The following is a 110,508-nucleotide window of genomic DNA, read 5'->3' as shown; positions in this document are numbered from 1 at the left end:
GCTGCTGGTGCTCGGCTCGCGCGGCCGCGGCGGCTTCGCCAGCCTGCTGCTCGGCTCCAACGGGCTGACCGCGGCCCGGGACGCCGAGTGCCCGGTCGTCGTGGTGCCCCGGCCCGGCCGCCAGGTCGACGACGCGGTCCCCCAGGAGCCCGGGCCGCGCGTGGTCGTCGGCCTGAAGGTCGACGCCCCCGACGACGGCACCCTCGACCTCGCGTTCACCGAGGCCGCCCTGCGCGGTGCCCGGGTCCAGGCGGTCGCCGCCTACCCCTGGCCCGTCCAGACCTGGTCGGCGCCCGGCGAACTCGTCCCGGCCGGCGTGGACCAGGACGTGATCGAGAACGAGACCCGCACCCTGGCCGAGGGCTTCCTCGCCCCCCACCGCCAACGCCACCCCGGCGTCCGCGCCGACGCCCACCCGGCACCCGGCGACGCCGCGGGACACCTGGTCGCCGCCTCCCAGGACGCCGACCTGGTGGTCGTCGGCCGCCATCGCCGCCGCCTGCTCGCGCCCACCCGCATGCTGGGCTCCGTCACCCACGCCGTCCTGCTGCACACGGCGAGCCCCGTCGTCGTGGTGCCCCCGACACCCGTGGAGGAATGAGCCGCGCCGCACCCCCGGCGGCCCGCCCCGCGCGCACCCCGGCACCGGCGCCACGGACGCGCGGCCCGCACGGCGTCGAGGGGCCCCGGACCCGTACCATGGCGGCATGTCGTTCCTCCGCCGCCGCAGCGCCACGCCCGCCGGGCCCGACTTCGACGTACTGGCCATGGACCCGGGCGACTGGCCCGGCAACCTCGGCGCCGGCCTGCTGCCCGCCCCCGACGGCAGCTGCCAGGGGGTCTACCTGCGCTACGACCTCTTCGGCGGCCGCGGCCCCGCGATGATCATCGGCAACCTGCCCGAGGGCTCCCCGGCCCGCGAGGTCGCCGAGGGCGAGGTGCCGTTCGAGGTGGCCCAGCTGCTCGTCGCGCTGGGCAACGACGAGGAGGTGACCGTCGTCGGCGTCGAGGACGTCCCGGTCATGCAGGGCGACAACCTGCTGATCGTGCGCCGCCTCAAGCTCTCCGAGGGCCGCATCTCCTGCGTCCAGTTCGACCGCAGCGACAACGTCCTGGTCACCATCGCGGCCTGGGACCGCCCCATCACGGACGACCTGTACGCCCTGCTGAAGCCGCTCCCGGCGGAGCTGTTCCAGCAGGGCTGAGGCCGGTCCCGCGGCGCTAGGCCGCCGGGACGACGTCCACGTCCGCCGCCCGGACGAACGCCACCCGGTGGCCGTACTGGATCTCGTAGTACAGGTCCTTGCCGACGACCACCCGGTGCGAGTCGGTCGTGAAGGTGACCGCGTAGTAGTACTCACCCGGCACCCGGTCGCCCACCACGTACCGCTGGCCCTTGGGCACCGTGTACCGCAGCGGCGACACCGCCTGCGCCGGCACGCCCTCGGCGTAGGCGGACGCCTCCGGGTACGCCCGGCCGTACACGGGAATGCTGTCCCGTCCCTCCTTCGGCGTGATCACCAGGCCCGCCGCGGGCACCGCCGTCGGCTGCTCGGCCGGGTTGCGGAACCACGCCTTCTGCCCGAGGTACCAGATCGCCGTCCAGTCGCCCCAGCGGTCGGCCACCGCGTACTGCTGGCCCGTCGAGACCCGCGAGGACAGGTCGTTGACGCCGGTCGTCGGGGTCGTGCCCAGGCCGATGTCCTTGATCAGCGGCGCGTTCTCGTCGTGGTCGGAGTACAGCCGCACCTCGCTCGACCCGTGCGTCGCGCACGGCTGGCCCGCGGTCGTGCAGCCCGTGTACACCGGCTGGTTGGCCGCGTAGTCGGGCCGGATCGTCACCACGGAACGGCTCTTGGTGGGCATCGGCCGCAACGGGTGGCCCAGCAGCTGGAAGTAGTGCGCCCAGTCCCAGTACGGGCCCGGGTCGGTGTGCATGCCCGGCACGGTCGACGTGGTCGGCCCGGGCACGGTGTCGTGGCCCAGGATGTGCTGCCGGTCCAGCGGGATGCCGTACTGGACGGAGAGGTACTTCACCAGCCGGGCCGAGGCGCGGTACATCGCCTCCGTGTACCAGGCGTCCGGCGCGGCGAGGAAGCCCTCGTGCTCCAGGCCGATCGAGGCCGCGTTCACGTACCAGTTGCCGGCGTGCCAGGCCACGTCCTTCGCCTTCACGTGCTGGGCGATGTGGCCGTCGGTGGAGCGCAGCGTGTAGTTCCAGGACACGTAGGTCGGGTCCTGCACCAGGTTGAGCACGCCCTCCCAGGCGCCCTCGGTGTCGTGGACGACGATGTACCGGATGCGCTGCGAGGCCGGGCGGTCGCCCAGGTCGTGGTTGCCGTAGTCGTTGTCGCCGAACTGCTCGTAGGGCGCCGGGATCCACTCGCACGACACCGACGCGGGGCACTCGGTGCCCTCCGCCGAGCCCGCGCGCAGCCCGGTGCGCCGCAGCTGGCGGGTGTCGGGCTCCAGGCCCGGCCGCGCCGCCAGGGCGACCGGTTCGCCGGAGTCCGTGGTGCGGCGGGCGCCGGAGCGGATCACGTCGTACACGTCGTCGGCGTAGGCGGCCGCGGTCGCCGTGTCGTCGGCGCCGGAGAAGCGGGCCACCGCGCCGTACCAGTCGGCCGGGTCGGCGCTGAGGGGTTCGCCGAGCGCGCGCTGGTCGGCTGCCAGCAGGGCGGCGCCGCCCTCGATGTTCGCCCCCGGGTCGGTGCGCAGGTCCGCGGCGCTCCGCCCGGTCAGCCCGGCGGCCTCGGGCAGGGTCTTCAGACGGGCGGGCAGCTCGTCGGCCTCCGGCAGCGTCGCCTCGGGGCGCAGGGCCGGGCGGGCGCTGTCGCCGCGCGCGTCCTCCGTACCCGTGGCGTGGTGCTCGGCCGTGGCGAGCGCGGTGCGCGCGTCGGTGAGGTGCATGGGGCCGTAGCCGCCGGTCACGCTGGGGGCTCCGGCGTGCGCGTCCCAGCGGGACTGGAGGTAGGAGACGCCCAGCAGCACGCTCTGCGGCACGTGGTACTCGGCGGCGGCGTCGGCGAACGCCTGCTGGAGGGTGCCGGAGGCGGCCGGCTCCGACGGCGACGCGCCCGAAGGGGCCGCGCCGAGCAGCGGCAGCAGGAGGGCTGCGGCCGCCGCCGTGCCGGCGGTTCTCCGGGTGGGGGTGAGGGATCCTCGCAAAGCGGCCTCCTGGAACGGGGGGTGCGTGGGGGTGCGGGCGGGGCCGAGCGTGTCAGTGGTATCGGCTGGCCGACGATCCGTCAATCATGCCCACACACCGGTGATTTCCCTCGTCACCAGGGGGTTCGGCGAGTTTCGTGGCGGCGGCCCGCGGGCCTGCGACGCGTCAGTGGCTTACACCAATGGGGGTGCCGCGGGCGGGCGCGAAGGAGTCCGGACGGACGGACGTCCGTGGTGCGCCCTCGTTCGTGGCGCAGCACGGACCGTCCGTCCCCTCAGCGGGTGCCGACTGCGGCGCGCACCGCCCGCCGGGCGAGCTGGCAGTCGTCGTGCAACCGCCGCAGCAGCAGCCGCTGTTCCTCACCGGACGGCGCGGCGCCCGGCTGGGCCGCCGCCGGTGCCGCCGGGGCCGCCTCGTGCAGGGAACGCTGCACGGCCGTCTCGTAGGTGCGGATCTCCCGGGTCAGCACCAGCATCAGGTTCACCAGGAAGGCGTCGCGGGCGGCGGGACCCGCCGACTGGGCGATCTGGCTGATCTGACGGCGTGCCACCGGCGCGTCGCCGAGGACCGACCAGAGCGTGGCGAGGTCGTAGCCCGGCAGGTACCAGCCCGCGTGCTCCCAGTCCACCAGCACCGGGCCGGCCGGGGACAGCAGGACGTTCGACAGCAGCGCGTCGCCGTGGCAGAACTGGCCCATGCCGTGGCGGCCCGCGCTCGCCGCGATGCCGTGCAGCAGCTTCTGCAGGTCGCCCAGGTCCCGGTCGGTGAGCAGGCCGAGCTCGTGGTAGCGGGAGACGCAGGCCGCGTAGTCCAGCGGCGCGTCGAAGGTGCCCGCCGGGGGCCGCCAGGCGTTGAGCCGGCAGATCGCGCCGAGCGTCGCCCTGATGTCCGCGCGGGGCGGGGCCTGGAGGGGGTGCCGGGTCAGCGCGGCCGCCCGTCCGGGCATCCGCTCGATGACCAGCGTGCAGTTGTCCGGGTCCGCCGCGATCAGCCTCGGCGCCCGCACCGGGGGGCGGTGCCGGACGAACGTGCGGTACGCGGCTATTTCGTGCCGGATGTGCTGCGACCAGGCGGGGGAGGGGTCCAGTAAGCACTTGGCGACGGCCGTGCTGCGGCCGGTCGTGCCGACCAGGAGCACCGAGCGCCCGCTGCGGCGCAGCACCTGCACGGGCGCGAACTCCGGACAGATCCGGTGCACCGACGCGAGCGCGGTGCGCAGCTGGGCGCCCTGCGGACCGGACAGGTCGAGTCTCCCGCTGAGCGGTTGGGCCCCGAGCCCCGGCGGGCGGCGCTGGCGGCCCACCAGCGCGGGCGGCGCCGACCGCACGGAGGGGTCGAGGTAGGGGCCACCGCCCTGGCGGGGGCGGAGCGGCCGGAGCGGTGCGGACACGGAGGACGATGCTGTGTACATGGGCGAACCAGATCCCTTCGTGCGCCTCGACATCGAATGCGCTGCCCCGGCCGGCCGCCCGGTTGCACCCTGGGGAAGTGCGTCCGTCATGTGACAAGCGGCCGGGTCGGGGTGGCGCATGTCTACCTGACACCCGGTGTCCCGTGGCACACCATCTGGCGCACCCTGGCGAACCCTGGCGAATAGTCGCCCGGCAACTGTGCCGGGGCTACTGTCAACTCAGCCGAGAACCTGGGGGCTTTGACGTGAGCGGACAACCCAACACCCGCCTCGCGGACCTGTTCGGCCTGGCCGGCTGGTCCAAGGGGGAACTCGCGAGGCTGGTCAACCGGCAGGCGGCGGCCATGGGCCACCCCCAGCTGGCGACCGACACCTCGCGGGTACGGCGGTGGATCGACACGGGCGAGATCCCGCGCGATCCGGTGCCGCGGGTGCTGGCGGCCCTGTTCACCGAGCGTCTCGGCCGTGTCGTGACCATCGAGGACCTCGGTCTGGTCCGGCACGGGCGCACGGGGAAACGGCAGGGCGACGGGAATGCGGAACATCCCGACGGTGTGCCGTGGGCGCCCGAGCGGACCGCCGCGGTCCTCACCGAATTCACGGGAATGGACCTCATGCTCAACCGACGCGGCTTGGTGGGCGCGGGTGTCGCGCTCACCGCGGGCTCCGCACTCAGCAGCGCCATGTACGACTGGCTGCACACCGATCCGACCCTGTCCGCCGACGCTCCCGTCATCGACCGTCCCCTCCACGCCGACCCCGCCGGGTTCGACCGCTACGAGGCCGCCCCCGTCGGGCACGAGGAAGTCGAGGAACTGGAGCGCTCCGTCGAGGTGTTCCGCGCCTGGGACGCCGCTCGCGGCGGCGGCCTCCAGCGCAAGGCGGTGGTCGGCCAGCTCAACGAGGTGGGCGGCATGCTCGCCTACCACCACCCGTCGCACCTCCAGCGGCGCCTGTGGGGCGTCGCCGCCAACCTCGCCGTCCTCGCGGGCTGGATGTCGCACGACGTCGGCCTGGAGCCCACGGCGCAGAAGTACTTCGTCATCGCCGCGCACGCGGCCCGCGAGGGCGGCGACCGGCCCCGGGCCGGCGAGGCCCTGTCCCGCGCCGCCCGCCAGATGGTGCACCTGGGCCGGCCCGACGAGGCCATGGACCTCATGAAGCTCGCCCAGTCCGGCTCCGGCGACCGGGTCCTGCCCCGCACCCGGGCCATGTTCCACACCATCGAGGCGTGGGCGCAGGCGTCGATGGGCAAGGGCCAGGCCATGCGCCGCACGCTCGGCCGGGCCGAGGACCTGTTCGTCGCCGACCGGGGCGACGTGGAACCGCCGCCCTGGATGCAGACGTTCAAGGCCGAGGACCTGTACGGCATGCAGGCGCTGGCCTACCGCACGCTGGCCGAGTTCGAGCCGGGGGCCGCCGTGCACGCCCAGCACTACGCCGAGAAGGCACTGGCGCTGCGGGTCGACGGGCGGGAGCGGTCGAAGATCTTCGACCACCTGTCCATGGCCTCGGCCTGTTTCATCGCCGACGACCCGGAACAGGCGGCGCGCTACGCCCGGTTGGCCCTGATGTCGATGGGGGCCAACTCCTCGCGCCGCACCTGGGACCGGCTGCGCGAGATGTACCGGCTCACCGCGCAGTACTCCACCTGCCCGAAGATCAGCGAACTCCGCGAGGAGATCATGCTGGCGCTGCCCAGGACGAAGGGGAGCAGGGGCGGTTCGGCACCCGCGTGAAGGCGCCTGACGTGAAGGCGTCAGGCATGGAGGTGCCGGACGTGAAGGCGCCGGGCACGGAGGTGCCGGACGTGCAGGTGCCCGTCGTGCAGGTGTCAGGCGGGGGGTGCGGAGGGGAATGGCTCAGGAGGTCACCCGGGCCGCCAGCACACACGCGTCGTCCGTCCGCGCGGCCCCGCCGAACTCGGCCACGAGCAGCCGTACGCAGTCCTGTGCGGTGCGCGCCCCGGTCAGGTGCGGGGCGAGGTCGAGGAGGCGCTGTGCGGCCGGTGGGCCGCCGTGCCCGGGCGCCAGCCCGTCGGTGTGCAGCAGGAGCAGGTCGCCCTCCCGCAGCCGCTCCTCGGCCTGTCCGTAGACGGCGCCCGCGGTGGCGCCGAGGAGCACGCCGTCCGGCGGGGTGAGCCGGCGCCCCGTCCCGTCGCGGAACAGCAGCGGGGCGGGGTGTCCGGCCTGCGCCCAGGTCAGGGTGCGGTCCTCGGGGCGGTACCGGCAGCACACGGCGCTGCCCAGGGCGGGCTGGACACCGCCGTCGAGCAACTGGTTCAGCAGGGCCATCAGCCGGTCGGGCCCGGTGCCGGCCAGCGCCATACCGCGCAGGGCGCCCAGCAGCATCGCCGTGCCGGAGGTGACGGCGGGGCCGTGCCCGGTCAGGTCGCCGACGCTCAACAGCGTCTGGCCGTCGGACAGTTCGAGTGCGTCGCACCAGTCGCCACCGGTCGGTGAACCCGTCGCGGCGGGCAGGTGGTGGGCGGCGACGTCGAGCGAGCGGGGTCCTCGGTGCGGGAGCCGCAGGAAGCCGTGCCACGGGGGAAGGACGGCTTCCTGCAGCTCGACCGCGACCCGGTGGCCGGTCCGCACCCGGTCCCGCCGGTGCAGCGCGTCACAGGTCTCGCCCACCGCCTGGCGGCTGCGGCGCAGCGCGCTGACGTCCCGCAGCACCGCCCACATCGCGGCGGCGCTGCCGTCGGCGGCGAGCACGGGTTCGCCCATCATGTGCACGACGCGGACCTCGCCGCCGGTGCGCACGCGGAACTCCCCGTCGATGGGCCGGGCGTCGACGAGGCAGTCCGTCACCATCGCCGTGAGCCGTGGCCGGTCCTCCTCCAGGACCAGGGACGGCAGTTCGTCCAGGGTGAGCGCGGGGGCGGCCGGGTCGCGCCCGAGGATCTCGTACAACTCGTCGGACCACACGGCCTCGTCCGTCAGCAGGTTCCACTCGGCGCTGCCGACCCGGCTCAGCAGGGCGCCGCCCGTGAGCGCGGGGCCGGGGGCGCCGTCACTGTCGGTGTCCGGGGCGGGCGGCGCCGGGGGCCCTTCGCGCAGCTGTGCCAAGTGCTGGTCGAGGTCGTCGAGTTGGTGCAGGGCGAGGTCGTACAGGGCGCGCCGCCACCGCCCCTGCGGATCGGCCCCGTCGCCCTGTGCGTCGCGTCGTACGGCGTCCACCTCGCCCTTGAGGCGTCGCGTCTGCGAGATCAGTGCCTCCACCGAGCCGCGTCCGGGCGGCTGGGCGGCGGGGCGATCCGCAGAGAGGTGGGACGGCATGACGCGCTCCGATGCGGGGACGGCGGGGCCGGGGTGGGCGATAGGGCCGTTACGACTGTTGCACAGCCCGCGACGCCGTGTAAGGGATTCGGCGACACACGATACGGTGGTGCTTCCGGCATATGCCAGGGTCTTCCGGGACCGTTCCGGGTGCGCTGGTGGCGTACCTCCCGGCCCGGCCAAGTCGTAGGGCATGTACGCGACTTGAGGGACGTGAGGGGCTCGCCGGTCCACCGGTCAGGTGTTCGTCGCTCATGCGTTTGAGGCGGGGTGCCCCGCCGCGCCGGCGGAGCCGGAGCGGCGGGGCCGCGAGAGGCGCCTCGGGAGGGGCCCGACCGTTGAACTGTGATGCAGGTCACATCAATTGGGGGCCGCTGCGGTGTACGGAGCCGACCCCCTGCGTGCTCGTAGAGACATGGACATCACCCTTGAACAATCCGCCCAGGCCCGGCTGATCACCGCCGAGGAGCGGGAGCTGCCCGTCGCGGCCACCCTGCGCTACGCCTCGGGCGACCCGCTGGCGGTCCACGTCGACTTCCCGCCGGAGGTCAGCCTGGACGGCGAGTGCTGCACCTGGACCTTCGGCCGCGCGCTGCTGGAGGACGGACTGGGCGGCTCGGCCGGCACGGGGGACGTGCGGATCTGGCCCTGCGGTCCGGAACGCACGGTGCTGGAGCTGCACTCGCCGCACGGCCTGGCGCTGGTCCAGTTCGACACGGCCGCGCTGCGCCGCTTCCTGCTGCGCAGCTACGCCGTGGTGGCGGCCGGCCAGGAGGACGTCGGCGCCGTCGTCGACCGCGGGCTCAGCGCCCTCTTCGACGGCGTCTGACCCGCGCCGGGCCCGCGGCCCCGCGGCCGGGACGCTCAGCGACCGGTGTCCGTGTACAGCGCCGGACGCGGGGCGAGGTCGACAGGGGTGCGCAAACCGCTCTCCAGCGCGCGAACGCCGGCCTCGGCCACGGCGGAGGCCGCGTAACCGTCCCAGGCGGTGGGGCCGGTGGCCCGCCCCTGCCGGGTGGCGTCCACCCATGCCTGCACCTCGCGGTCGTAGGCGTCGGCGAACCGCACCAGGTAGTCCTGCGGCACCTCGGCGCCCGCCGTGCCCGCGGTGGTCAGCAGCAGGCCGTGGTCTTCGCCGGCGCGGGCGCTGCCGTGCTCGCAGACCGCCTCGCAGCGCACCTGGTAGCCGAAGCCGCAGTTCACGAAGATCTCGACGTCGACGAGGGCGCCGCCGTCCGTCTCGAAGAGCACGAACTGCGGGTCCAGCAGGCCCTGCGGAGCGCCGCCCGAGGGACGCGGGCGCAGCACGGTCACCGCGGTGAGCTCCTGGCCGAGCAGCCAGCGGGCCGCGTCGATCTCGTGCGAGACCGAGCTGTCGATCAGCATGGCGCTGGTGAAGCCGGGCGGCGAGGAGACGTTGCGGTGCACGCAGTGCAGCATCAGTGGCCGGCCCAGGCGCCCGTCGTCCAGCACCCGCTTCAGCCGCCGGTACTCGGCGTCGTAGCGCCGCATGAAGCCGACCTGTGCGAGCCGGCGCCCGCCGCGCGCCTCCGCCTCGACCACGCGCAGCGCGCCCTCGGAGTCCGGCACCATCGGCTTCTCGCACAGCACCGGCAGTCCGCGCGCGAAGGCCGCCAGCAGGGCCTCCTCGTGCGCGGGTCCCGGGGAGGCGATCAGCACCGCCTCGACGCCGGGCGCGTCCAGCGCGGCCTCGGCCTCGGCGTGCACCGTGACCCCGTCGATCCCGGCGGCCGCCTCCTTCGCGCGCGCGGTGTCGGGATCGGCCACGGCGGCCACCCTGGCGCCGCTCACCCCCCGGTCCAGGCGCCGCACGTGGTCGGCCCCCATGTGGCCCGCACCCAGGACGGCCACCCCCAGCAGCTCCGACACGATCCCGGCTCCTTCCCCAGTCCGCACCCACCCGGCCCGCGCGACGACCCGCACGCGCGGTCCTCAGGGTGTCATGCACGCAGGCGAGGGACGGCCGGTGGCCCCGGGGGACCGGTCTGGGCGGGTCGGCGCTGGGTCGGCGGCGGCTCAGTAGCGCAGGACGCCCGCGATGCCCTGGGCGTCCCCGAGCGTGCCGTCCGGGACGAAGCGCACCTCGGCGCCGGTCTCCAGGCACTGCTCGACGATCTCGTCCACGATGTCCTCGCGGGCGTCCAGGTCGTCGCCGTCGGCCGGGACCAGGTGGTCGCCGGCGTCGCGCACGGTGACCCGGTAGTCCTCCTCCACGGCGAGCAGCCGCACCCGGCCCTCCCGGGCGCTCTGCCAGAGCTCGTCGACGCCGGCCGCGAACGTGCGGTGCCCGCGCGCGGCTTGGAGCTCACGGGCCACCGCCTCGTCCTGCCGCCGCGCCTCCTCCTCGAGCAGCGGGTGCACCGCCTGCCACACCGCCTCCGGCGTCCCGTGGGCGAGGCCGCCGTGCGCCAGGTGCACGGCGTCGCGGGCCGCGCCGCCGAACTCGTCCAGCAGGGACAGCGCGGCCGGCTCGCCGGTGACGTACACCGGCCGCGGGTTCTCGCGCAGCAGGCCGGTGAGCGCGGTGTCGGCGTCGCGCAGGAAGTGCCGGGTGTCCTCGTCGCGGAAGGTGCTCGGCAGGTTGCCGACCCGCTCCAGCCGCTCGGCGTCGAAGTTCTCCTGGCTCCGGGTCAGCGGGAAGCCGCCGGAGCGCTCCTCGGTGACGTGCCCGGCGCCGCCGTTCCAGAGGGTGACCCGGTCGGCGGAGACCGACAGCACCCAGAACGGCCGGTCGGCGGCCTGCGCCGAGACCAGGTTGCGGGTGAGGAAGGTGTCCGACAGGACCACCCGCTCGGGCACGGACCGGGCCAGCGTCCACACCTGGTGCTCGCCCGGGGCGGCGAAGATGACCAGTCCGTCCTCGGTCTCGCGCAGGTCCACCTCGGACAGGGCCCGGTCGAGCTGCTCCACGACGTCCAGGCGCCGCTCGCGGGTGACCGCCGGGTCGGACTCCAGCTGCTTCTTCGCCGCGGCCACGACGTTGCGCAGCCGCACCGGGTCCTGGGCGGTGTCGGGTCCGCGGCGGTGCGTCGGCGTCAGCACGGACACCGCGGGGTAGGGCCGCGGGCGGCGCAACTCGGACAGGGCGGCGGGGCTGAGTGCGTGCTCCATGCACAGCACGATAGGGCGAACGGGGACAAACCGCCTCGGGATCATGGTCTCCCTGGTCCGGGACGCGCTGACGCCGGACCCGCCCGCCGGTTACCGTACGCGTCAGTAACCGGAGTGGCCGGCCACCGGGCCGGGTTCAGGACCGCACCCGCAGGAGGCACCCATGCCGCAGCTCGAAGTCGACGGCGCCCGGCTGACGTACGACGACGAGGGCCCGCGCGACGGCAGCGGGGTGCCGCTGGTGTTCGTCCACGGCTGGACCGCGAACCGCCACCGCTGGGACCACCAGGTGGCCCACTTCGCCGAGCGCCGCCGGGTGGTCCGGCTCGACCTGCGCGGGCACGGCGACAGTGGCGGGGCGGGCGTGCGGACCATCGGCGAGCTGGCGCGGGACGTCGTCGCCCTGCTGGACCACCTGGGGATCGAGCGCTGCGTCCTGGTCGGCCACTCGATGGGCGGGATGATCGCGCAGACCGTCGCGCTCGAGCACCCCGGGCGCGTCGAGCGGATGGTGCTGGTCAACTCCATCGGCCGCATGGCGTACAACCGGGCGCGGGGCCTGCTGATGGCGGTGTCCACCCTGGTGCCGTTCAAGCTGTTCGTGGCCACGAACATCCGGCGCGCCTTCGCGCCCGGCTACCCGCGCGAGGAGGTCCGGCGGTACATCAGGGACTCCGCGGACACCCCGCGCGAGGTGGTGATGACCCTGTACGGCGCCATGCGCGGCTTCGACGTGCTGGACCGGGCCGGCGGGATCCGCACGCCCACCCTGATGGTGCACGGCTACCACGACGTCCAGCTGCCGGTCGGGCAGATGCTCCGGCTGGCCGCGGCGTACCCGGACGCCACCGTCCGCGTCCTCGACGCCGGTCACGAGCTGCCGGTGGAGAAGCCGGCCGAACTCACCGCCGTCCTGGACGCGTTCGTCAGCGGGCGGAACTGACGGGCACTCAGTCCTCGCGCTCGGACAGGCACGAGCTGCCGCTGGGCGGGAGCGAGCCGTACATCAGGAAGTCGTCCACCTTGCGGTGCACGCACTTGGACGAGCCGTACCCCGTGTGCCCCTCGCCCTTGTTGTCCAGCACCACGGCCGACGGACCGAGCCGCCGCGCGGTCTCCTCCGTCCAGCGGTAGGGCGTCGCCGGGTCGCCGCGGGTGCCGACCAGCAGCATCTTCGGGGTGTCGACGCGCTTCACCTCGTCGCGTATGTAGTCGGTGCCGGCGGGGCGGCCGTAGCACATCAGGACCTGGGTGAGCCGGTAGCGGCCGAACACCGGCGAGACCTGCTCGTACTCGGTCCGCAGCCGGCGCAGGTCGGCGGCGATCCGCCCGGCCGCGGGGCGGTCGGGGTCGTCCGCGCAGTTGATCGCCATCAGCGCCGCCGGGAGGTTGTCGAGCGGCACGTCCTCCTCGTCGACGAGGGCGCCCGGGGTCGGCCGCGGGGAGCGCACGGGCAGCGTCATGCCGCCGGTGGCGAAGGTCGCCACCCCGCTCGTGTCGCCGTTCTCCACCAGCTGCGACAGCGCCCGCTCCAGCGACGGCCACCACTCCTCGCTGTACAGCGCCTGGCTGAGCGCCGCGACCAGGTCCTGACCGGTGAACGGCGGCCCGTAGTCCGACGGCACCGGGTCCTCGTCGAGTGAACTCACCAGCCGTACGACCTCGTCGCGGGCGGAGCGCGCGTCGGTGCCGAACGGGCACGCGATGTCCTTCACGCACCAGGCGACGAAGTCCTCCAGCGCGACCTGCTGGCCCGCGGCCCCGGCCAGCCCCTGCTCGGCCAGCGGCTCGGTCAGCGTGTCGACGCCGTCCAGCGCGATGCGGCCCACCCGGTGCGGGAACTCGGCCGCGTACACCGCGCCGAGCCGGGTCCCGTAGGAGAAGCCGAGGTAGTTGAGCTTCTTGTCGCCGAGCGCCGCGCGCAGCACGTCCAGGTCCCGCGCGGCGTGCACGGTGCCGATGTACGGCAGGACCGGCCCGGAGTGCGCGGCGCACTGGTCGGCCGCCTCCTTCAGCTGGTCGAGCACGGTCCGCGGGTCACCGAGGTCCGGCCGGCCGCCGAGGCCCGCCGCGAAGGCGTCCTCCTGGCCGGCTCCGCAGCTGACCGGGGAGGAGCGGCCGACGCCGCGCGGGTCGAAGGTGACCACGTCGTAGTGGTCGGTGAGGTCCATGAACTCCTTGCCGCCGTAGGCGAGCTGGGGGACCCCCGCGCCGCCGGGGCCGCCGAAGTTCAGCACCACCGAACCCTGTTTGTCGCCGGTCGCGCGGTAGCGCGCGAGCGCCAGGTCGAGCGTTCCCTTCGCGGGGTGCGCGTAGTCGAGCGGGACGGTGGCCTTGCCGCACTGGAGGTCGTGGGGCATGTCGTCGCCCTCGCACGCCGACCATGTGATCGTCTGGTCGTAGAACCGGGACAGGCCGGGTCCGTCGCCGCTCCCGGCGACGGCCGTGGGCAGCCCCGCGGCGAGCAGGGTCAGCGCGGCGGCTCCGGCGAGCGCGCAGCGGCGCACCGTGGGACGCGTCGACAGCTTGACCAGCATCAGTGCCTCCCGGACGCCCCGTCGTCGGTCGGGAACCGGCGCCCTCGCTCACGATAGGCGGCCTCGCCGGGGCCCGCCTCCGGACGGGTGACGCAGCGCGACGGACCGTGGTCGGGGGGCCGCGGTGCACCGGTTCCGCATATTTCCCGACAGTTGGAGGGGATCGCCGCCCGATGGGGTGAAAGGGCGATCAGCCATTACTGGACCGGTTCGCCCGCGTTCTACCTGATGCGGGCGAGGGCCCGTGACGATGTCTGGAAGGCAGGGACCTATGAGACGGGTTGCCCGAAACGGGGTGATCGCCTTCGCCGCCGCCTCCGGCGCGATGGCCGTGGTGATGCCGGCGCACGCCGACTCCTCGGCGGACGCGGCAGCGGTCGGCTCGCCCGGCGCGGCCAGTGGCAACGCCATCCAACTGCCGGTGGACGTGCCGGTGAACGTGTGCGGGAACACCGTGAACGTGGTGGGACTGCTGAACCCGGCGGCGGGCAACGCCTGCGCCAACACCGGTGCCCGCGACGAGCACGCCTCCTCGGGTGCGGCCGCGGACGCCGAGGCGGCCCAGTCGCCGGGCCTGGTCTCCGGCAACGGCGTCCAGCTCCCCGTCGATCTGCCGGTGAACGTCAGCGGCAACACCGTGGACGTCGTCGGCATCGCCAACCCGGTCATGGGCAACACGTCCGTGAACGGCCCCGGCGACACGCACGGCGAGGAGCCCTCCGCCCCGGAGGAGCCCACGGCACAGCCGCCCCGGCACGTGCCCCCGGCGCCCGAGCACGAGCACGAGCCCGGCGGCCGGGCCGCGTCCGGCGAGCGGACCGAGGCCCAGTCGGGCACGGTGACGGCCCTGGCCAGCACGGGTGCCGACGCCACGTTCCCCGCGCTGGTCGGCAGCACGGCCATGATCCTGGGCGGAGCCGCCCTGTACCGGCGCTTCCGCACCACGGGCCGCGCCTGAGCCCACGCCGCGCACGAGGGCCCCGCCGGACGCACTGTCCGGCGGGGCCCTCGGCCGTCCGGGTGCGGATGGGGGCACCAGGTGGCGCCTGCGCCGGGGCGGGGTGAGTCACTTGGTCGCGGCCCCGGACCGGTGGCGAGTCACCGGGGGAGCCCGGGCCGGGGCCGGGTGACCTGATCGTGCTCACGCCGCCCCGGGAACGCGGTGTGCCGGGCGCCCGCGACCACCGCCAGCGCGGCGACCAGCAGCGGCAGCGCCGTCCACGGCAGGGCGCCCGCGCCCGCCCCCTCCAGGACCAGACCCCCGGTCAGTGAGCCGCCCGCGATGCCCGCGTTGTACACGGTCGCCTGGAGCGACGTGGCCACGTCCGCCGCGGCCGGTCCCGACGCGTCGACCAGGGCCGTCTGGATCAGGGTCGGCGCTCCGCCGAACGCCACGCCCCACAGGGCGACCGCCCCGAGCAGCACGACGGGCTCCCCGGCCCAGCGGCCGAGGACGACCATCACCCCCGCGCACAGCGCGAGCGCGGTCAGCAGGGCGAGCCGGGGGCGGTGGTCCACGACCAGGCCCGTCACCCAGATCCCGGCGACGGTCGCGGCCCCGAACACCAGCAGCACCAGCCCGGTGGGCCCGCATCCCGCCCACGCGCTGAAGGGGGCGACGTACGTGTACATCACCTGGTGGCCCAGCAGCAGGAACAGCGTCACCGCCAGCACGGCCGGCAGGCCCGGGAGCACGGCGACCCGGGCGACCGGCACGCGTCCGCCCCGCGCCTCACCGGGGAATCCGGGCACCCGCCACCACACCCAGCCGAGCACGCCCAGCCCCGCGAGGGAGAGCAGCCCGAACGCCGGGCGCCAGCCGACCGCCTCCGCCAGTGCCGTCCCGGCGGGCACCCCGGCGGCCAGCGCCAGGGTGATCCCGGCCAGGACGACCGCGATGGCCCGGCCGCGCCGCTCGGCGGGCACCATCCGCGCCCCGTACCCGGCGAGCATCGCCCACAGCGTCCCGCCCATCACCCCGGCGAGGACCCGGGCCGCGAAGGTGAGGGTGTAGGACGACGACAGCGCCACCACCGCGTTGCTCGCCGCGAAGCCCAGCAGGGCGCCCATCAGGACCGGCCGCCGGGGCAGCCCGCGCACCAGCGCGGTGACCGGGATCGCCGCCGCGAACGAGGCCACCGCGTACGCCGTGACCAGAAACCCGATCCGCGCCTCGGGCACGCCGAGCGCCGGGGCCATGCGCGGCAGCAGCCCGGCGGGCAGCAGTTCGGTCAGGACGGCGGTGAAGGCGGCCGTGGACAGGGCGAGCAGCCCCGACCAGGGCAGGGGCGCGGGCAGGGAGGTGGCCTTGACCAGGGGAGAGAGGGACATGCCACCATGGTCGGAGGTTCACATCAGTGTGAAGGCAAGCGCGGAATGCGAGGCCCATGAGGATCGGCGACCTCTCCCGGCGCACCGGCGTCCCGACCCGCCTGCTGCGCTACTACGAGGAACAGGACCTGCTCCACCCCGACCGCGGTGACAACGGGTACCGCGACTACGGCGAGTCGGCCGTGCGGGACGTGCAGCAGATCCGCGGGCTGCTGGACTCGGGGCTCACCACGGAGATGATCCGCGCGATCCTGCCGTACCTGTCCGGGCCGGACGAACTGGTCCTGCCCGCCGAGCACCTGACCCCGCAGACCGCGGCCCTGCTCCAGGGACACGTGGACCGCATCCAGGCCCGGATCGACTGCCTGGCCCGCAACCGCGACCGGCTGCTCGCCTACCTCGCGGCGGTCCGGCCGGACGGCGGGGCGTCGTCGTCCGGGTGAACGCTGCCGCTGAACCGGCCGGTCACGGGTACAGGAAGCGGGTGCAGCAGGCCGGTCCGCCCGGGCGGGCGGACCGGAACGTGAAGGCCGACGCGGCCGAACCGAGGAGAGTGCCCGACGATGACTCAGCACAGCGACAAGTCCCCCGGCCCCGAGGAACTGCGGCAGCAGGTCGAGCGGACCAGGGCCGAACTCGGCCGGACGGTCGAGGCGTTGGCGGCCAAGGCCGACGTCAAGGCACGCGCGCGGGAGAAGGCGGCCGAGGTCGGGGAACACGCCGCGCGCACGGCGGGGGAGTTGAAGGCCGCCGCGGCCCGGTTCCTGCACCGGACGCACGACGGGACCCCCGGCCCGGTGCGGCAGCGGACGGCCCAGGGCGCACAACTGGCGCGGGACGAACGCACGGTGGTCCTGGTGGCCGCCGGCGTGGTCCTGGTGGCGTGGCTGGTGCTCCGCCGCAAGGACTGAACCACCCCGGACGCCGTCGTGGTGGCCGCCGGGCGCGGTCCGTCTCCTGCACCCGGGCCGCCCGGGCCGACCGCGCGCACATCCAGTCGCCGACGGCGCTCAGGTCGGGGCCGGTCACGGGAGGGGCAGGCCGGTTCGGGCCGCGGCTTCGGTGGTGGTGTCGGGGTCGGGGCCTAGCCATTCGCACACCAGCACCGTGGCGTCGTCGTTGAGGCGGCCGCCGTGGTACTCCAGGACGGCGTGCACGAGGCGGCGCAGGGTCTCCGGCACGGGGAGACCGTCGGCGTGGTGGCGGAGCAGGAAGTCCACGAACCGCTCCAGTCCGAACTCCGTGTCCCCCGCGCCCCGGGCCTCGGTGATGCCGTCGGTGTAGCACACGATCCGGTCGCCGGGCTCGAGCTGTTCACGGCACAGGCGTGCCTCCAGGCCGAGGCGGGTGCCCATGGGGTGGGCCGGCCTGCAGCGCAGCTCGCTGATCCACCGCCCCCCGCGGATCACCACCGGCGGGTGGTGCCCGCGGTTCACCCAGGTCAGCGTGCCGGTGGTGGTGTCGAGGTCGGCCACGATCCCGGTCACGTAGCGGGTCTGCCCGTACTGGTCGATCAGCGCCTGTTCGATGCGCTCGGTGATCTCCACCAGCCCGGCGTCCTGGCGGCGGGCGTTGCGGCAGGCGGCCATGGCGAGGTTGGCGCTGAGCCCGGCGGCGGTGTCGTGCCCCATGGCGTCGAAGATCGACAGGTGGACGATGGGTCCGGCCGTGGCGTAGTCGAACGCGTCGCCGCTGATGCGGTAGGCGGGCTCCATCGCCGCGGCGATCACCATCCGCCCGTCGGCGTAGCTACGCGGCGGCATCAGGTGCCACTGCATCTCCGCGGCGATGTTCATCGGCTCCGCGCGGGTCAGCCGCGCGTAGGCGTCACTGTGCCCGCGCTTGCTCACCAGGATCAGCGCGATGAGGGAGGCCAGTGCCACCATGTCCTGTTGTGTCCGACCGGTGTCGTCGGCCGTGGTGATCCGCAGGACGCCGAGGCGCTCGGTGCCGTCCAGCAGCGGCACCCACCACCGGTGCCCCCGCGCCTCGGGGGACCGGTCGGCCAGCACCTCGACGTACTGGTACGACCGCCCCGGCAGCGTCCCCTCGACCTTCAGCTCGGCCTCCTGCCCGGGTCCGGCCTCGCCCGTGCCCTTGTCCCCGGTCAGCAGCCTCAGGATGTTGCCCTGCACGTCGGCGATGTAGATCGACACCTCGGTCAGCCCTGCCGCCGCCGCGTGCTCGGTGACCCGGGCGGGCAGTGCCTCGAGGGGCATCAGGTGGCTGGCGGCCAGCAGGCCCTCCAGCATGCGCCGCGCGTCGGCCCTCGTGTCCTCCACCGCCGGCATCCTCTTTCCTCGGTGCGTCGACGCCTCCCGGGGACGGGTACGTCCCTGCCAGTGTCCCCCCGGAGGCCGACTTGATGCTCCCGGCGGAGGAGGGCGCGGCTGCGCGGCCGGTGGTCCGCGTCAGCCGGAAAGGGCCTGGTCGAGGCTGGGGAAGCAGGCGATGACGGTGTCGACGGTGACCAGGCGCAGGACCTCCCGGACCGCTTCCTGCGGGGCGGCGATGCGCAGCCAGCCGCCCGCGTCGACGATCTGCTGGTGGGCGGCGATGAACACGGTGATGCCGCTGGAGTCCAGGAAGGTGACCCCGCCGAGGTCCGCCACGATGCGCGCCGGACGGGCGTCGTACGGGTCGAGGGCGTCGCGGAGCAGGTCCTTGACGTTGTGGTCGATCTCGCCGTGCAGGGACACGACACGGATGCCGGCTGCGGTGCGCTGCTCGGCGCGGAGCCGCCGGGCCGGCCGGTCGGCGTCGTCGATGGGGGTCACCGTTTCCTCGATGGGGTGAGGTTCTTTCCCGGGCGGGATGTCACGGCTCTGTTCCCGTCCGACGCCCCGATCGGATGCACCCGTGGGAAGTCATCGGGTCAGCGTGCGCAGTTCGCTCGCGTACAGCTCTGCCGGGTCGAGCCCCATGCCGGTGAAGTGGCCCGCGAGCTCCAGCGACAGGATGCCGTGCAGGCGGGTCCAGAACATGAGGGCCCGGTGCAGGGCGGCCGCGTCGGCCGGGTGGTCGGCGGCCCACTCCCGGTGCCCGGCGAGGTGCGCGCGTACCGGGTCGTCATCCGGTTCGTCCTGCGGGGCGTCACCGCCGGGCGACCGGGCCGCGTCGAGGAGGCACTCCATGACCTGGGACGCGGTCTCCGTGATGTCGTCGGGGGCGTGGTAGCCCGGGATCGGCGTTCCGTAGATCAGGAAGTAGCGCTGGGGGTCCTCCAGGGCCCAGGCCCGCAGCGTCCGTCCCAGTTCCGCCAGGTCGGCGCCCTCGGCCGCCGCGGCGCGGACGGTGTCGGCGAGGCCGCGGTAGGCGTCGCGGATCAGCTCGGTGATCAGTTCGTCCCGGCTGGAGAAGTACCGGTAGAGCGCCGGACCGCTCATGCCCATGCGCTTGGCAATGGCGTTCAGGGACAGCCCCGGCGCGCCGGCGGTGGCGATCTGCTCCCAGGCGTGCTCCTTGATCTCCGCCCGGAGCTGGCTGCGGTAGCGCTCGCGTGGTGTCTCCCGCGCAGCGGTCACGTGCGTCGTTCCTTCCCTCGGCCCGGTCGCCGGGACCCGTGGTGGACGGGACTGTCCGGCGTCTTCAGTTCTTCGGTTAGACCATATAACTGTCGCGCTTGACTGTCACTCCATCGTTGGTTATAACTTCTAACAGAAGCGCCAGCCACTAACTGGCGGGGTCTTGGAGGGAGGACGTCATGAACGACGCAACGATGGTGGAGGTCGTACTGCCGGGCACGGTCGAGCCGGAGGGGCTCCGGCTCCGGCACGCCGCCGTGCCCACGGCCGGACCGGGCCAGGTCGTCGTCCGCATGGAGGCGACCGGCGTGTCCTTCGCCGAACAGCAGATGCGCCGGGGCCGCTACTACGACCAGCCGCCCTTCCCGTTCGTCCCCGGCTACGACGTGGTCGGCACCGTCATCGCGACGGGGCGGGGCGTCCCCGCCGCTCTGGCCGGCACCAGGGTGGCCGCGCTGCTCAAGGTCGGGGGCTGGGCCAGCCACGTGGTCGTCGACGCCGCCGACGCGGTCCCGGTCCCGGACGGCATCGGCGCCGCGCAGGCCGAGACCCTGGTGATCAACGGGATCACCGCCTGGCAGATGCTCCACCGCACGGCGCGCGTCCGGGCCGGGCAGACCGTCCTGGTGCACGGCGCCAACGGAGGGGTCGGCTCGGTCCTGGTCCAGCTCGCGCGGGCCGCCGGCGCGCAGGTGATCGGCACCGCGTCCGAACGCCACCACGCCGCCCTGCGCGAACGGGGCGTGACCCCGATCGACTACCGCACCGAGAACGTCCCGGCCCGCGTCCGTGCACTCGCCCCCGGCGGCGTGGACGCCGTCTTCGACCACGTCGGCGGCCGCAGCGCCGTCGACTCCTGGCACCTGCTCGCCCCCGGCGGCACGCTCGTCGCCTACGGCTCCGCCTCCACCCGCGACGACCAGGGCTCCAAGCAGTGGCCCGTGCTGAAGCTGCTGGGCCGCGTCTGGGTGTGGAACGCCCTGCCCAACGGGCGGCGCGCCTCCTTCTTCAACGTCTGGGCCGGCAAGGCACTCAGCCGCAGCCGCTTCCGGGCCCGGCTGCGCGCCGACCTCACCGAGGTCTTCGAAGCCCTGCGACGCGGTGAGATCACCGCCGACATCGCGGCCGAACTGCCCCTCACCCGGGTCGCCGAGGCCATGCGGCTGGCCGAGTCCGGCACGGTCGTCGGGAAGGTCGTCCTGCGCGCCGACGCGTCGTAGGGGGTGTCTCGGCTTGATCGGCGAGCGAGACACCCCTGGGCCGTCGGACCGCGGCGGCGCCCCGTCCGGGCCGGTCGCCGAGGAGGCCCGAATGTCAGTGGCGGGAGCAGTGCCGGCTGCCCGAGGATGTCGACCGACGACGAGGCCCGGCCCGCGTGCCGGGGCGGGCCGGTGATGGGGGAGCGGTGGCTGTCGCAAGGACCACGGTCCGGGCCGTGAACGGATTGACCGCGCGGTGGGCGGGTGCCGCGCAGGGCGGCACGGTGTTCTCGGCGGCGGGGGTGTGGCCGCTGCTGGCCCACCTGGCCGACGGAGCCGGTGGCCCGGCGCGGGCGGAGCTGGCCGAGGCGCTCGGACTGCCCGCCGGGCAGGCGGCGGGCGCCGCCCGTGACCTGCTCGCCGCGATGGACGGCATGCGGGGGCTCGACACCGCGCTGGGAATGTGGACGAAGCGCACGCTGGAACTGAGGGAGCAGTGGGCGGCGGGCCTGCCGGCCGACGCCCACGGGGTGCTCACCGGCGACCGCCCCGCCGACCGCCGGGCGCTGGACGCCTGGGCGGCGCGGCGGACCGGCGGGCTGATCGACCACATGCCGGTCACCCTGGCCAAGGACACCGAGATGGTCCTGGCCAGCGCGCTGGCGCTGCGCACGCAGTGGCTGAGCCCCTTCGAGGAGGGGCCGTTGGACACCGGGTACGAGCCCTGGGCCACCGAGCCGCGGCTCGGGCTGCGCCGCTCCAATGTCCTGCTGGACCGGATCGGGGTGGCGCGGACGCCCGGCGGGCACGTCACGGAGCTGAAGGTGCTGGGGAACAATGCCCTCGACGTGCACCTGCTGCTCGGTGAGGAGGGCATGGGGCCGGGACCGGTACTGGAGGCCGGGGTCGGCATCCTCGCCGGCCGGCATCCGGTCGTGCCGGGGCCGCGGCTGCCCCTCGGGCACGCCGGCCCCGGCGTGCAGGTGGACAGGGTGCGCTGTACGCGGCCCGAGCCGCCGTCGCTGCACGTGACGACCGCGGCCTACGCGATGGACGCCGACCACGATCTGCTGGAGCTGCACCGGTTGTTCGGGCTCACGGCGGCACGGGACACCACGCGCGGACACTTCCCCGGCATCAGCGCGTTCCCGCTCGCCGTCGGGTCGGCCCGGCAGACGTGCGTGGCGAGGTTCGGCGCGCGGGGCTTCGAGGCCGCCGCGGTGACCGCGATGGACATCGCGGGCGGAGGCATGCCCGACCTCCGCTACGTCACCACCCTGATCAGCGCCGCCTTCGACCGGCCCTTCGGCTTCCTCGCCCTGCACCGCCACACCCGGCTCGTGCTGGCGGCGGGCTGGGTGACGGATCCCCTGCCGTGGCAGGAGTGACCCGGGAGGACCCCGGACCCCGGTCAGCCCAGTCGCTTCAGCAGTTCGTCGGCCAGGGGAGCCGAGGAGGCCGGGTTCTGGCCGGTGACCAGCGTGCGGTCCACCACCACGTGCGGCGCCCACGGCTCGCCCTCCACCACCTCCACGCCCGCCTCGGTCAGCCGGTCCTGGAGCAGCCACTTCAGCCGGGGCGCGAGGCCGCCCTGGGTCTCCTCGGCGTTGGTGAACCCGGCGACCCGGTACCCGGCGAAGGCGTTCGCGCCGTCCTGCGTGACCGCGGCCAGCAGCGCGGCGGGGCCGTGGCAGACCACGCCCAGCGGCGTGCCCGCGGCCAGCGCGTCGACGAGCAGCCGGCCGGAGGCGGCGTCCACGGCCAGGTCCTCCATCGGGCCGTGCCCGCCGGGGTAGAACACCGCCGCGTACGCGTCGAGCCGCACGTCCTCCAGGTGCAGCGGGTGGGTGAGCTCGGTCATCGCCTCCAGCTCGGCGGCGACCCGGTCGGCGCCGTCCTGGCCGCCGTTGAACTCGGGGGCCAGGCTCGCCCGGTCCACGGTCGGCGCGACCCCGCCGGGCGTGGCGACGACCACCTCGTGACCGGCGGCCCGGAAAGCGCGGTACGGGGCGACGGCCTCCTCCGCCCAGAAGCCGGTGGGGTGTCCGGTGCCGTCGGCGAGCGTCAGGGAGTCGGCGCCGGTCATCACGAAGAGGATCTTGGCCATGAGGGTGTCCTTCACGATCGGTGGAGCTGCGGTTCCGCGGACGTCGGTCCGTGTGCCCCCGACCGTAACGACGGACCATCATGGAAAACCAATGGACGCACGAATGTCAGCCATTGGATCTCTTATGGCTCGCGCGGAATACTGGACCGGGTGGACGGTCACGCGAACCTCGATCTGAACCTCCTGCGCACCTTCCTGGCGGTGTACCGCTCGGGCTCGTTCACCGGCGCCGCCCAGGTACTGGGACTGTCGCAGCCCACGGTGACCACGCAGATGCGGACCCTGGAGCGGCAGACCGGGCGCGAGCTGTTCCAGCGGCTGCCGCGGGGCGTGGCGCCCACGGCCGTCGCCGACGCCCTCGCCGCACGGGTGGCCCCGGCGCTCGACGACCTGGCGGCCGTGGCGGGCCCCGCCGCCGCGCCCGGCACACGGCCCCCCGCCCCCGTCCACCTGGCCGGTCCCGCCGAGCTGCTGTGCACCCGGGTCCTGCCCGCGCTCGCCCCGCTCGTCGCCGAGGGCGTACGGCTGCGGGTGGCGACCGGACTGACCGATCCGCTGCTCGACGAGCTGCGGGCCGGCCGGTACGACCTGGTCGTCGCCACCAGCCGCCCCCGGGGCCGCACCCTCGCCTGGGAGGCGCTGACCGACGAGGAGTTCGTGCTCGTCGCCGCGCCCCGGTGGGCCGGACAACTGACCGCAGGCCTCGCCGAGGACGGGCCCGCCGCCCTGCACGGGGTGCCGCTGATCACGTACGCGGAGGACCTGCCGATCGCCCGCCGCTACTGGCGGCACGTCTTCGGCCGCCGGCTGTCGTGCGCCGCCGCGGTGACCGTGCCCGATCTGCGCGGGGTGCTGGCCGCCGTGGTCGCGGGGGCGGGCTACAGCGTGCTGCCGCGCTACCTCTGCCGCGACGCGCTCGCCTCCGGAGCCGTCGTCGCGCTGCACGAACCGGACGACCCGCCGATCAACACCGGCTTCCTTGTCCAGCGGCCCGGCGTACCCGAGAACCCGGACGTGGCCCGCGTACGGGAGGTGCTGCTGCGCAGCGCCCGCGACTGGTGACCTGCCGGGCGGCGGTGCGGCCGCCGGCACGAGGAAAACTGTCTGGCTATTCAAAAAAGTGAGTAGGGTGCCTGTACGGCCGTCTCGCCCGGAGCAGGCCGACGACGTCTCGACGGGGGCCCGCCCATGACCGGCACCGCACTCGGCCGCACCACGCGCTACGTGGCCCTCGGTGACAGCCAGACCGAAGGCCTGGGCGACGGTGACGACAGCACCGGGCTGCGCGGCTGGGCCGACCGGCTCGCCGATCTGCTGGCCGTCCACCACCCCGGCCTGCACTACGCCAACCTGGCCGTGCGCGGCCGGCTCGCCGGACAGGTGCGTGCCGAACAGCTCGGCCCCGCACTGGCGTTGCGGCCCGACTTCGCCACGGTCGTCGCCGGGGTCAACGACCTGCTGCGGCCCCGCTTCGACGCCGACGAGGTCGCCGGGGAGCTCGACGCCGTCTTCGCCGCGCTCACCGCCCAGGGTGCCCGAATCGCCACGCTCACGTTCCCGGACGTCGCCCGCGTCACCCCGCTCGCCCGACCGCTCGGCCCCCGCGTCCACGCCCTCAACTCCCGTATCAGGGAAGCGGCCCGGCGGCACGGTGTCGTCGTCGCCGAGACCGCCGACCACCCCGTCGTCACCGATCCGCGCCTGTGGAGCGCCGACCGGCTGCACGCCTCCCCGCTGGGCCACGCCCGCATCGCCGCCGCCGTGGCGCACGCCCTCGCGCTGCCCGGCAGCGACGCTTCCTGGGCCGACCCGCTGCCCGGACCGCCCGTCCGGCCCACCGCGCTCGGTGAGCTGCGCTGGGCCGCCGGCTTCCTCGGCCCCTGGATGGGCCGCCGGCTGCGGGGCCGCTCGTCGGGGGACGGCCGTACGGCCAAACGGCCCACCCTGCTGCCCGTCCTGCCGGCGGGTCCCGTGCCGTCCCCCGGCGCGGCGGAGGGGGTCGTCGGCGACGACAACCGGCCGGTTGCGCCGAGGTGAACATGTACGCGGCGATCCGGGGCAAGCGAATGCTACGAGAATGGACCGTTTCGGTCGCCGGACGGACAAAGTGGAGGTGTCGATCGCTATGAGCGCGAAGGTGTTGGAGCGTTTCCCGGCTGGGGCTCCGCGGGGTGCGTGGCCGGCTGAGGAGTTCGCGGCGGCGCGGCGTGCCGAAGGGGAGCCGGCGACCGTGGTGATGGACCTGCAGTCGGACGCCTTCCTCGTGGTGGTCCCGGCGAACGAGGAAGACTGAAGCACGATCTCGACATTTCGGGCCAGGGCAGGCCGAGGACGTGGCCCGGCGAGCCCGGCAGTACCGACCCCCCGTGGGCTCCGCGCTCACCGTCCCGGTGAGTCCGGTGCGGTGAGCGTGCCGCCCAGGGCGCGGGCCGTGCGCACGAAGACCTCGTGCAGTTCGCGTGCCGCCTGCGGCACCGACTCCGCGCGGCGCCGCTGCAGCATCAGCAGCACCTGAGGAGTGTCCCCGGCGAGCGGCCGGTGGGTGAGCGCACCGCACCGCTCCAGCGGATCCCCGACCACACTGAAGTCCGGCAGGACCGTCGCCCCGAGCCCCTCGGCGACCATCAGCTTGCCCATCTCCGCCCCGTCCGTGGAGTACGCGAAGGACGGGTCCCGCCCGTCGAGCAGCCGGTGCACGTACCGGTGCATCACATAGCCGGACCGCATGCCGATGAGCGGCACACCGAGCAGGTCCGCCACGGTCACCGCCGGCCGGGCGGCCAGCGGGCTGTCCGGCCGCAGGCACACCACCGGCCGGCCGCGCAGCAGTTCCGCCGACTCGAACTCGGCGGGCACGTCGTCGCCCTCCAGGTGATTGACCAGCCCCAGGTCGAACCCGCCCTCCAGCAGGGCCCGGTGGATGTCGGTCTGCTGCGCGCCCACCACCTCGACCTGGGTGTGCGGGCGCGCCGTCCGGAACTCCCGCAGCACCGGCAGCAGCAGCGGCACGGTCGCCGCGTTCACCGTGCCGACGCGCACCATCCGCCGGATGCGGTGCTGCTCGCCCGCCGCCGCGCGCAGCCGGTCCACCGCGTCCAGGACGTCCACGATGTGCGGCAACAGCTCCCGGCCGGGCGCGCTCATCGTCGCACCGGAGCGCTTGCGCTCCAGCAGCTCGACCCCCAGCTCGCGCTCCAGGTTGCGGACCGTCTCGCTCAACGCGGGCTGGGACAGGCGCAGTTCCTCGGCGGCCCGGCGCAGCGACCCGAGCCGGGTGACGGCCGCTATGTATTCCAGCTGTTCCGTTCGCACGACAGGAGAATGCGGTCCCGCGTCGGGCCGTTCAAGGGTTTCCCTGTCACACCCTCGTGAAATTCAATGGTCCGCGATGCGAGAACGGTCGGGTTTTCCTTGACGGTCCTCACCGGCGGCTGCCACGATCGACGACATGACTTCGGGACTGGACCTCACGCGGCGACGCCACGTCGACCTCGCGCGCGTCTCCAGCGCCTCCTGTCGCGCCGCCGCCTGACCGGCCCGCGCCCTTCTCCCCACGCCACCCGCCCGCTCCTCGCCCGAGCGGTGCCGTGCCGTGTCCCGCCGTGTACCACCCTTCTCCTTCCGGCTCCCTCCGCCAGAATTCCCGCGCCCGCGCGCCCGCCGCCGGTGAATTCGGCGTCGCCGGAAAGCAATTCCACGCCTGGAGTTCCGCATGCCCGCCGCACCTCTGAAATTCACGTACTGGGTCCATGAACTGGAGGCCCGGCCGCCGGACACCGACACCGACACCGACGCCGCGCCCGCCTCCGTCCCCGCCCACGCCTGACCGCGCCCCGGGGCCCGCTCCCGGACCCGCACCGTCGAAACACCTTCGAAAGAGGACCCATGGCCACCGTCCTGTCCGTCTCCGGCAGCCCCTCCGCCTCCTCCCGCACCGGCCGCCTGCTGCGCCACCTCGACCAGCGCATCGCCGCGCAGGGACACCAGGTGATCCCGCTCGACGTCCGCACCATCCCCGCCGAGGCCCTGCTCGGCGCGGACTTCCGGCACCCGGCGATCGTCGAGGCCACCGAGCTGTTCGCGCGCGCCGACGGCGTGGTCGTGGGCACCCCCGTCTACAAGGCGTCGTACTCCGGCGTGCTCAAGGCGCTTTTGGACCTGCTGCCGCAGTACGCGCTCACCGGCAAGACCGTGCTGCCGCTGGCCACCGGCGGCTCCACCGCCCACGTCCTGGCCATCGACTACGCGCTGCGGCCGGTCCTGAACTCCATGGGTGCCGCGCACATCGTGCAGGGCTGGTTCACCCTCGACAAGGACATCACCGCCCATGAGGACGGCACCGTCACGGTCGCCCCGGCCACCGCCGAGGCGCTCGGCCAGGTCGTCGACCAGTTCTCGGCCGCCCTGGGCCGCACCCCGTTCCTGGCCGCGGCGAGCTGACCGTGGCCGCGCACGTCATCGCTGACGACGCCGAGGCCCTCGCCGTCGCCGCCGAGCTCGCCGACGCGTTCCGCGCGGGTGCCGCGCGGCGCGACGCCGAGCGCGCCCTGCCCCGCGCCGAGCTGGACCGGTTGTCCGCCTCGGGCCTGCTCGCCGTCACCGTGCCCGCCGAGCACGGCGGTGCCGACGTCGGCGCGGCCACGCTCGCGGAGGTCTTCCGCCTGCTGGGCGCGGCCGACGCGAGCCTGGCGCAGATCCCGCAGAGCCACTTCGTCTACGTCAACGTGATCCGCCGTCAAGGGAGCCTGGAGCAGCGCACATTCTTCTTCGCCGAGGTGCTGGCCGGGCGGCGCCTCGGCAACGCGCAGTCCGAGGCGGGCACCCAGCACGTCCAGGACATCCGCACCCGCCTGACCCCGCGCCCGGACGGCTCGTACCGGCTGGACGGCGTCAAGCACTACTCCACCGGCGCCCTCTTCGCCGACTGGATCCCGGTCCTCGCCCGCGCCGACGACGACGAACTGCACGTCGCCTACGTCCCGCGCGACGCCCCGGGCCTGACCGTGGTCGACGACTGGGACGGCATGGGCCAGCGCACGACGGCCAGCGGCACCGTCCGCCTGGAGGGCGTCGAAGTGCCGGCCGACCGGGTGCTGCCCCACCACCTGACCTTCCGCGGACCCCAACTGCACGGCGCGGTAGCCCAGTTGCTGCACGCCGCGATCGACGCGGGCATCGCCTCGGGCGCGCTGGCGGAGGCCGCCGCGTTCGTGCGGACCCGGAGCAGGCCCTGGTTCGAGAGCGGGGCGGACACGGCCGTCGAGGACCCGCTGCTGATCCAGCGATTCGGTGAACTCGCCCTGCGCGTGCGGGCGTCGGAGGCCCTGCTGAAGGAGGCGGCCCGCGCGGTCGACGCGGCCCGGGCCGGCCTCACCGACGACAGCGCGGCCGAGGCGTCCCTCGCGGTCGCCGCCGCCAAGGTGCAGGCCGCCGGGACGGCCGTGGACGTGGCGAGCGCCCTGTTCGAGGTGTCCGGCACCCGCTCCGCGCTCGACTCGCTGAACCTGCACCGGTACTGGCGCGACGCGCGCACCCACACCCTGCACGACCCGCCCCGCTGGAAGCTCCAGCACCTCGGCCGCCACGTCCTCACCGGAGCCCGGCCGCCCCGCCACGGCCTGCTGTAGCGCGGCTTCCCCGCCGGTACGCCACCCGCCCGCCCGTCCCCGCCCGCCGGGGCGCCCCCCCAGGAACGGAGACCCCGTGTCCCTCACCTTCCACTGGTTCCTGCCCACCAACGGCGACAGCCGCCACGTGGTCGGCGGCGGCCACGGCACGCCGGCCACCGCCTCCGGCCGGGACCGGCCGCCGACGGTCGCCTACCTCAGCCAGATCGCCCGCGCCGCCGAGGACCTCGGCTTCGTCGGCGCGCTCACGCCGACCGGCGCCTGGTGCGAGGACGCCTGGCTGACCACCGCCATGGTCAGCCAGAACTCCGAGCGGCTGAAGTTCCTCGTCGCCTTCCGCCCCGGATTCGTCTCCCCGACGCTCGCCGCCCAGATGGCCTCGACCTTCCAGCGCCAGACCGGCGGACGGCTGCTGCTGAACGTCGTCACCGGCGGCGAGAGCCACGAGCAGCGGGCCTACGGCGACTTCCTGGACAAGGACGACCGCTACCGTCGTACCGGTGAGTTCCTCCAGGTCGTACGGGAGTTGTGGGACGGCAAGAGCGTCGACCTGGTGGGCGAGCACCTGCGGGTGGAGGACGCGCGGCTGGCGCGGGTGCCCGACCCGGTGCCGGAGGTGTACTTCGGGGGGTCCTCGCCGATCGCCGGGGAGATCGCGGCCTGGCACGTCGACGTCTACCTCACCTGGGGCGAGCCGCCCGCCCAGGTCGCCGAGAAGATCGAGTGGATCAGGGGACTGGCGGCCCGGCACGGGCGCACGCTGCGGTTCGGCATTCGGCTGCACGTGATCACCCGGGACACCTCCGCGCAGGCCTGGGCGGAGGCGGAGCGGCTGCTCGCCGGGTTCGACCCGCAGACCGTGGCGTCCGTGCAGGCCGGGCTCGCGCGCAGCGAGTCGGAGGGACAGCGGCGGATGCTCGCGCTGCACGGCGGCAGCCGGGACGGGCTGGAGATCCACCCCAACCTGTGGGCGGGCATCGGCCTGGTGCGCGGCGGCGCCGGGACCGCGCTGGTCGGCAGCCACGAGGAGGTCGCCGAGCGGATCCGGGAGTACGCGGCCCTGGGCATCGAGGAGTTCGTGCTCTCCGGCTACCCGCACCTGGAGGAGGCCTACTGGTTCGGCGAGGGCGTGCTGCCCCGGCTGGCCGCCGAGGGACTGTGGCGGCACCCGTTCCTGCCGGGAGCGGCGCCCTCCGCGCAGGTGCCGTTCGCGAGCTGAACGGCCGCGGAGCGGCAAGACGGGGCGGAGGTCGCCGACGGACGACCTCCCCGCGCCCGGCCGGCTCAGCGCCTCAGGGCGGCGAGCTGCGCCGCGCGCGTCTCCCGCGTCTGCCCCTGCACCAGCAGGAACAGCGCCTCCCGCGCCAGGCGTTGGGCCCGGTGCGTCAGCAGCATCGTGCGGCCCCCGCCCGCGACCACCGCGGCGGTGGTGGCCGCCTGCAGCAGCGCGAACGCCTCCGTCCTGAGGTCCAGCCGCTCCTGGACCCGCAGGCCGGGGGCCGTGTCGGCGAGGGCGTAGGCCGCGGCGCGCACCCGCGTGAGCCGGGCGCGGAACGCGGCGGCCGTGTCCTCGTCCAGGAGGGTGAGCGCCGCCCGCGTCAGCCCGAACACCGCCGGGTTGGTGTCGAGCGTCCTGAGCCGGTCGTCCGCGGCCCAGCGGTCGTACGGCGTGCGCAGCACCACCGCCTCCTCGGGCAGCCACAGGCCGTCCAGCTCCAGCGACACGGTACGGGCGCCGCCGAGGGCCGCCAGGCGCAGCGGCTCCGACGCGCGAAGGCCCGGCTGGTCCCGGGCCTCGGCGAACGCGAACAGGGCCTCGTCGGCGTCAGTCGTCCCGGCCAGCAGCAGTAGGTCGTTCAGGCCCCACCCGGTGTACCAGGGCACCGTCCCGGCGAAGCGCCAGCCGCCCCGGTCGCGGACGGCGCGGACCGGGGTGCGGGGGTGGGCGCGCAGATGGGCGTACGCCACACCGGACAGCAGCTCGCCCCGGGACAGCGGGCCGAGCAGCCGTTCCCGGACCGGGCCGTCGCTGCGGGCCAGCATCCGCACCGGCGTGTGGTGCTGGGTCTGCACGAACCACGTGGCCCCGCACGCCCCGGACAGGACCTCCGCCGTCTCCCGCGCCACCGCCGCGGGCGCCTCGGCGCCGCCGTACGCGCGCGGGGCGCTCACCCCGAGCAGCCCCGACCGCTTGATCTCCTGGATGTGGCCGGCCGGGACGCCCTCCGCGTCGACGCGCTCGGCCGAGGGCGCCAGCAGGTCGTCGGCGAGGCGGCGGGCCCGGGCGACGAGCGGGTGGGACGCAGGTTGTCCGGACGGGTCGGAGGGGCCGGCGGGTGCCGTGGGTTCCGGGGGCGCCGGGGGCGGCGGTGGGGTCATGGACGAGATTTTTCCCGGTTCCGGGGCGTGGGTGTCGATCCGGGGGAGTGCCGTTCGTGTAGGAGGTGGAACCACCCCCACGAGGCCGAGGAGGCCGTCATGACGTACTACCTGCTCAGTGTGGTCCAGCCGACCGGAGGGCAGCCGCCCGCCCCCGAGGCGCTCGCCGGGATCGTCGCCGACGTCGAGGCGTTCAACCAGGAGCTGCGCGACGCCGGGGCCTGGGTGTTCGCCGGCGGACTGGCCGGACCCGAGACGGCCACGACACTGCGCCCCGAGGACGGCGACGTGCTGATGACCGACGGGCCCTACGCGGAGGGCAAGGAGTACCTGGGCGGGCTCTGCCTGATCGAGGCGCCCGACCTGGACGCGGCCCTGGAGTGGGGCCGCAGGGCCGCGCTGGCCACCACCCTGCCCATCGAGGTGCGCCCCTTCACCGCCGACCACTGATGGCCGGCCCCGCCCGCGACCCCGTCGACGTGGCGGCCGTCTTCCGCGCGGAGTACGGCCGCGCGGTCGCTGTCCTCGTCCGCTTCCTCGGCGACATCGACCTCGCCGAGGAAGCGGTCCAGGACGCCTTCACCACCGCCCTGCACCGCTGGCCGCGGACGGGCGTGCCGCCCAGCCCGGCCGGGTGGATCATCACCACCGCCCGCAACCGGGCGATCGACCGGCTGCGCCGCGAGGCCGGCCGGGACGCCCGGCACGCCGAGGCGGCGCGGCTGCACGCCACCGGCCCGCCCGGGGAGGAGGGACCCTGCGCGACGACCGGCTCCGCCTGATCTTCACCTGCTGCCACCCGGCGCTCGCCCCGCAGGCGCGCGTGGCGCTCACCCTGCGGCTGCTCGGCGGACTGAGCACCGAGCAGATCGCGCGTGCCTTCCTGGTGTCCGAGACGACGATGGCGCAGCGACTGGTTCGCGCCAAAGCGAAGATCCGTGACGCGCGCATCCCGTACCGCGTGCCCCGCGACGCCGACCTGCCCGACCGGCTCGGCGGCGTCCTCGCCGTCGTCTACTTCATCTTCAACGAGGGCTACACCGGCGACCCCGAGCTGTGCACGGAAGCCGTGCGCCTCGGGCGGCTGCTGGTCGAGCTGATGCCGGACGAGCCCGAGGCGGCCGGGCTGCTGGCGCTGATGCTGCTGGTCGAGGCCCGCCGGCCCGCCCGCCGGGACGCCGACGGCACCCTGGTGCCGCTGCCCGAGCAGGACCGCGCCCGCTGGGACCGCGCCCTGATCGCCGAGGGACACGCCCGAGGGGGTGTCTCGTCGGTCAGGCCGGGCTCGCGGCGTCTGGTGCCGCACCTCGCTGCGTTGTCGTCACTCGCCGATGCTCCGCATCGACTCCCTCCTCCGCCTTGCGATGCACGGCACCAGACGCCGCTCCCTGATCCGGCCTGACCGACGAGACACCCCCTGATCCGCCGCTGCCTGCGCCGGGGCCGCCCGGGGCCGTACCAGATCCAGGCCGCGGAACGCCGTCCACGACGACGCCCCGACGGCCGCCGCCACCGACTGGCGGCAGATCCTGCGCCTCTACGACCAGCTGCTCGCCGTCGCGCCCACCCCGGTCGCCGCGCTGAACCGGGCGGTCGCGGTCGCCGAGGTGCACGGGCCCCGCGCGGCCCTGGAGCTGGTGGACGCGCTCGGCCTCGACGGCTACCACGTCCTGCACGCGGTCCGCGCCGACCTGCTGCGCCGGCTCGGACGGCACGCCGAGGCGCTCGCCGCGTACGACGCCGCCCTCGCCCTCACCGACAGCGCGGCCGAACGCGCCCACCTGCGCCGACGCCGGGCGGCTACGGCCCTGCGGGCGGGCGGCCCGACGCCTCCGGGACCACCGAGGGGCCGCTACGGCCGCCCCCGCACGCGAACGGTCACGAGTAGTCCCCCGAGTGACGGGAAAGCCACGGCACTTGGTCCGGGAGGGTGCGGCCCGTAGTCAGAATCGGCCAAATCAGTCTGACTTTCGAACCGGGTCTGCACGAATCGCCGCCGCCGGACGCCGTGGGGGCAGAGGGTGCAACCGTCGCCTTCCGGGGCTCCTGGGCCCCGACCAGCCAGTGAGAGGACCGAAGGGTCCGTGACCGACCAGTTCGAACAGTTCGCCCGCGACATGGCGCTGTCCTTGATCGCCCTGCGGGTCTTCGGACCCGGCGTCGCCGCCCTCGCGCGCCGGGTCGTGACCGCCCTCGTGCGGGTGGGCTTCCGCGAGATGCAGCACCGTCTCCCGGGGGGCGAGCGGTGAGGCGCGAGGAGTCGGCTCCAGGCCCGGCCGGCCATCCCCGGGCGCCGGAGAAACTTCCCTTGGACTTCGCCGCCTTCCACCAGATGCACCGGCCGCGCTACGTCCGCGAGGCCGAACGCTTCCTGCGCAGCCGCGCGGACGCCGAGGACGCCGTCGACGACGCGTTCGTCCAGCTCGCCGAGGAGTGGCCGCAGATACTCCGCGTCGAGAACCCCGCCGCCTACGCCTGGCGGGTCGTCAAGCACCGGGTCATCGACCACGCCCGGGCCCGCGGCCGCCGGGCCACGCTGATGGACACCGCGGTCTTCGAGACCGTCACCCTGACCGGGGCCGAGGACGCCTTCGAGGTGATCGAGCAGAACCTGCGGCTGTTCCACGCCATCGACGCCCTGCCCGAGCGCCAGCGGGACATCGTCCGGCTGCGCTACTGCGAGGGCTACACCATCGCCGAGGTGGCGCTCCACCTCGGCATCAGCCAAGCCGGCGTGCGCTCCCACGAACGCTACGCCCGACGGCGACTGCGGGAGATCTACACGACGAGCGCCGAGGAGGAGCGGTCATGACCTTCGACACCGCGAGCGACCTGGATGCCGAGCTGGCCCGCGCCCGGCTGGTGCCCACCGCGCCCTACACCCGCGCGGACGTCGAGGCCGCCGAGGCCCGCGTGGCCGCCCGGGTCGCGGCCCGCCGGGCCGGGGACCCCGCGGGCCGCACCCGGCCGCGCCCCGCCCCGCTGCGGCTCCCGCGCGAGAGCCACCCCGCCGCCCGGGACCTGCGGGCCCTGTGCGAGGCGCTGCTGAGCCGGCCCGGCGCCCTGCAAGGGCTCGGTGCCTTCCTCGGCAGCCAGCTCCCCGAGCCGTCCGGGGCCCGCATCCTCGGCGCCATCCTCCACCTCGCGGGCTGCGAGGACAGCGCCCGCTTCTGGTGGCAGTACGCCGCCGGCGCCGCGGACCCCGTCTCGTCGTACTGCCTCTACCTCCACCACCGCTCCCTGGGCGAGGACCAGGAGGCCGACTGGTGGCTGCGGCACACCGAGATCACCCCGGCCACCCTGAGCCGGGAGGCCACCGAACTGGAGGTCGCCACCGCCCTGCACGTGCTCACCGCCCTGCGGCGCGGCCGGCACGGGCTCCCCGAGGCGCTGCGGGCGCTGGTCGAGTACGTCCCGGCCGTGGTCGGCTTCGTCGACGACGACCTGGAGCTGCCCCTGCCGGACGGGGACCTGGCCGAGATCGTCGAGGAGGCCGCCGCGCACGGCGCGCCACCCGCCCGCAAGCGGCGCCGCGCCCTCAGTGGCAACCTGCCCGCCCGCCGCGAACCGGCCGTCCACACCTTCTCCTCCGCCTCCCCCCGCCCCGCCCGGCACTGGAGCCGCGACGTCCAGGAGGCACTGCGGGAGTGCGAGGAGACGGTGGCCTGCTGAACCGCGCGGACGGGGCCCGCCCCCGGCCCTCCGGGGGCGGGCGGCGGGCCCCGGGGGCGACGCCCCGGGAAGAGATTGGCATCCCGTAGGTTTTACGTATAACCTCTCCGACCAATCCGTCCCCCCGAAAGGCTCCGATGAGACGCGTCGCCCTGGTCACCCTCGTCGTCGACGACTACGACGAGGCGATCCGCTTCTACACCGAGGCCCTCGGCTTCCGGGTCGCCGAGGACGAACCGCGCCCCGACGGCTCCCGCTGGGTCGTCGTCGAGCCGGGCGCCCCCGGCTCCCCGGGCACCGGACTGCTGCTGGCCCGCGCCAAGGGCGACGCCCAGCGCGCCCGCGTCGGCGACCAGACCGGCGGCCGGGTCGGCTTCTTCCTGCACACCGACGACTTCGCCCGCGACCACGCCCGGATGCTCGCCGCGGGCGTGACCTTCCTGGAGGAGCCCCGCCACGAGCCCTACGGCTCGGTGGCCGTCTTCCAGGACCTGTACGGCAACCGCTGGGACCTCCTCCAGCCCGCCGCCTGAGACCCACCCGCCACCCGATCCACCCCTGCGCCGAGGAACCACACCATGACCGCCCCCCGCGTCGACACCGACACCCTCCGCCGGCTCCCCAAGGCCGTCCTGCACGACCACCTCGACGGCGGCCTGCGCCCCGCCACGGTCGTCGAGCTGGCCGCCGAGGCCGGGCACACCCTGCCCACCACCGACCCCGACGAGCTGGCCGCCTGGTACGTCGAGGCCGCCGACTCCGGGGACCTGGTCCGCTACATCGCCACCTTCGAGCACACCCTCGCCGTGATGCAGACCCGCGAGGGCCTGCTGCGCACCGCCGAGGAGTACGTCCTCGACTTGGCCGCCGACGGCGTCGTCTACGGCGAGGTCCGCTACGCCCCCGAGCTGATGCTGAACGGCGGCCTGACCCTCGGCGAGGTCGTCGGGACCGTCCAGGAGGGCCTCGCGGCGGGCATGGCCAAGGCGGCCGCCGCCGGTACGCCCGTCCGGGTCGGCACCCTGCTGTGCGGCATGCGGATGTTCGACCGGGTCCGGGAGGCCGCCGACCTGGCCGTCGCCTTCCGCGACGCCGGTGTCGTCGGCTTCGACATCGCGGGCGCCGAGGACGGCTTCCCGCCCGCCGACCACCTCGAGGCGTTCGAGCACCTGCGCCGCGAGAGTGTGCCCTTCACCATCCACGCCGGCGAGGCGCACGGCCTGCCCAGCATCCACCAGGCGATCCAGGTGTGCGGCGCCCAGCGCATAGGCCACGGCGTGCGCCTGACCGAGGACATCGTGGACGGCAAGCTCGGCCGCCTGGCCGGCTGGGTCCGCGACCGCCGGATCGCGCTGGAGATGTGCCCCACCTCCAACCTGCAGACCGGCGCGGCCGACTCCATCGCCACCCACCCGATCACCGCGCTGAAGGACCTCGGCTTCCGGGTCACCCTCAACACCGACAACCGGCTGGTCTCCGGCACGACGATGACCCGGGAGATGTCCCTGCTGGTCGAGGAGGCCGGCTGGACGGTGGAGGACCTGCGCACGGTCACGGTGAACGCCGTCAAGAGCGCGTTCCTGCCGTTCGACGAGCGCAGGGCCCTGATCGAGGACGTCGTGCTGCCGGGTTACTCCGCCGCGCTCTGAAGCAGTCCGCGTACGTAGGCCGCCTGTCCGACGTGCTGGAGGTCGTCGGACAGGACGCTCACCAGCCGCACTCCGAGGGTGACCGGCGGGTCCCAGCGCCGGTCCACGACCCGGTCGAGGTCCGCCGCGCCGACCCCGCGCAGCGCCTGGAGCGACTGTGCGTGGACGGCGTCGTGGTAGCCGGTGAGCAGGTCGGCCGAGTCGACCCGGACCTTGGCGACCTGGGCCGGGCTGTGGCCGTAGCCGATGTCCCCGGGCGGCAGGTCGAGACCGAACCGCTCGTGCCAGCCCTGGTCCAGCCACACCTGGTCGAGCCCGAAGGCGTCGGCGAGGTGGTCGTCCTGGACGCGGGTGAGGTGCCAGACCAGCCAGGCGACGGAGTTGGTCCCGGGCGTCGGGCGGGCGTTGAGGTCCTCGGGGTCGAGGCCGTCGAGCGCCGCATGGACTTCTTCCCGGATGCGGCCGTAGCCGTCGATGAGGATGTCCTTCGCATGCATGCGTCCACCATGACGCAGCCGTCGCTCCCGCGCCGCCCGTTCCGGACGGCCAGGGGGACAGGGCTCAGGGCTCAGGGCGTCGGGGCGGTAACCGGACACCGCGAGCCCGGCGTGATCGGCGAGACACCCCCTGGGCCCCGGGTCATTCGCCGCCCGTCTCCAGCAGGGTCATCAGGGCCCGGGCCGCCGGGCTGGTGGCCCGGTGCGGCGGCAGCAGGGCCACCGTCTCGTAGGCCGCCTCGGCGGTGCCCTTCAGGGGCAGCGCGGTCAGCGCCTCCCGCTTGTGCCGGAAGTGGCGTGGGACGACGGCGATGCCGAGGTTCTCGTCCACCAGGTCGAGCAGGCTGTGCACGTCGTTGACCTCCAGGGCGACCGTGCGCCGTACGCCCGTCTCGGCGAAGGCCGCGTCGGTCGCGCGGCGCGGCCCGAAGTCCGGGTGGAAGTCCACGAACACCTCCCCGGCGATGTCCTGCGGGGCGAGCGCCGCCGCCCCCGCCAGGTGGTGCTCGGGGTGGCACAGCACGTACATCGGCTCGGTCGTCAGCGACGCCGAGCGCAGCTGGTCGGTGTCGGCCTGGGTCCGGTAGGCGAAGGCCAGGTCGAGGCGCCCGGCCGCGACCTCCTCGGCGAGCGTGCCCGAGCCGTACTGGCGCAGCCGGATCTCCACGTCCGGGTGGCGCCGGCGGAACGCCGCGAGCAGGCCCGCCACGTGCACGCCCGCGATGCACTGCTCGGTGCCGAGGGCGAGCGTGCCGCGCAGCACGCCCTGCACGGCGGCCACCGCCTCGTGCGCCGCGCGCACCTGCGCCAGGATGCGCTCGGCCTCGCCGAGCAGGGCCCGGCCCGCCTCCGTCAGCGTCACCCGGCGGGTGGTGCGCACGAACAGCGGCGCCCGCAGCTCCCGCTCGAGGGCGCGGATCGACGCCGACAGGCCCGACTGGGAGACCATCAGGCGTTCGGCGGCCCGGGTGAAGTGCTGGTCCTCGGCGACGGCGACGAAGTGCTGGAGGTGGCGCAGTTCCATGATTGAGAAGCCTATCCGCTGAATTCCATCGGATTCTTCTGTTGGACCACTGCCCGCAGGTCGCGCGAGAGTGGGTAGGCAGTCCCACCCCTCCCCGAAGAGCCATGGAGTCGCGTTGTACACCGCACACCCCGACCGTTACGCGGACATGCCCTACCGGCGCACCGGACACAGCGGCCTGAAGCTCCCCGCGCTGTCGCTCGGCCTGTGGCACAACTTCGGCCCGGACCGCCCCGCCGAGACCCAGCGGGCCATCCTGCGCCGCGCCTTCGACCTCGGCATCACCCACTTCGACCTGGCGAACAACTACGGCCCGCCGCCCGGCGCCGCCGAGTCCGCGCTGGGCGGGTTCCTGAAGAGCGACTTCGCGCGCTACCGCGACGAGCTGGTGATCTCCACCAAGGCCGGCTACCTGATGTGGCCCGGCCCGTACGGCGAGTGGGGCTCGCGCAAGTACGTGCTGTCCTCGCTGGACCAGAGCCTGCGGCGGATGGGCCTGGAGTACGTCGACGTCTTCTACTCGCACCGCCCCGACCCGGAGACGCCCCTGGAGGAGACCATGGGCGCGCTGCACTCGGCGGTGCAGCAGGGCAAGGCGCTCTACGTCGGCGTCTCCAACTACTCGGCCGAGCAGACCCGGGACGCCGCCCGCATCCTCGGTGAGCTGGGCACCCCGCTGCTCATCCACCAGCCGCGCTACTCGATGCTCGACCGCCGCCCGGAGACCGAGGGCCTGCTCGACGCCCTCGACGAGCTCCGGGTCGGCTCCATCGCCTACTCCCCGCTGGAGCAGGGCGTGCTCACCGCCCGCTACCTCGACGGCATCCCCGAGGACTCGCGCGCGGCGAGCGACAGCCCGTTCCTCAGCTCGGACGCCCTGACCGAGGACCTGGTGGCCAAGCTGCGCGCCCTCGACGAACTCGCCAAGGCCCGCGGCCAGTCGCTGGCCCAGCTGGCCCTGGCCTGGGTCCTGCGCGGCGGCCGGGTCACCTCCGCGCTGGTCGGCGCGAGCAGCGCCCGCCAGCTCGAGGACAGCGTCGGCGCGCTGGCCAACCTGGACTTCGAGCCGGAGGAGCTCGCCCGGATCGACACGGTGATCAACGGCTGACCCGCGCGGCGCGGGCACCGTCCGGTCGCCCGCGCCCCCATCCTCCGCTCGCGGGGGCCCGCACGGAGCGGGCCCCCGCGAGCGGTGTGCGCCGTGGACGGTCACCCGGGCGGTCAGTCCGCCGTCGGCACCCGGTCGAGGAAGCCCAGGACGGACGTGATGCGGTCCTCGCCGTCCAGGGTGATCACGTCGAACCCGGCGACGGGTGCGCTGCCGTCGACCTCGCTGACCAGTTCCCACGAGAACCGCGCGGTGTCGTGGTGCCCGTCGACCGCCCCGGTGAGCCGGAAGACGAACCCCGGGAAGGCGGCGTGGGCCGCCGAGACGGCCGCGCCGAGCTGCTCGTGCCCCCGCACGTCGGCCAGCGGGTCGGTGTAGGTCCCGTCCACGGCCCAGGCGGCCGCCACGGCCTTGGCGAGGGCCTCCGGCTCGCGGGCGTTCCACGCCTCGAAGTAGCGGGCGACGGCGTCCCCGTAGCGGTCGGCGTGCTCGCGGCGGTCGGTGTCGTGACGGTCGGTCGCGGACATGGGAATCAGCCCCCTGTGAGGTCGTCGTTGCAGGTCGGGAACCGGTTCGGAGTCGTTCCCGGCCCGGTGCGACCACTGTGCCCGCCGGGCGTCGGCGGGGTCGATTACCCCGGAGGTCATGCCCGTCGCGCGGGGGTGGCGGCTTTCGGCCAGCGGCGCACCGGAATATGCCAACAGACTGGCCGGAAAGACGTGGTGACAGTGTTTCAGTCGTGAACATACTCGGCTGCAGGGGCAGTTCAGCCTCGGGAGCCGCACGGAAAGCGAGGCCCAGCCGGCAGACGACGGACCGGGGGAGTGAGACGTGCACGACGAATTCCTGTGCCATGTCACCGCGTACGGCTGGTGCGACGGCCGCCGTATCGGGGTACCGCTCGGCACCTACCGGGCGCCGACGCTCGCGCTCGCCCTGTGGTGGCTGCGCGACCGGGCCTCCTGGATCGCCGAACGGCTCGACCCCAGCCCGGACAGCGAGCACATCCCCCCGTACGCCCTGGTGCCGGTCGCGGACACGGTGCCCGACGTGCCGGGCGTCCTGCGGGCCTGGTGCGCGGACGTGGCCGGGCAGGAGCTGGTGGCCGACGAACTCGCCGGCGGGCGCCTGGTGCGGATCGCCGCCAGCGACGACACCACCGAGTACGAGCTGCTCGCCGAGTCGGTCGACGCGCTGCGCATGCAGCGGACACTCCCGGCGCTGGTCGTACCGGTCGCCTGACCCCCGTCGCCCGGCCGTCGGCACGGTGTGCGCCGAAAGGCGCACGGACGTACGAATCGATAGAATTCCGGCATGGCGGAGCGGCCGGTCGCCTCGACGGCGCCCGAACTGGTCCTGGAGACCGAGTCGGGCTCCACGGTGATGACCCCGGGCCACGCCTACCACGTGGGCCGTGACCCGCTCAGCGACGTCGTCCTCGACGACGCCCGCGTCTCCTGGCACCACGCCGTGCTGCGCCCCGACGGCGACCACTGGACGCTGCAGGACGAGCACAGCACCAACGGCACCTACGCCGACGGCCGGCGCGTGCGCGAGTGGGACGTCGGACCCGGCTGCGAGATCCGCTTCGGCAGCCCGGGCGACGGCCCCCGCGCCACCCTCCTCGGCCGGACCCCGCCGCCCGCCGAACGCCCCTCGGCCGTCTCGATGCCCGAGCTCACCGGCACCTTCCGGCAGCCGACCACCGTCCGGCCGCTGCCCGCCCGCACCGTGCGCATCGGCCGCGCCGCCGACAACGACCTCGTCATCGACGACCTCGTGGTCTCGCGCCGGCACGCCGAACTGCGCGCCGGGCCCGACGGCACCTACGAGATCGTCGACCTGGTCAGCCACAACGGCACCTACCTCAACGGCAGCCCGGTCGAGCGCGCCCCGGTCCGCGCCGGCGACGTCGTCGGCATCGGCCACTCCGCGTTCAGCCTGGTCGGCGACACCCTCCAGGAGTACGTCGACACCGGCGAGGTCTCCCTGGACGTGCAGGACCTCACCGTCGCCGTCGACCGCGGCCGCAAGACCCTCCTCGACCACGTGTCCTTCCCGGTGGGCGAGAAGTGCCTGCTCGCCGTGGTCGGGCCGAGCGGCGCCGGCAAGTCGACCCTGCTGGGCGCCCTCACCGGACAGCGCCCCGCCGACCACGGCACCGTCGTCTACGACGGCCGCGACCTCTACCGCGACTACGCCGAGCTGCGCCAGCGCATCGGACTGGTCCCGCAGGACGACATCCTGCACGCCCAGCTCACCGTGCGCGCCGCCCTCGGCTACGCCGCCGAGCTGCGCTTCCCGCAGGACACCGCCAAGGCCGAACGCCGGGCGCGGGTCGAGGAGGTCATCCGCGAACTGGGCCTGGAGCAGCGCGCCGACCAGCCCGTGCACAGCCTCTCCGGCGGCCAGCGCAAGCGCGTCAGCGTCGCCCTGGAACTGCTCACCAAGCCCTCGCTGCTCTTCCTCGACGAGCCGACCTCCGGCCTGGACCCGGGGATGGACCGCTCGGTGATGCACATGCTGCGGGGCCTCGCCGACGACGGCCGCACCGTCATCGTGGTCACCCACAGCGTCCTCAGCCTCGACGTGTGCGACCGCCTGCTCGTCCTCGCGCCCGGCGGCCGCACCGCCTACTACGGCCCGCCCGAGGACGCCCTGCGCTTCTTCGGGTTCGCCGAGTGGCCCGAGGCGTTCGAGGCGTTCGAGCGCGACCAGGACCGCGACTGGGCGGGGGAGTACCGCGCCTCGCCGCTGCGCCGGCAGTACGTCGTCGACGCCAGCGCCCAGCCGCCGCTGCCCCGCGAGGGCCCGGTGATCATGCTGCCGCCGCCGCGCCCGCGCAGCCGGGGCGCCCAGCTCGGCACGCTCGTGCGCCGCTACGCCTCCGCCCTGAGCGCCGACCGCACCTTCCTCGTCATCATGATCGCCCTGCCGTTCGTGATGGGCGCGATGGCCCGCGCGCTGGCCGGCAGCGCGCTCACCCGCGAGAGCGTGATGAACGCGCTGCTGATCCTGTGCGTCGGCGGCGTCCTGACCGGGGCCGCCAACGCCGTGCGCGAGCTGGTGAAGGAACGCGTCATCTACCGGCGGGAGCGGGCCGTGGGCCTGTCCCGGTCGGCGTACCTGCTGTCCAAGGTGGTGGTGCTCGGCACGGTCACGGTGGTGCAGGCCGTTGTCCTCACCCTGGTCGCCCTGCTGGGCGTGGACCTCGACGCACCGGGCGGCAAGGGCGTGTTGATGCCCCCGCTCGTCGAGATCACCGTGGCCGTCGCCCTGCTGGCGTTCACGGCGATGATGCTCGGCCTGGTGGTGTCCGCGCTGGTGACCAAGGAGGAGGTCACCATGCCGCTCCTTGTGCTGCTGGCCATCGTCCAAGTGGTTTTCTGCGGCGCCCTGTTGCAGCTGCACGGCGTGCCCGGCCTGGAGCAGCTGTCCTGGCTGGTGCCCGCGCGGTGGGCACTCGGCGCCATGGCCGGCACCCTCGGCCTGGCCCGGATCGTGCCCGGCAAGCTGACCGACGACCCGCTGTTCGAGCACCGGGCGGCGATCTGGCTGCTCGACGTCGGGATGCTCGTAGTGCTCTCCCTCGTGTTCGGCTTCGTCGTCTCGCGGCTGCTGCGCCGCCACGAGCCCGCGATCATGCGGAAGTAGGCCGCCCCCATGACGCTGCCGACCCCCGGATTCCGGCCGACGCACGTCGTGCCCGGGCGGGGCACGCCCGCCTGGGAGGCCCCCGACCCCGCCCGGCCCACGGTGCCCCTCGACCCGCTGCTGCCGGTCCAGCTCCTCCAGCGGCGCGGCGACTGGGCCCAGGTGCTGTGCTCCAACGGCTGGTCCGCCTGGGTCGACGGCCGCCACCTGATCGCCGTACCGCAGGACCCGCCCGCCCCCGGCGGCCCGCTCACCGCCACCGAGGACCCGCGCCCGCTGCTGGCCCGCGCCGAGCAGGCCCTCGCCCGCTACCGGGCCGCCGTCGAGGAGGTGGCCCGCGGGACCCTCGACGGGGAGGACTTCCGCCGCCGCACCCAGGGCGTGCGGATCGGCGTGGTCGTCGACGGCGAGTCCGTCTGGCTCTACGACGCCGTCCAGGGCCGCTGGGCGTACGGCGACGGCACCGCGCTGAGCACCTACGCCACCGACGAGGAGCCCGGCGAGCGCCCTGCCGCCCCGGGTTACGCCCCGACCCGCGTCGTCACCCCGGACGGGGAGTCGTGACCGCGCGCCGCGGGGACGCTGTGGCGGCCGGGCCACGCCGACGGCCCGCCGGAGCGGGAACGGCCGCTCGTGCGGAGGCACCCTGATGGCCCACGACTCGGACCTGTTCTCCGGGCGGCCCTCCGAGCTGGTCGGCCGGCAGGTCGCGGGCTACCGCATCGAGGGCGAACTGGGGCGCGGCGGCATGGCCGTCGTCTACCGGGCCCGCGACCTGCGCCTGGACCGCACCGTCGCGCTGAAGCTGCTCGCGCCCGAACTCGCCCGCAACGACACCTTCCGCCGGCGCTTCACCCACGAGTCCCGGGTGGCCGCCGCGATCGACCACCCGCACATCGTGCCGATCTTCGAGGCGGGCGAGACCGACGGCGTGCTGTACATCGCCATGCGCTACGTCGAGGGCAGCGACCTGCGCCACCTCCTGGACCGGAAGGGCCCGCTGCCGCTGCCGACGGCGGTGCGCATCGCCGCCCAGGTCGCCTCCGCGCTGGACGCGGCCCACGAGCACGGCCTGGTGCACCGGGACGTCAAGCCCGGCAACATCCTCGTCGCGCGCGGCACCGACAGCGACCACCCCGAGCACGTCTACCTCACCGACTTCGGCCTGACCAAGAAGTCCCTGTCGCTGACCGGCTTCACCACGGTCGGCCAGTTCGTCGGCACCCTGGACTACGTCGCCCCCGAGCAGATCTCCGGCAAGCCGGTCGACGCCCGGTGCGACGTCTACGGCTTCGCCTGCGTGGTCTACGAGTGCCTCGCCGGCCACCCGCCGTTCCGCCGCGACGACGACATGGCCCTGCTGTGGGCCCACCAGTACGACGACCCGCCCCCGCCGACCGCTTCCCGGCCCGGGCTGCCCGCCGGGGTCGACGCGGTGTTCGGCCGGGCCCTGGCCAAGACCCCCGAGGCCCGCCACGACACCTGCCTGGCCTTCGTCGCCGAGCTGCGGGCCGCCGGACGCGGCGACCGGGGCCGGCGCCACCCCCTCACCGAACCGGCCGGCCGGGCCGTGCCCCGGGACGGTCCGCGGCCCCCGCCGCCCTGGGCGCAGCCGGTGGTCGGCCGGTATCCCTGACCTTCGTGCGTCCGGTCGTTATCGCCGCCGGACCCCGCGCGCCAGCAGGCCGCCCAGACAGCCCGTCACCAGCCCCCACAGGGCGGCCAGGCCCAGGGCCGTCCACAGGTGCGGGCGCAGGAAGAGCCGTCCGGACAGGCCACCGCCCAGGTCGCCGATGCCGAGCACCGCCAGGCCGAAGTGCGCGGACAGCCGGCCGAGCAGGCAGATGGCGAGGACCGTCAGCACCAGGGCCACCGCCATGTGCAGCGCGTGCTGCCACAGGCGGGTCCGGACGGGCGAACGGGACGCCATCAGGAACGCGGCGGTCAGCACCAGGACCGCCGCCACCACCAGGAGCCACCACGCCCGGCCGTCGTGCTCGGCGAGCGTGCGCAGGTTCAGGGTGGCGGTGTCCGGGCCGCGCAGCACCTCGTCCAGCACGTGCGGCATCGGCAGCCCGAACGGGCCGTCCACGCGCCCCTCCCAGGTGGCGCCCAGCCCCAGGGTGAGCGCCGGCCACACCAGGTTCGGCAGGCCCAGCAGGATCACCGCCAGCGTCTGCGCGGGATGCCCGCGGGTGAGGAGCACGACGACGCCCACGACGATGCCCAGCGCGACGTACGCCAGCAACAGCGCCACCATCGCGTACGCGGCCGGACGCACCGACTGCTGGAACCGCAGCAGCCGCCGCGGCAGCGGGGCCCCGGGCGCCACCAGCAGCGCCAGCAGCAGCACCCCGGCGCACCACACCAGCCCGACGAACAGGCTGAGCGGCACGTCCGTGGTGAAGCCGACCCTCGGGGTGACGCCGAACAGCTCGCCGAGGTCGTCCAGTGCGCTGCGGCCCAGGGACACCGGGAACGTCTGCCGTGCCGCCAGGGCGAGGGCCAGCAGGCCGAGCAGCCACAGCGCGGCGACGCGCAGCGCCCACCCGGCCAGTTCCAGGGCGCCGGCGACCGCCCGGTGGCGCAGCGGGCGCAGGAATCCGGCGGCCAGCACCAGCGCTCCCGTGAGCGTCACGGACAGGGGGACGACGGTCAGCTCGCCCTTGCTGCCCGCCAGCTCGCCCGCGCTCCCGGACAGCTCGACGCTCCCGCCGACGGACGTGACCACGGTCGCCGCGACCACGCGCGGGAAGGCGCCGTCCGGCAGGTCCGCCGCCCCGGCCGCCCACAGCCCGAGCGCGGCCACCACGAGCATGGCAAGCAGACAGGCCAGGGCGGTGACGAGGGCGTGGACCCAGCCGTGGCGGGCGGCCGCCGGTGCGACGGCCGGTGCGGGGGAGCGGGGGTGACTCACGGCAGCCACGCTAGGCAGCACCCGGCCGGCCCGCCCGCCGGGAGAGGCGTCCGGGCGCCCCGTCCGCTTGCGGGCACCGCTCCACCGGAGCACACAATGGAATGAAGTGGAACCAAGGCGGGTGAATCCCCCGGAACGTCCTCGGGACTTTCCCGCAGGAGACCACGCCGGGAGAAGCTCGTGAGCGCCGAACCGCCGTTCTCCGGCCGCCCCACCGGACCACCCTCGGGACCCCTGTCCGGTCCCTCCCAGCCGCCGTCGGGCCCGCCCTCGCAGCCACCCGGCGGTGCCCCGGGCGGCGACACCGGCGGCACCCCGCCGCACCGGCCGTGGTGGAGGTCCGCACCCCGCATCGCCGTGCTGACCGCCGTCGTGGTGGCCGCGGTCGCCGTGGCCCTGGTCCTCGGCCGCTCCGGCGGCGGCTCGGGCAGCGCCGGCGGCGAGGTCTTCCTCCAGGCCGCGGGCAAGACCGGACCGGACCCCTTCACCGAGTCCACCGCCAAGGACAACTCCGCCCCGCCCGTCTCCGTCCCGCCGACCGCCGCGACCGCCCCCACCAACGAGGTCCGGGGCGTCGACGGCGGCTCCGCCGGTCTCTACGGCGGCACCCGCCACCTCTCCGCCTGCGACGTCGAGAAGCAGATCCGCTCGCTCGGCGCCGACGCGACCAAGAACGAGGCGTTCGCCTCGGTGGCCGGTGTCACGCCCTCCGGCGTCCCCGCCTACCTGCGCGGCCTGACCCCGGTGCAGCTGCGCATGGACACCCGCGTCACCAACCACGGCTACCGCGACGGCGCCGCCACCAGCTACCAGGCCGTCCTCCAGGCCGGCACCGCCGTCCTGGTCGACGCCCGCGGCCTGCCCCGCGTGCGCTGCGCCTGCGGCAACCCGCTGACCCAGCCCGTGCCGCAGCGCACCACCCCCAAGCCCACCGGCGACTCCTGGCCGACGTACAGCCCCGCCAACGTCGTCGTGGTGACCCCCGCGCCGAAGGCCGTCGACGTCTTCGTGCTCTACGACCCCGAGCACCGCGGCTGGATCGCCCGCCCGCGCGGGGACACCGGACGCCACGACCGTCCGGCGCCGCCCCCCACCCACCCGTCGCCCCCCGTGACCATCTCCCCGTCCGGCAAGTCGAGCGGGCCGTCCTCGTCGAGCAGCAGTCCTTCCGACCGCGGGTCGACGTCGCCCGGCGCGTCCTCGTCCTCCCCGAGCAGCAAGCCCGCGGAGCCACCCTCGCCGCCCAAGCCCCCGCCGCCCCCGGACTCGTCGTCGAACGAGCCGGAGAAGCCCGGCGACTCCAGCGTCTCCCCGCCCCCGAAACCGCCGTCGGGCGGCGGCAGCGCACCCCAGTCGCCCCCCGAGGCCCCGGTCTCCCCGGCCGCCCCGGGCTCCTCCGCCGAACCCCCACCGGCGTCCTGACCGGGCCGGACGACAACGTGCGCCGGGTGTCCCCGGTCTCCCGCACGGCGTGACGGAGCGCACGTCAAGTGCACAGGAGTGCACTGCGCGGCACGGGGTACCAGCACAGGTGCAACACATCCGGCCAGGTGAGGCCTCCCAGAGAGAACAGCATGACCGAGCAACTGGACGGGGCAGTGATACCGACTGGTTTCGACGTGCCCGTGGAACCCCTGCGGCGCGCCGCGCACTACACCGGTGAGCCCGGCTGCATCGCCGAAGCCCGCGCCTTCGCGGCGCGCTTCGTCGAGCAGCTGCGGCAGGAGTGGTGCGCCGGCATCGACGAGCGCGCCGACGGCGAGGTCATGCTCGTCGTGAGTGAACTGGTCACCAACGCCGACCGGCACAGCAACGGTCCATACATCCTGGAGCTGGAGGGCACCGACAGCACCCTCACGGTGTCCGTGTACGACAGCAGCGACGCCCTGCCCATGCGCTACCCCAAGGACCCCCGGCGGATCGGCCGGCACGGTCTGGAGATCGTGCACGCCCTGGCCGCCGAGGTGAGCGCCGAGCGGGTCCCGGTCGGCAAGCGGGTGCGCGCGCTGCTCCGCCTCGGCGACCGCGCCGCCCTCGACGGCGGCACCGCCAAGCAGACGGCCGCCGCGGTGGCAGACCCCCACCCGGCGGGCGATACGTCCGGTTCCACCGAGGGCGGAATGTCAGGGGCTTCCCCTCACGGTGACCGCTCCTAGGCTGGAGCAATGACCGAGCGAGCGACCGACGAAGCCCGAGTGATCCCGCTGCGCCCGCCCGCCGGGCGCCCGGGAACCAGCGCGCCCCCGCCCAAGGAGCCCTTGTGGCGCGACCTGGTGGGAGACGCGCTGCGCCGTGAACGCCAGGCCCAGGAGCGCACCCTGAAGGACGTCGCCGACGCGGCCCGGATCTCCATGCCGTACCTCTCGGAGGTCGAGCGCGGCCGCAAGGAGGCCTCCTCGGAGGTCCTCGCCGCCGCCGCGCACGCCCTCGGCCTCAGCCTCTCCGACCTGCTCACCCGGGTGCAGGGCGACCTCGCCCGCCGCCCGGCCCGCAGCCGGACCGCGACCCGGACGCCGCACGGCGGGCTCTGCCTGGCCGCCTGACCCGGGGACGGCCGCCCGGCAGCGGATGCGGGCGGCCGGTACCGTGTCCCGGGGGGCCGGTGGGTCAGACCATCATCAGACGCCGGCTCAGCACCTCGTCGGCCAGCCCGTAGGCCACCGCCTCCTGCGCGGTGAACACCTTGTCGCGGTCCATGTCGGCCCGCAGCGTCGCCACGTCGTGGTGGGTGTGCCGGGACAGCACCTCCTCCACCTGCGCGCGGATCCGCACCATCTCCTTGGCCTGCAGGGAGAGGTCCGCGACCGTGCCCCGGCTGCCGCCGCTCGCGGGCTGGCCGAGCAGCACGCGCGCGTGCTCCAGCACGAACCGCCGCCCGGGGTCCCCGCCGGCCAGCAGCACCGCCGCCGTCGACGCCGCCTGCCCGACACAGAACGTGGAGATCGGCGCCTGCACGAAGGTCATCGTGTCGTAGATCGCCATCAGCGAAGTGAACGAGCCGCCGGGCGAGTTGATGTAGATCGCGATCTCGTGCTCGGGCGCCGCCGACTCCAGGTGCAGCAGCTGCGCGATCACCACGTTGGCGACGCCGTCGTCGATGTCGGTGCCGAGGAAGATGATGCGCTCGTTCAGCAGCCGGCTGAACACGTCGAAGGACCGCTCGCCCTGCGGGGTGCGCTCGATGACGTTCGGGATCGTGTAGCTCCCCATGTCACAGCCCCGTCCGTCGCCGGGTGGCCGCCGGGCGCACGTCCGCGAGCGACGTGACCACGTGGTCCACCATGCCGTACTCCTTGGCCTCCTCGGCCGTGAACCAGCGGTCGCGGTCGCCGTCGCGGGCGATCGTCTCCGGGCTCTGCCCGGTGTGCTCCGCGGTGATCCGCTCGATGGTCCGCTTGGTGAACTCCAGGTTCTCCGCCTGGATCTCGATGTCCGCGGTGGTGCCGCCGATCCCCGCCGACGGCTGGTGCATCATGATCCGCGCGTGGGGGAGCGCGTAGCGCTTGCCGGGCGCGCCGACGCTCAGCAGGAACTGGCCCATGCTCGCGGCGAAGCCCATGGCGAGGGTCGAGACGTCGTTCGGGATCAGCCGCATGGTGTCGTAGATGGCCAGGCCCGCGTGGACCGAGCCGCCGGGGCTGTTGACGTACAGGCTGATGTCGGTGCGCGGGTCCTCCGCGGAGAGGATCAGCAGCTGGGCGCAGACCCGGTTGGCGGAGACCTCGTCGACCTGGGTGCCCAGCAGCACGATGCGCTGGCCCAGGAGCTGCGCGGCGAGCTGGTCGTCGAACCGGGTGGGCGCGGTGTCGCCCTCCTCGGCGCGGGGCGGCGCGGCCGGCGGCCGGGCGGCGGAGAGTGGGGACATGGAAGCTCCTCGGGTCGCGGGTCGGACACGGCGGGTGGTCGCCGTGCGCCCCACTCTCGGGCCGGACCCGGCCGCCGCGGGGATTTCCCTGCCCTCGGCAGATTCGCCGAGGGCAGAGCGTCCGGCCCGGCCGGGCGGCGCCGGAGGAGACCGGCGTGCGACCGATGAGTTCCGCCGCCCGGACCGGTCGACACAGATGACCGCGTTCCGCGTCCCGCACCCAGGAGGCAGCCCATGACCGCCGACGGCTTCACCACGTGTCTCTGGTTCGACACCCAGGCCGAGGAGGCCGCGCAGTTCTACGTCTCGGTGTTCAAGAACTCCAGCACCGGCACCACCACGTACTACACCGAGGGCGCCCCCCGGCCCGCCGGCACCGTCCTGACGGTCGACTTCACGGCCAACGGCCAGCGGTTCGTGGCGCTCAACGGCGGCCCCGAGTTCACGTTCAACGAGGCCGTCTCCTTCCAGATCGACTGCGACGACCAGGAGGAGATCGACTACTACTGGGGCAAGCTCACCGAGGGCGGCGGCCAGCCCGGCCCCTGCGGCTGGCTCAAGGACCGCTTCGGCGTGTCCTGGCAGGTCACGCCGAAGGTCCTCAGCGAGATGATCGCCGGCCCCGACCGGGAGAAGACCACCCGCGCCATGAACGCCATGATGAAGATGGGCAAGCTGGACATCGCCGCCCTCCAGCGGGCCTACGACGGCGCGTGACCGCCCCGACGGCGCTCCCCCTCAACGGGGCTCGGCCAGGATCTCGCTGATCACGTGCCGGGAGTTCTCCGCGAGCGGCGGATTGGTCTCCCAGTAGTACGGCAGCTGGATCAGCGAGATCGACAGGGCCCAGCCCCGGCCCCGGGCCCACTCGGCGTCGTCCGCCCCGACCGCCGCCCGGAAGGCGCCCCGCGCCTCCGCGGGCAGCAGGTTCCAGGCCACGATCAGGTCGACGGCGGGGTCCCCGACGCCCACGCAGCCGAAGTCCAGGACCGCCGCGAGCCGGCCCCCGGCGACCAGCACGTTGCCGGGGGAGAGGTCGGCGTGCGCCCACACCGGAGCGCCGGTGTGCCCGGGCGCCCGCAGCGCCTCCTCCCACCGGGCGGTCACCGCGGCGGTGTCGATCCGGCCCGCCAGCTGCGCGAGCGCCGCCCGGGTGTCGCCGTCGCGCCGGGCGAGCGGCACGCCCCGGTTGCTCGCCGGGCCCCCGTCCGGGTCGAGCCGCCGCAGCCCGGCCACGAACGCGCCGAGGTCGGCGGCCAGCTCCCCGGGGCGCTCCAGCGCGCCCGCGACCGGATTGCGGCCGTCCAGCCAGCCGTAGACGCACCACGGCCACGGGAACCCCTCGCCCGGCTCCCCGAGGGCCAGCGGCGTCGGCGTGGGCACGGGCAGCCGGGGCCCCAGCCGGGCCAGCCAGTGCCGTTCGTGCGCCACGCCGTCGACCGCGCCGGGGTGGCGGGGCAGCCGGACGACCTTGTCGTCGCCGAGGCGGAACATCGCGTTCTCGGTGCCCGACGACGTCACCCGCGTCACCGGCAGGGACGCCCAGTGCGGGAACTGCGCGGCGACCAGCCGGCGCACCAGCGCGGCGTCCAGGTCGATCTCGTCGGGACGCATCCTCAAGGCACACATCCGGCCCATTCCAGCCCGGAACTCCCGTGCTGTCGAACGGATTTCGCCGTGCGTCGCGCTCGTCCGGCGGCCCCTGGCCCGGCAGCGGGCGCCCGGGGACGGCACCCCCGCGTCCGCGACGGCCCGCGGTGCTCGGCGCGCGGCCCCGCGCGGGCCTGGCTAGCGTGAGGAAGCGGACCACCCGTCTCAGTGGAAGGGCCGCCGCCATGGCCGTGCAACCAGAGGGAACCCCGTGCTGGGCCGACGCGATGTTCACCGACCTCGACGGCGCCAAGCGCTTCTACGGTGAGGTGCTCGGCTGGACCTTCGGGGAGTCGACGTCGGAGTACGGGAACTACACCCAGGCCTACGCCGACGGCAAGGCCGTCGCCGCCGTCGTCCCGCCGATGCCGGGGCAGGAGGGGCAGTCGCAGTGGTGCCTGTACCTCGCCTCGCCGGACGCCGCCGCCACCGCGGCGAAGGTCCGCGAGCACGGCGGCGAGGTGCTGATGGAGCCGATGCGCGTCGGTGACTTCGGCACCATGTGTCTGGCCCGCGACCCCGGCGGCGTGGCCTTCGGGATCTGGCAGGGCGGCCGCCACGAGGGTTTCGAGGCGACGGCGGTGCCCGGCGCCTACTGCTGGGCCGAGGTCTTCACCCGGGAGCCCGAGAAGGCCGACGCGTTCTTCCCGGCCGTCTTCCCGTACCGGACCAAGCGCATCGAGGACGAGGCCATGGACTTCCGGATCTACGACCTGGGCGAGAACAGCGTGCTCGGCCGGATGGCGATGACCGAGGAGTTCCCGCCCGAGGTGCCGCCGTACGTCAACGTGTACTTCACCGTCCCGGACGTCGACGACGCCGTCGCCCGCGCCACCGAGCTCGGCGGTGTGCTGCGGTTCGGGCCGGTCGACAGCCCCTTCGGACGGTTCGCGGCCCTGAGCGACCCGCAGGGCGCGAGCTTCTCGGTGATCGACGTCACGGCCGCCGCGGGCGAGAGGCCGCAGATGACCGAGGTCTCCTAGCTCCTGCCGGCTGCTGCCGCACGGCTGCCGCGTGTTGGGGCGCGGACGCCCCAGGCCCGGCCGGCCCCGCTCGTGGTTCGGGGCCGGCCGGGCCCGCTCCGCACGGCCGGGCACCCGCCCGGCCATGGCATGATCGTGCGCATGGTTGAACGTGTTGTGGCCGCCTGCGACGGGGCGTCGAAGGGCAATCCCGGACCGGCCGGCTGGGCCTGGGTGGTCGCCGACGGCGCCGAGACCCCGGACCGCTGGGAGGCGGGGCCGCTGGGCCGGACCACCAACAACGTGGCCGAACTGACCGCGCTGGAACGCCTGTTGACGGCCACCGACCCGGCGGTGCCGCTGGAGGTCCGGATGGACTCCCAGTACGCCATGAAGGCCGTCACCACCTGGTTGCCCGGCTGGAAGCGCAACGGCTGGCGGACCTCCGGCGGCAAGCCGGTCGCCAACCAGGAGCTGGTGGTGCGCATCGACGAGCTGCTCCAGGGCCGCTCCGTCGACTTCCGCTACGTCCCGGCCCACCAGGTCGACGGCGACCGGCTCAACGACTTCGCCGACCGGGCCGCCAGCCAGGCCGCCGTGGTGCAGGAGCCGGCGGGCAGCGACCTCGGCTCCCCGGAACCGCCGCCCTCACCGGACACCCCGGCCGCGAAGCGGCGGCCCGCCAAGGCGGGGCCGGCCCGGCAGCGCGGCGGCGGGGCGTCGGCGCGGACCATCAAGGCCAAGTTCCCCGGCCGTTGCGTGTGCGGCCGCGCGTACGCGGCCGGCGAGCCGATCGCCAAGAACGACCAGGGCTGGGGCCACCCGGAGTGCCGCACCGCGGCCGCCGGGTGACCCGCGGCGCCGGTCAGATCACGGCGCCGCGCCAGCCGCCGGTCTCGCTGCCGCGGGACTCGATGAACTTCTTGAAGCGCTCCAGGTCACCCTTGGTCTGCCGCTTCACGAAACCCAGCTTGTCGCCGACGGACTCGGTGACGCCCTCCGGCTCGAACTGCATCTGCAGCATCACCTTGGTGTGGGCGTCGTCGAGCCGGTGGAACGTCACGACGCCGGCCTGACGGGCGTCGCCGGAGACCGTGGTCCAGGCGACCCGCTCGTCCGGGATCTGCTCGGTGATCTCGGCGTCGAACTCGCGGTGCACCCCGTTCACACTGGTCACCCAGTGCGTCAGGGTGTCGGTGCGCTGCTCGATGCGCTCCACGCCGCCCATGAACTCGGGGAACGTCTCGAACTGCGTCCACTGGTTGTACGCGGTGTGCACCGGCACGTCGACCTCGATGGATTCCTCGACCTGTGACATGGGTCGTCCCCTCCTTCGTCTCGTGTGTGGTCCCGGGCGGGTACCCGACGTGCCGCGGCCCAACCCCCCGTCACCGCCCGTCAGTCGGTGTCGAAGGTGTAGTGCGGGGTGTGGTCGAGCAGGTCGGCGGGGGTCGTGTCGTTCCACGGCTTCATCGTCTCGTGCAGGTCGACGACCTGCGGCGTCCCGGCGGTCGGGGCGTACCCGACGCCGGGGTGCCGGCGCTGCCACCGGGCCCAGAGCTTGTCGACGTAGGCGTGGTGGAGCCAGAACACCGGGTCGTTGGGGGAGACCCCGGTGGCCATCTGGCCGCCCACCCAGACGTGCACCCGGTTGTGCAGGTTGACGCCCCGCCAGCCCTCCAGGTGGTTGCGGAAGCCGTCCGAGGCGCTGTTCCACGGCGCGCTGTCGTACGTCGCCATCGCCAGCACCGACTCCACCTCGGACCCGGTCGGCAGCTCCCGCACCCCGGCGCCGAGCGCCCGGCGCAGGTAGGTGCGGCCGTCCACGCGCACGGACACGGGCCAGTTGCCGGCGGCGGCGGCGAACGGGCCGTCCATCACCCGTCCGTCGAGACTGCGTCCGGTGCCGCCGAGGAAGTCCGGCGCCCACAGCGAGGACCGCGTGGAGCGGTCGGCGGTCCAGTCCCAGTAGGGCAGCGCCACGGAGGCGTCGACGGACTGCAGCGCCCGCTCGAACTCCAGCAGGAATCTGCGGTGCCAGGGCAGGAACGACGGCGAACGGTGGCCCGTGCGCTCGCCGTTGTCGGTGTCGCCCATGATGAAGGCGTTGTGCGTCGTGACGAAGGCGTCGTAACGGCCGCTGCGCTTGAGCTCCAGGACGGCCGCGACGAAGCGGCGCTTCTCGTCGGCGGTCAGGGTCGCCTGGTTCTTGCGGACGGTCATGTGCGGTGCTCCCGAGGTGCGGAGGGGGCGAACGGGGTGAACGGGTCGTGCGGCTGGTGCGGGGCCGGTGCGGCGCGGGGCCCGTACGGCGCGTGCGGGGCCACTTCGGCGGGTACGGCGGTCAGTTGGCGGGGAACGGCAGCAGCCGGGCGCCCTGGAGCTCGTCGACCGCGGCCCGGGCGGCGGCGCGCGGCGTGGGCACCGGGTCGTAGTGGCTGACCACGCTGATCCAGCTCCCGTCGGCATTGCGCATCACGTGCAGCTCGGCGCCGTCGACGAACACGGCGTACCCGGCGCCGTGGTGAGCGCCGTGGTGCTCGCCCGCAGCGACCGGCCGGCCCTGTATGCGGCGCCCCCGGTAGACCTCGTCGAACGGTGCGGGCGCGCCGTGGTCGTGGCCGGCCGCCGGACCGGTGGGCGCCTCGTGGCCGTGGTCGTGGCCCTGCCCGTCGGCCGAGGCCGTGGTGGTGACGGCGGCGGTGACGGCCGCGGCCGAGGTGAGCGCGGCCGCGGCGCCGAGCGCGCGGCGGCGGGTGAGTCCGGACATGCGGGACCTCCTGGGGTGCGGTGGGAACAGCGACCCCGTCTGCCTACCGGCCGGGCGTAGGGCGGGAGAAATCTCCCGGAACCGGTTGGCTGTGATCAGGACAATCACCCACAACCAGTGCAACCTTGAACCAAGATGATCTTGGCGTGCGCGGGGTCGCCGGGGGGCGGAGCGGGCAATTCCTTCCGGCGCAAGCGCTGTCCCGGATGATCTTTCGTCCGCCCCCGGACCGCCGGTGGCGTGGGTCACGCGGGGAAAGTGACGCGATCTGCCTGCTACCCTGCGTCGTCAATCGACCACGTCAAGTGACGCAAGGGGTGCGTGTGAAGGTCGCCTGTGTCGGCGGCGGGCCCGCCGGCCTGTATCTCTCGATCCTGCTCAAGCTGCAGGACCCGGCCCACGAGATCACCGTCCACGAACGCGACCCGGAGGGCTCGACGTACGGCTGGGGCGTCACCTACTGGCGCGAGCTGCTCGACAAGCTCCACGCCCACGACCCCGAGTCCGCGCGCGCCGTCGCCGAGAGCTCCGTGCGCTGGAACGAGGGCGTCGCCCACGTGCGCGACCTGGCCACCCGGCAGCCCGGCGACACCGGGCACGGCATCGGCCGCCACCGCCTGCTGGAGATCCTCGCCGCCCGCGCCCGCTCCCTCGGCGTGCACCTGCGGTACGAGGACGGGATCACCCCCGACGCGGTCCCCGACGCCGACCTGGTCGTCGCCGCGGACGGCGTCCACAGCGCCCTGCGCACCGCGCACGCCGACCACTTCGGCGCCCGCCTCACCCCGGGCCGCAACCGCTACCTCTGGCTCGGCACCTCCCATGTGTTCGACTCCTTCACCTTCGCCTTCGTGGAGACCGGGCACGGCTGGATCTGGTGCTACGGCTACGGCTTCAGCCCCGAGCGGAGCACCTGCGTGATCGAGTGCGCCCCCGAGACCTGGACCGGCCTCGGCCTCGACCGGGCCGACGAGGCGGAGGGGCTCGCCACCCTGGAGAAACTGTTCGCGCACGTCCTCGACGGCCGGCCCCTCGTCGGCCGCTCCTCGGGCGGGGGCGCCGCCCAGTGGCTGACCTTCCGCACCCTGACCAACCGCACCTGGCACCACGGCAACCTGGTCCTGCTCGGCGACGCCGCCCACACCACCCACTACTCCATCGGCGCCGGCACCACGCTCGCCCTGGAGGACGCCATGGCGTTGGCCGACGCGGTGCGCACCCACCCCGAACTGCCCCAGGCGCTCGCCGCCTACGAACGCGTCCGCAAGGCCGCCCTGCTGCCCGCCCAGAGCGCGGCCCGCCACAGCGCCCAGTGGTACGAGAACCTGGCCCGCTACATCGACCTCCCGCCGGAGCGGATGTTCGCCCTGCTCGGCCAGCGCCACTCGCCGCTGCTGCCCCACGTCCCGCCCCAGCTGTACTACCGCCTCGACCGGGCCGCCGGGCAACTGGAGTCGCTGCGCCGCCTGAAGCGCTGGCTGGGTCCCCGGCTGGCCCGCACCCCACTTGGGTGAATGGCGATTCACCGATAAGGTGAAAACCTCGGTGAATCGCCATTCACCTGGTTTTCCCCGCCCCGGCCGCTGGAGTGCGCATGGCGTCGCCCGCCCCGATATCCGCCCCGCCCGCCCGCACCGGCGGGCTGCGGGGCCGGCTCACCGTCCCGGTCCTGGCCTACTGCGGCACCCTCATGGCCGTCATGCAGACGGTCGTCGTGCCCCTGCTGCCGGACCTGCCGAGGCTGACCGGTTCGACGGCCGCGACGGTCTCCTGGATGGTCACCGCCCAGCTGCTGTCGGCCGCCGTCCTCACCCCGGTCCTCGGGCGCGCCGGCGACATGTACGGCAAGCGGCGCGTGCTGCTCGCCTCCTTCGCCCTGATGACCGCCGGCTCGGTCACCTGCGCGCTCACCTCGGACATCGGCGTGCTGATCGCCGCCCGCACGCTGCAGGGCGCGGCCGCCTCCGTGGTCCCGCTGTCCATCAGCATCCTGCGCGACGAACTGCCCCCCGAGCGCCGGGGCTCGGCCGTCGCCATGATGAGTTCCACCGTCGGCATCGGTGCCGCGCTCGGGCTGCCCGCGGCGGCCGTCGTGGTGCAGTACAGCAACTGGCACGTGATGTTCTGGCTGACCGCCGCGCTGGGCGCCTCCGGCGTCGCCCTCATCCGCTGGGCGGTGCCTGAGTCACCCGTGCGCGAGCCCGGCCGCTTCGACGTCACCGGCGCGCTCGGCCTGGCCGCCGGACTGATCTGCCTGCTCCTCGCCGTGTCCCAGGGCGGCCAGTGGGGCTGGACCAGCGCCCGGATCCTCGGTCTCGTCCTCGCGGCCGTCGTCGTGCTCGCCACGTGGGCGGGGCAGCAACTGCGCGCCGCCCAGCCGCTGGTGGACCTGCGGCTGGTGTCCCGGCCGCGCGTCGGCCTGTCCCACCTGGCCGCCCTGTTCACCGGCTTCGCCTTCTACGCCAACACCCTGGCGACGGCCCAGCTGGTGCAGGCGCCGAAGGCCAGCGGGTACGGCCTCGGCCTGTCCATCGTGGAGACCGGACTGTGCCTGCTGCCCAGCGGCCTGTGCATGCTGCTGCTCGCCCCGCTGTCCGCCCGCATCTCCGCGGCGCGCGGCCCCCGCGTCACCCTCGCGCTCGGCGCGGCCGTCATCGCCGCCGGGTACGCGGTGCGCATCGCCGACAGCCGCGACCTGGTGATGGTCATCGCCGGGGCGACCGTCGTCGCGACGGGCACCTCGCTGGCCTACTCGGCCCTGCCGTCCCTGATCCTCAAGGCCGTCCCGGCCGGCCAGACGGCCTCCGCCAACGGCGTCAACGTGCTGATGCGCACCATCGGCCAGGCCGCTTCCAGCGCCGTCGTCGCGGCGGTGCTCGTCCACCACACCAGCCCCGTCCGCGGCCTGCCGGTGCCGACCCTGCACGGCTACCTGCTCGCCTTCGGCGTCGCGGGCGCGGTCGCCCTCGTCGCCTGCGCGGTGGCGCTGACCATCCCCGGGGACGCGCGGCCCGGCGAGCCCCGCGGGAAGCGGAGCGCCACCCCGGCCGTCGCGCAGGACGCGATGGAGGGAGCATGAGTGCCGTGAGCACTCCACCCCCCACGGCGCGAGCGGGCGGCCCCGCCGCATCCGACGCCCCGGCCCCCGCGGCCGCCCCTGCTCCCGCCTCCGCCCGCCGCGACGCCGAGGCGACCAAGGCGGCCATCCTGCGCGCCGTCCGGTACCTCCTCGCCCGGCACGCGCACGCCGACATCACCCTCAAGGCGGTCGCCGAGCGGGCCGGGGTGAGCCCGCCGCTGATCCTCAAGTACTTCGGCAACAAGGACGCCCTGTTCGCCCGGGTGATGTCCTTCGAGGCCGACGCCGACGCGCTGCTGGACGCACCCGTGGCGGAGCTCGGCCGGCACATGGTGCGGCACGTCGTGTCGAGCCAGCGCGAGCGCGGCGCCGACCCGCTGCTGCGCATCGCCTTCGCCCCGCTGCACGGCGAACAGGGCGACATCCTGCGCGCCAACTTCCGCACCCAGGTCACCGAGCGGCTGACCGCCCGGCTCGACGGCGCCGATGCGGCCGTACGCGCCGAACTCGCCGTGGCCGCCGTCCTCGGTCTCGGCGTGATGTACGGCCTCGCCCGCGGCGACGAGCTGCGCGCCCTGCCGGTCGAGTCGGTCGTCGACCGCTACGGCCCGACGGTGCAGGCCCACCTCACGGGCGGGACACCGGGCGGACCGGCCGGTGCCGCGCTGCCACCCCCCGGGTGACAGACTGGCGCCATGGAAGAGCGCGCATTCGGCAGGTCCGGTCAGCATGCATCCGTCGTCGGCCTCGGCACCTGGCAGCTCGGCGCCGACTGGGGCGACGTCGACGACAAGGAGGCCCTGTCCGTCCTGGAGGCGGCGGCCGAGTCGGGGGTGACCTTCTTCGACACCGCCGACGTCTACGGCGACGGGCGCAGCGAGCAGACCATCGCCGCGTTCCTCAGCGGCCGCCCCGACCTGCACGTGATGGTGGCCACCAAGATGGGCCGCCGCGTCGAGCAGCTCCCCGAGAACTACGTCCTGGACAACTTCCGCGCCTGGAACGACCGTTCCCGCCGCAACCTCGGGGTCGACCGCATCGACCTGGTCCAGCTGCACTGCCCGCCCACCCCCGTGTACTCCTCAGACGAGGTCTTCGACGCCCTCGACACCCTCGTCGAGGAGGAGCGCATCGCCCACTACGGCGTCAGCGTCGAGACCGCCGCCGAGGCGCTCACCGCGATCGCCCGGCCCGGCGTCGCCAGCGTGCAGATCATCCTCAACCCGTTCCGCATGAAGCCCCTGTACGAGGTGCTCCCCGCGGCCCGCGCGGCCGGCGTCGGCATCATCGCGCGCGTGCCGCTGGCCTCCGGGCTGCTGTCCGGCAAGTACACCAAGGACACCGTCTTCCCGGAGAACGACCACCGCACCTACAACCGGCACGGCGAGTCCTTCGACCAGGGGGAGACCTTCTCCGGCGTCGACTACGAGACCGGCGTCGAGGCCGCCGTCGAGTTCTCCTCCCTCGCCCCCGAGGGGTACACCCCGGCCCAGCTCGCCCTGCGGTGGATCATCGACCAGCCCGGGGTCACCACCGTGATCCCCGGCGCCCGCTCGCCCGAGCAGGCCCGCGCCAACGCGGCCGCCGCCCGGCTGCCCGAGCTGTCCGGACAGACGCTCGCCGCCGTGCGGGACCTGTACGAGCGCCGCATCAAGGACCAGGTCGAGGGCCGCTGGTAGCCGTCGTCGCAGCACGCCGAGAGCACGGCCGCCGGCCCCCGGGGAGACCTCCCACGGGTCGGTCGGCCGACCGACGAGAAGATCGCCGTCCACGGGGTAGGCGGTAGAGCAGACGAACAGGCTCTGAACCCGGGGAGGACGGACCGTGACGGTCATAGGCAACGACGCCGAACGAAGAAGAGGGCGCAACGAGACCGAGGAGGAGCGCGCCGACCGGATGTGGGGCGAGCTCATCCAGGAGATCCGCGTCGCCCAGACCGGTGTGCAGATCCTCTTCGGCTTCCTGCTGACCGTCGTGTTCACCCCGCGCTACGCCCGCCTGGAGGACGTGGACCAGGTCATCTACATCGTCACCGTGGTCCTCGGCGCCTGTGCGACCGGCGCCCTCATCGGCCCGGTGTCCCTGCACCGCCTGGTCTCCGGCCGGCGGGTCAAGCCGCAGGCGGTTCAGTGGGCGTCCCGGCTGACCGTGGTCGGCCTGGTCCTGCTGCTGGCCACCATGACCGCCTCGCTGCTGCTCATCCTGCGCGTCGCCACGCACGACGCCTTCGTGCCGTACCTGGTGGCCGCCGTGGTCGCGTGGTACGGCCTGTGCTGGTTCATCCTGCCGCTGTGGACCCGGCGCCGCTACACCTCGCAATGACGCGTCGGCGCCGCCGCGCCCGGTGCCGCCCGCCGCAGTGAGCGGTCCAGCGGGGTCAGCGGTCCAGCGCGGCGAGCTGCCGGTCGTGCAGCCGCCCGAGGACCAGCACCGAGACGGTGGCGCCGATCAGCGCGCAGAACATGTCCCACTGGGTGTCCCACACATCGCCCTGGGTGGCGAGGAAGGCGTCGGCCGCCTGGCCGCCGATCACGGCGGCCGCCCACTCGAACATCTCGAACAGGGCGCTGAAGGCCAGGCACGCGCACACCGTCAGCGGCGCCAGCCAGCGGCTGCCGCGCAGCGGGGAGGTACGGCTGAGCAGCTCCCGCACCAGGATCGCGGGCACGAACCCCTGCATCAGGTGCCCGAAGCGGTCGTACGGGTTGCGGTCCAGGCCGAAGGCGTCGCGCGCCCAGTCGCCCAGCGGCACGCGCGCGTAGGTGTAGTGCCCGCCCAGGGCCAGCACCAGCGCGTGGACCGCGAGCAGCCCGCACAGCAGCCCGGTGAGCGGGAACCGCCGCCAGGTCAGCACCACCAGCGGCAGCCCGACCAGCGCCCACACCGTCTCCAGCAGCCAGGTGGTGGGGTCGTACGCGTGCCAGGCGGACAGGGCCAGTCCGGTGACGACCACGGCCGCCGAGAGGGCGGGCAGGACGCGGCGCGGGGCGGCGAGCACGAGGGACATCGAGGGCTCCTTGTCGGCCATTGCTTCGGAGCCCTCATCGTGGCGGCGGCGCCGCGGCGGCGGCATGAGTACGGCTACTCAGCCGCCTCCCGCCGCCGCACTCGCCGTGCCCGGCCGACCCTCAGGCGAACGCCTCGCGCAGGGCGGGCAGCAGGGTCTTCTCCGACCAGTCCAGGAACGGCTCCTGCGCGTCCCCGCCGATCTGCACCAGGGCGACCTCGTCGAAGCCCGCCTCCACGTAGGGCCGTACGGCCTCCACGAACGCCTCCGGGTCGTCGCCGCACGGGATGGACGCGGCCACGTCGTCGGGCCTCACGAACTGCGTGGCCGCCTCGAACGAGTCCGGGTGCGGCAGTTCGGCGTTCACCTTCCAGCCGCTGCCGAACCAGCGGAACTGCGCGTGCGCCCGCTTCACGGCCGTGTCCCGGTCGGTGTCGTAGCAGACCGGCAGCTGGCCCACCCGGGGCTTGCCCGCGCCGCCGTGCCGGTCGAACGCCTCCAGCAGGCCGGACTTCGGCTCGGTGGCGATGACCAGGTCCGCGAAGCGCCCGGCCAGCCGGCAGGACTGCTCGCCGGAGACCGCGATCCCGATGGGCGGCGGCTCGTCCGGCAGGTCCCACAGCCGGGCCGAATCGACGTCGAAGTGGGCGCCGTGCCGCGTGACGTGGCCGCCCTTGAACAGCGCCTGGATGATCTCCACGGCCTCCTCGAGCATCTCGTGCCGCACGTCCACGGGCGGCCAGCCGCCGCCCACCACGTGCTCGTTGAGGTTCTCCCCGGAGCCCAGGCCGAGCCGGAACCGGCCGCCGGACAGCAGCTGCATGGTCGCCGCCTTCTGCGCGACCACGGCCGGGTGGTAGCGGACGCTCGGGCACGTCACATAGGTCATCAGCGGGATGCGTGTGGTCGCCTGCGCGGCGGCCCCCAGGACGCTCCAGGCGTACGGCGCGTGGCCCTGCGCGCGCAGCCACGGGAAGTAGTGGTCCGAGGTCACCGAGAAGTCGTACCCGACTTCCTCGGCCCGCACCACGTGCCCGACGAGCTCACGGGGGCCCGCCTGCTCGGTCATCATCGTGTATCCGATTCGCACCATGGGCTCCGGGTCCCCGGACCGGGGCCGGGGAAAACGGCCCGGCCCGGCGCGGATCCGTCGTATCTCACACGGCACCCCCGTCGAAACCGCCCCGCCGTCCACGTGAGGATGTGGGCATGACACTGCCCCAGAGCACCCCCGGCGCCCAGGGCGTCGACGCCTCCGGTGTCCTCGCCTTCCTCGACGCCGTCGAGACGGCCCCCGGCATCGAGCCGCACAGCCTGATGGTCCTGCGCCACGGGCACCTCGTCGCCGCCGGCTGGTGGGCCCCGTACACGCCGGAGCGCCGCCGGCTGCTGTACTCGGTCAGCAAGAGCTTCACCGCCACGGCCGCCGGTCTCGCCGTCGACGAGGGACTCGTCCGCCTCGACGACCCGGTCCTGTCGTACTTCCCGGAGCTGGACGCCGAGATCACCGACCCGCGCAGCCGCGCGCTGCGCGTCCGGCACGTGGCGGCGATGGCGAGCGGGCACGCCGCCGAGACCCTGGACCGGGCCCGCGCCCTGGACCCCGGGGACCTCGTGCGCGGCCTCCTGCTGCTGCCGCCCGACCAGGACCCCGGCACGGTGTTCGCCTACAATCAGCCCGCCACGTACGCGCTCGCCGCGATCGTCCAGCGCGTCACCGGCCAGCCCCTCACCGCGTACCTGCGCCCCCGGCTGCTCGATCCGCTGGGCATCGGCGACGTCGCCTGGCTGCGCGACCGCTCCGGCCGCGAGCTGGGCTTCAGCGGTCTGCACGCCCCGACCGACGCGCTCGCCCGGCTGGGCCTGCTGTACCTGGGCCGCGGGGAGTGGCGGGGACGCCGGCTGCTGTCCGAGCGGTGGGTCGCCGAGGCGACGCGGGAACACGTCGCGACGGCCGGGGCGATGGGCGACGGCGAGGGCGACCGGCAGGACTGGGACCTGGGCTACGGCTTCCAGTTCTGGCGCTCCCGGCACGGATACCGCGCCGACGGCGCCTACGGCCAGTTCGCCCTGGTGCTGCCCGAGCACGACGCCGTGGTCGCGCTGACCGCGGCGGCCACCGACACGCAGGGCCTGCTGCGCCTGGTCTGGGACCACCTGCTGCCCGCCTTCCGGCCCGCCCCTGTCACCGGGCGCGAGGACGCCGAGGCCGCCCTGGCCGAGCGCCTGACCGGGCTCGCCCTGGCACCGGTGTCCGGCAAGACGGCACCGCCGGACCGGGCCGACGCCTGGTCGGGCGCCGCGTTCACGCCGGGCGACGGCGGGTGCGCCGACGTGCCCGGCCTGACCGGTGCCGTGGTCGCCCCGGGGCCGGACGGCTGGACGGTGACGCTCACCGAGGCCGGTCAGCCGCTGGAGCTGCGGCTCGGTGCGGGCGGCTGGTCCGTGACCGAGCGGCCGCTGCCCCTCGCGGTCAGCGGCGGCTGGAGCGACGGCGACCGCCTCGCCGTGGACGTCGTGTTCCTGGAGACCCCGCACCGGCTGCGCGTGACCTGCACCCTGCCCGACCGCACGCTCAGCGCCCGCTGGGACACCACCCCGCTGCACGGCCCGGCCCTGCACCGGATGCGCGCGCCGAGCTGAGGGCGGGGCCCGCGGCTGCGCCTGTCAGGTCCCGGCCGGCCGGAACGTCCGCAGCACGGTGGCCAGCGCCTGCTCGTTCCCCGGCCGGTCCCAGTCCCCGGCGGGCGTGGTCCAGCGCAGCGAGAAGCCGCGGTGCCCGCCGAGCAGGAACCCCCGGCCGAGGGTCCGCACCCGGGTGCCGTCGACGTCCGTCAGCCACTCCATGTCGGCGGCCCGGTACCCCTGGTATGTCGTCGCCCGGATCTCCCCGAGGCGCCGGAACCCGGCGAGCCGGCGGAGCAGGGGCTCGACGTCCTCGCGCCACACGGCGACCGGGTCAGGCCCGACCCGCTCGCTGTAGGTGACCGCGAGCGTGCGCGGGTCGTCCCGCGCGCCGAAGGTGACCCGGTAGGCGAGGCCGGCCTGGCGCGCGGTGTCCAGGCGCCGCCAGCCGTCGGGCAGCGCGACGGAGAAGCCCTCGGGGGCGCGGTACAGCGTGAAGCCGGCCGGGAGGGCGCCGCCCGAGGGTGCCGGGGCCGGGCCGGTGGACGCGGACGGCCCTGAGGACGGCGTGGACGGCGCTGGTGGGGTGGCCGGGGCCGACGCGGACGCGTCCGGGGCGGAGGGCGACGGGGCAGGGGGCGACGAGGCCGACGCCCGGCCCGGGCCGCCGTCGGACGCCCCGTCGTCGGTGCCCGGCAGCTGCCGCGTCACGGCGAGCGCGGCCACCGCCACGGTGACGACGGCCAGTACGGTGCCCACCGCCATGACCCGGCCGCCACGGCGCGGGCCCGCCCGGCGGGCGGCCCCGTACGCGCGCCGCAGCCCGCGCGCGTACAGCGCGTGCGGGTCGGCGTCCAGGACGCGGGCCAGCGCCGCGCGCACCTCGGCCCGGTTGGGCCGTTCCCGGGATTCCTTGCGCAGCAGGCCCTGCACCGTCGGGCCGAGCGGCCCCGCGCGCAGCGGGGTGCGCAACGGCAGCCGGTCGACGCCCCGCAGCGTCGCCCCGGGCCGGTCGCGGTCCCGGTACGGGGGCCGGCCCTCGACCATCGCGTACAGCATCGCGCCCAGCGCCCACAGGTCGGCGGCGGGCCCGATCCGCTCGTCACGGGCCTGCTCGGGCGAGGCGTACGACGGCGCGGCGACGCGCGGCACGAGGCCCGCCCCGGCGAGACCGAAGCCGGTCAGCACCACGGGCCCCTGCTCGCGCACGAACACCTGGCCGGGGCTCAGCTCGCCGTGGGTGATGCCCTGCGCGTGGGCGGCCTCCAGCACCTCGAGGACCTCCAGCCCGACGGCCGCCGCCCGGACCGGGTGGAAGGCGCCCTCCTGCTCCAGCAGCTGGCCCAGCGGCCGGCCGTCGATCCACTCGGTGACGGTCCACAGCGCGGTGCGCTCCACGACCGCGTCCAGCACGGCGGCGATCCGGCCGGGGCACAGCCGGGCCATCGTCCGGGACATGCGCACCACCCGCTCGGCGGCCCGGCGCATGTCCTCCTCGCCGGTCTCCGGGGGCAGCCGGGTCCGGGTGACCAGACAGGGGCGGCCCCGCGCACCGCCGTCGGTGTCCTCGCCGTACCAGCTGACGCGGTGCGTCTCCCGGTGCACGACGTCGAGGAGCCGGTACTTCCCGGCGACCACCTGGTGCGTGGAGCCGTGCGCCTCGGCCATGGTCATCCCTCGCTGAACCCCGGACTCTGCTTGCCCAGTGGTACGACGGCCGGGACGGCGAGCGTTCAAAGGAACCACACATCCGGCGCGATTCCTGTCTTTTGTTCAGTCAGCCCCGAAGCGCCGAGGCCCCGAAGCCCGGAAACCCGTCAGCTCGGTCAGCGCAGCCCGAAGCGCTCCGCCCACCCCAGGACGTCGCCGGTCGTGGCGTTGCCGCCGCACACCACGAGGCCGAGCCGAGCCCCCTCACCGACCCGCTCCAGGACCCGGCGGGCGGCCGGCAGCAGACAGCCCGCCGCCGGCTCGGTCCACAGCTTCGCGTGCTCCGCGAAGTCGAGCGTGCCCGCCACCGCCTCCCGGTCGGACACCACCAGCACCTCGTCGACCAGCTCCGAGACGTGCGCGTAGGTCAGCTCGGAGACCGCCGGGGCGCTGAGCGTGGACACCACCGACGAGAGGGCGACCGGCACCGGGCCGCCCGCCGCCAGCGCCCGCGACATCGCCTCGGCGCCCTCGGTCTCCACGCCCCAGATCCGCACCCCGGGCCGCCGGGCGCGCAGCGCGGCGGCGACGCCGGAGATCAGCCCGCCGCCCCCGATGCTGACCAGCACGTCGGTGAGGTCACCGGCGTCCTCGGCGAACTCCAGACCCACCGTGCCCTGGCCCGCGACGACCAGCGGATCGTCGAACGGGTGGACCAGCGTGAGCCCTTCGTCGCGCAGCCGGCCCACCAGCTGGAAGGCGCCGTCCATGGTGTCGGTGAGCCGAACCGACGCGCCCGCCGCCTCGGCGATCCGCACGGCGCGGGCCGGTGCCGAGCGCGGCATGACGATCGTGGCCTTCACGTGGAGCGCCCCGGCCATGTGGGCCACGGCGATCCCGTGGTTGCCGCCGCTGACCGCGACGACGCCCGCGGCCCGCTCGGCCTCGCTCAGCGAGAGCAGCTTGGCCGTCGCGCCGCGCGACTTGAACGAGCCGGTGCGCTGGAGCAGTTCGAGCTTCGCGGTGACGGGGGCGCCGAGCAGCGCCGTGAGCCCGGGGCCCGGCACGGTGGGCGTGCGGATCACGTGTCCGGCGATCAGGTCGGCGGCGGCTTCGATGTCGGAGATGCCGATCAAGGCGGTTCACCCTTCCGGCGCGGAACGGAGATCCGCGCCCGAGGGCACCCTGACCCCGGGCGGGGCCCCAGGTCAACCGTGGTCCGCACCCGCCCCGCCCCCGCTCAGCCCGCCGCGACCGCCCCGGGCGTGATCAGCCCCTCCCGGTAGGCGATCGCGACCGCCTCGGTGCGGCTGCCCGCGCCCAGCTTCGCCAGGATGTTGGAGACGTGGACGCTGGCCGTCTTGCCGCTGATGAACAGCTCCTCGCCGATCTGCCGGTTGCTGCGCCCGAGCGCCAGCAGCCGCAGCACGTCGCCCTCCCGGGCCGTGAGCACCGACGCCCGCGCGGGCGCGCCCGCGCCCTCGCCCAGCCGTCCCCGGCGGACCAGCGCGTCCACCCGATCCAGCAGGGGCCCCGCTCCCAGCCGTACGGCCGTCTCCCGCACGGCGCGGGCCTCCCCGGCCGCCTCCTCGCGCCGCTCGGCCACCAGCAGCGCCTCCGCGTACCGCAGCCGGCAGCGCGCCCGCTCGTAGGCGTCGCCGTAGGCGAACGCGGTGACGGCCTTCTCCCACACCGCCGGGTCGGGACCGGTCACCGCACGGGCCTCCTCCGCCTCGGCGCGGGCCAGCCAGGCCATGCCCTCCGGGCCCTGCGGCCGGCCCGTCACTCCGCGCAGCGCCCGCTCGCGGGCCAGGTCGGCCAGCTCCCGCGCCGTGCCCGCCCACCGGCTCGCCGCGTCCTCGTCGCCGGTGAGGCGCGCCTCCACCGCGGCGTCGGCGACCGCGGCGAGGGCGAGCGCGGCCAGCCGCACCGCCACGTCCGGGCCGGTGCCCGAGACGTCGGTCAGGGCGTCCACCGTCGTGCGCACCTGGGCCACCGCCGCCTCGGCGTCCCCGCGCAGGGCGGCCGCGTCGGTCAGCGCGATGCCCGCGACCAGCGTGGCCATCCAGTCGAACGGCCCGTCGAGCAGCGCGCGCGCCCGGTCGGCGGCGCGGTCCAGCTCCCCGCGCGCCAGCGCCACGTGCAGCGCCGGCGCCACGGTGTATCCGCCCGACGCGGGCAGCACCGCCGCGTCCGCCTCCGCCGCCTCGACGCACGCGTCCCAGCGGCCCAGTGTGTACAGCACCACCAGGTGCAGGTACCGCATCTCCATCGGGTACGGCGACGACGACAGCCCCGCCCGGCGGGCCCGGTCGAGCCCCTCGGCGAGCCACGGCAGGCTCTCCTCCAGCTCCCCGGACTCGTAGGCGCCGACGGCCAGGTTGTACAGCGCACGCAGCTCCACGGGCGCGTTGCCCGCGCGCCGGGCCAGCTCCCGGGCCTCGGTCAGCCGGGCCCGGCCCTCGGGCGAACGGCGGCCGTCGCCCTCCAGGTTGGCGAGCGAGACCAGCAGGTCGGCCTGCGCGTCGGTCACCCTCAGCCGCTCGGCGACGGCCAGCGCGCGCCGGCCGACCCGCAGGGCGGTGTCGTCGTCGCCGACCTGCCGCGCCGCCAGCACGTGCGTGGCCGCCGCCCACACCCACGTCGGGGACGGCGGCTCGGCGGGGATCATCTCCAGCGCCTCGCTGCTGTAGGCGTAGGCGGCCCTGAGGCTGTCGACGCCGATGAGGTTCCCGGCGAGCGTGTAGCGCACGCGGGCGGCGAGTTCGGAGTCGGCGTCCTGCCCGACGCCCGCCAGCGCGGCCCGGGTCAGCGACACCGCGCGGTGCGACTCCCCGGCGTGCGCGGCCGCGGCCGAGGCCCGCAGCATCAGCGTGACCCGGTCGACAACGTCGCCCGCCGGCCGCTCGGCCGCGGGCACCGCCTCCCACAGGTCCAGCGCCGCCTCCAGGTGCCGCAGTTCCTCGGCGGGCGCGCCGACCCGCTGGGCGTGGCCCGCGGCCTCCAGGGAGGCGGCGAGCGCCGCGGCCGGGTCGTGGCTCTCGCGGTAGTGGTGGGCGCGCTCGGCCGCGGTGTCCGCCGCGGGGCCCCGCCCGGCCAGCAGCCGCGCGAACGCGCCGTGCAGGCGCGCCCGTTCGCCCGGCAGCAGGTCGCCGTAGACCGCCTCGCGCGCGAGGGCGTGCCGGAAGCTGTAGGTGTCGCGCTCCCCGGCGACCAGCAGTTGGTGGCCGACGGCCTCGCGCAGCGCCGACTCCAGCGCGTCGTCGGGCAGTCCGACCGCGTCCCGCAGCAGGTCGTGCTCCACCCGCCGGCCCGCCACGGCCGCCGTGCGCAGCACCTGCTGGGCGGTGTCGGAGAGTTGCTCCACGCGGATGAGCAGCACGTCGGCGAGCCCGCTCGGCACCCCGCCGCCCTCGGAGCCGGTCGCCGCGACCAGCTCCTCGGCGTAGAAGGCGTTGCCCTCGGCGCGCTCGACGATCCGGCGCACGGTGGCGTCCGGCAGCGGCCGGTCCTCCACCGACCGCACCAGCCGCGCCACCTCGGCGTCGGCCAGCGGCCGCAGTTCCAGGCGCTCGACGGCGGGCAGCCGCACCAGCTCGGCCAGCAGCGGCCGCAGGGGGTGGCGCCGGTGCAGGTCGTCCGCGCGGTAGGAGGCGAGCACCGCCAGCCGGTGGCCCGCCGTGCCGCCCGTGGCCGGCTGGAGCACGCCCCGGCTGAGCAGGAACCGCAGCAGGTCCCGGGAGGACTGGTCCGCCCAGTGCAGGTCCTCCAGCACCAGCAGGACCGGCGCCGCGTCCGACAGGTCGGCGAACAGCGCGGCCGTCCCCTCGAACAGCCGCAGCCGCCCGCCCACGTCCCGTACGGCGTCGGGTGCGCCGCCGAGCATGCGCTCGGCCTCGGGGTGCGCGGCGAGCACCGGCGCCAGCCGCTCGTCGGCGGCCACCGCGCCCAGCACCTCGGTGAACGGCAGGTACGGCAGGCCCACGTCGCCGAGGTCGACGCAGTGCCCGGTCAGCACCGTCACCCCGGAGCGCGCCGCCCGGCCGGCGATCTCGGTCAGCATCCGGGTCTTGCCCACGCCCGCGTCCCCGGCGACCAGGACGGCCCGGGCCTCCCCGGCCCGCGCGCGCTCCAGCACCCGGGACAGCCGGGCCACTTCCTCGTCCCGGCCGATGAGCGGGGTGCCGAACGTCTGCGCCACGTCCCCATCCTGGCACGCGGCACCGACAGTGCCCGGGGGCGAGCCGGCGCCGTCCCCCTCCGGCGGGCGCGGGGCCGTGCGGGAGGCGGGCGTCACCGATGCAGCGCGCCGGCCCAGTCCGCCGGAACCCGTCCCGCGGGACCCGGGGCGGGCTGGTCGGCGGGGTGGCTCGCGGGCCCGGCCAGCTCCGGCCCGGAGTCGTACAGCTCCTCGGTGGAGTAGTCCCAGAACCACCCCTCGCCCGGCTCGAAGCTCTGCACCACGGGGTGCCCGGTGGCCCGGAAGTGCGCCGTGGCGTGCTGGGCGGGGGAGGAGTCGCAGCAGCCGACGTGCCCGCACCGGGCGCAGCGCCGCAGGTGGAACCACCAGCCGCCGTCGGCGTCGCACTCCACGCAGCCGTCGCCGCTCGGCGGAACGCTCGGGTCGATCGCGTCGGGCTGGGTCATACCGGCTCCTCGGTGGTCTCGGTCTCGGGTGCGGTCTCGGGCTCCGGCGCGGTCAGCGGCAGCAGCACCTGGAAACGGGTGTCGCCCGGCACCGACTCGACCTGGAGGCTGCCGTGGTGCTTGTTGACGACGATCCGCCAGGAGATGTCCAGGCCGAGGCCGGTGCCCTCACCGACCGGCTTGGTGGTGAAGAACGGGTCGAAGATGCGGCCGCGGATGTCGGGCGGTACCCCGGGCCCGGTGTCGCGGAACTCGACCAGCACCCGGTCGCCGTCCCGCGCGGTGCGCACGGTGAGCGTGCCGCCGCCCCCGTCGCCGTTCATGGCGAAGACGGCGTTGTCGATCAGGTTCGTCCACACCTGGTTGAGCTCCGCCGGGTAGGCGGGGACCGGCGGGAGCGTGCGGTCGTAGTCCTTGACCACCTGGATGCGCTGCCCGATCTTCCCGGACAGCATCACCAGCGTGCTGTCGAGCAGTTCGTGGACGTCGACCACCCGGTAGGGGGCGCGGTCGAGCTGCGAGTACTGCTTGGCGGCGTCCACGAGGTGCGAGATGCGGGTCGTGGAGTCCTCGATCTCGTCCATCAACAGCTCGGTCTCGACCGTGTAGTTGAGCCACCCGACCGCCCCGGGCAGGATCTCCTCGTCCACCGCGGCGGCGACCTGCTCCAGCCAGTCCACGTCGAGTCCGGCCTGCACGAAGGTCGGCGCGATCCGCCAGCCCTCGGCGATGTCGTGGTCGTCGAGCCAGTCGGTGAGGGTGTCCTCCCGGTCGGACGCCTCCAGGGGGCTCAACACCGGAGCCTTGGCGACCCGTTCGGCCGTGCGCTCCTGGATCTCGATGAGCCGGGCCAGCGCCTCGGGGTCGTACGCCCCGGAGGCGATGACGCCGAGCTTGTGCCGCATCTTCGCCACCCGCTCGCGCAGCGTGGACGTGGCGCGGACGGCGGCGGCCGCCGGGTTGTTCAGCTCGTGGGTGAGGCCGGCCGACAGCGAGCCGAGGGCGAGCAGCCGTTCGCGCTGCCCGATGGCCCGCTGGGTGTTCTTCGACCCGAAGAACAGGCCCTCCAGCAGGTGCGCGGCCATCGGGAACCACTCCTGCATGACCGCCGCGAACGACTCGGCGGGCAGCACGAAGAACCGCGTCGGCTCGGTCACCCGCATCGAGTTGTTGTAGACCTGCGGCACCCGGTCCCCGAGGTAGGCCTGCATGGCGCCCGCGTACACCCCGCGCTGCGAGGTGCGGCTGACCTCGACGTCGTCGCCGCCGACCCGGCGGGAGAGCACCACGGTGCCCTCGATCATCGTGTAGAAGCAGGTCGCCGGGTCGCCCTCGGTGTAGACGGGACCCGGCTCGAACCGCTCCACCCGGCCCTCGGCACACAGCCGGCCCAGCTGCTCGGGGGACAGCTTCTCGAACAGGAACAGGGAGCCGACCTCACCGGGGCTGCACGGCATCGGCTGCCCGCTCATGACTGCTCCAGGTAGCGGTGGACGAGCATCACGGCCATGGCTCCCTCTCCCACGGCGGACGCCACGCGCTTGGCGGACTCCGCCCGCGCGTCGCCCGCCACGAACACGCCGGGGACGTTGGTCTCCAGGTGGTACGGCGGCCGGTCCAGCTCCCAGCCGGCCGGCGGGCGCCCGTCGGTGGTCAGGTCGGGCCCGGCCAGGATGAACCCGCGCGGGTCGCGCAGCACCGTGCCGTCCAGCCAGTCGGTCAGCGGCGCGGCGCCGATGAACACGAACAGCCACTGCGCGTCGACCAGTTCGCTCTCCCCGGTGTCCACGTCGCGCAGCGTCAGCTGCTCCAGCCGCTCGGGCCCGTGGGCGGACTCGACGACGGTCCGGGCGCGCACCGAGATGTTCGGCGCCTCCTCGATCTGCTGGATCAGGTAGTGCGACATCGACGCCGACAGGTCGGGTCCGCGCACCAGCAGCGTCACCGACTTGGCGCCCTTGGCGAGGTACATCGCCGCCTGCCCGGCCGAGTTGGCGCCGCCCACGATGTAGACGTCCTGGCCCTGGCAGGCGGGCGCCTCGGTGAGCGCCGAGCCGTAGTACACCCCGCAGCCGGTGAGGGTGTCGCAGCCGGGCGCCGTCAGCTGGCGGTAGGACACGCCGGTCGCGAGGATCACGCTGTGCGCCGCGATCGCCGAGCCGTCGGAGAAGCGGACCACCCGGGCGGCGCCGTTGATCTCCAGACCGGTCACCTCGCGGGCGGTGAGGATCTCGGCGCCGAACTTGGCGGCCTGCCGCCGGGCCCGGTCGGTGAGCTGGGCGCCCGAGACGCCGTCGGGGAAGCCGAGGTAGTTCTCGATGCGGGAGCTCTGCCCCGCCTGCCCGCCGGTGGCCGACCGCTCCACCAGCACCGTGCGCAGGCCCTCCGAGGCCCCGTACACGGCCGCGCCGAGGCCCGCCGGGCCGCCGCCGATCACGATCAGGTCGTAGAACTCGGCGGTCGGGGTCGTCGCCAGGCCGACGTGCGCGGCCAGCTCGGGCGGGTCCGGCTCGACGAGGGCGCCGCCGTCGGGGGTGACGACCAGCGGCAGCCGCCGCCCGTCCTGCCCGGCCGCCTTCAGCAGCCGCTGCCCCTCGGGCTCGTCGGAGGAGTACCAGCGGTAGGGCACCTGGTTGCGGGCCAGGAACTCGCGGACCTCCGAGGACCGCGCCGACCAGCGGTGCCCGACCACCTTGGTGCTGGGCACCGGCCGGTGGTCGCTGGTGCGCCAGGCCTCCAGCAGGTCGTCCACCACCGGGTAGAGCTTCTCCTCCGGCGGGTCCCACGGCTTGAGCAGGTAGTGGTCGAGGTCGACGACGTTGATCGCGTCGATCGCCGCGTTGGTGTCCGCGTACGCGGTCAGCAGCACCCGGCGCGCGCCCGGGTAGACGTCCAGCGCCTGCTCCAGGAACTCGATGCCGTTCATCTGCGGCATCCGGTAGTCGGCGAGGATCACGGCGACCAGGTCACCGCGCAGCTTCAGCTCGCGCAGCGCGTCCAGCGCCGACTCGCCGGACTCCGCGCGCACGACGCGGTACGAGGCGCCGTAGCGGCGCCTGAGGTCACGGGCGACGGCACGGGAGACACCCGGGTCGTCGTCCACGGTCAGGATGACGGTCCGCGCGGTCTCGGCGGCCTGTGCCATACGTCTCCCACCCCGAGTGATCGGCAGTGCGGCCGGTGACCCGCCCGGGTCCCCGTGCCGGCTCGTTGCCCATCGTATGTTCGATCGTCGTGTCGTGCCGTCCCGTGCCCTGCTCAGGACTGCCCGCGGGGTCCCAGCACGCAGAACTCGTTGCCCTCGGGGTCGGCGAGCACCACCCACGGCTCGTCGCCGCTCTGGCCGACGTCGGCGTGCCGGGCGCCCAGCGCCAGCAGCCGCTCGACCTCCGCCCGCTGGTCGACGGGCCGGAAGTCCAGGTGCAGCCGGTTCTTGCCCGCCTTGCCCTCGGCGCTGCGGCCGAACAGCAGGCCGGGCAGCCGGTCGGGGGCCGGCCTGATCTCGTACTCGTCGGGGCTGTCGTCGACCACCGCCCAGCCGAGCGCCTCGGCCCACCAGCGGCCCAGCGCCCGCGGATCGTGCGCGTCGACGACGACCTGCTCCCATTCCAGCGTCATGACGGTCAGCGTAGGCACGGTGGGGAACACTGTGCGAGACGTTTTCGATCACGCCACGCATGGCACGCACACACGCACGCACGCACGAACACGAGGAGCAGCCGCATGACGGGCCCGATCACCGCGGGAGTCGACGGGACGGACGAGAGCCTCGCCGCGCTCGCCTGGGCGGCCCGGGAGGCCGTACGACGGGACGCGGCGCTGCGCGTGGTGCACGTCTGGGAGTTCCAGCCGGACGCGGCACCCGACGTGGCGGACCGCGCCTCCCAGGCGCGCTGGGTGCGCGAGGGCGTCGCCGGGGCCGTGCGCGCGGTCGCCGAGCGGCACCCCGCGCTGGAGGTGACCACCGACGTGCTGGAGGGCCCGCCCGCCGACACTCTGCTGGAGGCCGCCCGGGGGGCCGGGATGCTGGTCCTCGGCTCGCGCGGCCACGGCCCGTTCGTCGGGTTCCTGCTGGGCTCGGTCGGCCAGCAGGCGATCACCGAGGCCGTCTGCCCGGTGGTGGCGGTGCGCTCCGGCGACAAGGCGTCCGACGAGGTGGCCGGGCACGAGGTCGTCGTCGGCCAGCAGGGCGAGCCCGAGGACAGCGCGGCCGCCCTGGGGTTCGCGTTCGAGACGGCCGCCGCGCGCGGCGCGTCGGTGCGGGCCGTCCGGGCCTGGACGCTGCCGCCGGTGTTCGCCTACAGCCCCGGCTCGCTGCGGCTGCTCGACGAGGCGGGCGGCCTGGAGCCGTTCGAGCGGCAGGCGCTCGCGGCGGCGCTGGCGCCCTGGCGGGAGCGGTTCCCGGACGTGCCGGTCGTGGAGCACGTGGAGATGGGCAGCGCGGCCCAGGTGCTGCTGTCGGTGTCCGGGCGGGCCCAGCTGCTGGTCGTCGGCCGCCGCGCGCACCGCACCGCCATCGGCGCCCGGATCGGCTCCGTGGCGCACGGGATGCTGCACCACGCCGACTGCCCGGTGGCGGTCGTCCCGCCGCGGTGACGCGGGGGGCGGCCCGGCCCCCGGTCAGTCCTCCGGGACGGTCGGCTCCAGGGTCTCGCGGGCCTTGGGCAGGATCTTGGTGATGTAGTCCTCGACGGCCGTGTCCAGCCCGATGTCGTGCTGGGCGCGCTCGGACAGGTACCAGCGGTGCTCCAGCAGCTCGTGGTAGATCTCCGCCGGGTCCATCGAGCCGCGCAGCTCGACCGGCACGGCGCGCACGGTGGGGCGGAACACGTCCCGCACCCACCGGTGGGCCAGCACCTCGGGGCGGGCGGCGAGGGGGTCGCCCGGGGCGTGGTCGTCCTGGGTGGCCATCCAGCTCTCCAGGTCGTTCAGCAGCCGCCGCGCCTGGTTCTCCTCGGCGTCCAGGCCGGTCAGCCGCAGCAGCTGGCGCTGGTGGTGGCCGGCGTCGACGACCTTCGGCACGAAGGTGACCGTGTCGCCGAGGGAGGAGTGCTCGATCTGCATCTCGGCCACGTCGAAGCCGAGGTCGTTGAGCCGGCGTATCCGGCGCTCGATGTAGTGGTACTTGCCCGCCGGGTAGACCGAGGTGCGGGTCAGCTCGTCCCACAGGCCGCGGTAGCGGGCGCAGATCTCCCGGCCGAACTCGATCGGGTCCACCGACGGGTGCAGCGCCCCGGACGCCTCCAGGTCGAGCAGTTCGCCGCTGATGTTCACCCGGGCCAGGTCGAGGTCGTAGTCGCGCTGGCCGGGGCTCAGCCGGGGGTGCAGGTCGCCGGTCTCGGCGTCCACGAGGTAGGCGGCGTAGGCGCCCGCGTCGCGCCGGAACAGCGTGTTGGACAGCGAGCAGTCGCCCCACGCGAACCCCGCCAGGTGCAGGCGCACCAGCAGCACGGCGAGGGCGTCCATGAGCCGGTGCATGGTCGCGGGCCGCATGGTCGTCTCGAACATCGAGCGGTACGGCATGGAGCCGCCCAGGTGCCGGGTGACGAGCACCGGTTCCAGCGGCTCGCCGCTGTCGTCGGTGCGGCCGGTGACCACGGCGAGCGGGTCCACGGCGGGGATGCCGAGCCGGTCGAGGTCGCGCAGCAGCTCGTACTCGCGCAGCGCGGGCCGCTCGGCGAGCTCCTTGACGGCGATGACCTCCGCACCGGCGCGGGCGTAGCGCACCACGTGCCGGGAGATGCCGCGGGGCAGGGGGACCAGGACGTCCTCCGGCCACTCCTCCAGCGGGAGCTGCCAGGGCAGTTCCAGGAGCACCGCCGGGTGTTCCGGGTTGGTAGCGCTGATCTGCAGGGCCATGTGCCGACCCTAAAGGGCGCGTTCGCGGGCCCGGAGCGCGGCGTCGCGCACCGAACCCCGGTGGACCGGGCCGTGGCCGGGCAGCAGGACGTCGGCGTCCAGATCCTCGAACACCGCGAGGGAGGCCACGGAGCGCTCCCGCTCGTGGTGGAACATGTCGGGCAGCAGCTGGGGTCCCCGGACGCGGGACGTCGGGTGGCCGCTGACCAGGGCGTCGCCGGAGACCACCACGCCCGCCTCGGGCAGGTGGTAGGCGCAGTGGCCCAGGGTGTGGCCGGGGGTGTGCACCGGCACGGGGCGGCCGGGCAGGTCGAGCGCGCCGGACGGGCCGTGCGGGCCGTCGGAGGGGAACGGGGCCGGCTCGGTGACCGGCACGTGCGCGGTCCCGCCCGAGCGGATGGCGTGCACGGCCCACGGGAGCACCCCGGGCCGCCAGCCGTTCCTGAGCACCGTCCCGACGCTCACCTGGTGCAGGAAGTCCCGCCGGGCGTGCGGCACTTCCGCCTCGTGCAGGAGGACGGGGGTGCCGTGGGCGGCACGCAGGTACTCGGCCGAGCCGAGGTGGTCGGTGTGCGCGTGGGTGATCAGCACGGCGGCCACCGCCTCCGGTGAACTGCCCACCGCGGCCAGGGACTCAAGGAGCAGTCCGCGGTCGCCGGGATATCCGGTGTCGATGAGGGTGACGGCGTCGCCCTCGCCGAGGATCACCCAGTTGGTGTTGCTGCCGTGCACCAGGTGGATGCCGTCGCCGACCTGCTGGATGTCTGCGCCCATGGCCGTCCCGTCGGAAGTGGGGTGGAGCGTTGCCGGGGACAGCAAAGCAGAGCCGTCCCGGGCACCGTACCCGGGGGGCCGGTCCCGGGCTCAGCGCACGCCGCGCGGGCGGAACTGGACGCTGATGCGGGGGCCGCTCGCCCGTGTGCTCTTGGGGACGCAGTGTTCCCAGGTGCGCTGGCAGGAGCCGCCCATGACGATCAGGTCGCCGTGGCCCAGCGGGCGCCGCACCGTCTGCCCGCCGCCGTGAGCCGGGCGCAGCAGCAGGTCGCGCGGGGCGCCGACGGAGAGGATCGCGACCATGGTGTCCTGGCGGGCGCCGCGGCCGATGCGGTCGCCGTGCCAGGCCACGCTGTCCCGGCCGTCGCGGTAGTGGCACAGGCCCGCCGTGACGAACGGCTCGCCCAGCTCCTCGGCGTAGTGCGCGCTCAGCGCGGCGCGGACCTCGTCGAGCACCGGGTGGGGGAGCGGGTCCTCGGCGCCGTAGAAGGCGAGCAGGCGCGGGACGGCCACGACGTTGTCGTACATCTGGCGGCGCTCCTCGCGCCACGGGACGTCCTCGGCCAACTGCTCGAACAGGGCGTCGGAACCGGTGAGCCAGCCGGGCAGCACGTCGATCCAGGCGCCCGCGCCGAGCACCGTGCGACGGATGCCGTCGAGCGTGCCGAGCCGCAGGTCCTCGGCCTGGTCGAAGAGGGAGCCCTGGAGGTGGTGCCTGGTCATGGATCCAGCGTACCCCTTAATCGAAAATGTGTTCCCTTCGCTGGCCGCGCAGGCGTTCCGCCCGCTCCGAGGACTGTTCGATACGCCGGTGTATCGGATACGTTCCTGTATCCGACGTCGGTGCCGGCGGGAGGTGAGCCCATGGACGACGGTGCCAAGCGCGTGACCCGGCGCCGGGTCCGCACCCGCGCCCGGCTGCTCGACGCGGCGTTCGCGGTGTTCGCCGCCAAGGGCTTCGGGCGGGTCTCGATCGAGGAGGTCTGCGAGGCCGCCGGCTTCAGCCGGGGCGCCTTCTACTCCAACTTCACCACCCTCGACGAGCTGTTCTTCGCCCTCTACCAGGAGCGCGCCGACCTCATCGCCCGGCAGGTCTCCGACGCCCTCGCCCAGGACGGGCCCGCCCTCGACGTGCCCGCCGCCGTGGACCGGGTCACCGAGGTGCTCCTCCTGGACGTGGACTGGCTGCTGGTCAAGACCGACTTCCTGGTGCGCGCGGCGCGCGAGCCCGCCGTCGCCCGGTCCCTCCTCGACCACCGCGCTCGTTTGCGCCGGGCCGTCGCCGACCGGCTCGCCCGCGCCCAGGGCCCCACCCCCCTGCCCGCAGCGCTCGGCGACGCCGAGGGTGCCGCCCGCGCCGTGGTCGCCGCCTACGACGGCGTGACCACCCAGCTACTGCTGGACAAGGACGTGGAGGCCGCGCGCGCGTGGCTCAAGCAGCTCCTCACGGCCCTGCTGGCCGCGCCCCCCGCGCCCCCCGCTCCCCCCGCTCCCCCCGCGCCGCCACCGGCGGCCCCCGAGGCCCAGGCCCCCGCCCACACCCCGGCCCACACCCCCGCCCCGTCGACGCACGGTCGATGAACCCCGGATCGAACCCCGGGGGACGAACCCCAGGAAGGAACGGACGCCCATGGACGCGGACGTCATCGTCGTCGGAGCGGGCCTCGCCGGCCTGGTCGCCGCGCACGAACTCACCAGCCGGGGCCGCCGGGTCGCCCTGGTCGACCAGGAGAACGCCGCCAACCTCGGTGGCCAGGCGTTCTGGTCCTTCGGCGGGCTCTTCCTCGTCGACTCCCCGGAGCAGCGCCGCCTCGGCGTGAAGGACTCCCTCGACCTGGCGTGGAGCGACTGGCAGGGCAGCGCCGGGTTCGACCGCCTGGACGACGAGGACTCCTGGGCCGTGCGCTGGGCGCGGGCCTACGTGGAGTTCGCCGCGGGGGAGAAGCGCGTCTGGCTGGAGCGGCACGGCATCAAGCTGCTGCCCACGGTCGGCTGGGCCGAGCGCGGCGACCTGCGCGCCGACGGCCACGGCAACTCCGTGCCCCGTTTCCACATCGCCTGGGGCACCGGTACCGGTGTCGTCGAGCCGTTCGTCCGCCACGCCCGGCAGGCCGCCCGCGACGGACTGCTCACCTTCCTCCACCGCCACCGGGTGGACGAGCTGGTGCTGGAGCAGGGCGCGGCGCGCGGCGTGCGGGGCACCCTCCTCGCCCCGGACGACGCACCGCGCGGCGTCGCCTCCAGCCGCGAGGAGGTCGGCGCGTTCGAACTGACCGCCCAGGCCGTGATCGTCACCTCGGGCGGCATCGGCGCCGACCATGACATCGTGCGCCGCCACTGGCCCGCCCGGCTCGGCACCCCGCCCGCCCGGATGGTCACCGGCGTGCCCGCCTACGTCGACGGCCGCATGCTCGACATCAGCGCCCGGGCCGGCGCCCGCCTCGTCAACCGCGACCGCATGTGGCACTACACCGAGGGCGTGCGCAACTGGGACCCGGTCTGGCCCGGCCACGGCATCCGCATCCTGCCCGGCCCGTCCTCGATGTGGTTCGACGCCCTCGGCCGCCGGCTGCCCGACCCCTGCCTGCCCGGCTACGACACCCTCGGCACCCTGCGCCACCTGCGCACCACCGAGGACATCGCCGGGTACGACCACTCCTGGTTCGTCCTCAGCCAGAAGATCGTCGAGAAGGAGTTCGCGCTGTCCGGCTCCGAGCAGAACCCGGACATCACCGCGAAGGACCGCCGGGCGTTCCTGCGTGACCGGATCCTCGGCAAGGGCGCCCCGGGCCCGGTGCAGGCGTTCCTCGACCGGGGCGCGGACTTCGTCGTCGCCGACACCCTGGACCGGCTGGTCGAGAAGATGAACGGCCTCACCGACGAGCCGCTCCTCGACGCCGCCCTGATGCGCCGCCAGATCCGGGCCCGCGACCTGCAGATCGACAACCCCTACGCCAAGGACGCCCAGGTGCAGGGCATCCGCAACGCCCGCCGCTACATCGGCGACCGCCTCGGCCGCGTCGCCGCCCCGCACCGCATCCTCGACCCGGCCGCCGGACCGCTCATCGGCGTCAAGCTGCACGTCCTCACCCGCAAGACGCTCGGCGGCATCCAGACCGACCTCGACTCGCGCGCCCTCGGCGCCGACGGCACCCCGGTGGACGGGCTCTACGCGGCCGGCGAGGTGGCCGGCTTCGGCGGCGGCGGCGTGCACGGCTACAACGCCCTCGAGGGCACCTTCCTCGGCGGCTGCCTGTTCTCGGGGCGCGCGGCGGGCCGGGCGGCGGCGCAGCAGACGGCGTGAGGGGAGCGGGCGCGGGGGAGAAGCCGGGGGCGCGCCCCAGATGGCGGGCGGGGCGCCCCGGATAGCGGGCGGGGCGCCACGGAGGTCGGGCGGTGCGCCACGGAGGTCGGGCGGTGCGCCCTCAGGCCTCCTCCAGCAGGCGGGCCAGCACCGCCGCGTGGCTGCGCCCCGGGTCCTTCGACGACGTCAGCAGCGTCACCGGCCCCGTGCGGGCCGACTCCCGCAGCCCGTCCAGGAGTTCGGACGCGCCGGGCGCGGCGAGCTCGTCCTCGTAGCGGGCGGCGAACTCCTCGTAGGAGCCCTCGCCCGCGTGGTACCAGCGGCGCAGCTCCGCGGAGGGGGTGAGGTCCTTGGGCCACTCGTCGACGTGGGCGGCGTCCTTGGACACGCCCCGCGGCCACAGCCGGTCCACCAGGACGCGCAGGCCGTCGGCGGGTTCGGGATCCTCGTAGACACGGCGCACTCGTACGCTCACCGGCGGGCCTTTCGACGGGGTCGACGCAGCGGACGGGGGAGGGACAGCGGGGGGTCGGGGGACCGTCCGGAGCGTACTGCCGGCCGGCCGCGCGCGCCCGGCGTGACGCGGCGTGACTTGACCCGATCATGGGTGAGGGCGCGGCCCGCCGGCCCTACGCTGAGGGACGAATTGATCACCGCCACCCCCGCCGGAGCGACCCTCCACCTCGGGTGGAGCGCCCCCTGCCGACCCGCCCAGGAGAGCTTGTGACCCCATCCCGGCCCCCGAGGCCCAGCCACCGTCCCGCGCACGGCCCGCGCCGCCGGGCCCTCACGGCGACCGTCCCCCTGGCCCTCGCCGCGCTGCTCGCCTCCGCGAGCCCCGCGGGCGCCACCACGACGGGCGGCGCCGGGGCCGGCGACCCCTACTTCCCGCTCGCCGGGAACGGCGGCTACCACGTGGCGCACTACGGCCTCGACCTGCGCTACGACACCGCCACGCGGCACCTCGACGGCACCGCCGTCCTCACCGCCCGCGCCACCCGGCGGCTCACCCGCTTCGACCTCGACCTCAGCGGCCTGAAGGTCACCGGCCTCACCGTCGACCGCGCCCCGGCCGCGCACCGGCGCGACGGCCAGGAACTCGTCGTCACCCCCCGCCGGGCCCTGCGCAAGGGCCAGACGTTCCAGGTGACCGTCACCTACCGGGGCACCCCCAAGCCGGTCACCGACCCGGACGGCTCCCCGGACGGCTGGATCGCCACCGACGACGGCGCCTTCGTCGCCGGCGAACCCCAGGGCGCCATGACGTGGTTCCCCGCCAACAACCACCCCACGGACAAGTCCTCGTACGACATCACGGTGACCGTCCCGCAGGGACGCACCGCCGTCGCCAACGGCGTCCTGGTCGGCCGGCGCACCCACCAGGGCCGGACCACGTTCCACTGGCGCCAGAGCGAGCCGATGGCCGCCTACCTGGCCACCGCCACCGTCGGCACCTTCCAGGTCCGGCAGTACACCACCCGCGACGGCATCCGCGTCTACGACGCCGTCGACCCGCGCGAGGCCACCGCCGCCGCGCCCGTGCTGAAGAAGCTGCCCTCCGTGCTGGAGTGGGAGAGCCGCCTCTTCGGCCCCTACCCCTTCCGCAGCGCCGGCTCGATCGTGGACCACGCGCCCGACGTCGGCTACGCCCTGGAGACCCAGGGGCGGCCCGTCTACGACAGCGCGCCCGACCTGGACACCCTGGTCCACGAGAACGCCCACCAGTGGTTCGGCGACTCCGTGTCCCTCACCTCGTGGAAGGACATCTGGCTCAACGAGGGCTTCGCCACCTACGCCGAGTGGCTCTACGAGGAGCAGCACGGCGGCGACAGCGCGCAGAAGACCTTCGACGCGCTCTACGCCCGCCCGGCCGGCGACCCCCTGTGGGCCTACCCGCCCGGCGACCCCGGCAACGGGGCGAACCTGTTCGGCACCCCGGTCTACGCCCGCGGCGCCATGGTCCTGCACGCCCTGCGCACCGCCGTGGGCGACCGTGCCTTCTACCGCGTCCTGCGCGCCTGGGCGAGCGAGCACCGGTACGGCCACGGCACCACCGCCGACTTCGAGCGGCTCGCCGAGCGCGTCTCCGGCAAGGACCTCGACGCCGTGTTCACCACCTGGCTCCACACCCGGGGCAAGCCGAGCAGCCCGTAGGGCCGTTCGGCCGGCGCGGGCCGAACGCACCGCGGAAGCCGACCGGTTGCGTGGGAGCCGCCCGGTTCTGCGGCAGCCGACCGGTTCTGCGGAAGCCGACCGGTTCCGTGGCGGTGAAGCGGTTCCGCGGAAGCTGACCAGTTCCTCACATCCGTCGGCCAAGGTCGAGACATGATCGCGCACCGACCCCGGGCCGCCGTGCTCGCCGCCCTGTTCCTGCTCACCGGGTGCGGCGGCGGCGCGGCGGCCTCCCCGGGGCCCGACGCCGCGCCGACCCGGCCCGGCACCCCGCCCGCGCCCACCGCGGCGGTGCGCGCCGCCCCGACGCCGATACCCGGCCTCGGCCCGGCGGCCCGGGCCCGCATACCGGGGACGGCCGGGCAGGTCGTCGTGGTCACCGGACGCGACCGGGACTCGCCGCTGTCCACGGTCGTTCTGTACCGGCGCACCGCGGACGGCTGGCGGCCCGGCCCCGCCTGGCCCGCGCACAACGCCCTGCGCGGTTGGAGCGCCCACCACACGGGCGGCGACCTGCGCAGCCCCCAGGGCGTGTTCACCCTCAGCGACGCGGGCGGACTGCGCCCCGACCCCGGCACCCGGCTGCCCTACCACCGCTCGTGGGGCTTCACCTCGCACGGCACCGGCTTCGAGGGGGAGTCCCTGGAGGGCTCCTTCGACTACGTCGTCGCCATCGACTACAACCGCCGGCCGGGCACCTCGCCCCTCGACTGGACCCGGCCGCTCGGGGCACGCCGCGGCGGCGGCATCTGGTTCCACGTCGACCACGGCGGCCCCACCCACGGCTGCGTCAGCCTCGGTGAGCCGCACATGAAGGACCTGCTGCGGGAACTGGACCCCGCCCTGCACCCGGTCGTGGTGATGGGCGACCATGCCTTCCTCGCCCGCTGACCGGACGAGCACCCCGCCCGCCGACCGAAGGGGACCCGTCCCGTGTGCGCCCACGTACTCGTCGCCGAGGACGACGCGATGCAGGCCGAACTCATCCGCCGCACCCTCCTGGCCGAGGGGCACACCGCCACCGTCGTCCATGACGGGCCGGCCGCGCTGGACACCGCCCGCCGCCTCGGCCCCGACCTCGTGGTGCTCGACCTGATGCTGCCCGGCCTCGACGGCTTCGAGGTGTGCCGGACGCTGCGCCGCGAGGGCGACGTGCCCGTGCTGATGCTCACCGCCCGCACCGCCGAGGACGACGTGCTGCTCGGCCTGGACCTGGGCGCCGACGACTACATGACCAAGCCGTACAGCCCGCGCGAGCTGATGGCCCGGATCCGCACGGTGCTGCGGCGCGGCGGCCGGGCCGCGGGGCGGCGCGAGGACCCCGTGCTGCGGGCGGCGGGCCTGGCCGTCGACCCCGCGCGGCACGAGGTGCGGTGCGACGGCGTGCCCGTGGAGTGCACCCCGGCCGAGTTCCAGATCCTGTTGGCCCTCGTCGGCGAACCCGAACGGGTCTTCACCCGGCGGCAGTTGCTCCAGTGCACCAGTGGCTTCGACCGTGCGTCCACGGAGCGGGCCATCGACGTGCACATCATGAACCTGCGTAAGAAGACCGAGGCCGACCCGCGCCGCCCGGCCCGGCTGCTCACCGTCTTCGGCGTCGGCTACAAGCTCAGCGGCGGCCCCGGATGACCCGCGGGCCCCGCGAGCGGGCCGGCCGGCCGCGCCGGGCCCGGATACCGGTGCGCAAGCGCCTGCTGGTGCGGCTGCTGATCGCGTCCGTGCTGATCGCGGTCTGCTCGGTGGCCGCCACCACCTGGCTGGCCATCGAGACCACCACCCGCGCCCTGAAGGAGGAACAGGGCCAGGCCCTCGCCGACGACATGGACATCCTCGCCCGGCTCAGCGGCTACGCCGCCACCCACCCCGACTGGCGGGACGTCCGGGCCACCGTGCGGGCCCTGTCCGCGCGGACCGGCCGGCGCATCGCCCTGACCACCGCCGACCGCACCCCGCTCGCCGACTCCGCGCCGCCCGGCACCTCCCTGCCGCCCCGCGCCGCCGCCACCGTCGACCCGCTGCACACCGACACCTACTCCGAGCGCGGCGCCCAGCGCACCGGCATCGACCCGCGCGCGGTGGGCCCGTACCGGCTCACCGCCCCGGAGCGCACCGCCCTCGACGGCCTCGCCCGGATCCGGCAGCGCTGCCTCACCCGCTACGGCCTCGCCACCACCGTCACCCGCGTCCCGAGCGGACGCCCGGTCGTCACCGAGGACACCGGAGCAGTCGGCGAGGCCGACCTCGACGCCACCGACTGCGCCGACGGCCGGCTCAACACCCCGACACCGACCGAGGAGAAGGCCCTGCGCGCCCTCCAGGAGCAGGCCGGCGGCTGTCTGACGAGGCTCGGCCTGGGCACCGGCACCCCGCTGTACCTCGTCGTGGACGTCACCGAGGGCCTCGTCCCCGCCGTCGCCGCGAAGTTCTCCTCGGCCCGCGACACCCAGGCCCTGCACACCGCCCAGGCCTGCGTCGACAACGCCCGCCGCGCCCAGCTCGACCCCTACGTCGCCCCGGTCGCCGAGCTGTTCCTCGGCGGGGGCGCGGGCGACGCGCCGCCCCGCTTCGACATGTCCCCGGCCAACAAGGCGAAGGTCGCCGGGGCCGCGGGGCTCGTCCTCGCCGTGACCGTCGCGGTGACCGCCGTGGTCGCCACCCGCCTGGTCCGCCCGCTGCGCGCCCTGACCGAGGCCGCCCAGCAGCCGCCGGAGGCGCACGCGCGCGTACCCGTCACCACGCGCGACGAGACCGGCATCCTCGCCGAGGCCTTCAACGACCTCGCCGAGCGCCGCGAACGCCTGGAGGCCCAGCGCAAGGCCCTGGTCAGCGACATCGCCCACGAGCTGCGCAGCCCGCTGACCAACATCCGCGGCTGGCTCGAGGTCACCCGCGACGGCCTCGTCGACCCGGACCCGCAGCTGCTGTCCGCGCTGCACGAGGAGGCACTCGTGCTCCAGCGGGTCATCGACGACCTGCGCGACCTCGCCGATGCCGACGCCGGGACCCTGCGCCTGCACCCCGAGCCCGTGCCTGCCGACGAGCTGATCGCCCAAGTCGCCGCGGCCCACCGGGTCGCCGCCGACACCGCCGGCGTCACCCTGCGCACCCGGGCGGACGGCGCCCCCTGGCTGGACGCCGACCCCGTACGGCTGCGCCAGGCCCTCGGCAACCTCGTCACCAACGCCGTACGGCACACCCCCCGGGGCGGCACGGTCACCCTGACCGCGGGCCGCGAGGGGGACCGGGTGGTGCTGGAGGTCGCCGACACCGGTTCCGGCATCGCGCCCGAGGACCTGCCGCACGTCTTCGAGCGCTTCTGGCGGGCCGAGAAGTCCCGCAGCCGCCGCACCGGGGGCAGCGGGCTCGGCCTGTCCATCGTGCGGCACCTCGTCGCGGCGCACGGCGGCACCGCCGAGGCGCGCAGCACACCGGGCCGCGGCAGCGCCTTCACCCTGCGCCTGCCCGCGGGAACGGCCCCGCGGGACCCCTGATCCCGCACCCTGCCGCGGGGTACCCCGGTGGCCGGACGGTGTCGCCGCCCACGAGCACGCGTGGGGGCCGCTGCGCCGCGGCGGGAGCTGAGCGGGCCCGGGGACCGGGGACCGGGAGCTGAGCGTGCCCGGGGACCGCGACGGCCGCGGCCCGGCTACTGCTCGCGCATCCCCCAGGGAGAGCCGTACGCGCTCAGCAGGTCCAGGAACGGCCGGGCCGGGAACGCCTCGGGGCCCAGCACGCCGGCGCCCTGCCACGCGCGCGTGGCGAGCAGCTCCAGGGCGACGACCGGGTTGACCGCCGTCTGCCACACCACGGCCTGGCTGCCGTACTCCGCCATCGACCACTGGTTGTCGACCACGTGGTACAGGTACACCTCGCGCGGGGCACCGTCCTTCACGCCCCGCACCCAGGTGCCCGCGCAGGTCTTGCCGCGCATCCGCTCGCCCAGGGTCGCCGGGTCGGGCAGACAGGCGGCGACCACGTCCCGGGGCGACACCTGCACCGGCCCGTCCGCGCCCGGCACGGTCACCGGGGCGGTGCCGTCCAGGCCCAGCCGGTGCAGCGTGCGCAGCGTGTCGATGAACTCCTGTCCGAGGCCGTACTTGAAGGTGACGCGCCGGGCCCCCACCCAGCGGGGCACGAGCAGCACCTCCTCGTGCTCGACGTTCACGCACTCCACCGGCCCGATGCCCTCGGGGAAGTCGAAGACCTCGGGCTCGCTGAACGGCTCGGTGGTGTACCAGCCCCGCTCCGCCTCGTAGACGACCGGCGGGTTCAGGCACTCCTCGATGGTGGTCCAGATGCTGAAGGACGGCGCGAAGTCCAGGCCGTCCACGGTGAGGTCGGCGCCGTCGCGGACGCCGATCTCCTCGATCTCGTCGAACAGCTCGTCGGCGGCGAACCGGGCGAAGACGTCCGACAGGCCCGGCTCGACGCCCATGCCGACCAGGGCGAGCGCCCCGGCCTCCTCCCACGCGTCGGCCTCGGCGAACTGCTCGTCACCGAGCTTCACCCCGCACTCCTCGTACGGCCGCTCCCCGTGCGGCCTGGACAGGGACATCGCCATGTCGACATAGGTGGCGCCGGCCGCGCGCGCCGCCCGGAACAGCGGCATCACGAACCGCGGATCGGTCGCGTTGAGCAGCACGTCGCAGCCGTGCCGGGCGAGCAGCGCGGTCACGGCCGCCTCGTCGCCCGCGTCGACGCGCTCGGCCACGAACCGGCCGTCGCCGTCGAGGGCCGCCACCGCGGCGGCGGAACGGGCCGGGTCGTAGTCGGCGACCACCATGGCCTCGAAGAACGTGCGGCGGGCCGCGATCCGGGTGACGGCGGTGCCGACTCCGCCGGCTCCCACGAGCAGTACACGCATGACAAGCACTCCCTGAGTCGATCTGTCGACTTCTCGGTTTGTCGTTCGTTGTGGTGGCGCGCCCCGCCCTGGATACAACCCGCCGCGCTCGCTTAAGGTCAATGGCGTTGGCATAAGGGGACGCAAGAAGGGAGGGCGGCCGTGCCGAAGCCCGTCGTGCCCGAGGAGAAACGGCGCCGCCGCCGGCCCACCCGCGCGGGCACCGTGCTGTCCGAGCAGCTGATCGTCGACACCGCGCTGCGGCTGCTACGCGAGCACGGCAGCACCGGGCTCACCGCCCGCCGCCTCGGCCTGGCCCTCGACTGCGACCCCAGCACGCTGTACCGGTACTTCCGGGGCATGGACGAGCTGACCCTCGCCATCGGTGACGCCCTGATCGGGCAGGCGCTCAGCGGCTGGCGGCCGACCGGCCGGTGGCGGGCCGACCTGCACGCCGTCGGACTGCGCATCCACGCCGCCTACGTCGCCCACCCGCAGGCGGCCCAGCTGACCGCCAGCCGGGTCACCGGGCGGGCCAACGAGCTGGCCGCCGACGAGGCCGTGCTGGACGTGCTGCGCCGGGCCGGCTTCCCGCTGCCGGAGACCGTGCGCGTCTACCACGCCTTCATCGACCAGACCCTGGCCTTCGCCGCCCTCGACGCGGCCTCCCTCACCCTGCCGCGCGCCTCGCAGCGCGCCGACGAGGCGATGTGGCGCTCCACCTACGCCCGCCTGCCCGCCGCCACCCACCCCCGCATCGCCGAGGCCGCCCCGCTGCTCGCCACCCGCATGGTGACCAGCGCGTACCCGACGGCACTGGAGATGCTGCTGGACAGCGCACAGGCACGGCTGGAGGCGCTGGGCGGGGGCGACGGCGGCGACGGCGGAGCGGGCTGACGACGGACCGGACCGGGGCGGGCGGGTGGACGGCGGCCGAGGGCGGGCGGGTGGACGGCGGGCGCGGGGGGGCCGTCTCAGCCCAGTGCCCCGGCCGCCGCCCCCGCCACCGCCTCCGCCAGCGCCGCCAGGGCCGGTGAGTCGAGCTTCCACTGCTGCCAGTACAGCGGCACGTCCAACGGCAGCTCCGGCGCCAGGGCCACCAGGCGCCCCGAGCGCAGCAGCCCGTCCGCCTGGATCTCGGGCACCATGCCCCAGCCGAGCCCGGCGGCGACCGCGTCCAGGAAGCCCTCCGACGTGGGCACGGCGTGCCGTACCGCGCTCGCGCCGCCGGCCCCGCGCCGCAGCCGTCGTACGAAGGCGTCCTGGAGGTCGTCCCGGCGGTCGAAGGTGACCACGGGCGCGTGGGCCAGCGCGTCGGGCAGGGGGCCGTGGAGGTGGCGCCCGGTGAAGCCGGGCGTGGCCGCGGCGAGGTAGCGCATCGTGCCCAGGCGCCGCACCGAACAGCCGGTCACCGCGTCCGGCGCGGACGTCACGGCCGCCATCACCAGGCCCTCGCGCAGCAGCTCCGCGGTGCGGGTCTCGTCCTCGCGGTGCAGCTCGAAGCACAGGCGCGGCTCCGGCGGTACGTGGGTGAGCGCGGGCAGGAACCAGGTCGCCAGGGAGTCGGCGTTCACCGCGACCGACACCCGGGTGGGCTCGCCCTCGGTGCTCATGCCCAGCTCCGCCCGCGTGTCGCGCTCCAGCCGGGCCAGCTGCCGGGCGAACCGCACGACGATCTCGCCGGACTCCGTGGGACGCACCGGCTTGGTGCGCAGCAGCAGCACCCGGCCGGTGCGCTGCTCCAGTGCCTTGACCCGCTGGCTGACCGCCGACGGCGTCACGTGCAGGGCGGCCGCCGCCGCGTCGAAGGTGCCCTCGTCGACCACCGCGAGCAGGGTCCGCACCTGATCGAGGGGTAGGTCGGTCATCACAAAGGCTAATGATACGTAAGAATCCTTAGCTGGACCGGCAGTGATCGGTTCCCTAGCGTGGAGCGCATGTCCCCCGCCCTCGCCGCCGCCGCGGCCGGTTTCGGCACCGGCCTGTCGCTCATCGTCGCCATCGGCGCCCAGAACGCCTTCGTCCTGCGCCAGGGCGTCCGGCGCGACGCCGTCCTCGCCGTCGTCGGGATCTGCGCCCTGTCCGACGCGGTGCTCATCGCGCTCGGGGTGGGCGGCGTGGGCGCGCTGGCGGTGGCCTGGCCCGGTGCGCTCACCGTGGTCGGCTGGGTCGGCGGCGCCTTCCTGCTGGGCTACGGCGCCCTCGCCGCCCGCCGGGTGGTCAAGCCGGGCGACGGTCTGCGGGCGGCCGGTGACGCGGCGGGCTCCCGGCGCCGGGCCGTGCTCACCTGCCTCGCCCTGACCTGGCTCAACCCGCACGTGTACCTCGACACGGTGTTCCTGCTCGGCTCGATCGCCGCCGACCGCGGCCCGCTGCGCTGGACGTTCGGCCTCGGCGCCGCCCTGGCCAGCCTGTGCTGGTTCGCCGTCCTCGGCTTCGGCGCCCGGCTGCTCGGCCGCTTCCTGGCGCGCCCGTCGGCCTGGCGGGTCCTGGACGGGCTGGTGGCCGCCACGATGATCACGCTCGGCGTCCTGCTCCTCGTCGGAGGCTGACCGGTCCCGACGGCCGGCGCGGTGACATAGTGAACCCCGGTCCGGATAGATGTAACGAGCAACCAGGAAGTCCGTGGACACCAGCGACAGCACCACCACCGGTACGGAGCCCCCATCCGCGCACGGGCCCGAGGCGCCGCCCCGGCGCGGCTGGCGCCGCTGGGCGATGGACACCCGCCCCCTGGGCATCCCGGCCTACCGCCGGCTGTGGACCTCCACCATCGTCACGGCCGTCGGCAGCCAGCTCACCGCCGTCGCCGTGCCCAAGCAGATCTACGACATCACCGGCTCCTCGGCCTGGGTCGGCTACGCCAGCCTGGCCGGCCTGGTGCCCATGGTGCTGTTCGCCCTGTGGGGCGGGGCCGTCGCGGACACCGTGGACCGCCGCAAGCTGCTGCTGGTCACCAACACCGGCATCGCCGTCACCTCGGTGCTGTTCTGGGTCCAGGCCGTCACCTCGCTGGCCTCGGTGCCGGTGCTGATGGTGCTGCTCGCGCTGCAGCAGGCCTTCTTCGGCCTGAACGCGCCCGCCCGCACGGCCTCCATAGCCCGGCTGGTGCCCGCCGACCAGCTGCCCGCGGCCAACGCCCTGGGCTCGACGGTCACCCAGACCGGCCTGGTCGCGGGCCCGCTGCTGGCCGGCGCGCTGATCCCCGTCATCGGGCTGCCCGAGCTGTACCTGATCGACGCGCTCGCGCTGTGCGTCACCGTGTGGGCGGTGGCGCGGCTGCCCGCCCTGCCCCCACTGGGCGGCGCCGGGTCCCGGCGCGCCGGGGTGCGGGAGATCGCCGAGGGCTTCCGCTACATCGCCGGGCGCAAGGTGCTGCTGCTGTCCTTCCTGGCCGACGTCATCGCGATGGTGTGCGGCATGCCCCGCGCCCTGTTCCCGCAGCTCGCCGCCGAGACCTACTCCTCCTACGGCGAGGGCCCGGCGCTCGGCCTGCTCTACGCGGCGATCCCCGTCGGCGCGGTGCTCGGCGGGCTGTTCTCCGGGACGTTCTCCCGGGCCCGCCGGCACGGCTGGATGGTGATCGGCGCGGTCGTCGCCTGGGGCGCCGCCGTCGCCGGCTGCGGGCTCAGCGGCAGCCTGTGGTGGGCGGTGGCCTTCCTGGCGGCGGCGGGTGTCGCGGACATGGTGTCGATGGTCTTCCGCGGGGCGATCCTGCTGTCGGCGGCCACCGACGAGATGCGCGGCCGGATGCAGGGCGTCTTCACGGTGGTGGTCGCGGGCGGGCCCCGGCTGGCGGACGTCCTGCACGGCACGGCGGGCTCGGTCCTCGGCCCGCGGGCGGCCGTGGCGGGCGGCGGCCTGCTCGTCGTGGTGCTCATGCTGGGCCTCGCCGCGGCGGTCCCGGCGCTGCGCCGCTACCGCGTCTGACCCCGTCGCGGGGACGCCCGTCCGGCCGTCAGGACCCGTGCCGGCCCCGCGGGCCGTCGAGTGCGTGGGCCCAGGCCAGCAGTTCCGGGGCGTCCAGCGTCGGCAACCACACGTCGGCCCGGGTGGCGCCGTCGCCCTTCGGCCGGGGGCCGACGCCCAGGATCCGCAAGCCCGCCCGGCGGGCGGCCTCCACGCCGGTCAGGGAGTCCTCCACCGCCAGCGCGCGGTGCGGGGCGACCCCGCACAGCCGTGCCGCCACGGTGTACACGTCGGGGTGCGGCTTGGGACGCACCCGGTCCCCGGTGTCGGGGACGACCAGGTGCTGGAAGTGTGCGAGCAGTCCGGCTCGTTCCAGGCTGCCTTCGACCACGACCCGCGGGCAGTTGCTGGCCACGGCCAGCGGTAACCGGCCGGAGAGCAGCCGGACGAGCGGAACGGCACCCGGCATCGTCACCGGATCGTCGATGACGAGTGCCAGGAAGTGGTCGAGGAGCGCGGCCGTCAGGTCCTGGGCCAGTTCGGGCTTGTGCACCGACTGCGCCATGAGCCGGCCGCAGTCCTCGTAGTGCAGGCCGAGGGCCTGCTCCGTGAACCCGGGCGGCGGCTGGAGGCCGTACTCCAGGAAGGCTCGGTGGCGAGCCTCCTGCCAGTGGCGTTCGCTGTCCATCAGGGTGCCGTCGCAGTCGAAGACGACGGCGTCGGGCGACCAGTCGAGCAGATGGCGGTCCGAGGTGGTCATTGGGGCCTCCCATGCCTCCGCGTGTACGCACGCGGCATTCCCGGCAGGAAACGGAAAGGTACGTTCCGCTACGTTATTTCCGTCCAGGGAATGCGGCCAATGACACGTTCCGGTGACTCGACGGGCGTCCGCGACGGACGTATGGCCTGAGCGGTGGCGACTGCGGCGAGATGGTCACCGGGCCCGTCAACCCCCAGCACACGCAGGCGAGTTGTCGTGCGTCCCCGGCCGCGCAGGGCACGGAGCGCGCCGGGTGCGCCGCCACCCGCACGCGTGCGTATTCGAAAGAACTCCGTATTCACCGCACGAATACGCCGGGCGAGGCGGACCGGTCAGAAGGCGCCCCGGCGTTTGATCGCGTACTGCTCCATCAGCTTGCCCCGGGTCATCTCCAGCCGGTGGGCGAGGATCTCGGCGACGATGCGCACCAGCGACAGCCCGAGCGCCGGCTCCTCCTCGCACAGCTTGAGCACCGGCTGCGCCTCGAACTCGTACGCCCGCACCGGGCTGAACGCCTCCGCGCCGAAGTCCCACTGGTACGGCGGGAACAGCCACGACCAGCCGAGCAGGTCGCCCGCGGACAGGCTGGCGACGGTGACCCGCTGGTGGGAGGTGACCTGCTGGTCCAGGGAGACCGAGCCGGAGCGGATGACCCAGAAGCGGTCGGCCCGGCCGCCCGCCTCGAAGACGCGGGTGTCCTCCGCGAAGGACACCTCCCGGGCCAGGGTCATCAGGCGCTGTCGCTGGGGCGGGGGGAGGGCGGTCAGGAGTTTGGTCGCTTTGGTCATGGCGCGGGGCTCCTCGCCGGGCGATCGGGTGGGGTGGTTTCCCTATGCCCATTTCAGCCGCTGCCGTCGCACCGGGCACCTCGGCGACCTGGTTTCCCGCGACCGGGGGGTCCGGCCGCGCCCGGACGGAAAAGAGCCCTGGCTGGACGGGGGAAGCCAGCCAGGGCCGTTACGGGTGATGTCGGGGGAGGGGGGAACTCGACCCCGTCACCACGTATGGATGAACGGTAAACCATTCGCGGGCGTGATGTGTAGTCAGAACCCGGTCACGTGACCCGTTTCACTTCACTGTGCCACGCGGAAGCCGGTTCGCACAGACTCTGCACAGCCTCAGTCGTCCGATCCGGGCTCCGCGCCGTGGTGCCCCGGCGACACGATCTCGTCGAGGACCCGCACCACGGCCTCGTAGGCCAGCTGCCGGCCCCGCGCCTCCCGTGCGGCGTCGCCGCCGCCCGGATCGCCGGGCGGTGCCGGCTCGCGGGCGCGGGCCTCCCAGGTGCGCAGTTCCTCGTGTGCGTAGCGGCGTGCGCGCTGGATGCGCCGCAGCAGTTCGTCCGAGTCCACAACTTCCGCCATGCGGTGCGCGTACCCCGAAGCGCGCCGTCGATGGCCTCACCCCACGGACCGGCGGAATGACCGCTTTCCCTGGGTTGGCCACGTTTGGGTCGCCGGATGAGGGCCAGCCGCATCACTGAGGGTCCAGCAGAGAGGCCCGCCACCAGCCGGTACCACTCAAGGAGCGAAAGGATGCCCATCGATCACGGCACCGATTCCCTCGGTGCACCCGACCGCCCCGACCGGCTGCACGGGGACGGACCCTGCCGCCCCGCCGACGTCCGCAGCGCCGTGCGGCGCGTGTGCGCCTGCCACCGCACCCCCGGTGGCTTCCACGACGACGCGGCGCTCTCCGACGCCCTCCTCGTCGCGTCGGAGCTGACGACCAACGCCATCCTGCACGGCGGGGGCGTCAGCGAGTTCGACGTCGACCTCGACGGCCGGGCCGTGCGCGTGTCCGTGAGCGACCACAGCGACCGGCTGCCGGTCCTGCACGAGCTCGACGAGCGGGGCCGGCGGCGCGTCGGAGGGCGGGGCTGGCCCATCGTCTGCCGGCTGTCCGAGGACGTCCGCGTCGCCGACCTGCCCTCGGGCGGCAAGCGCATCACAGCCGTCGTGCCCCTGTCCTGACGCCCTGCCCCGCCCCCCTCGCCGCCCCCGGAGGGCGATTCCCGACTCGCGGAGTTTGTTCTTCCGAGAGGGGGGCAGACGCAATTTCGTGCTTCGGACCGGAGGCGCGCCAGCGGGAGCGGTATGACCGCCCGGGGCTTCTGGTCCCGGTCGGCAGCGACCCTCCCGTGGTCAACCCCCCAGAAACCACCGTTCGGGAGCGAAAACCGCATGCCTATCGACATGTCGACAAGCCGTTCTGCCGCCGCTCTGCCCGAGACGGCCGACACCCCCGCACCGACCGCCACACCCACCCGCACCGCTCCGCGGCGCAACCACGACGACGCCCCCGACACCCTCAGCCGGTTCCAGCGCCTGGCCGAGCTGCCGCCCGGCCCCCAGCGGGACGCCGTGCGCGACGACCTCGTCACCGCCTGGCTGCCCATGGCCCACCGCATCGCGAGCCGTTTCCGCGACCGCGGCGAGTCCCTCGAGGACCTGCGCCAGGTCGCCGCCCTCGGACTGGTCAAGGCCGTCGACCGCTTCGACCCCTCGCGCGGTGCCTTCGAGAGCTACGCCGTGCCGACCATCACCGGCGAGATCAAGCGCCACTTCCGGGACCGCATGTGGGCCCTGCGGGTGCCGCGCCGCGTGCAGGAACTGCGCAACAAGGTGCGCGTCGCCCGCCGCGAGCTCACCCAGAACCCCGGCGCGCCCGAACCCTCGGTCGCCGACATCGCCGGGCACACGGGCCTCACCGAGGAGGAGGTCGCCGCGGGTCTGGAGGCGCTGGAGAGCTTCAGCACACTCTCCCTCGACGCCGAGCTCCCGGCCGGCGACGACGGCTACAGCCTGGCCGACACCCTCGGCGGGCCCGACGCCTCGTACGACATCGTCATCGACCGCGAGTCCGCCAAGGAGGGGCTGCGCCGCCTGCCCGAGCGCGAGCGGGCCATCCTCTACATGCGCTTCTTCGAGGACATGACCCAGAGCCGCATCGCCGACAAGCTCGGCATCTCCCAGATGCACGTCTCCCGGCTGATCAGCCGCAGCTGCGCCCGCGTGCGCGAAGAGGCCCTCGGCCGCCGGGGCGCCGGCTCCGGCCCCGCCGCCTGAACCACCCGCACCGTACCGACCCGACCCGCACGAGGAGCGAACGACCGATGTTGATGCCCCATCCCGCCGTCCTGCGCCGGCTCGTCGACGAGTACCAGGCGCTGACGAAGACGGCCGGGGTGGCCGGCGCGGAGCCGGCCACGCGGAGTACCCGGGAGCAGGACCTGGCCTACACCCTGTGCGTGTCGACCGGTACCCGCGACGTGGTGGACGCGCTGGAGACCGCGCGCCGGTGGCTGGCCGCCGCGGCCGTGCCGCCGCCCGAGCAGACCGGCCCCGGGACGCACGTCCTGGTGTGACCCCGGTGTGAGCGGCCGGATCGCGGACACAGGCAAGGGGAGTCCTGCGACAGCCGGACGACGACACGCCTGACGGGGCGCTGCAGTGAAGGGGGAGGGTGTCATGAACACGAGTGCGAGCGCCTTGGCGCGCAACGGGCGCACGGGGGCCGAGCGGGCCGCCCGGGGATCGGTGACGAAGGGGGCGGCCCGGGCCGGCCTCACCGCCCGCGGGGTGATCTACCTGCTGGTCGGCGTGCTGGCCCTGAAGATCGCCTTCGGTGAGGGGGAGCAGCAGGCCGACCGCAAGGGCGCCCTGGAGGAGATATCCCACCAGCCCTTCGGCAAGTTCCTGCTGTGGGCCCTCGGCATCGGTCTCGTGGGCATGGCGCTCTGGCGCCTTTCCGAGGCCGTGTTCGGCGCGGCCGGCAAGGACGGCCGCAGCGCCCGCAAGCGGCTGATGGCGGCGGGACGCTGCGTCTTCTACTCGTTCGTGGCCTACTCGGTGCTGTCCTTCGCGGCCGGTTCCGGCGACGGCGGCGGATCGAGCGACAAGCAGTCCCGTGACGTCACCGCCCGCGCCCTCGACCTGCCCGCGGGGCAGTGGCTCGTGGGCGCGGCCGGCGTCGGCATCGTGATCGCCGGGCTGGTCCTGGCCGGCCGCGCCGTGATGCGCACCTACCGCAAGAAGATGAATCTCGGACAGCTCAGCCCGCGGATGCGCCGCCTCATCGACGTCACCGGCGTCGGCGGCGGCGCGTCCCGCGGGCTCGTCTTCGCCGCGGCCGGCGTCTTCGCCGTACGGGCCGCGGTGGAGTACGAGCCGCAGAAGGCCAAGGGCCTCGACGACACCCTGCGCTCCCTGGCCGACACCCCGGCCGGACCGGGTCTGCTGGTGTGCATCGCGGCCGGGCTGGTGCTGTTCGGTCTGTTCTCGTTCGCGATGGCCCGCTGGCGGCGGGTCTGAGTCCGGACAGGGAGGGAACCCGGTACGGATGATGGAACCCGAGCACCCGTCGGACGGACGGCCCGTGGACATGTACCTCGACCTCCTGCGGGTCCGCATGGACAGCGACGACTACCGGATCCTGCTCCAGGTCGTCGCTCCCGCACTGCGGGCCCTGGACGAACAGCCGCCGGAGTCCATGGACTTCTCCCTGGACCCCGACGACACGCAGAGCCTGCCCCAGGAGATCCGCGACGAGGCGGCGCTGGTGATCGCCACGGCCGTCACCGGACGGCTGGACAACCAGCTGGTGGAGCTGGAGATCGACGAGACGGGCCCGGTGCGCGTGGTCACCGACGCGGCGACCGCGTCCGACCCGGACCGGCTCGCCGAGATCGCGTCCTACATCCGGCGGCGCCACCAGGACACCGAGGAACTGCGCGGCATCGCCGAGGCGAGCGGCCTGCCCACCGACTTCTGAGCACGGGACCACGGCGACCACCGGGTCCCGTGCTCACCCGTGCCGGGCGTCTCACCCCCGCGGTGCGGCCATCGGCACGTCCAGCGGCCGGGCCAGACCCAGCACCGCCTCGTCGAGGCGCTGGAGGTGCCGCAGCACTCGGTCCGTCACCCGCCCGTAGCGCGGTGTCGCCGGAACGCCCGGACTGAGCAGCGAGGCGATGCTCGGCCCGGTGCGCACCTGCTCCGCCGAATCTTCCTCGCCGACGTGCGCCGCGATCGCCCCGATGTTGCGCAGGATGCGCTCCCCGGCGCCCTTCAGCCCCGGATCGGCCGCGATCGACGGGTGCGTCGGCAGCAGCTCGGCCGTCGCCGCCAGCGCCCGCGCGTGGTAGGCGCACGTCTCCAGCAGCGCGACCACGTACCGGGCCGTCTCACGGCGGGTCCGCAGCGGCGTCACGGGGTGCGTCAGCGGCTGCGTGGCCGCCCGCAGGTCCGCCAGCGCCTGGTCCAGGTCCCGGGCCCGCTCCAGCAGGTCGACCGGGGGGCCGCCGCTGAGCTGGTCCATGGCCGCCGAGGTCACCTCGGACAGCCGGTCCAGCACGGTGGTGAGCAGGTCGTTCGTCCGCCGGTCCGTGTGCACCGGCAGCACCAGCGCCGCCGCGACCACCCCGCAGGCCGCGCCCAGCGCCGTCTCCTCCACCCGCAGCACCAGCACCGACAGGCTGTAGGTGTGCAGCAGCGTGTACAGCACGCCGAGCGCCGCGGTCACGAAGAAGGACATCAGCGTGTACGACAGGGGAGCGGTGTAGAACATTGCGAACACGCACAGCAGCACCACCGCGAACGCCGTCCACGTGTGATGACCCACGAGCCCGGCCAGCACGATGCCCGCGACGACGCCGAGGACCGTGCCCACCAGCCGCCGGGAGCCCTTGACCAGGATCTCCCCGGTGGAGGCCGTGTTGATGAAGACGATCCAGCAGGTCAGCACCGCCCAGTACCAGCGCTGCGAGGACAGGAACTCGCCCCCGACGATCGCCAGCAGCGAGCCGACCGCCACCTGCACGGCCGCCCGCGTCGTCGGCCGGCGCAGCCCCGTCTCCGGCTCGCTCGGCTCCTCGGCCTCCTCCGCCACGCCGATCGCGGCGTCCTCCGCGTCCAGCTCCTCACGAGAGCGGGCCGTCGCCGGACTGTCGTCGGACTCGTCCTGCGGCCCGCCCAGCGCGATGCGCAGGCCCAGGACGGCGCGGGCCGTCTCGCCGATGCCCCGGAACACGTCCTGCACGGCCGGCGACGCGCTCGGCAGGTTCTCGTCGTCCCGGTAGCCCAGCAGCCGGTTGCGCACCTGTGCCAGCCCGGTGCCCGAGGCGGCGGCCACCGGACGCCGGACGAGCAGCGCGAGCGCCGTCAGGTCCCGGCGCAGCGCGTCGCTCGCCTCGTCGCGCACCGGGAGCCGGCCGTGCTCGGGCAACTGGGCGCCCGGCAGGTGCAGGGTGAGGGTGTCGGCCCGGCGGGCGCTGCGCGCGGTCAGCAGGAGCAGGCCGAGCCGCTCGGCGGCGATCTCCGCGTCCGCGATGCGGCGCTGCACCAGCCGCGCCACCGCCTCGTCGGGGGTGCCCTCCTCCAGCCGGCCCTGGATCATCATGGCGGTCTCGTGCAGCCGGGCGGTGCCCTCCCGCACCTGCTCCAGGACGCGGTCCACGTCGTCGGGCCCGGCGTCCAGCAGGTCCGCCAGGGCCTCCAGCAACTGCGCCAGCCGGGCCCGGAACGCCTCCCGCAGCCGGTGCAGGATGCCCGTCGGGGTCTGCGGCACCAGCACGAACCGTGCCAGCGCCCCGCACGCGAACGCGATCGCCACCGTGCCGAGGAACCCCGGCAGGTTGGCCGGGACGACCCCGACGAACAGGGACGCGAAGTAGGTCTGGAAGCCGATCAGGCCGAGCGCGGTGCCCCGGTCGCCGAACCGGCGGCCGTACACCGCGCAGAAGATCAGCACGACGAAGAAGGCGTCGCCCGCCAGCACCCGGGAGTTCAGCAGCGCGCTCAGCGACACCGACGCCAGCGCCACCGGCAGGCCGAGGGCCAGGGTGACCGCCTGCGGCGCGCGCTGCTTCTCCCGGATGGCGAACGTGGCGACCATCGCCGAGATCGCGCCGGCCACCAGGTGCGTCACCCCGGCGTCCAGCGCGGCCAGCACGGCCAGGGTCAGCGCGATGGACAGGACGGTGCGCAGTCCCGCGGCCAGTCGCAGCAGCCCGGGGTCGGACGCCGCCACGCGGTCGCGCACCCCCGCCCACACCGACCGTTCCGCTGACCTCACGCCGCCGTACTCTCCGCCTCGCGCCTCGACCTGATCATCAGCATGCCACGGCGGGCCGGGTCAACCGGCGGCGGGTCGGCTCCCCTCGACGTGGGCCCGCACCTGGTCGGGCGTCAGATAGGTGTCGGTGTACTCGAAGTCCTTCAGCTTGGCGGGCCGGCGCGCCTGGAAACCGGTGCGGACGAAGTCGTCGCCGGCGAGCGCGTTCAGCGTCCAGTTCGTCGCCACCCGGACCTTGGCCACCCCGGTGCGCAGCGCCCACCAGTGGTAGCCGCGCGCCGCGACCTGGGCCGGCAGGCCGCGCAGTTCGACGCCCAGCGGCTTGGACACGGCGTCCCGCCCGCCGAGGTCGACGACCAGCCCGAGGTCCTTGTGCTCGTAGGGCTGCAACGGCGTGCCGCGCAGCGTGGCGATCACGTTGTCGGCGACCGCCTTGCCCTGCCGCATGGCGTGCTGCGCGGTCGGCGGGCACACCGCGCCCTCGTCGCCCTTGGCGAGGTCCGGGACGGCGGCGGAGTCACCGAGCGCGAACACGCCGTCGGAGCCCGGCAGGGTCATCTCCGGGGTGACCACGAGCCGTCCGCGCACCGTCTCCGCGTCGAGCGTCGCGATCAGCGGGCTCGCCACGACGCCCGCCGTCCAGATCAGCGTGCGGGTGGGGACCACCCGCCCGTCGGTGAAGGTGACCTCCTCCGGGCCCGCCTTGGCGATGGACACGCCGAGCGAGACCTCGATGCCGCGCCGCCGCAGCACCTCCTGCGCGCTGCGGCCGAGCTTGTCGCCCAGCTCCGGCATCAGCTTCGGCGCGATGTCGATCAGGTGCCACTTGATCAGCTTCGGGTCGAGGCGCGGGTAGCGCCGGACCGCGCTGTGCGTCAGCTTCTGCAGGCAGGCCGCGGTCTCGGTGCCGGCGTAGCCGCCGCCGACCACCACGAACTGAAGCCGGGAGGCCCGCTCGGCCGGGTCCTGGCTGGCGTCCGCCAGGTCCAGCTGGGAGATCACGTGGTCGCGGATGTAGGCGGCCTCCGCGAGCGTCTTCATGCCGAACGCGTTGTCCGTCAGTCCCGGGATGTCGAAGGTGCGGGTCACGCTGCCGGGGGCGAGCACGAGGTAGTCGTACGGCTCGTTGACGATGCGGTCGGTGATGGTGCGGACCACGCAGACCTTCGCCTTCAGGTCCACGCCGATCGCGCCGCCGGGGATGATCCGGGTGCGGTACCTGGCGCTGCGGCGCAGGGACAGGGCGATCGACTGGGGCGTGAGCACCCCGGAGGCGACCTGTGGCAGCAGTGGCAGGTAGAGCTGGTAGGAGAAGGGGGTCACCAGGGTGACGTCGGCTTCGTCGGGGGAGAGCTTGCGTTCCAGGCGCCGGACGCACTCCACTCCCGCGAAGCCCGCGCCCACCACCAGAATCCTGGGTCGTGTCACGTCGTTCCCTCTTTCTGCGGCTCCTGCGGTCTGCCTTGATCCCTCGCCTTGCACCTGCCCGCCCCGGACGGCTTCGCACCTCCTCGATCCCACCGCGCCGGGACCGCTCGCGCCACCCGGACGGGCCGAGCAGACGAACGGGACCCTCGAACACCTCGTCGGGCAGGTCGGGCTGTGTAGGCCCCGGCCCCTCGGGTAGCCCGACGTACATGACAAAAACGGTGGTGGCCGGAGGGTACTGACGTGGGGTGCGCAGAGGGCGCCGACGACGGGCAGGAGGCGCGGGAGGCGACCGCGCGACGGATCGTCGACGCGATGGAGGGTCTGGTGGCGTGGTGGCTGGCGGCGGCGGACGGGACCACGCCGCGGCTTCCGGCGCGTCAGTTGCTCGCGTTGCGGACCGTGCGGCGCAGACCCGAGATCAACCTCACCGCGCTCGCCGGGCAGCTCGGCATCGGCCTGCCCAACGCCAGCCGCCTGTGCGACCGGCTGGAGGCGGCGGGCCTGCTGGAGCGGACCGTGCCGCCGGGCAACCGGCGGGAGGTGCGGCTCGCGGTGACCGGGTACGGGCAGCGTGTCCTCGCGGACGTCACCGAGCGGCGCGTACGGGGGCTCGTGGCCGGGTTCGCGCACATGACCCCCGGTCAGCGGGCCGCCCTGGAACAGGGCCTGTCCGCCTTCCACCGCTCCCGCCCGGCGGACCCGCGGCCCCCGTACGGCACCGGGGACGCCCACCGGGGCGAGGACTGAGCGGCGGCCGGGCTCAGCCGGCCGCCGCGCCGCCGGTGACGTGGCACAGCAGCAGGCACACGTCGTCGTCGCGCTCGGAGTCGCTCAGCAGCGGATCGAGGATGCGGTCCGCGGCGCCCTCCAGGTCGGCCTCCAGCTCCGCGGAGCCGAAGCGGGCCAGCGCCGCCGCCAGCCGCGCGATGCCGGGGTCTATGCCCTGGGCGCGCCGCTCCACCAGGCCGTCCGTGTACAGCGCGAGCGTCGCCCCCGGCGGGAGCGGCACCCGGTGGTCCTGGATCTGCTGGCGCAGCGGGATGCCCAGCATGGCGCCCGGCCGCGCGTCCAGGACGTGCACCCGGCCGTCCGGGGTGCGCAGCACCGGCGGCGGGTGGCCGGCGGCGGCCCACGTCAGCACCGCCTCGTCCGGGTGGAAGCGGGCGATCACCGCCGTCGCGTAAAGGTCGGGCTGGAGGTGGTGCAGGAACTTGTGCAGCCGCGTCAGCAGCTGGCCGGGCGTGCCGCCGTCCACGGCGTACGCCCGCAGCGCGGTGCGCAGCTGGCTCATCATCACGGCCGCGTGCAGCCCGTGCCCGGTGACGTCCCCGATGACGGTGATCAGCCCGCCGTCGGGCTGGCGGAAGGCGTCGTACCAGTCGCCGCCGATGTTCAGCCCGTAGGTGGCGGGCAGGTAGCGCGCGGCGAGGCGCAGCCCCGGCCGGGTGGGCAGCTCGGTGAGCAGGGCCCGCTGGAGCGTCTCGGCGATGTCCCGGTTGTGCTCGAACCGGCGGGCGTGGTCCAGGGCGATGCTCGCCCGGCGGGTCAGCTCGATCAGCATCACCGCGTCGTCCGGGTCCCAGCGCTCCTGCGGCGGGGCCAGCGTGAGGACACCCAGCGGGGCGCGCCGGGTCGGCAGCGGCACGCACAGCAGCGGGCGCGTCGGGTCCAGCGCCGAGGGAGGGTGGTCGTCGACCCCGGGCAGGCCGCCGGGGTGGTCGGCGGCGTACTGCGGCCGGCCGGTGCGGGCGGCGCGGACGGCCGCCGCGGGGTGCGGCGCGGGCGGCCGCTCGTGGTCCCCGTCGGTGTCGAACAGCCACACGTCGACACGGCGGGCGTACCGGGGCACCAGCAGCTCGGGCAGCCGCCGCACGATCTCCTCGTGGTTCAGCGACGCGGTCAGCACCGCGCTGGCGTCGGCCAGGAACGTCAGCCGGCGGCGGGCGTTCTCCGCCTCCTGGCGGGCCGCCCGCTCCGCCGCGAAGGCCTCGCGCTGGGCCCGTCCGGCGGCGTCCAGCTCGGCGTGCAGGGCCAGCACGCCCTGGTTGGTCTGGTGCAGCTCCTCCCGGTGGAAGGCGACCAGGTCCTCCTGCTCGCCGAGCCGGTCCAGGACGACCGCGGTGTCCTCGTCGGCCCCCAGCAGCGCCTCCGCCAGCAGGTCGGGGTCGTCCCCGCCGGCCCCGGCCCGCACGGCGCCGTCCGCGTCCGGGCAGGGCACCGCCGTCTCCCACGGCGGCTCACCGGCCGGCGGGACCGCGTCCACCTCGGCCCGCAGCAGGTGCTCCCCGGCGTCCGAGCCGGTCGTCGACAGCGTCAGGCGCCAGGTGCCGCCCTTGGTCAGGCACTGCCGCAGCCGGGCGCTGAGCGCGACCGCAAGCCGGGTGCGGGGCAGCGGCGCCACGCCCAGGGCGGCGGCCAGCCGGGCGGTGGTGATCCGCGCCCGCGCGGCGTCGGTGACCGAGGTGATCTCCCACTCGTGCCTCATCGTCGCTCCGGCGGGGTCGGGGCCAGGACGGCCACGGCGGTGTCGTCGCGCATCGGCCGGGCGGAGCTGCCGGCGTCCCGCACGGCCACGGCAGCGGTGACGGCGGGGTCGGCCGTCCCCAGCCGGGGGTCGTCGGGGGGTGTCCAGCGGCTCGGCAGGCCGTCGGTGTACAGGATCAGCAGCCGGTCGGCGGACCAGGGGGCCCGGGACTCGGGGATGGTCGCCGGCCGGTGGGCGCCCACTATGCCGGGGCGGGACACCAGCGAGCGCCAGGTGCCGCCCTCGCGGAGGCGGGCGCCGACGTTGCCCACGCCGGCGAAGCGCAGCTCGCCCAGCCGCAGGTCGAGCTGGGCCACCGCGACGGCCGCCCCGCGGGTGCCGCGCAGCGCGTCGTGCAGCCGGCGCAGCACCTCGGCGGGCGGCAGGTCGGCCCAGCGGCGCACCTCGCCGACCGCGGCGCCGGACGCCCGGGCGGCCTCGGGGCCGTGACCGAGCCCGTCGGCCAGCAGCAGGGTCAGCCGGTCCCCGGCGCGCACGCAGGTCCAGGCGTCCCCGGACCACTCGGCGCCGGCCAGCGGCAGGTTGATCCCGCCGGCCCGGGCGGCGACCGGCGGGCCGGCGGGCCGGTGCGCGGCCCCCACCCGGGCCAGCGCGACCGTGCCGCGGCCGTCGGCGCTGTGCACGTCGAAGTCGTCGGCCAGCCGCCGGCAGGTGCCGAGGCCCGCGCCGAGCGACCCGGCGGTGGAGAAGCCGTCCCGCAGGGCGGCCGCCACGTCGGGCATGCCGGGGCCGTGGTCGACGGCCGCGATCTGGACGACGGCGGTCGCGTCCTCGTGCGGTACGGCGGGGGCGACGGCCTCGACGAGGAGCCGGCCGCCGTGCGCGTGCTTGAGCAGGTTGGTGGTCAGCTCCGTGGCGACCAGCACGGCGTCCTGGGTGCGCTCGGCGTCGAGGCCCGCCAGCGCGGCGGCGCCCTCCGCGGCCAGCCGTGCGTCGCGCACCCGGGTCGCGTCGCGCACGGGCACGTCCCACACCCGGGTCACGACATTCCCTCCCGGGGCCGGGGCGTGCGCGCGGCCCACGAGGTCACGGTGACCACGGTGCCGACGCCCGGCGTGCTGTCGATGGAGAACTCGTGCACCAGGCGCCGGGCGCCGCCCAGGCCCATGCCCAGTCCGTCGCCCGAGGTGAAGCCGTCGCGCAGCGCCTGCTCCAGGTCGGCGATGCCGGGCCCCTGGTCGCTGAAGGTGAGCCGCAGCCCCTGCGCGGTGCCCTCGGTGACCTGCTCGACGCGCAGCTCGCCGCCACCGCCGTACACCAGGGTGTTGCGGGCCAGTTCGCTGGCCGCCGTGACCAGTTTGGTCTGCTCGACCAGGCTGAACCCGAGCAGGGCGGCGGCCTGCCGGACGTGCTGGCGCAGCCACACCAGGTCCATGTCCGACCTGATCGGCAGGCGGGCGTCGACCCGGGCGGCCGTGCCGCTCATCCGTCCTCCCGGCGACGATCGGCCGGCCGCACCACGTCCGGACCGCCCAGCAGTGCGATGGCCGCCTCGGCGCTCAGCGCGGTGCGCAGCCCCGGCAGTGTCAGCCCCAGCTCGACCAGGGTGAGGGCGACCGCGGGACGCATGCCCGCCACCACCGTCCGCGCGGCCAGCAGCCGGGCGCCCGCGGCGATCTCGGCCAGCACCCGGCCCAGGAAGGAGTCGACGATCTCGACCCCGGAGATGTCGATGACCACCCCGCCGACCCGGTGCCGGGTGATGGCCTCGCCGATGTCCTGCTGGAGCTGCTGGGCCAGCCCGTCGTGCAGGTCGCCCGGCAGGGTCACCAGCAGCACGTCGCCCAGCTTCAGCACCGGGACGGCCCCGGTGCCGGCGGAGTGGAAGGCGTCGCTCACCGCTTGCTCGCACCGCCCGGCGCCTGCACGATGTCCGCGCCCAGGCCGCGCAGCGCGTACTTCAGGGCGTCCGCCAGGCCGGCGCGGGTCACCACGGTGCCCAGGTCGAGGCCGAGCTGGACGATGGTCTGCGCGATGGCGGGGCGGATGCCCGACACCACGCACTCCGCGCCCATCAGCCGGACGGCCGCGACCGTCTTCATCAGGTGCTGGGCCACCAGCGAGTCGACCGTGGGCACCCCGGTGATGTCGAGGATGGCGTACTGCGCCTGCTCGGCGACGACCGCCTCCAGCAGCGTCTCCATGACCACCTGGCTGCGGGCGCTGTCCAGGGTCCCGATGAGCGGCACGGCGACGATGCCGTCCCACAGCCGGATCACGGGCGTGGCCACCTCCAGCAGCTGCATCCGCTGCCGGTCGATGAGCGCCTGGCCCTCGCTGAGCGCGGTGTCCAGCACCACCAGGCGCAGGGTGCCCGTCAGGACGGTCAGGGCGGTGGTGCAGGCACGCAGGTGCTCGGCGGGCGCGTCGGCCAGGTCGGTGGCGAGGAGGTCCGTCGGGGGCACCCGCAGGGCGTCCACCTCCCGCGACACCTGGGCCGCGCTCAGGCCGTACCGGCCGCGGGCCGCGGCCATCCCGGCCAGCTGCTCCCGCACCACGGTGAACGCCTCGGCGTCCGGGTCCTCGACCCGCTCGGACTCGGCCACCTGCGCGAGGGCGTCGACCACGACCCGGCCGGCCTCCACCGCCTCGTCCCGCGACACGGTGAACACGCTGCGGAACAGCGCCTCGTCGGCCCACCGCTGGGCGATCTGCTCCCTGCGGCGGCGCAGGAACGCCGCGACCTCACGGGCCGGCGTTCCGTGCTGGTGCAGCGCTTCGTGTTCCGGCACCTGCATTCACTCCTCCGTCTGCGTTGCGCGGCTGCGTCCCGCCGGGGGCGGGACCGTCAGCGATCTTTGCCGGGCGACAACCCTAACCACCGGTCCTCTCCGGGCGGCGCCCGGTCCACCGGGGTGAACCCGGTGGTGTGGCCCACCGGGCGGCTCCGGGGGAGGGCTGCGCGAACCTCGTACACCCGTTCGGCACCGGTGGGCGGGACGTTGCGGACCCGGCCTAGGGGGTGTCTCATCGATCAGGCCTGGCTCGCGGCGCCTGGCACCGCACCTCGCCGCGTTGTCGTCGGTCCCCGATGCTCCGCATCGACTCCCTCCTCCGCCTTGCGATGCACGGCACCAGACGCCGCTCCCTGATCCGGCCTGATCGACGAGACACCCCCTAGGGCGCCCGTTCCCTGCCGAACCAGTCCAGGCACACCACCACCGCGTCGTCGTCCCCCTCGGGCCTGCCGCGGTGCACGCGGAGCTCCCGCAGCACCGCCGCCGGGACCTCGGCGGCCGGTAGCAGCGCGGCCGAGGTGACCGCCCGGGCCAGGGCCCGTTCGCCGTACGCCTCGCCCCCCGGTCCGGCGACGGCGTGCACCCCGTCGCTGACGCACAGCAGACGGTCGCCGGGCCGCAGGGACAGCTCCTGGGCGACGTAGTCCGTCTCCTCGAACATGCCGAGGGGCAACTGGGCCTCCAGCTCCACGGTGGTCAGCGTCCGGTCGCGCTGGAGCAGCAGCCGCGGTGAACCGGCGTCGACCACCCGCGCGCGGCCGGTGGCGAGCTCGACGTCCACCAGCAGCACGGACAGGTGGACCGCCCCGCGGTACTGGGCGTGGATCGCCTGGTCGGCCAGGCACGCCTGGTCGGCGAGCGGGACACCGGCCCGGCGGGCGTTGCGCAGCGCGTTGATCCCCAGACTGGTGAGCAGGGCGGCCTCGATGCCCTCGCCCATGCCGTTGGTGACGCAGAGCGTCAGGTGGCCGTGGTCGGCGGACCAGTCGAAGTTGTCGCCGAAGACGGAGTAGGCGGGCTCCAGCTGGGCACCCAGCGCGTACTCGGGCCGGGCGCAGGAGCGGGCCGGGAGCAGCTGCCACTGCATCTCCGCCGCCAGGGTGAGGCGGTCGGTGCGGCGGGCACGCGCGTAGACGTCGGTGTCCCGCTCGGCGACCACCAGCTCGTGGCCCAGCACCCCCGCCAGCTCGGTCAGCTCGTCCACGACGTCCTCGGTGGCGGCCTCCCGGGGCAGCACGACCGACAGCACGCCCTGCCGGTCGCCGCGCACGGTCACCGGCAGGTGCAGGCGCGTCCGGCCGCCGGCCAGGTCCTCGCGCTGCGGCTGCTGCGCGCCGTAGGCGCGACCGGCCGGGCCGGAGTGCAGCGCCACCGGGTCGCCCGCGGGCGACGGGCCGTCGGGCACGGGCAGCAGCGCGGTGAGTCCGTAGTCGGCGAGCAGCACGTCGGCCGACTCGGCGCCGTACTCCGCCCGCAGGACGGCGCGGAGGGCGGCCGGGAGCCGGTGCGGTGCCGCGGAGCGCAGCGCGCGCCCGGTGGCGGCGAGCCCGGTCACGATGCCGGGTGCGCGGTTCTCGCGCGGGAGGCGCGGCACGGGGGCCGCGGGGCCGTGCGGGCTGACAGGCCCGGGGAACCCTGCGAGAGTGTCACCGTGATGTCGCCCTCCTCTCCGGAACCCGACCAGGTGGCCCGAGTGACCTCGGAGGCGGCCGAGCTGCTCGGGGTCCTGTGGGGCCGCGCCTCCACGGCGCCGGTCTCCGCCTCGCAGCTGCGGGTGCTGTTCGTCCTGGAACACCACGAGGGCATCAACCTGCGCACGCTCGCCGAGACCCTGGGGTCCTCACCGTCGTCCACGAGCCGGCTGTGCGACCGGCTCCAGGCGGTGGGCTTCGTGGAGCGCCGGTCCGCCGCCGGCAGCCGTCGGGAGCTCGAGCTGTACCTCAGCCACCGCGGGAGGTCGTTCCTTGCCGTCCTGCGCGAGCGCCGGGAGAGCGCGCTGGAGTCGGTGCTCGCGCAGATGCCGGCCGCCCGGCGTGCCGCGCTGCTGCACGGGCTGGAGGCGTTCTGCCTCGCCGCCGCCGGCCGGCTCCACGAGGGCCACGCCGCCTCCGACACCCGGACCGCCTGACCCACGGCCCCGGCGCCGGCCACCGGCCGACCGCTCCCGGTCGGGGCCGCACCGGCGCGGGGGCCCCGTCTCGGCCACCGGCACATCCCTGGTTCCTCCCGCACGACTCGCCCTCACTTCGTTGCCCCACCCACACAGTTGCCGGACGGCAAGTGTTGGGCCGACGGACACCACGAAGCGCCCACCCACCATCCCGCCGCGCCGTGTCGGGGCGGCCGCACGGGCCGCCCCGGACCTCAGCTGTCGGGGGCCTCGACCTGCGGCAGGCCCTGGTCGATCAGGGCCAGCGCCTCGTCCACCTTCTCGGAGATCGGCACCGTCAGGCTCACACCCGTCAGGTCCAGGACCCGCCGGACGGGCGCCGTCGGGTTGATCACGTGCACGCTGCCGGGCAGCTCACGGGCCTCCTGGTAGACGCGCAGGATGATGTTCATGCCGGACGAGTCCATGAAGGGCACCTCCGACAGGTCCAGCAGGAAGTGCTTGCGGCCGTGGTGGAGCTGGTTGGCCAGATGGGCCTGGAACTCGGTGGCGGTGTCCAGATCGAGATGGCCCTCCACCCGGACCAGGGCGACGTCCTCACGGGGCAGGGACACCTCGACGGACAGCGGGTTGTGGGCGATGGCCACGAAAACCTCCGAATACAGACGGTCTCGGGTGACTCCCGGGAGGTCGCTCCGATGCGACCCGGAGGAGGACAGAGAGGCCGTACGGCACCTCTGTCCGCCCGCGGTCCCGGCCTGTCACCGCGCACCAGCGGATACCCCCGAACGGGCGCCTCATGCGTCCCGGGATTCCCCGGCGCGGGACTGCCCGGCGCGGGGCTCCTCGGCGTCCGACGTGCGCGGTCCGACCCGGATTCCGACGATACAGGTGTCGTCGTCGGTGTCCGACCGGCTGTGCACCAGCAGCCGGTCCAGCTGCTGGTCCAGCGTCGGCGGGACGGTGCGGGCCGTGCTGAGCAGGTGGCTCAGCGACTCCTCCACCGACCGGTCGCGCCGCTCGATCAGGCCGTCGGTGTACATGAGGAGCGTGTCCCCGGCCGTCAGGTCCAGCTCGCCCTCCTCGTACCGCGTCTCCGGTACGGCGCCCAGCAGCAGCCCCTTCACGAGCGGCAGCGGGACCGCCTCCTCCCCGTTGACCAGGACCGGCGGCAGGTGCCCGGCGCGCGCCCAGCGCAGGGTGCCCCGGGCGGGGTCGTACAGCCCGCACACCGCGGTCGCCGTCACGGCACCGGTGAGGTGGTGCGCCACCATGTTCAGCCAGGACAGCAGCTGGGCCGGCCCCGCGCCGGTCACCGCCAGCCCGCGCAGCGCGTTGCGCAGCACCACCATGCTGGTCGCCGCCTCTATGCCGTGGCCGGCCACGTCGCCCACGCACAGCATCACCAGCCCCGAGGGCAGCCGTACGGCGTCGTACCAGTCGCCGCCGACCAGCTGCTCCTCCTCGGCGGGCCGGTAGCGCACGGCCACCTGGAGACCGGGCACCTCCAGCGGTGTGTGGGTCGGCGGCATGATCGCGTGCTGGAGCTGGAGGGTGAGCCGGTTGCGCTCGTGCGCCTGCTGCTCGGTGTGCGCCAGTTGGTCGCGGGTCGCGGCGAGCGCCACCTCGGTCCAGTGCTGGGAGGAGATGTCCTGGTAGGCGCCGCGCAGCGCGACCGGGCGGTCGTCGGTGTCCAGGACCGGCTCGGCGACCACCCGCATGTGCCGGGTCACGCCGTCGGGCCGCTGGAGGCGGAACGCCGCCGACGCCGGGCGCCGGTGGTGCAGCAGGGTGCGCAGGAAGCGGCCGATGGTGACCGCGTCGTCGGGGTGGGCGAACGCGGCGAGTCGCTCCAGCGGCACCGGCGGGCTGGACTCGGGACGGCCGTACAGGGCGAACATCTGGCCGTTCCAGGTGATCTCGCCCGTGAGCAGGTTCTCCTCGAAGCCGCCGATGCGGCCCAGGCGCTGGGCGTTCTGGAGCAGACTGGCCAGGCGGGCCGTCTCGTCCTCGATGCGCCAGATGAGCAGCACACAGCTGCCGTGCCGGCTGATGCTGATGTCGGCGGTCGCCGCGAGCGGCACCTCGTCCACCAGCGCGGTCAGCCCCATGCGCCGGGCGCGGAACGGCTCCCCGGTGGCGTAGACGCGCTCGACCCGCTGGAACAGCTCGCTGTCCCCGGCGGCCATCGGGTAGGCCTCCAGCAGCAGCGCGCCGTTGACGACGGCCCGGGGCCGGCCCGCGGGGTCGAGGAAGCGGTCGTTGACGTGCTGGATGCGGAAGTCCGCGAGCCCGCCGGCGCCGTCCAGGTGCGGCACGAGGACCAGCGCCGGGTCGTGCAGCCCGTCCGCGAGGTCCATCAGCTCGGTGGCGTCGGGCAGGGGACCGGGCGGGCGCTCGGACGGCTCCGGCGGCCGTGACGTCTCCAGGGTGTGGGCGCACAACTCGGCCAGCGCCTCCATCTGCCGGACCACCTGGGGCGGCTGCGGGACGAGCGGGGTGGGCCAGACGATCTCCAGGACGCCGTGGATCCGGCCGCCGGTCCCGGCGGGCAGGGCCACCCGGCCGCCGTCCGGGAAGAGGTGCCGGCCGATGGAGGGCAGGCTCGTCCGGGCGAGCGACTCGACCCAGTGGCCGGTGCGCTCGGTCAGCCCGCGGCGGGCCACGGTCGCCACGTCCGGCGGTACGTAGTGCCAGCGGGCGGACTCGCCCGGCGCGAAGCCGGCGCTGCCCGCCAGGGTCAGGGAGCCGTCGGGTCCCGCCGACCAGATCGCCACGGCCACGGCACCGAGGGGGCCGAGCGCGTGCTGGAGCAGCGAGTCGGCGACGGCCTGGGTGTCCTGCGCCGCCAGCGCCCCGCTCTCCGCGGTGCGCAGCCGTACGGCCGCCTCGGCGTCCTCCGCGGCCCGGGCCCGCCCGGCGACGGTGTCGAGGAAGCCGAGGGTCACCTCGGACAGCCGGTCCTGGGCGGACTGGTTGATCACGTCCACGGCCAGCTCGAGCGGGGTCACGCCCGCCTGCTCGGCCAGTTCGGTGAGGTGGCGGGCCGCGGCGGCGGGGCCGCAGCCCAGCCGCTCCACCAGGACGCCCTTGGCCAGCTCGACCAGGGCGCGGCCCTCCGCCTCCGCCTGCGCGGCGCGCACCTCGCGCCGCAGGCGTTCCACGGTGGCGGCGAGCCGGCCGACGGGGCTGAGGTCGCCGGACCGCTCCCGCCCGGCCGCCGCGTCGCCGTCGGCGGGCGGGGGAGCGGCCTCGGAGGTGTCCAGGGCGGTGACGGACACGGCCTCGGCGGGCCGGACGTCGGCGCGGACGCCGTCGTCGGGCAGGCCGTCGTCGGGCAGGAGGCCGTCGGACCGGGCGTCGCCGGTGGGCGCGGGCCGCTCGGGCGACGCCGCGTCCTCGTAGGGCGGTCGGGACATGGTCACAGTGCGCTACTCCTCGGCCTGGACGCCCGGTCGCCCGGGACGCACGGCTCGCTCAGGCGGTCAGCCAGCGGCGGACGCAGGACATCAGGTC

Annotated in this window: 108 protein-coding genes and 3 pseudogenes (2 of these 111 only partly in view); 59 read left to right on the top strand and 52 right to left on the bottom strand. The window is 74.8% G+C overall.

Annotated features, from left to right (window positions below; genetic code table 11):
* Together E4U91_RS03645 and E4U91_RS03640 are read left to right on the top strand one after the other, a co-directional pair.
* Window positions 1-601: the 3' portion of a universal stress protein gene (locus tag E4U91_RS03645; protein WP_137305189.1), read on the top strand. It extends 302 nt beyond the left edge of the window; 601 of the gene's 903 nt are visible here — the last part of the coding sequence; the start codon falls outside the window, past its left edge; it ends in the stop codon at window positions 599-601.
* A gap of 106 nt (window positions 602-707) precedes the next feature.
* A complete protein-coding gene (locus E4U91_RS03640; protein ID WP_137305188.1) occupies window positions 708-1,205 on the top strand; it encodes a hypothetical protein in 498 nt (165 codons plus the stop codon).
* Window positions 1,206-1,221: 16 nt separating this feature from the next.
* Here E4U91_RS03640 and E4U91_RS03635 read toward each other — a convergent pair whose 3' ends face one another.
* Together E4U91_RS03635 and E4U91_RS03630 are read right to left on the bottom strand one after the other, a co-directional pair.
* Window positions 1,222-3,168: an N-acetylmuramoyl-L-alanine amidase gene (locus E4U91_RS03635; RefSeq protein WP_137305187.1), complete on the bottom strand. Its 1,947-nt coding sequence runs from the start codon at window positions 3,166-3,168 to the stop codon at window positions 1,222-1,224.
* Window positions 3,169-3,443: 275 nt separating this feature from the next.
* Window positions 3,444-4,580, bottom strand: coding sequence for an aminoglycoside phosphotransferase family protein (locus E4U91_RS03630; protein WP_137305186.1), 1,137 nt, complete (start codon window positions 4,578-4,580; stop codon window positions 3,444-3,446).
* A 245-nt stretch (window positions 4,581-4,825) separates the two neighbouring features.
* On the opposite strand from E4U91_RS03630, the gene E4U91_RS03625 reads away from it, so the two are divergent.
* A complete protein-coding gene (locus E4U91_RS03625) occupies window positions 4,826-6,319 on the top strand; it encodes a DNA-binding protein NsdB (RefSeq protein ID WP_137305185.1) in 1,494 nt (497 codons plus the stop codon).
* Between the two features lie 123 nt (window positions 6,320-6,442).
* On the opposite strand, the gene E4U91_RS03620 is transcribed toward E4U91_RS03625, so the two are convergent.
* Window positions 6,443-7,861 (bottom strand): PP2C family protein-serine/threonine phosphatase, encoded by a 1,419-nt coding sequence (locus E4U91_RS03620; RefSeq protein ID WP_137305184.1) that lies wholly within the window; start codon window positions 7,859-7,861, stop codon window positions 6,443-6,445.
* Window positions 7,862-8,276: 415 nt separating this feature from the next.
* Between E4U91_RS03620 and E4U91_RS03615 the strand changes: the two genes are divergently transcribed.
* Window positions 8,277-8,690: an SsgA family sporulation/cell division regulator gene (locus E4U91_RS03615; protein WP_137305183.1), complete on the top strand. Its 414-nt coding sequence runs from the start codon at window positions 8,277-8,279 to the stop codon at window positions 8,688-8,690.
* 35 nt (window positions 8,691-8,725) lie between these two features.
* Here E4U91_RS03615 and E4U91_RS03610 read toward each other — a convergent pair whose 3' ends face one another.
* Window positions 8,726-9,751: a Gfo/Idh/MocA family protein gene (locus E4U91_RS03610; RefSeq protein WP_137305182.1), complete on the bottom strand. Its 1,026-nt coding sequence runs from the start codon at window positions 9,749-9,751 to the stop codon at window positions 8,726-8,728.
* A 147-nt stretch (window positions 9,752-9,898) separates the two neighbouring features.
* Window positions 9,899-10,993, bottom strand: a complete 1,095-nt coding sequence (locus tag E4U91_RS03605) for a baeRF3 domain-containing protein (protein ID WP_137305181.1) — start codon at window positions 10,991-10,993, stop codon at window positions 9,899-9,901.
* Window positions 10,994-11,156: 163 nt separating this feature from the next.
* Here E4U91_RS03605 and E4U91_RS03600 point away from each other — a divergent pair, with 163 nt between their 5' ends.
* Window positions 11,157-11,936 (top strand): alpha/beta fold hydrolase, encoded by a 780-nt coding sequence (locus E4U91_RS03600; protein WP_137305180.1) that lies wholly within the window; start codon window positions 11,157-11,159, stop codon window positions 11,934-11,936.
* A 7-nt stretch (window positions 11,937-11,943) separates the two neighbouring features.
* Here E4U91_RS03600 and E4U91_RS03595 read toward each other — a convergent pair whose 3' ends face one another.
* Entirely contained in the window at window positions 11,944-13,530 is a 1,587-nt protein-coding gene (locus E4U91_RS03595; protein WP_137305179.1) for an alpha/beta hydrolase, read from the bottom strand.
* A 271-nt stretch (window positions 13,531-13,801) separates the two neighbouring features.
* Here E4U91_RS03595 and E4U91_RS03590 point away from each other — a divergent pair, with 271 nt between their 5' ends.
* The gene (locus tag E4U91_RS03590; protein WP_137305178.1) at window positions 13,802-14,488 is read left to right on the top strand and encodes a chaplin; all 687 of its coding nucleotides are present in this window, start codon (window positions 13,802-13,804) and stop codon (window positions 14,486-14,488) included.
* 140 nt (window positions 14,489-14,628) lie between these two features.
* Here the strand turns inward: E4U91_RS03590 and E4U91_RS03585 are convergent, their stop codons facing one another.
* Entirely contained in the window at window positions 14,629-15,861 is a 1,233-nt protein-coding gene (locus E4U91_RS03585) for an MFS transporter (RefSeq protein WP_137305177.1), read from the bottom strand.
* Window positions 15,862-15,917: 56 nt separating this feature from the next.
* Here E4U91_RS03585 and E4U91_RS03580 point away from each other — a divergent pair, with 56 nt between their 5' ends.
* Both E4U91_RS03580 and E4U91_RS03575 read left to right on the top strand, forming a co-directional pair.
* Entirely contained in the window at window positions 15,918-16,304 is a 387-nt protein-coding gene (locus E4U91_RS03580; protein WP_137305176.1) for a MerR family transcriptional regulator, read from the top strand.
* A gap of 120 nt (window positions 16,305-16,424) precedes the next feature.
* On the top strand, window positions 16,425-16,772 hold the full coding sequence (locus tag E4U91_RS03575; protein WP_137305175.1) for a DUF3618 domain-containing protein: 348 nt from the start codon (window positions 16,425-16,427) through the stop codon (window positions 16,770-16,772).
* A 114-nt stretch (window positions 16,773-16,886) separates the two neighbouring features.
* On the opposite strand, the gene E4U91_RS03570 is transcribed toward E4U91_RS03575, so the two are convergent.
* The 3 genes from E4U91_RS03570 to E4U91_RS03560 all read right to left on the bottom strand — a co-directional run bounded on the left by E4U91_RS03570 (window position 16,887) and on the right by E4U91_RS03560 (window position 19,385).
* Window positions 16,887-18,152 carry a PP2C family protein-serine/threonine phosphatase gene (locus tag E4U91_RS03570; protein WP_137305174.1) on the bottom strand — a complete coding sequence of 422 codons (1,266 nt, stop codon included), beginning with the start codon at window positions 18,150-18,152 and terminating at the stop codon, window positions 16,887-16,889.
* A gap of 120 nt (window positions 18,153-18,272) precedes the next feature.
* Window positions 18,273-18,638: an STAS domain-containing protein gene (locus E4U91_RS03565; RefSeq protein ID WP_137305173.1), complete on the bottom strand. Its 366-nt coding sequence runs from the start codon at window positions 18,636-18,638 to the stop codon at window positions 18,273-18,275.
* Between the two features lie 90 nt (window positions 18,639-18,728).
* Window positions 18,729-19,385 carry a TetR/AcrR family transcriptional regulator gene (locus E4U91_RS03560; RefSeq protein WP_137305172.1) on the bottom strand — a complete coding sequence of 219 codons (657 nt, stop codon included), beginning with the start codon at window positions 19,383-19,385 and terminating at the stop codon, window positions 18,729-18,731.
* Window positions 19,386-19,564: 179 nt separating this feature from the next.
* Between E4U91_RS03560 and E4U91_RS03555 the strand changes: the two genes are divergently transcribed.
* On the top strand, window positions 19,565-20,605 hold the full coding sequence (locus tag E4U91_RS03555) for a medium chain dehydrogenase/reductase family protein (protein ID WP_137305171.1): 1,041 nt from the start codon (window positions 19,565-19,567) through the stop codon (window positions 20,603-20,605).
* A 215-nt stretch (window positions 20,606-20,820) separates the two neighbouring features.
* On the top strand, window positions 20,821-21,972 hold the full coding sequence (locus E4U91_RS03550; RefSeq protein ID WP_137305170.1) for a serpin family protein: 1,152 nt from the start codon (window positions 20,821-20,823) through the stop codon (window positions 21,970-21,972).
* A 23-nt stretch (window positions 21,973-21,995) separates the two neighbouring features.
* Here E4U91_RS03550 and E4U91_RS03545 read toward each other — a convergent pair whose 3' ends face one another.
* Window positions 21,996-22,691 carry a type 1 glutamine amidotransferase domain-containing protein gene (locus tag E4U91_RS03545; protein ID WP_137305169.1) on the bottom strand — a complete coding sequence of 232 codons (696 nt, stop codon included), beginning with the start codon at window positions 22,689-22,691 and terminating at the stop codon, window positions 21,996-21,998.
* A 150-nt stretch (window positions 22,692-22,841) separates the two neighbouring features.
* On the opposite strand from E4U91_RS03545, the gene E4U91_RS03540 reads away from it, so the two are divergent.
* From E4U91_RS03540 to E4U91_RS03530, 3 genes are all read left to right on the top strand, one after another.
* Window positions 22,842-23,753 (top strand): LysR family transcriptional regulator, encoded by a 912-nt coding sequence (locus E4U91_RS03540; RefSeq protein WP_137305168.1) that lies wholly within the window; start codon window positions 22,842-22,844, stop codon window positions 23,751-23,753.
* 126 nt (window positions 23,754-23,879) lie between these two features.
* A complete protein-coding gene (locus E4U91_RS03535; protein ID WP_137305167.1) occupies window positions 23,880-24,728 on the top strand; it encodes an SGNH/GDSL hydrolase family protein in 849 nt (282 codons plus the stop codon).
* Between the two features lie 40 nt (window positions 24,729-24,768).
* Window positions 24,769-24,984: a hypothetical protein gene (locus E4U91_RS03530; protein ID WP_137305166.1), complete on the top strand. Its 216-nt coding sequence runs from the start codon at window positions 24,769-24,771 to the stop codon at window positions 24,982-24,984.
* Between the two features lie 86 nt (window positions 24,985-25,070).
* Here the strand turns inward: E4U91_RS03530 and E4U91_RS03525 are convergent, their stop codons facing one another.
* Window positions 25,071-26,003: a LysR family transcriptional regulator gene (locus E4U91_RS03525; protein WP_174867747.1), complete on the bottom strand. Its 933-nt coding sequence runs from the start codon at window positions 26,001-26,003 to the stop codon at window positions 25,071-25,073.
* A 136-nt stretch (window positions 26,004-26,139) separates the two neighbouring features.
* Between E4U91_RS03525 and E4U91_RS39890 the strand changes: the two genes are divergently transcribed.
* From E4U91_RS39890 to E4U91_RS03505, 4 genes are all read left to right on the top strand, one after another.
* Complete coding sequence (locus E4U91_RS39890; RefSeq protein ID WP_354006244.1) at window positions 26,140-26,223, top strand: putative leader peptide; 84 nt, start codon at window positions 26,140-26,142, stop codon at window positions 26,221-26,223.
* 353 nt (window positions 26,224-26,576) lie between these two features.
* Entirely contained in the window at window positions 26,577-27,131 is a 555-nt protein-coding gene (gene ssuE, locus E4U91_RS03515; protein ID WP_137305164.1) for an NADPH-dependent FMN reductase, read from the top strand.
* Between the two features lie 2 nt (window positions 27,132-27,133).
* A complete protein-coding gene (locus E4U91_RS03510; protein ID WP_137305163.1) occupies window positions 27,134-28,318 on the top strand; it encodes an SfnB family sulfur acquisition oxidoreductase in 1,185 nt (394 codons plus the stop codon).
* Between the two features lie 76 nt (window positions 28,319-28,394).
* Window positions 28,395-29,537, top strand: a complete 1,143-nt coding sequence (locus tag E4U91_RS03505; protein ID WP_137305162.1) for an LLM class flavin-dependent oxidoreductase — start codon at window positions 28,395-28,397, stop codon at window positions 29,535-29,537.
* Window positions 29,538-29,602: 65 nt separating this feature from the next.
* Here the strand turns inward: E4U91_RS03505 and E4U91_RS03500 are convergent, their stop codons facing one another.
* On the bottom strand, window positions 29,603-30,697 hold the full coding sequence (locus E4U91_RS03500) for an acyl-CoA dehydrogenase family protein (RefSeq protein ID WP_137305161.1): 1,095 nt from the start codon (window positions 30,695-30,697) through the stop codon (window positions 29,603-29,605).
* Between the two features lie 99 nt (window positions 30,698-30,796).
* Between E4U91_RS03500 and E4U91_RS03495 the strand changes: the two genes are divergently transcribed.
* The 8 genes and pseudogenes from E4U91_RS03495 to E4U91_RS03465 all read left to right on the top strand — a co-directional run bounded on the left by E4U91_RS03495 (window position 30,797) and on the right by E4U91_RS03465 (window position 36,018).
* Window positions 30,797-31,147, top strand: a complete 351-nt coding sequence (locus E4U91_RS03495) for a YciI family protein (protein WP_137305160.1) — start codon at window positions 30,797-30,799, stop codon at window positions 31,145-31,147.
* Window positions 31,147-31,952 (top strand): annotated as a pseudogene (locus E4U91_RS03490) (RNA polymerase sigma factor); the annotation flags it as partial. The gene E4U91_RS03495 and the pseudogene E4U91_RS03490, both read left to right, overlap by 1 nt.
* 162 nt (window positions 31,953-32,114) lie before the next feature.
* Window positions 32,115-32,640: pseudogene (locus E4U91_RS03485) on the top strand (hypothetical protein); the annotation flags it as partial.
* A 141-nt stretch (window positions 32,641-32,781) separates the two neighbouring features.
* A complete protein-coding gene (locus E4U91_RS38000) occupies window positions 32,782-32,946 on the top strand; it encodes a hypothetical protein (protein WP_168218061.1) in 165 nt (54 codons plus the stop codon).
* A 59-nt stretch (window positions 32,947-33,005) separates the two neighbouring features.
* Window positions 33,006-33,509 (top strand): sigma-70 family RNA polymerase sigma factor, encoded by a 504-nt coding sequence (locus E4U91_RS03480; RefSeq protein WP_241678499.1) that lies wholly within the window; start codon window positions 33,006-33,008, stop codon window positions 33,507-33,509.
* Complete coding sequence (locus tag E4U91_RS03475; protein WP_137305159.1) at window positions 33,506-34,369, top strand: hypothetical protein; 864 nt, start codon at window positions 33,506-33,508, stop codon at window positions 34,367-34,369. Before E4U91_RS03480 ends, E4U91_RS03475 begins: the two co-directional genes overlap by 4 nt.
* Before the next feature lie 137 nt (window positions 34,370-34,506).
* Window positions 34,507-34,902, top strand: coding sequence for a VOC family protein (locus E4U91_RS03470; protein ID WP_137305158.1), 396 nt, complete (start codon window positions 34,507-34,509; stop codon window positions 34,900-34,902).
* A 45-nt stretch (window positions 34,903-34,947) separates the two neighbouring features.
* A complete protein-coding gene (locus tag E4U91_RS03465) occupies window positions 34,948-36,018 on the top strand; it encodes an adenosine deaminase (RefSeq protein WP_137305157.1) in 1,071 nt (356 codons plus the stop codon).
* Here the strand turns inward: E4U91_RS03465 and E4U91_RS03460 are convergent.
* The gene (locus tag E4U91_RS03460; RefSeq protein WP_137305156.1) at window positions 36,000-36,515 is read right to left on the bottom strand and encodes a mycothiol transferase; all 516 of its coding nucleotides are present in this window, start codon (window positions 36,513-36,515) and stop codon (window positions 36,000-36,002) included. The two genes, E4U91_RS03465 and E4U91_RS03460, sit on opposite strands and share 19 nt — an antisense overlap.
* A gap of 142 nt (window positions 36,516-36,657) precedes the next feature.
* Window positions 36,658-37,539, bottom strand: coding sequence for a LysR family transcriptional regulator (locus E4U91_RS03455; RefSeq protein WP_137305155.1), 882 nt, complete (start codon window positions 37,537-37,539; stop codon window positions 36,658-36,660).
* A 115-nt stretch (window positions 37,540-37,654) separates the two neighbouring features.
* On the opposite strand from E4U91_RS03455, the gene mgrA reads away from it, so the two are divergent.
* Window positions 37,655-38,647, top strand: coding sequence for an L-glyceraldehyde 3-phosphate reductase (mgrA, locus tag E4U91_RS03450; protein ID WP_137305154.1), 993 nt, complete (start codon window positions 37,655-37,657; stop codon window positions 38,645-38,647).
* A gap of 113 nt (window positions 38,648-38,760) precedes the next feature.
* Here mgrA and E4U91_RS03445 read toward each other — a convergent pair whose 3' ends face one another.
* On the bottom strand, window positions 38,761-39,174 hold the full coding sequence (locus E4U91_RS03445) for a nuclear transport factor 2 family protein (protein WP_137305153.1): 414 nt from the start codon (window positions 39,172-39,174) through the stop codon (window positions 38,761-38,763).
* Between the two features lie 304 nt (window positions 39,175-39,478).
* Between E4U91_RS03445 and E4U91_RS03440 the strand changes: the two genes are divergently transcribed.
* From E4U91_RS03440 to E4U91_RS03425, 4 genes are all read left to right on the top strand, one after another.
* A complete protein-coding gene (locus tag E4U91_RS03440; protein ID WP_067228051.1) occupies window positions 39,479-39,889 on the top strand; it encodes a hypothetical protein in 411 nt (136 codons plus the stop codon).
* A gap of 72 nt (window positions 39,890-39,961) precedes the next feature.
* Window positions 39,962-42,301 (top strand): ABC transporter ATP-binding protein/permease, encoded by a 2,340-nt coding sequence (locus E4U91_RS03435; RefSeq protein ID WP_137305152.1) that lies wholly within the window; start codon window positions 39,962-39,964, stop codon window positions 42,299-42,301.
* A 15-nt stretch (window positions 42,302-42,316) separates the two neighbouring features.
* Window positions 42,317-42,865: an SH3 domain-containing protein gene (locus tag E4U91_RS03430; RefSeq protein WP_137310648.1), complete on the top strand. Its 549-nt coding sequence runs from the start codon at window positions 42,317-42,319 to the stop codon at window positions 42,863-42,865.
* An 85-nt stretch (window positions 42,866-42,950) separates the two neighbouring features.
* Complete coding sequence (locus E4U91_RS03425; protein ID WP_137305151.1) at window positions 42,951-43,937, top strand: serine/threonine-protein kinase; 987 nt, start codon at window positions 42,951-42,953, stop codon at window positions 43,935-43,937.
* Between the two features lie 18 nt (window positions 43,938-43,955).
* On the opposite strand, the gene E4U91_RS03420 is transcribed toward E4U91_RS03425, so the two are convergent.
* Window positions 43,956-45,218 carry a streptophobe family protein gene (locus E4U91_RS03420; protein ID WP_137305150.1) on the bottom strand — a complete coding sequence of 421 codons (1,263 nt, stop codon included), beginning with the start codon at window positions 45,216-45,218 and terminating at the stop codon, window positions 43,956-43,958.
* A gap of 180 nt (window positions 45,219-45,398) precedes the next feature.
* On the opposite strand from E4U91_RS03420, the gene E4U91_RS03415 reads away from it, so the two are divergent.
* The 3 genes and pseudogenes from E4U91_RS03415 (at window position 45,399) to E4U91_RS03405 (ending at window position 47,761) form a co-directional block, all read left to right on the top strand.
* Window positions 45,399-46,640, top strand: a complete 1,242-nt coding sequence (locus E4U91_RS03415; protein WP_137305149.1) for a DUF6777 domain-containing protein — start codon at window positions 45,399-45,401, stop codon at window positions 46,638-46,640.
* A gap of 152 nt (window positions 46,641-46,792) precedes the next feature.
* Window positions 46,793-47,242 (top strand): annotated as a pseudogene (locus E4U91_RS03410) (ATP-binding protein); the annotation flags it as partial.
* A 141-nt stretch (window positions 47,243-47,383) separates the two neighbouring features.
* Window positions 47,384-47,761 (top strand): helix-turn-helix domain-containing protein, encoded by a 378-nt coding sequence (locus tag E4U91_RS03405; protein WP_137305147.1) that lies wholly within the window; start codon window positions 47,384-47,386, stop codon window positions 47,759-47,761.
* A 64-nt stretch (window positions 47,762-47,825) separates the two neighbouring features.
* Here E4U91_RS03405 and E4U91_RS03400 read toward each other — a convergent pair whose 3' ends face one another.
* Together E4U91_RS03400 and E4U91_RS03395 are read right to left on the bottom strand one after the other, a co-directional pair.
* Window positions 47,826-48,428: a ClpP family protease gene (locus E4U91_RS03400; RefSeq protein ID WP_137305146.1), complete on the bottom strand. Its 603-nt coding sequence runs from the start codon at window positions 48,426-48,428 to the stop codon at window positions 47,826-47,828.
* A gap of 1 nt (window position 48,429) precedes the next feature.
* On the bottom strand, window positions 48,430-49,083 hold the full coding sequence (locus tag E4U91_RS03395; protein ID WP_137305145.1) for an ATP-dependent Clp protease proteolytic subunit: 654 nt from the start codon (window positions 49,081-49,083) through the stop codon (window positions 48,430-48,432).
* Between the two features lie 234 nt (window positions 49,084-49,317).
* Here E4U91_RS03395 and E4U91_RS03390 point away from each other — a divergent pair, with 234 nt between their 5' ends.
* Window positions 49,318-49,800 carry a VOC family protein gene (locus E4U91_RS03390; protein ID WP_137305144.1) on the top strand — a complete coding sequence of 161 codons (483 nt, stop codon included), beginning with the start codon at window positions 49,318-49,320 and terminating at the stop codon, window positions 49,798-49,800.
* A 21-nt stretch (window positions 49,801-49,821) separates the two neighbouring features.
* Here the strand turns inward: E4U91_RS03390 and E4U91_RS03385 are convergent, their stop codons facing one another.
* Complete coding sequence (locus tag E4U91_RS03385; RefSeq protein WP_241678498.1) at window positions 49,822-50,697, bottom strand: aminoglycoside phosphotransferase family protein; 876 nt, start codon at window positions 50,695-50,697, stop codon at window positions 49,822-49,824.
* Window positions 50,698-50,918: 221 nt separating this feature from the next.
* Here E4U91_RS03385 and E4U91_RS03380 point away from each other — a divergent pair, with 221 nt between their 5' ends.
* Window positions 50,919-51,716, top strand: a complete 798-nt coding sequence (locus E4U91_RS03380) for a VOC family protein (protein WP_137305142.1) — start codon at window positions 50,919-50,921, stop codon at window positions 51,714-51,716.
* Window positions 51,717-51,845: 129 nt separating this feature from the next.
* The gene (locus E4U91_RS03375; protein ID WP_137305141.1) at window positions 51,846-52,547 is read left to right on the top strand and encodes a ribonuclease H family protein; all 702 of its coding nucleotides are present in this window, start codon (window positions 51,846-51,848) and stop codon (window positions 52,545-52,547) included.
* Between the two features lie 13 nt (window positions 52,548-52,560).
* On the opposite strand, the gene E4U91_RS03370 is transcribed toward E4U91_RS03375, so the two are convergent.
* The 3 genes from E4U91_RS03370 to melC1 all read right to left on the bottom strand — a co-directional run bounded on the left by E4U91_RS03370 (window position 52,561) and on the right by melC1 (window position 54,465).
* A complete protein-coding gene (locus E4U91_RS03370) occupies window positions 52,561-53,013 on the bottom strand; it encodes an SRPBCC family protein (RefSeq protein ID WP_137305140.1) in 453 nt (150 codons plus the stop codon).
* A gap of 80 nt (window positions 53,014-53,093) precedes the next feature.
* Window positions 53,094-53,918 carry a tyrosinase MelC2 gene (melC2, locus tag E4U91_RS03365; protein ID WP_137305139.1) on the bottom strand — a complete coding sequence of 275 codons (825 nt, stop codon included), beginning with the start codon at window positions 53,916-53,918 and terminating at the stop codon, window positions 53,094-53,096.
* Window positions 53,919-54,039: 121 nt separating this feature from the next.
* Complete coding sequence (melC1, locus tag E4U91_RS03360) at window positions 54,040-54,465, bottom strand: apotyrosinase chaperone MelC1 (RefSeq protein ID WP_137305138.1); 426 nt, start codon at window positions 54,463-54,465, stop codon at window positions 54,040-54,042.
* Window positions 54,466-54,788: 323 nt separating this feature from the next.
* Here melC1 and E4U91_RS03355 point away from each other — a divergent pair, with 323 nt between their 5' ends.
* The 5 genes from E4U91_RS03355 to E4U91_RS03335 all read left to right on the top strand — a co-directional run bounded on the left by E4U91_RS03355 (window position 54,789) and on the right by E4U91_RS03335 (window position 59,866).
* Window positions 54,789-55,979 carry an FAD-dependent monooxygenase gene (locus E4U91_RS03355; protein ID WP_174867746.1) on the top strand — a complete coding sequence of 397 codons (1,191 nt, stop codon included), beginning with the start codon at window positions 54,789-54,791 and terminating at the stop codon, window positions 55,977-55,979.
* A gap of 80 nt (window positions 55,980-56,059) precedes the next feature.
* On the top strand, window positions 56,060-57,544 hold the full coding sequence (locus tag E4U91_RS03350; RefSeq protein WP_137305136.1) for an MFS transporter: 1,485 nt from the start codon (window positions 56,060-56,062) through the stop codon (window positions 57,542-57,544).
* Window positions 57,541-58,227, top strand: a complete 687-nt coding sequence (locus E4U91_RS03345) for a TetR/AcrR family transcriptional regulator (protein ID WP_137305135.1) — start codon at window positions 57,541-57,543, stop codon at window positions 58,225-58,227. Before E4U91_RS03350 ends, E4U91_RS03345 begins: the two co-directional genes overlap by 4 nt.
* Before the next feature lie 12 nt (window positions 58,228-58,239).
* Window positions 58,240-59,223 (top strand): aldo/keto reductase, encoded by a 984-nt coding sequence (locus E4U91_RS03340; RefSeq protein ID WP_137305134.1) that lies wholly within the window; start codon window positions 58,240-58,242, stop codon window positions 59,221-59,223.
* Window positions 59,224-59,440: 217 nt separating this feature from the next.
* Window positions 59,441-59,866 (top strand): DUF6328 family protein, encoded by a 426-nt coding sequence (locus E4U91_RS03335; protein WP_137300126.1) that lies wholly within the window; start codon window positions 59,441-59,443, stop codon window positions 59,864-59,866.
* 55 nt (window positions 59,867-59,921) lie between these two features.
* On the opposite strand, the gene E4U91_RS03330 is transcribed toward E4U91_RS03335, so the two are convergent.
* Window positions 59,922-60,551, bottom strand: a complete 630-nt coding sequence (locus tag E4U91_RS03330) for a DUF2238 domain-containing protein (protein ID WP_137305133.1) — start codon at window positions 60,549-60,551, stop codon at window positions 59,922-59,924.
* Between the two features lie 121 nt (window positions 60,552-60,672).
* Window positions 60,673-61,644, bottom strand: coding sequence for an LLM class F420-dependent oxidoreductase (locus tag E4U91_RS03325; protein WP_137305132.1), 972 nt, complete (start codon window positions 61,642-61,644; stop codon window positions 60,673-60,675).
* 116 nt (window positions 61,645-61,760) lie between these two features.
* Between E4U91_RS03325 and E4U91_RS03320 the strand changes: the two genes are divergently transcribed.
* Window positions 61,761-63,194 (top strand): serine hydrolase domain-containing protein, encoded by a 1,434-nt coding sequence (locus E4U91_RS03320; protein ID WP_137305131.1) that lies wholly within the window; start codon window positions 61,761-61,763, stop codon window positions 63,192-63,194.
* Between the two features lie 24 nt (window positions 63,195-63,218).
* On the opposite strand, the gene E4U91_RS03315 is transcribed toward E4U91_RS03320, so the two are convergent.
* The 7 genes from E4U91_RS03315 to E4U91_RS03285 form a co-directional block, all read right to left on the bottom strand.
* Window positions 63,219-64,850: a serine/threonine-protein kinase gene (locus E4U91_RS03315; protein ID WP_137305130.1), complete on the bottom strand. Its 1,632-nt coding sequence runs from the start codon at window positions 64,848-64,850 to the stop codon at window positions 63,219-63,221.
* 152 nt (window positions 64,851-65,002) lie between these two features.
* Complete coding sequence (locus E4U91_RS03310) at window positions 65,003-65,962, bottom strand: threonine/serine dehydratase family protein (RefSeq protein WP_137305129.1); 960 nt, start codon at window positions 65,960-65,962, stop codon at window positions 65,003-65,005.
* A gap of 104 nt (window positions 65,963-66,066) precedes the next feature.
* The gene (locus E4U91_RS03305) at window positions 66,067-69,027 is read right to left on the bottom strand and encodes a helix-turn-helix transcriptional regulator (RefSeq protein WP_137305128.1); all 2,961 of its coding nucleotides are present in this window, start codon (window positions 69,025-69,027) and stop codon (window positions 66,067-66,069) included.
* Window positions 69,028-69,119: 92 nt separating this feature from the next.
* Entirely contained in the window at window positions 69,120-69,473 is a 354-nt protein-coding gene (locus E4U91_RS03300) for a UBP-type zinc finger domain-containing protein (RefSeq protein WP_137305127.1), read from the bottom strand.
* A complete protein-coding gene (locus E4U91_RS03295) occupies window positions 69,470-70,945 on the bottom strand; it encodes an ATP-binding protein (RefSeq protein ID WP_137305126.1) in 1,476 nt (491 codons plus the stop codon). The genes E4U91_RS03300 and E4U91_RS03295 overlap by 4 nt, the downstream gene beginning before the upstream one ends.
* Window positions 70,942-72,618, bottom strand: a complete 1,677-nt coding sequence (locus E4U91_RS03290; RefSeq protein ID WP_137305125.1) for an NAD(P)/FAD-dependent oxidoreductase — start codon at window positions 72,616-72,618, stop codon at window positions 70,942-70,944. The genes E4U91_RS03295 and E4U91_RS03290 overlap by 4 nt, the downstream gene beginning before the upstream one ends.
* A gap of 113 nt (window positions 72,619-72,731) precedes the next feature.
* Window positions 72,732-73,091, bottom strand: a complete 360-nt coding sequence (locus E4U91_RS03285; protein ID WP_137305124.1) for a VOC family protein — start codon at window positions 73,089-73,091, stop codon at window positions 72,732-72,734.
* A 105-nt stretch (window positions 73,092-73,196) separates the two neighbouring features.
* Here E4U91_RS03285 and E4U91_RS03280 point away from each other — a divergent pair, with 105 nt between their 5' ends.
* A complete protein-coding gene (locus E4U91_RS03280; RefSeq protein ID WP_137305123.1) occupies window positions 73,197-74,069 on the top strand; it encodes a universal stress protein in 873 nt (290 codons plus the stop codon).
* Between the two features lie 24 nt (window positions 74,070-74,093).
* Here E4U91_RS03280 and E4U91_RS03275 read toward each other — a convergent pair whose 3' ends face one another.
* From E4U91_RS03275 to E4U91_RS03265, 3 genes are all read right to left on the bottom strand, one after another.
* Entirely contained in the window at window positions 74,094-75,332 is a 1,239-nt protein-coding gene (locus E4U91_RS03275) for a DUF4032 domain-containing protein (protein WP_137305122.1), read from the bottom strand.
* 9 nt (window positions 75,333-75,341) lie between these two features.
* Complete coding sequence (locus E4U91_RS03270) at window positions 75,342-76,106, bottom strand: MBL fold metallo-hydrolase (protein ID WP_137305121.1); 765 nt, start codon at window positions 76,104-76,106, stop codon at window positions 75,342-75,344.
* Between the two features lie 90 nt (window positions 76,107-76,196).
* Window positions 76,197-76,829: an alpha-ketoglutarate-dependent dioxygenase AlkB gene (locus E4U91_RS03265; protein WP_137305120.1), complete on the bottom strand. Its 633-nt coding sequence runs from the start codon at window positions 76,827-76,829 to the stop codon at window positions 76,197-76,199.
* A 141-nt stretch (window positions 76,830-76,970) separates the two neighbouring features.
* On the opposite strand from E4U91_RS03265, the gene E4U91_RS03260 reads away from it, so the two are divergent.
* Both E4U91_RS03260 and E4U91_RS03255 read left to right on the top strand, forming a co-directional pair.
* Complete coding sequence (locus tag E4U91_RS03260; protein ID WP_137305119.1) at window positions 76,971-77,687, top strand: TetR/AcrR family transcriptional regulator; 717 nt, start codon at window positions 76,971-76,973, stop codon at window positions 77,685-77,687.
* A 49-nt stretch (window positions 77,688-77,736) separates the two neighbouring features.
* Entirely contained in the window at window positions 77,737-79,410 is a 1,674-nt protein-coding gene (locus E4U91_RS03255) for an FAD-binding dehydrogenase (RefSeq protein ID WP_137305118.1), read from the top strand.
* Window positions 79,411-79,531: 121 nt separating this feature from the next.
* Here E4U91_RS03255 and E4U91_RS03250 read toward each other — a convergent pair whose 3' ends face one another.
* A complete protein-coding gene (locus E4U91_RS03250; protein ID WP_137305117.1) occupies window positions 79,532-79,885 on the bottom strand; it encodes a DUF488 domain-containing protein in 354 nt (117 codons plus the stop codon).
* 248 nt (window positions 79,886-80,133) lie between these two features.
* On the opposite strand from E4U91_RS03250, the gene E4U91_RS03245 reads away from it, so the two are divergent.
* The 4 genes from E4U91_RS03245 to E4U91_RS03230 all read left to right on the top strand — a co-directional run bounded on the left by E4U91_RS03245 (window position 80,134) and on the right by E4U91_RS03230 (window position 85,073).
* A complete protein-coding gene (locus E4U91_RS03245; RefSeq protein WP_174867744.1) occupies window positions 80,134-81,564 on the top strand; it encodes a M1 family metallopeptidase in 1,431 nt (476 codons plus the stop codon).
* A 171-nt stretch (window positions 81,565-81,735) separates the two neighbouring features.
* Window positions 81,736-82,473 carry a L,D-transpeptidase family protein gene (locus E4U91_RS03240; protein WP_137305115.1) on the top strand — a complete coding sequence of 246 codons (738 nt, stop codon included), beginning with the start codon at window positions 81,736-81,738 and terminating at the stop codon, window positions 82,471-82,473.
* A 42-nt stretch (window positions 82,474-82,515) separates the two neighbouring features.
* The gene (locus E4U91_RS03235; RefSeq protein WP_137305114.1) at window positions 82,516-83,211 is read left to right on the top strand and encodes a response regulator transcription factor; all 696 of its coding nucleotides are present in this window, start codon (window positions 82,516-82,518) and stop codon (window positions 83,209-83,211) included.
* Entirely contained in the window at window positions 83,208-85,073 is a 1,866-nt protein-coding gene (locus tag E4U91_RS03230; protein ID WP_137305113.1) for a sensor histidine kinase, read from the top strand. The genes E4U91_RS03235 and E4U91_RS03230 overlap by 4 nt, the downstream gene beginning before the upstream one ends.
* Before the next feature lie 155 nt (window positions 85,074-85,228).
* On the opposite strand, the gene E4U91_RS03225 is transcribed toward E4U91_RS03230, so the two are convergent.
* On the bottom strand, window positions 85,229-86,446 hold the full coding sequence (locus E4U91_RS03225; protein ID WP_137305112.1) for a saccharopine dehydrogenase family protein: 1,218 nt from the start codon (window positions 86,444-86,446) through the stop codon (window positions 85,229-85,231).
* Between the two features lie 141 nt (window positions 86,447-86,587).
* Here E4U91_RS03225 and E4U91_RS03220 point away from each other — a divergent pair, with 141 nt between their 5' ends.
* Window positions 86,588-87,322: a TetR/AcrR family transcriptional regulator gene (locus E4U91_RS03220; RefSeq protein WP_137305111.1), complete on the top strand. Its 735-nt coding sequence runs from the start codon at window positions 86,588-86,590 to the stop codon at window positions 87,320-87,322.
* Window positions 87,323-87,399: 77 nt separating this feature from the next.
* On the opposite strand, the gene E4U91_RS03215 is transcribed toward E4U91_RS03220, so the two are convergent.
* Window positions 87,400-88,293: a LysR family transcriptional regulator ArgP gene (locus E4U91_RS03215; RefSeq protein WP_137305110.1), complete on the bottom strand. Its 894-nt coding sequence runs from the start codon at window positions 88,291-88,293 to the stop codon at window positions 87,400-87,402.
* 69 nt (window positions 88,294-88,362) lie between these two features.
* Here E4U91_RS03215 and E4U91_RS03210 point away from each other — a divergent pair, with 69 nt between their 5' ends.
* The gene (locus E4U91_RS03210) at window positions 88,363-88,977 is read left to right on the top strand and encodes a LysE/ArgO family amino acid transporter (RefSeq protein ID WP_137305109.1); all 615 of its coding nucleotides are present in this window, start codon (window positions 88,363-88,365) and stop codon (window positions 88,975-88,977) included.
* Between the two features lie 73 nt (window positions 88,978-89,050).
* Complete coding sequence (locus tag E4U91_RS03205) at window positions 89,051-90,355, top strand: MFS transporter (protein ID WP_137305108.1); 1,305 nt, start codon at window positions 89,051-89,053, stop codon at window positions 90,353-90,355.
* 28 nt (window positions 90,356-90,383) lie between these two features.
* On the opposite strand, the gene E4U91_RS03200 is transcribed toward E4U91_RS03205, so the two are convergent.
* From E4U91_RS03200 to E4U91_RS03190, 3 genes are all read right to left on the bottom strand, one after another.
* Window positions 90,384-91,094 (bottom strand): HAD family hydrolase, encoded by a 711-nt coding sequence (locus tag E4U91_RS03200; protein ID WP_137305107.1) that lies wholly within the window; start codon window positions 91,092-91,094, stop codon window positions 90,384-90,386.
* A gap of 332 nt (window positions 91,095-91,426) precedes the next feature.
* Complete coding sequence (locus E4U91_RS03195) at window positions 91,427-91,882, bottom strand: cyclic nucleotide-binding domain-containing protein (protein WP_137305106.1); 456 nt, start codon at window positions 91,880-91,882, stop codon at window positions 91,427-91,429.
* Window positions 91,883-92,212: 330 nt separating this feature from the next.
* Complete coding sequence (locus tag E4U91_RS03190) at window positions 92,213-92,458, bottom strand: hypothetical protein (protein WP_137305105.1); 246 nt, start codon at window positions 92,456-92,458, stop codon at window positions 92,213-92,215.
* A 171-nt stretch (window positions 92,459-92,629) separates the two neighbouring features.
* Between E4U91_RS03190 and E4U91_RS03185 the strand changes: the two genes are divergently transcribed.
* The 5 genes from E4U91_RS03185 (at window position 92,630) to E4U91_RS03165 (ending at window position 95,867) form a co-directional block, all read left to right on the top strand.
* On the top strand, window positions 92,630-93,067 hold the full coding sequence (locus tag E4U91_RS03185; RefSeq protein ID WP_137305104.1) for an ATP-binding protein: 438 nt from the start codon (window positions 92,630-92,632) through the stop codon (window positions 93,065-93,067).
* A gap of 210 nt (window positions 93,068-93,277) precedes the next feature.
* The gene (locus tag E4U91_RS03180; protein ID WP_137305103.1) at window positions 93,278-94,162 is read left to right on the top strand and encodes a SigB/SigF/SigG family RNA polymerase sigma factor; all 885 of its coding nucleotides are present in this window, start codon (window positions 93,278-93,280) and stop codon (window positions 94,160-94,162) included.
* Between the two features lie 47 nt (window positions 94,163-94,209).
* Entirely contained in the window at window positions 94,210-94,461 is a 252-nt protein-coding gene (locus E4U91_RS03175) for a DUF5133 domain-containing protein (RefSeq protein WP_137305102.1), read from the top strand.
* Window positions 94,462-94,564: 103 nt separating this feature from the next.
* The gene (locus E4U91_RS03170; protein ID WP_137305101.1) at window positions 94,565-95,407 is read left to right on the top strand and encodes a DUF1206 domain-containing protein; all 843 of its coding nucleotides are present in this window, start codon (window positions 94,565-94,567) and stop codon (window positions 95,405-95,407) included.
* Window positions 95,408-95,435: 28 nt separating this feature from the next.
* Window positions 95,436-95,867 (top strand): hypothetical protein, encoded by a 432-nt coding sequence (locus tag E4U91_RS03165; protein ID WP_137305100.1) that lies wholly within the window; start codon window positions 95,436-95,438, stop codon window positions 95,865-95,867.
* Between the two features lie 51 nt (window positions 95,868-95,918).
* Here E4U91_RS03165 and E4U91_RS03160 read toward each other — a convergent pair whose 3' ends face one another.
* Window positions 95,919-98,168 carry an FUSC family protein gene (locus tag E4U91_RS03160; protein ID WP_137305099.1) on the bottom strand — a complete coding sequence of 750 codons (2,250 nt, stop codon included), beginning with the start codon at window positions 98,166-98,168 and terminating at the stop codon, window positions 95,919-95,921.
* Window positions 98,169-98,228: 60 nt separating this feature from the next.
* Window positions 98,229-99,596, bottom strand: a complete 1,368-nt coding sequence (locus tag E4U91_RS03155) for an NAD(P)/FAD-dependent oxidoreductase (protein WP_168218060.1) — start codon at window positions 99,594-99,596, stop codon at window positions 98,229-98,231.
* A 243-nt stretch (window positions 99,597-99,839) separates the two neighbouring features.
* Between E4U91_RS03155 and E4U91_RS03150 the strand changes: the two genes are divergently transcribed.
* Window positions 99,840-100,346 carry a MarR family winged helix-turn-helix transcriptional regulator gene (locus tag E4U91_RS03150; RefSeq protein WP_241678497.1) on the top strand — a complete coding sequence of 169 codons (507 nt, stop codon included), beginning with the start codon at window positions 99,840-99,842 and terminating at the stop codon, window positions 100,344-100,346.
* Window positions 100,347-100,359: 13 nt separating this feature from the next.
* Here the strand turns inward: E4U91_RS03150 and E4U91_RS03145 are convergent, their stop codons facing one another.
* The 6 genes from E4U91_RS03145 to E4U91_RS03115 all read right to left on the bottom strand — a co-directional run bounded on the left by E4U91_RS03145 (window position 100,360) and on the right by E4U91_RS03115 (window position 106,437).
* Window positions 100,360-102,084 (bottom strand): PP2C family protein-serine/threonine phosphatase, encoded by a 1,725-nt coding sequence (locus E4U91_RS03145; protein ID WP_137305097.1) that lies wholly within the window; start codon window positions 102,082-102,084, stop codon window positions 100,360-100,362.
* Window positions 102,081-103,127 (bottom strand): ATP-binding SpoIIE family protein phosphatase, encoded by a 1,047-nt coding sequence (locus tag E4U91_RS03140; RefSeq protein WP_137305096.1) that lies wholly within the window; start codon window positions 103,125-103,127, stop codon window positions 102,081-102,083. Before E4U91_RS03140 ends, E4U91_RS03145 begins: the two co-directional genes overlap by 4 nt.
* A complete protein-coding gene (locus E4U91_RS03135) occupies window positions 103,124-103,570 on the bottom strand; it encodes an anti-sigma regulatory factor (RefSeq protein ID WP_137305095.1) in 447 nt (148 codons plus the stop codon). Before E4U91_RS03135 ends, E4U91_RS03140 begins: the two co-directional genes overlap by 4 nt.
* Window positions 103,567-103,983, bottom strand: coding sequence for an STAS domain-containing protein (locus E4U91_RS03130; protein ID WP_137305094.1), 417 nt, complete (start codon window positions 103,981-103,983; stop codon window positions 103,567-103,569). The genes E4U91_RS03135 and E4U91_RS03130 overlap by 4 nt, the downstream gene beginning before the upstream one ends.
* The gene (locus E4U91_RS03125) at window positions 103,980-104,876 is read right to left on the bottom strand and encodes an STAS domain-containing protein (RefSeq protein WP_137305093.1); all 897 of its coding nucleotides are present in this window, start codon (window positions 104,874-104,876) and stop codon (window positions 103,980-103,982) included. Before E4U91_RS03125 ends, E4U91_RS03130 begins: the two co-directional genes overlap by 4 nt.
* A 385-nt stretch (window positions 104,877-105,261) precedes the next feature.
* Entirely contained in the window at window positions 105,262-106,437 is a 1,176-nt protein-coding gene (locus E4U91_RS03115) for a PP2C family protein-serine/threonine phosphatase (protein WP_137310646.1), read from the bottom strand.
* A 99-nt stretch (window positions 106,438-106,536) separates the two neighbouring features.
* Between E4U91_RS03115 and E4U91_RS03110 the strand changes: the two genes are divergently transcribed.
* Window positions 106,537-107,010: a MarR family winged helix-turn-helix transcriptional regulator gene (locus E4U91_RS03110; RefSeq protein ID WP_137305092.1), complete on the top strand. Its 474-nt coding sequence runs from the start codon at window positions 106,537-106,539 to the stop codon at window positions 107,008-107,010.
* Window positions 107,011-107,246: 236 nt separating this feature from the next.
* Here E4U91_RS03110 and E4U91_RS03105 read toward each other — a convergent pair whose 3' ends face one another.
* The 3 genes from E4U91_RS03105 to E4U91_RS03095 form a co-directional block, all read right to left on the bottom strand.
* Complete coding sequence (locus tag E4U91_RS03105) at window positions 107,247-107,639, bottom strand: STAS domain-containing protein (protein WP_067228147.1); 393 nt, start codon at window positions 107,637-107,639, stop codon at window positions 107,247-107,249.
* 150 nt (window positions 107,640-107,789) lie between these two features.
* Window positions 107,790-110,411: a SpoIIE family protein phosphatase gene (locus E4U91_RS03100; RefSeq protein WP_241678819.1), complete on the bottom strand. Its 2,622-nt coding sequence runs from the start codon at window positions 110,409-110,411 to the stop codon at window positions 107,790-107,792.
* Window positions 110,412-110,469: 58 nt separating this feature from the next.
* Window positions 110,470-110,508, bottom strand: the 3' portion of a protein-coding gene (locus E4U91_RS03095) for a HAMP domain-containing protein (protein ID WP_137305091.1). 4,248 nt of this gene lie beyond the right edge of the window; 39 of the gene's 4,287 nt are visible here — the last part of the coding sequence; its start codon lies beyond the right edge, outside the window; the stop codon is at window positions 110,470-110,472.

The organism is Streptomyces lasalocidi, assembly GCF_005280215.1.
Classification (GTDB): domain Bacteria; phylum Actinomycetota; class Actinomycetes; order Streptomycetales; family Streptomycetaceae; genus Streptomyces; species Streptomyces longwoodensis.
This window is presented reverse-complemented; position numbering and strand designations above follow the sequence as displayed.

What these genes read in the sequence shown, in the direction of transcription:
- E4U91_RS03640 (WP_137305188.1), top strand. Translation starts at nt 708, where the DNA reads ATGTCGTTCCTCCGCCGCCGCAGCGCCACGCCCGCCGGGCCCGACTTC.
- E4U91_RS03630 (WP_137305186.1), bottom strand. Translation starts at nt 4,580, where the DNA reads ATGTACACAGCATCGTCCTCCGTGTCCGCACCGCTCCGGCCGCTCCGC.
- E4U91_RS03620 (WP_137305184.1), bottom strand. Translation starts at nt 7,861, where the DNA reads ATGCCGTCCCACCTCTCTGCGGATCGCCCCGCCGCCCAGCCGCCCGGA.
- E4U91_RS03615 (WP_137305183.1), top strand. Translation starts at nt 8,277, where the DNA reads ATGGACATCACCCTTGAACAATCCGCCCAGGCCCGGCTGATCACCGCC.
- E4U91_RS03605 (WP_137305181.1), bottom strand. Translation starts at nt 10,993, where the DNA reads ATGGAGCACGCACTCAGCCCCGCCGCCCTGTCCGAGTTGCGCCGCCCG.
- E4U91_RS03600 (WP_137305180.1), top strand. Translation starts at nt 11,157, where the DNA reads ATGCCGCAGCTCGAAGTCGACGGCGCCCGGCTGACGTACGACGACGAG.
- E4U91_RS03595 (WP_137305179.1), bottom strand. Translation starts at nt 13,530, where the DNA reads ATGCTGGTCAAGCTGTCGACGCGTCCCACGGTGCGCCGCTGCGCGCTC.
- E4U91_RS03590 (WP_137305178.1), top strand. Translation starts at nt 13,802, where the DNA reads ATGAGACGGGTTGCCCGAAACGGGGTGATCGCCTTCGCCGCCGCCTCC.
- E4U91_RS03585 (WP_137305177.1), bottom strand. Translation starts at nt 15,861, where the DNA reads ATGTCCCTCTCTCCCCTGGTCAAGGCCACCTCCCTGCCCGCGCCCCTG.
- E4U91_RS03580 (WP_137305176.1), top strand. Translation starts at nt 15,918, where the DNA reads ATGAGGATCGGCGACCTCTCCCGGCGCACCGGCGTCCCGACCCGCCTG.
- E4U91_RS03575 (WP_137305175.1), top strand. Translation starts at nt 16,425, where the DNA reads ATGACTCAGCACAGCGACAAGTCCCCCGGCCCCGAGGAACTGCGGCAG.
- E4U91_RS03570 (WP_137305174.1), bottom strand. Translation starts at nt 18,152, where the DNA reads ATGCCGGCGGTGGAGGACACGAGGGCCGACGCGCGGCGCATGCTGGAG.
- E4U91_RS03555 (WP_137305171.1), top strand. Translation starts at nt 19,565, where the DNA reads ATGAACGACGCAACGATGGTGGAGGTCGTACTGCCGGGCACGGTCGAG.
- E4U91_RS03545 (WP_137305169.1), bottom strand. Translation starts at nt 22,691, where the DNA reads ATGGCCAAGATCCTCTTCGTGATGACCGGCGCCGACTCCCTGACGCTC.
- E4U91_RS03535 (WP_137305167.1), top strand. Translation starts at nt 23,880, where the DNA reads ATGACCGGCACCGCACTCGGCCGCACCACGCGCTACGTGGCCCTCGGT.
- E4U91_RS03530 (WP_137305166.1), top strand. Translation starts at nt 24,769, where the DNA reads ATGGACCGTTTCGGTCGCCGGACGGACAAAGTGGAGGTGTCGATCGCT.
- E4U91_RS39890 (WP_354006244.1), top strand. Translation starts at nt 26,140, where the DNA reads ATGACTTCGGGACTGGACCTCACGCGGCGACGCCACGTCGACCTCGCG.
- ssuE (WP_137305164.1), top strand. Translation starts at nt 26,577, where the DNA reads ATGGCCACCGTCCTGTCCGTCTCCGGCAGCCCCTCCGCCTCCTCCCGC.
- E4U91_RS03500 (WP_137305161.1), bottom strand. Translation starts at nt 30,697, where the DNA reads ATGACCCCACCGCCGCCCCCGGCGCCCCCGGAACCCACGGCACCCGCC.
- E4U91_RS03495 (WP_137305160.1), top strand. Translation starts at nt 30,797, where the DNA reads ATGACGTACTACCTGCTCAGTGTGGTCCAGCCGACCGGAGGGCAGCCG.
- E4U91_RS03475 (WP_137305159.1), top strand. Translation starts at nt 33,506, where the DNA reads ATGACCTTCGACACCGCGAGCGACCTGGATGCCGAGCTGGCCCGCGCC.
- E4U91_RS03470 (WP_137305158.1), top strand. Translation starts at nt 34,507, where the DNA reads ATGAGACGCGTCGCCCTGGTCACCCTCGTCGTCGACGACTACGACGAG.
- E4U91_RS03465 (WP_137305157.1), top strand. Translation starts at nt 34,948, where the DNA reads ATGACCGCCCCCCGCGTCGACACCGACACCCTCCGCCGGCTCCCCAAG.
- E4U91_RS03460 (WP_137305156.1), bottom strand. Translation starts at nt 36,515, where the DNA reads ATGCATGCGAAGGACATCCTCATCGACGGCTACGGCCGCATCCGGGAA.
- E4U91_RS03455 (WP_137305155.1), bottom strand. Translation starts at nt 37,539, where the DNA reads ATGGAACTGCGCCACCTCCAGCACTTCGTCGCCGTCGCCGAGGACCAG.
- E4U91_RS03445 (WP_137305153.1), bottom strand. Translation starts at nt 39,174, where the DNA reads ATGTCCGCGACCGACCGTCACGACACCGACCGCCGCGAGCACGCCGAC.
- E4U91_RS03435 (WP_137305152.1), top strand. Translation starts at nt 39,962, where the DNA reads ATGGCGGAGCGGCCGGTCGCCTCGACGGCGCCCGAACTGGTCCTGGAG.
- E4U91_RS03425 (WP_137305151.1), top strand. Translation starts at nt 42,951, where the DNA reads ATGGCCCACGACTCGGACCTGTTCTCCGGGCGGCCCTCCGAGCTGGTC.
- E4U91_RS03405 (WP_137305147.1), top strand. Translation starts at nt 47,384, where the DNA reads ATGACCGAGCGAGCGACCGACGAAGCCCGAGTGATCCCGCTGCGCCCG.
- E4U91_RS03400 (WP_137305146.1), bottom strand. Translation starts at nt 48,428, where the DNA reads ATGGGGAGCTACACGATCCCGAACGTCATCGAGCGCACCCCGCAGGGC.
- E4U91_RS03395 (WP_137305145.1), bottom strand. Translation starts at nt 49,083, where the DNA reads ATGTCCCCACTCTCCGCCGCCCGGCCGCCGGCCGCGCCGCCCCGCGCC.
- E4U91_RS03390 (WP_137305144.1), top strand. Translation starts at nt 49,318, where the DNA reads ATGACCGCCGACGGCTTCACCACGTGTCTCTGGTTCGACACCCAGGCC.
- E4U91_RS03385 (WP_241678498.1), bottom strand. Translation starts at nt 50,697, where the DNA reads ATGCGTCCCGACGAGATCGACCTGGACGCCGCGCTGGTGCGCCGGCTG.
- E4U91_RS03380 (WP_137305142.1), top strand. Translation starts at nt 50,919, where the DNA reads ATGGCCGTGCAACCAGAGGGAACCCCGTGCTGGGCCGACGCGATGTTC.
- E4U91_RS03375 (WP_137305141.1), top strand. Translation starts at nt 51,846, where the DNA reads ATGATCGTGCGCATGGTTGAACGTGTTGTGGCCGCCTGCGACGGGGCG.
- E4U91_RS03370 (WP_137305140.1), bottom strand. Translation starts at nt 53,013, where the DNA reads ATGTCACAGGTCGAGGAATCCATCGAGGTCGACGTGCCGGTGCACACC.
- melC2 (WP_137305139.1), bottom strand. Translation starts at nt 53,918, where the DNA reads ATGACCGTCCGCAAGAACCAGGCGACCCTGACCGCCGACGAGAAGCGC.
- melC1 (WP_137305138.1), bottom strand. Translation starts at nt 54,465, where the DNA reads ATGTCCGGACTCACCCGCCGCCGCGCGCTCGGCGCCGCGGCCGCGCTC.
- E4U91_RS03350 (WP_137305136.1), top strand. Translation starts at nt 56,060, where the DNA reads ATGGCGTCGCCCGCCCCGATATCCGCCCCGCCCGCCCGCACCGGCGGG.
- E4U91_RS03345 (WP_137305135.1), top strand. Translation starts at nt 57,541, where the DNA reads ATGAGTGCCGTGAGCACTCCACCCCCCACGGCGCGAGCGGGCGGCCCC.
- E4U91_RS03340 (WP_137305134.1), top strand. Translation starts at nt 58,240, where the DNA reads ATGGAAGAGCGCGCATTCGGCAGGTCCGGTCAGCATGCATCCGTCGTC.
- E4U91_RS03335 (WP_137300126.1), top strand. Translation starts at nt 59,441, where the DNA reads ATGTGGGGCGAGCTCATCCAGGAGATCCGCGTCGCCCAGACCGGTGTG.
- E4U91_RS03330 (WP_137305133.1), bottom strand. Translation starts at nt 60,551, where the DNA reads ATGTCCCTCGTGCTCGCCGCCCCGCGCCGCGTCCTGCCCGCCCTCTCG.
- E4U91_RS03325 (WP_137305132.1), bottom strand. Translation starts at nt 61,644, where the DNA reads ATGGTGCGAATCGGATACACGATGATGACCGAGCAGGCGGGCCCCCGT.
- E4U91_RS03320 (WP_137305131.1), top strand. Translation starts at nt 61,761, where the DNA reads ATGACACTGCCCCAGAGCACCCCCGGCGCCCAGGGCGTCGACGCCTCC.
- E4U91_RS03315 (WP_137305130.1), bottom strand. Translation starts at nt 64,850, where the DNA reads ATGACCATGGCCGAGGCGCACGGCTCCACGCACCAGGTGGTCGCCGGG.
- E4U91_RS03300 (WP_137305127.1), bottom strand. Translation starts at nt 69,473, where the DNA reads ATGACCCAGCCCGACGCGATCGACCCGAGCGTTCCGCCGAGCGGCGAC.
- E4U91_RS03295 (WP_137305126.1), bottom strand. Translation starts at nt 70,945, where the DNA reads ATGAGCGGGCAGCCGATGCCGTGCAGCCCCGGTGAGGTCGGCTCCCTG.
- E4U91_RS03290 (WP_137305125.1), bottom strand. Translation starts at nt 72,618, where the DNA reads ATGGCACAGGCCGCCGAGACCGCGCGGACCGTCATCCTGACCGTGGAC.
- E4U91_RS03285 (WP_137305124.1), bottom strand. Translation starts at nt 73,091, where the DNA reads ATGACGCTGGAATGGGAGCAGGTCGTCGTCGACGCGCACGATCCGCGG.
- E4U91_RS03280 (WP_137305123.1), top strand. Translation starts at nt 73,197, where the DNA reads ATGACGGGCCCGATCACCGCGGGAGTCGACGGGACGGACGAGAGCCTC.
- E4U91_RS03275 (WP_137305122.1), bottom strand. Translation starts at nt 75,332, where the DNA reads ATGGCCCTGCAGATCAGCGCTACCAACCCGGAACACCCGGCGGTGCTC.
- E4U91_RS03270 (WP_137305121.1), bottom strand. Translation starts at nt 76,106, where the DNA reads ATGGGCGCAGACATCCAGCAGGTCGGCGACGGCATCCACCTGGTGCAC.
- E4U91_RS03265 (WP_137305120.1), bottom strand. Translation starts at nt 76,829, where the DNA reads ATGACCAGGCACCACCTCCAGGGCTCCCTCTTCGACCAGGCCGAGGAC.
- E4U91_RS03260 (WP_137305119.1), top strand. Translation starts at nt 76,971, where the DNA reads ATGGACGACGGTGCCAAGCGCGTGACCCGGCGCCGGGTCCGCACCCGC.
- E4U91_RS03255 (WP_137305118.1), top strand. Translation starts at nt 77,737, where the DNA reads ATGGACGCGGACGTCATCGTCGTCGGAGCGGGCCTCGCCGGCCTGGTC.
- E4U91_RS03240 (WP_137305115.1), top strand. Translation starts at nt 81,736, where the DNA reads ATGATCGCGCACCGACCCCGGGCCGCCGTGCTCGCCGCCCTGTTCCTG.
- E4U91_RS03230 (WP_137305113.1), top strand. Translation starts at nt 83,208, where the DNA reads ATGACCCGCGGGCCCCGCGAGCGGGCCGGCCGGCCGCGCCGGGCCCGG.
- E4U91_RS03225 (WP_137305112.1), bottom strand. Translation starts at nt 86,446, where the DNA reads ATGCGTGTACTGCTCGTGGGAGCCGGCGGAGTCGGCACCGCCGTCACC.
- E4U91_RS03215 (WP_137305110.1), bottom strand. Translation starts at nt 88,293, where the DNA reads ATGACCGACCTACCCCTCGATCAGGTGCGGACCCTGCTCGCGGTGGTC.
- E4U91_RS03210 (WP_137305109.1), top strand. Translation starts at nt 88,363, where the DNA reads ATGTCCCCCGCCCTCGCCGCCGCCGCGGCCGGTTTCGGCACCGGCCTG.
- E4U91_RS03200 (WP_137305107.1), bottom strand. Translation starts at nt 91,094, where the DNA reads ATGACCACCTCGGACCGCCATCTGCTCGACTGGTCGCCCGACGCCGTC.
- E4U91_RS03195 (WP_137305106.1), bottom strand. Translation starts at nt 91,882, where the DNA reads ATGACCAAAGCGACCAAACTCCTGACCGCCCTCCCCCCGCCCCAGCGA.
- E4U91_RS03190 (WP_137305105.1), bottom strand. Translation starts at nt 92,458, where the DNA reads ATGGCGGAAGTTGTGGACTCGGACGAACTGCTGCGGCGCATCCAGCGC.
- E4U91_RS03185 (WP_137305104.1), top strand. Translation starts at nt 92,630, where the DNA reads ATGCCCATCGATCACGGCACCGATTCCCTCGGTGCACCCGACCGCCCC.
- E4U91_RS03180 (WP_137305103.1), top strand. Translation starts at nt 93,278, where the DNA reads ATGCCTATCGACATGTCGACAAGCCGTTCTGCCGCCGCTCTGCCCGAG.
- E4U91_RS03175 (WP_137305102.1), top strand. Translation starts at nt 94,210, where the DNA reads ATGTTGATGCCCCATCCCGCCGTCCTGCGCCGGCTCGTCGACGAGTAC.
- E4U91_RS03170 (WP_137305101.1), top strand. Translation starts at nt 94,565, where the DNA reads ATGAACACGAGTGCGAGCGCCTTGGCGCGCAACGGGCGCACGGGGGCC.
- E4U91_RS03165 (WP_137305100.1), top strand. Translation starts at nt 95,436, where the DNA reads ATGATGGAACCCGAGCACCCGTCGGACGGACGGCCCGTGGACATGTAC.
- E4U91_RS03145 (WP_137305097.1), bottom strand. Translation starts at nt 102,084, where the DNA reads ATGAGGCACGAGTGGGAGATCACCTCGGTCACCGACGCCGCGCGGGCG.
- E4U91_RS03135 (WP_137305095.1), bottom strand. Translation starts at nt 103,570, where the DNA reads ATGAGCGGCACGGCCGCCCGGGTCGACGCCCGCCTGCCGATCAGGTCG.
- E4U91_RS03110 (WP_137305092.1), top strand. Translation starts at nt 106,537, where the DNA reads ATGTCGCCCTCCTCTCCGGAACCCGACCAGGTGGCCCGAGTGACCTCG.
- E4U91_RS03100 (WP_241678819.1), bottom strand. Translation starts at nt 110,411, where the DNA reads ATGTCCCGACCGCCCTACGAGGACGCGGCGTCGCCCGAGCGGCCCGCG.